The following is a 115,343-nucleotide window of genomic DNA, read 5'->3' as shown; positions in this document are numbered from 1 at the left end:
GTCGCATAAAAGTTAAACCTAAGGCAGTTTTAATACAAGTATTTTTCAAACAATTGTTTAAATTTTTTGTCACCTTTGATCATTCCACAAATGTCATCAACTAGTTACAATGCAAAACCGTGGATATTTGGATTGAGAAAGGCGAGAAATATGTGTGAGTTACTGGCGATGAGCGCCAATGTGCCGACCGATATTGTGTTTAGTTTTACAGGGTTAGCACAGCGTGGTGGCGTCACTGGGCCCCATGTCGACGGTTGGGGGATCACTTTCTATGAGGGCCGTGGCAGCCGTACTTTTAAAGATGCCTGCCCGAGTAGTGAGTCGCACATTGCAAAGTTGATCAAATCTTATCCGATTAAAAGCGAGGTGGTGATAAGCCATATTCGCCAAGCTAATCGCGGCTGTGTTTCCCTTGAAAATACCCACCCATTTACCCGTGAGTTGTGGGGCCGTTATTGGACCTATGCCCACAATGGCCAGTTGAGCGACTATCAGGCGAAGTTTCAGGTTTCCCGCTATCAGAGCGTTGGCGATACCGACAGCGAGCTAGCTTTTTGCTGGATATTAGAGCAAGTCGCGGCCAAGTTTGGCGACCGCCGCCCAGAGGACATGCAAGCGGTGTTTCGGTTTGTGGCTACGCTTGCCGAACAAATCCGCGCCCTTGGGGTGTTTAATATGATCCTCAGCGATGGCGAATATTTGATGAGCTATTGCAGTAATAATCTTTGTTACATCACCCGCAGAGCGCCGTTTGGCAAGGCAAAATTAATTGATACCGATGTGGTGATTGATTTTGATAAAGAAACCACACCACACGATGTCGTGACTGTGATTGCGACTCGGCCGCTGACCGAAAACGAAGACTGGCAGGTGATGCAGCCCGGCAATTGGAAGTTGTTCCGCTTAGGTGAGCTGCTTATCGATTTGTAATCGGGGCGTTGTCACTTTCGCTCTTTTTGATGGCCTTTTGTGCTGCGCAGTTACTGCATCTTAGAAGCAGTACTCAATCCATCTGAAATCGGCGATAAATGTGTATCAGGCTTAATTAGCACCCGTACCTAAAAGCTTAGGTACTTTCTGCTCTGTCGGAATTTCGGTTTCAACGGCAGCGGCTTCAACGGCAGCGGGCGCGACTGCAACTGGCACATCGTCGAAATGATAATTCAGTAGTTTGATATCCAGCTGTTTGCTGCCTTTTTCAAAGTGCGTTAAACGAACGGGCAGGTAGGCTAGATCCGGCGCCATCCAAAAGAAGGTTTGGCGTTTATGATTGTCCCGCACTACCTCAATTTTGACCGTATCGTAACTGCCGCTCTCAATTGTCATTCGCTCCTTACCAATCACATGGAACTTATATTCATCGAGCTCGTTGGATTTAATCATCTTATAATCAAGCACTTCTTTACCAGTGCTGATATCGAGTCGAAACTGCAGCTGCACCATTAAAGGGTCGAAAATATCACCTTCAAAGGGGAATTTACCTTTTTCGTCCTTATAACGGGTGTGGATCATCCCCTGTGCCTTGGCAAAGGCGGTTTGCTCGACAAAATTCGAGCCAACACCTTTGCGCTCATGCAAATAGCGCATTGGTAATAATTGATTACCCTCTTGGCCAAATTCACTCAGCACATGGCGCACATCGGTCAGTAATAACAGGCTAAGGTCGCTGTCGAAGCGATATTTATAAACGCCATCCTCGATGGCGGGCAGTTGATACTTGGCCTTACCCAACTCAATATCACCATAATTAACTTGATATTCAGCAGTTTGAGGCGTTAAAGGCGTTGGCGCCGCCATCGCAAATACGCTGTGGGTGAGCGCGAGACTCACGAATAACGTTGGAATTGTGCGCAAGTAATGCTCCTTTATATCGCAAACAGATTGCGGCTAACACCGCTTATCCCATTGGCTAAACTGCCAAGCTTAATTGTTTATAGCTGAGGCCATATCGGGTGTAAACAGTTTATAGATCAATATTTTAAACTAGAAGGGGATTGACATCACTAAGGTTGCCATATCCGGTTGCCACTCAAACTCAGACAAGTCTACGTTGCCACAGTTCACTGTAACGCCTTCAATACGCAATAATTCCATCTGTTCCTGAAAGGGGATTGAATGCTTTTCGAAGGATATTTTCCCTTGGCTGTTGAGTACTCTATGCCAAGGAAGTGACAAATGTTCGGGGGCCGATTTGAGCGCCTTCGACACATAGCGGGCGCGACCGGGTAAACCGGCAAAATCGGCCACCTTACCGTAACTGCTGACTTTGCCAGGCGGGATCATCGCGACAATATGCCAAATCTTCGCCATCGGCGAGAGCTTGCTTTGTGTCTCTTGTGTGCTGTGCGTTTCGTCTGGCGTGATGGCCTTATCTTGCTCTAAGTAGCGATAAAGTGGAGATTTATCTTTTGCAAACCGCATGATGATGCCAAATAAAACCATGAAAGAGGTGAGCCAGTGTAACGTTAAATAGCGCCCAAGTGAAACCGCGGACTGTTAATGCTGCTACAAGCTGCTACAATTTAAATCTAAAAAATCGATTGTAATGATTTTTATTAAACTATTTAGTTTTGAATATTGAGAAAACACAGGAATAGTTCATAATAGCGGCAAATTTTTTGACTCACTAAGAGATGAAACAGGCATGGCTGTACTCGATATTCTGACAATTCCCGATGAGCGTCTAAAGCGCAAAGCAGAACCCGTAAAAGACATTGAAGCGATTCAGGGATTTATCGATGATTTAATCGAAACCATGTACCACACCGACGATGGTATCGGTCTGGCCTCGACCCAAGTGGGCAGTACAGATGCGGTGATTGTGATCGATTTATCCGAAAATCGCGATCAACCCTTAGTGCTGATTAATCCAGAGATTGTTGAAAAGTCTGGCGAATATGTGGGTGAAGAAGGCTGTCTTTCTATCCCTGGCTATCGCGCAAAAGTGAGCCGTTTCGAAAAGGTCAAAGTCACCGCCTTAGACAGACAGGGCAAAGCGATTGAAATCGAAACCGATGACTTTTTAGCCATTGTTTTGCAACACGAAATCGACCATTTACACGGTAAAGTGTTTATCGAACATTTATCAACATTAAAGCAGCAAATCGCGTTGAAAAAAGTGCGTAAATACGCCTAAGCAGATGAATTTGCGCCACTGATTGTCGTAATCATCTAAATCAAAGCCGCATTCCGATGCGGCTTTGTTGTTTCTAAGCATTTAAAAAGCCAAACAAAAGCGCGATATGTGAAGTTAACGGCTTGTTTTTACAGCAGTGACTCGCTAAGGTAGCGGCAATATGCACGGGTTGCATGGCCTGTGCGCAGTAAGGATACGGTAGGGAAACAGATGAAGACAAAATTCATAGCGCTTATGGGCGCGCTGGCATCGATTAGCATCTTGCTTGGTGGTTGCAGTGCGTTTTTTAACGGTAACACCACCGAAAAAAACGTGGTCTCCAGTAGTCTGGTTGAATATCTCTATCCCGACGATAAACAGCGTGAGGCGCAGCAGCCTAGTATTCCGGTACTGCGTCTTCCCATCACGGTCGGCATTGCCTTTTTACCTTCCACCCATTGGCAATCCGAAGCCCTCGATAGCAGCTCGCAAATCGCCTTGCTGGATAAAGTGAAACAATCCTTTGTTAAATATGACTTTATTGACCGTATCGAATTAATCCCCAGCACTTACCTTAAAAATGGCAAAGGTTTTAGTACCCTGCAGCAGGTCGCCCGCTTACACGATGTCGATGTGATGGCGCTGGTGTCTTACGATCAACTGTTACAAAGCAGCGAGAATAAGGCTTCACTGCTGTATTGGACCATAGTCGGCATGTATATGGTGCCCGGTAATGAAAACGCGATCCAAACCTTTGTCGATACTGCGGTATTTGATATGCGCAGCCAAAAGATGCTGTTCAGAGCGCCCGGCATTAACCAACTTAGCGACACATCAACCGCGGTGAGCGTCACCAACGTGTTACGTGAAAAATCCGCCGAAGGCTTTGATCTAGCGGTAAACGATATGATCACTAACTTAGACGCCGAATTAGCCCGCTTTAAAACCCGCGTGAAAGAAGAACATATTGCAACCATTGAACATAAACAAGGTTATAGCGGTGGTGGCAGTTTATCCCTATTAATCCTTTCGCTACTGGGCATATTTGCGCTTCGCCGTTTAACTATCTGCAGAGAATAGTTGAGTTGATTGGTTTGAGCCTATTTAGTTGATAGGGAAGGTTAGTTAGGATGATATTTATACCGTTAAGAGCACTGCTTTATTGATGGCAATCTTAACGACTATTGAACTGTTCATCCGGGTAAAGCTTTTTGCACCATTCGGTGTTAACGTAATTACTCAGTGGCAAATCAGTGCCACTGAAATCACCGTACTTTTGTTCATGGTTACTAGCAGAAAGGCCGTGACAGAAAACTCCCATTTACTTTCAAAAACGGGACTACTAATCAGAAATCATAGCTTGTATTGTTATGCATTTCAGTTGAAAGTTCTAACCTAGAACTGGATATTTCTAATTTAGCAGAGAAAAACAGATTCTAATCTTCAGCTAACATTCCTTATCCCAAATAGATTATCGAAACCAACAGATTTTTCAGAGAGGTGACAAGTCTGTTTTAAACTAACTAAAAGTGGTCAATTTGACATTACTCGATAATACTTTTCTGTCTCTCAGACGATTGATTTGAGCATAGCCTCAATTTAAGCAATGATTTCCAAGGCAATAAAGGCAGTATAATCATGAATATCCCTAATACGGTCAAGATGTCTGGCACTTCATCGAACCATATCACACCAAATAAAGTGACAAATACTAGCCCTGAGTTCTCTGCAACAGCAATAGAGCTAGCTGGTGCACGTTGATAAGCAGTTACAACCAACCCATTGTAAGTAAGAACCAAAGCTGCACTGGCTAAAATCAACAACAGGTGTATGGTCGAAATAGGTGTCCAGTAGAAAAAAGCTAGGCTAGCTGATACAGGTAGTGAAAGTAACGATGTCCAAAAGAGTGTGCTTACAACCGTTTGCTGCTCTGGTAATTTTCTTGCAGTGATATTGAATAGTGCTAGGGTTAGCGTGGTAGCGAGTGCGAAAATTGCTGCCCATTGAAATTCTGATGGTCTCAACACTACAATAACGCCAATAAATCCTAAGAGAGTTGATGCACTGCGTTGAATCGTCGGTTTTTCGCTGAGAAGTAAGATGGATAGCGGTAGCATAACCAGCGGCGCTGCGTAAAAAACCGCGTTAGCTGTCGCTAGAGTTAAGTGAGTTATCGCTACAACCATGCAACCGCTGCCTATAACAATCAAATGTGCTCTAAATAGATGGAGTTTAGGGCTATACAACTTTCGCTGCTGCTTAGACTGCTTCAACCATAAAGGACAAATAACCAAAGCGGAAAATAATTGGCGTATGAAAATGTACTGAAAGGTTGAGATTTCGCCATTAAGTAACTTTACAGCAACATCAGACAGTGAAGTAGCAAAGTTACCTATTATGAGAAGTAGTATCGCAACATTGGTTACAGAGAAAGGTATGGTTACTTTTCCAACTTCATATCGATATGTGGGATGTCATCTTCCAAATAGATAGCAGAAGTCGGTATAAATCCATGATGCTGATAGAATTCAGACAGGTACTTTTGTGCGCCAATCTCGATTGACTCGTCAGGCCACAACAGCTCACATGCACTTAAAGCCTCTTGTAACAGTTGATGACCAAAGCCACCTCCGCGATGATTTTTTGAAATAGTCACACGACCGATACTGGCAGATGGGTAACTAATCCCCTTTGGCAATAGGCGTGCGCAGGCTATTAGTTTGTCACCTTGATAGCTTAATAAGTGGTAAACATCTTGCTGGTGATCTTTGTTATCCAATTCTGGATAAGGGCAGTTTTGCTCAACAACAAACACCTCAACTCTGAGTTTAAGTAGTTGATATAGTTGTATTGTAGTTAGTTGAGAAAACGATTTGAGTTGCCAAGTAATCATTCTTTTCCTGCTTTGCTATTGATGAAGTCTGCAATGTAGCAAGGCAGGATTATTAAGGCATTAACAATAGTTAACTTTGATTACGCTTTTTGATATGACTTAGACTGATTGAGGTCATGCCAAGATAAGCGGCAATTTGATAATCGTTGAGACGTTTTCGCAAGTTGGGATAATGTTGGCAGAACATTCATAGCGCTCTTCAGGAGTATAGAGCAACATAAAGCGTTCTTTGTTTTCCTTATACATTAGTTGCGTTTCAAGCAGCTTAAGATAAATACTGTGCTTTTGCTCACGCCAAGTTATCAATGTTTCGATAGGCAGAGACAGAATAGAGCTCTGGGTAAGAGATTCTAGCTGGTATGGTGAAGGTTGTTGGTTGACTAAGCTTTCAAAACCAATGATCCAGTCATTTTCCCAATAAAACTGTTTGCTAAACTCTTTCCCCTTATCAGTCAGATAAGCGGCGCGACATATTCCCTCTAATAGAAAGAAAATCTCTTTTGCAACTTCACCCTGATGGAGCAACATATGCCGTGTCGGTAACTCAATTAGTTTTGCTGAGTGCGTTAATTGCTCTATCTCTTGCTGAGTAAAGTCATACTGTTGTATTGCTGGAAAGCGTCAAACATAGTGCGTGGTATCTAAGTTGTCTCTGTAGCTAATCGAACGGGATGTTGAAGCGTAATAACCAATTTGCCAGAAAAAATTAAGACGGACAACATCATGCTTGACGATGTTAACTTATAAACAATGGATACTGCTACTTCCATTCTCACCATACCAGCAAAATATACCCCACTCTTTCAAACTTATTTCCATCCTGATTACGCATGCAATACTGATTGCATGTCAATGTGAAAAATAAATATTTATACATACTATCTTTGTTCGAAATTGGGGATTTTTTCATCGATTCTCCGCTGCCAACCATGAGGAATGTATTGAGATCTCAGTGGCAAAATTTACCATTGAATAATGGCGTCAACTTAGAAAGGGGAGGGAGAGCTTCAGGGATTAGCCATGGGTTGCATATCCTACGAAAAATCATGCATAAAGTGAATCTGGCACTACAGATCAAGGATGAACGTTTATGTTCATTTTCTTGCATCTCAGGCACTGTGATCAGCGGTACTTGGTTGCGTTTGGGATACTAAAACTTATCGATTGGGTAGAAATCAGCCCGTCATCGTAAATTGGAAATGTCCCATTTCATGCTGATGGATTTAACTACAATGGGTGTTCTGCTTTAGTGTTTTCATCCCAATGTGGTATTGGCGCCAATAGGTTTTATCCGTATCTTGCTTTGGAGATTTGGCTCATTCTAAGGGAGGTATTATGGCCGAAATTAATGCGATATCTGAGGACATTCAGAAAGAACTCGAACAGTTAGCTCAAAAAGGGCTTGTATTGCTCAGTTTGTCGGAGTACACATCGCCGCCGGAGATAGTGGCAGCGATTACTGAACTGACGCGTGACTATCGGGCAAATCAACGAGTGATGGATGATGATGTGATTTACGCACTCGGGGCCTTGCTTGGCTGGCAATATGTAAAAGGGCTCAATTGGCACTGGGGCTCAGTCGTTTGGGACTTTGATGAAGCCAACGGCGCCATTGGGGTATTAAATCACGATAACTCCTTGTTCAATAATCCGATTGGCTGGATGGATAATATAATGGCCTCGGAGGGTGGAGTGCCCTTTATGTTGAGCTATAACATGATAGCCGCAGGCCAAGCCCCAGTGTTCGAGCCCAATAGTGCTTCTGGTTTGTACTGATAGAAAGCACCTAAGCATAAATGGGCTAAGGCATGCATTATTGCTCATAGATGACTGCCAGCTTCGCAGTAAATTTTGCTGTAGATTGAGAATTGCTTCGCTTACCATGAATACTTGGGGCAAATAAAAAGCCAGCGCTAAGGTGGCGCTGACTGATGGGTCAAACTGAGGGCGATTGATGCATTCTGTTAAGCGATTTTTCAATCTAAATAATCAATTTAATTAATCACTTAAATTAGTCGCTTTAACGCCTGTTGCTCGGTTAGGCTTGTGCACAGTACTAAATACAGCGCTTAAACGTTATGTCGTTTCCCTGAGCGTTTTAGTTTTTCTGCTTCTAACTTAGCGGCTTTCTCGGCAGCCTTTTCAGCCAGAATGCGTTCCACTTCGGCTTTCTCGATTTCAGCCATCGCTGGGGTTTCGAGGGACAACAGGCCAATTCGACCTGAGCGGTAATCGTGTAACACGATTTCCGAGGCCTTATGCAAGTCAATTCGACCACCAGGGCGGAGTGCGCCGCGTTTACGGCCGATTTCTTCGAGTAACGCCATATCATCCTGAGGTAACTCGCTGATGTTATAACGCTCGCAAATTTCCTTCGGGTACGCCTTTAAGAAATAACCAGCGGCAAACAGTGCCACATCTTCGTATTCCATGGCGGTATCTTTAATGGCTCCCGTGACGGCGAGACGATAGCTACTGGCTTCATTATCGACTTTAGGCCATAAAATTCCTGGCGTGTCCGAGAGCACAATGCCGTTACGTAGGTTAATACGCTGCTGGCTTTTAGTGACAGCGGGTTCGTTACCGGTTTTGGCGATAACACGACCAGCTAAGGTATTGATAATAGTGGATTTGCCTACGTTAGGGATCCCCATGATCATAGTGCGAATATCTTTTTCGGTCTTATCGCGACTCGGCACTAACTTACGGCAAAGATCCGGCAGCATTTTCAACATACCCGGTTGTAGCGTGGTAATCGCAGTCGCTTTTACCCCTTGTTCACGCTCAAGGTATTCAATCCATTGGGCGGTGATGTCAGGATCGGCTAAGTCGGATTTATTCAGTAGCTTGATACAAGGTTTGTCGCCGCGAAGCTTTGACACCATGGGGTTTTCACTACTGTAGGGAATACGGGCGTCCAGCACCTCAATCACCAGATCGACCTGAGGCATCGCCTCTTCGATCTCTTTGCGTGCCTTGTGCATGTGCCCCGGATACCATTGAATTGCCATGATAGTGCCTTGTTCTAAATGACCTAAAGACGCTTATTCTACCTTGAAGGCGACGAATGTCATAAAAAAAGCGCCCGAAGGCGCTTTAATTGCTTAATCTTGATGCGAATTTGAGCATCTATTGCTAGGGGCTGACCCTTAAAGTACGCCCAGCTCGCGCAATCTTTCCATTAAGTAACTATCGGCGGTGTAACGCTCAGACAGCACTACCGAAGGATTAGGGTGTAAGAATAACGGCAGTGAAATACGCGACTTAGTCTTATCCGTGCCTTCTGGGTTAATCACGCGGTGTGAGGTCGATGGGAAATAACCGCCCGAGGCTTCCTGTAACATATCACCAATGTTGATGATAATATTACCAAAATCACTTGGTACATCTAACCAAGAACCGTCTTTGGCTTTGACTTGCAGTCCTGGCTCGTTTGCAGCAGGTAGCACAGTGATCAGGTTAATATCTTCGTGGGCCGCAGCACGGATAGCGCCCATTTCTTCATCGCCCGTCATCGGTGGGTAATGCAGGATGCGCAGCAGGGTTTTGTGGCTGTCGGCAATCATTGCTGGCAGCGGGATCGAGAACTTAGCTTTTACCTCGTCTGGTGAGTAGGTTTCAATCCACTCTAACAGTTCAGAGGCTAGTGCATTGGCTTTTTCATAGTAGGCCAGAATATTGGCACGCAAAGGATCTGGAATACGGCCCCAAGGGTACACGTGGTAATACTCTTTGATGTCTTTAACCGTGTGGCCTTTTGCAGTTTCTGAAATCGACGCGGGGAAGAAGCCATCGTGGGTTTCACGATTGAACATAAACTCGTTCTTAGCGTCAGAATTGAAAAAGGCTTGCCACTCAGCGTAAATGCTTTCGACCAGCTCTTTATCGATAGGGTGGTTAGAGAGCACACCAAAGCCCGTTTCACGTAGGGATTCGACGAAGCGTTTGGCGCTATCGGCTGCGCGATAATCAATGGTTTCTAATTTCATATTGTTTCTACTTGTTATATATGGTTGTTAACCAAACACTTTCTAAGGATAACGGTAAGGAGTCGTTGCCACTTATCTCATTATCGGTTTGGTGCGCTAAGCCCTAGTGCAAAGCGGCCCAAATAGAAAGAATTTGGGTAGAGAATTGACCCGCAGCAAGTGTAGCTTTGCACTCTGTTTGGTGCAAACACTCAAGACGACGGGCTGAGATTACTGCTGAATTTTCCTCCAGTTATTTAAGCAATGGCTCAATCAACAGGATTTTATCGACTAAAGCGGCTACTATGCCAAAAAGCCAATTCAGGCCGAGGCGTAATAAATCTGAGGAATAAACGGTCTTATGCAGGCGAACACCTTAGAAGCTAAAGGAGACTTTTATGAACAAACTGACTGATTTTGAACGCTATGTCATAGAAGAAAAGGGCACTGAACGTCCCTTTAGCGGTGAGTACTATAAACATGACGCTAAAGGCGTGTATTTGTGTAAAAAATGCCATGCGCCTTTGTATCGTTCAGAAGATAAGTTTAATGCCCACTGTGGTTGGCCAGCCTTCGATGATGAAATTCCGGGTGCAGTGAGTCGTCATGTCGACGCCGATGGTCGCCGTACCGAAATCGTCTGTAGCCAGTGTGGCGGCCATTTAGGCCATGTGTTTGAAGGGGAATATTTAACGCCGAAAAATATTCGTCACTGCGTTAACTCTGTCTCCATGCTGTTTCAAGCGGCCGATGAAGTGACAACATCGACGCATAAAACAGCCTTTGCCACCTTTGGTGCGGGCTGTTTTTGGTGTGTTGAAGCGATTTTTAAGAGCCTTAAGGGCGTGCTGAATGTCAGTTCAGGTTACTCGGGTGGCGAGGCGAGCGAGGCCGATTATAAGTCGGTGTGTTCGGGATTAACCGGGCATGCTGAAGTGGTGAACATCGAATTTAACCCCGCGCAAATCAGCTTTACAACACTGCTGCAGGTGTTATTTGAGAGTCATGACCCCACCACGCTCAACCGCCAAGGCAACGATAAAGGGCCGCAGTATCGCTCGGTCGTCTTTGCCCATGATGCGGCGCAGATTGAAGAGACTAACGCCATGATTGCCAAATTAACCGAGGCAAAGGTATTTGATGCGCCGATAGTGACCCAAGTGGTGGCCTTTGAGTCATTTTATCCCGCTGAGGATTACCACAATGATTATTTCGCCCTGCATGGCGAGCAGCCCTATTGCCAAATTGTGGTAAGGCCAAAGGTTGAGAAGATCAGAGCCCTTTTTGCCGAGCTACAAGCATAGGCTTAATGTGCGAGCAAAATGACGGATAAAAAACGCCACCGATTAGGGTGGCGTTTTCGTTAATTGCTTGCCTGATAGGCTGAAGACTCAGTGCATTAGCGGGATTGCGCTAACCATTCGGCATATTGTTTTGCGTAATAACTGACAATTAAATCGGCGCCGGCCCGCTTTAACCCGATAAAGGTTTCGGTGACGACGGCGCGCTCATCGAGGGCGCCCGCCAGTGCGGCAAATTTAATGCCGGCATATTCGCCGCCGACTTGATAAGCCGCTAAGGGGAGGTGGGTTTCCTGTCTTAGTCGACTTAACACATCCAAATAAGGCGTGCCGGGTTTTACCATCAAAATATCCGCGCCTTCCTCTTCATCGAGCAGTGCTTCGAGCAAGGCTTGGCGACCATTGGCGTAATCGAGCTGATAGCCTTTACGGTTTCCGCTAAGTTCACAATCCACCGCGGCCCTAAAAGGCCCATAGAAGGATGAGGCGAACTTGGCAGCATGGGCCAAAATGGCAATGTGCTCAAAGCCTGCCTCATCCAGCCCTTGGCGAATGGCTTTAATCTGGCCGTCCATCATGGCCGATGGCGCCAGCATATCGGCTCCTGCTTTGGCGGCGGTAATGGATTGTTTGACTAAGTTAGCCACGGTTTGGTCGTTACAGACTTCGTCATGGTGCAATACGCCGCAGTGTCCGTGGTCGGTATATTCACAGAAACAAATATCGGGGATCACCATCATCTCTGGCGCAGCGGTTTTGATGGTGCGGATCATCCGCGCGAGTAAGCCATTGTCATCCCACGTGTCGCTGCCCTGTGCATCTTTGGTGTGGGAAATTCCAAAGGGCATCACATAGCGGATCCCTAATGCGTAAAGCATTTGGATCTCATCGGCAAGCGCACTCTCGGGCAGACGGCTGATCCCCGGTAAGGTTGAAATGGGCACGGCTTGGCTGATGTGCTCTTCAATAAAGAGTGGGTGAACCAAGTCGCTTAGGGAAATCTGGGTTTCACGCACTAGGTCACGCATCGCTTCGGTGCGGCGTAGGCGTCTTAAACGGCGAAGGGGTTTAAGGGGATTTTCTCTGGTACTGCTCATTGAATTTCCTTATTAACAGTGTGAAAGCATCACGCGAAGCTTCGCGTCAAAGGGAGAGAGTAAAAACGATGCTTAGGTTGTGCTTGTTGCTTTGGTGAACTTGATTAAGTGAGATAAAAGCGTCAGCACTGTTTGCTCTGACCTAAAATAGGGTAAAAGTTTCCCAGTATTTGGCCAAAGGCCGAAGAGGTTGTTGAGTTAGTGATGGCGATCACAAATCCAGCGCTAAGCCAATCGGGTCATTAGTCGCTGTTTTTAAGCCTTTGCTTTCGATTATTTGATGTTATCATTTGCGCCAATTTACACTTGGTATAGTGCAGGACTTCGATAAGTCGCTATTCGTCTGCTCAACTATACCCACAGCGCGGTTTTTATATGACAACACCCCAAGACTCTGTTTGTATTCTCGCCCTCGACACTTGTACCGAAGCTTGTTCGGCTGCCCTGTATTATCAAGGACAGGTTTTTGCTGAGCTAGCCGATGCGCCTCGGGAACATAGTCAGCGTTTATTGCCTATGGTGGAAGCCGTATTAAAACAAGCCAAAGTCGGCTTAGATAAATTGGATGCGATTGCCTATGGCCGTGGGCCAGGTAGTTTTACGGGGATCCGTATTTGCACCAGCATGACCCAAGGTTTGGCCCTAGGGTTAGACCTACCCGTGATCGGCATTTCAACCTTAGCGGCCATGGCACAAATGGCGATTGCTGAGCACGCTGCCGAGCAAGTGCTCTGTTGTATCGATGCGCGCATGGGAGAAGTGTACTGGGGTCAATTTGTTGCCGTTGATGGCATTGCCACCTTAGTCGGTAAAGAGGTGGTGAGCGCGCCAGAGCAGGTTGAGCTGGCATTCGATCTCAATAAACCCATACAGGGCTGTGGCACTGGGTTTGATGCCTATCCCGAGTTATTAGCGTTAGGCAGCGGGATTACCACCTTAGCGGCGGTGAAGTATCCCGATGCCCGTGCCATGTTAGCGCTGGCCGAAGCGGGTATCAAAGCGGGATTAACCACCAGTGTCGATGAACTCGAACCTGTGTACCTACGCGATACTGTGACATGGAAAAAGTTACCGGGACGTGAATAAACTGTTCATTCTTCCCCGTGATACGTTAGAATCTAAAGTGTCTGCATGGGTTCTCGATGCAGACATCAATTCTTCGTTAGGCATTCGTCACAACCGCCTAGCAAGGTTAACCAGGGCAAATAGGATATAAACTAGGCATTTTGATGCAGGTAAATTCGCTTCAAACGAGTTTGACACAAGCGGTTGCGAGTAATCGCCCCGCAGTCATACAGGGAATGTCGCCCACGGAAGCGCCACGCCCTGTGATTGAGCTCAATGCGGTTTCTGCCTTAGCCTTTGATGATACCGCGGAAGGAGCATCACAAAACCTACAATCTAGACTCGGTGCCCAGCTCGAGTACGAGCAAAACACCCGAGGTCATCAAGGGGCTATCGCCCAATACCTACAAACGCAACATGCCGCCAAACGTGAAGAAATTCAGCAGATGGTCGGTGTGGATATTTATGCCTGATAGCGCGCCTGTGTCTTCTCAATCCCGTTTTACTCCTCGTTTAACCGGCGGTTTGCCTAGCCGTGGTTTGTTTATCATCGAACTGATGCTGGCACTCATATTGACGCGCATTCCTTATTTGAGCGTGCCTTTTAAGTGGCTAGAGAGCTATTTCCACGAGTTATCCCATGGGATAGCGACTGTGCTCAGTGGCGGCATAGTGAGTCATATTCAACTCTTTCCCAATGGTGCTGGTTTTTGCTTTAGCCAAGGTGGCTCGCCACTGGTGATTGGATTTGCGGGCTATTTTGGCGCAGCCTGTTGGGGATACCTTATTTATCTGCTGGCAACTTGGCCTAAGGGCATTCGCCTAAGCTTTGCCTTTTTAGGCGGCTTAGTGGTGTTAAGCGGTCTGCTGTGGGGGCGAGATTTACTGACCTTAGCCATATTAGCTGTGCTGACGATAGTGTTATTACTGCCGCTAAAACTCAGCAAAAATAAAATCCTCACGCAATTTTTACGCATTATCGGCCTGATGATCATGCTCAATGCGCTGGCAAGCCCGACGGTATTGCTCGGACTCGAAGGGCAGGGCGATGCGGTGCTGCTGGCCGAGCGTTCATGGATCCCTGCGTGGATTTGGGTCACCATTTGGCTATTTTGCAGTATCTGCGCCTTGTTTATGGCTTGGCGCCGGGTGGACTCCGCCATCTCTCGCTAATCCATGGCGGTATTAATGCCGTGATTACATCACAAATATTTACAGCCTAAATAGTCAACTTGTGCGGCTAATTCTTGGATTTTTTTATATAGACTGCTAGCTTAAGTCTTCGGTATCCAAGGAGAATTATTATGAAAAAAGTCACACTCGTCGCCAGTATGCTGATTGCTGGTTTATGTTCAGGTATGGCCTATGCCGATGAAGGCTTGGATAAGGCCATTAAGAGCGAGTTTCGCCAAGCGAAAAACGCCAGCCGCGATATTTATCGTCACCCCGCAGAAACCCTCACATTTTTTGGTATCACCCCGACACAAACCGTCATTGAACTCTGGCCTGGCAATGGCTGGTACACTGAAATCCTTGCCCCTTATCTTGCGCCTAAGGGACAATATATTGCCGCCAGTTTCGAAACTACTCCAAGCACGGACACTCCTGGTAATCGCTATCGCGCTAATGCGGGCGTGAAATTTGATACTTGGATGACGGCCAATAAAGCTTTATTTGGAAATGCGAAAATGGTGGTTCTCGACCCGCCGGCAAAAATGAATTTAGGTGCCGATGGCAGTGCGGACTTGGTATTAACCTTCCGTAACTTACATAACTGGGCCTCAAGCGATCAACTCGAAAACGTGTTCGCCGCCTCCTATAAGGTGCTGAAAGATGGTGGTGTGTTTGGCGTGGTCGAACATAGAGCCAATAAAGGCATGAATATGAGCACGGGCTACATGGATCAAGACGAGATGATCGCACTGGCCAAAAAGGTGGGTTTTACCTTAGCCGAAAGCTCAGAAATCAACGCCAATCCGAATGACACTAAGGACTACGCCAAGGGGGTATGGACGCTGCCACCTTCGTTTGCCTTGGGCGATACCGATAAAGAAAAATACCAAGCAATTGGTGAGAGCGATCGCATGACGCTCAAATTTATCAAAAAATCGCGCTAATCACCTGACATTAGAGGCAATATGTGGCAATCTTTCGCCCCCCAAAATCAAGTCGAGTTTGTGTTACCCCATATCAAGCTAAGTGGTCGATTATGGGGAGCGAAAGATAAGCCGTTATTGCTCGCGTTGCATGGTTGGTTAGACAATGCGAACAGTTTTGAGCCTCTCGCTGAGTATTTGCCTCATTATCAGATACTTGCCATAGATTGGCCCGGTCACGGCTTTTCTGCGCATCGGCCGGGACATTATCCATTGCATTGGATTGACTATTTATACGATCTCGATGCGTTACTGGCGATGTTGCCGCAAAAGCCGCTGGCTATCATAGGGCATTCATTAGGGGGCATTATTGCCTCGGCGTATACCGCGACCTTTCCAGAAAAGGTCAACAAACTGATTTTGATTGAGGCGTTAAGCCCACTGTTTGAGTCGGCGACTCAAGCGAAAACGCGGCTGCGAAAGAGTTTTTATCAGCACGAGAAGTTTTTAGCGCAAAAGCATAAACAGCTAAAAGTCTACGACAATATGGACACCGCAGTAAAAGCCAGAGTGCACTTAACGGGACTGGCGGAGCCTTGGTGCCGTTTGTTACTCGAGCGCAATATGCAACCAACCACCGATGGTGTTGCGTGGCGTAGCGATCCAAGATTAAGGCTCGACTCACCCATGCGGCTGACCTTTGAGCAGGTCGATGCATTGATGCAGCATATTTCGGTCTCGACCTTATTAATCTGCGGCAAACAGGGCTTTAGCCAGCTGCAGGCGGCGCTGCCTAAGGCGAGGAAATGGTTCACACATTTGTCTGAACATATGCTCGAGGGCGACCACCATGTGCACATGGATAACGCCAAAGGGGTCGCGCACTTGATCCAGCAGTTTGTCGAATAATCGCTTTTGCTTACATAAAAAAGACGCTAGGTTTTTTGTTTTTTTTATGTGATGATGATCAAAATTAAAACGCCCGTATGATTTATGCGGGTCAATCAATAACAATAAAATGTAAGTCGGTATTTTAACTCGGTATTTGTCGAGTGTTGACGGTAGTAGGGATACCGTGTCCGCAGTTGTGGGGATTTAGGAGAAAGTAGTGGATCAGCCTTGGATTAATCATTTGCCAAAAGATGTACCTGCCGAGATTAATGCGGATCAGTATTCATCGCTCGTCGATATGTTCGAGACGGCGGTGGCCAAATATGCGGATCAACCGGCATTTATCAACATGGGTGCCACGCTAACTTACCGTAAACTTGAAGAACGCAGCCGTGCGTTTGCCGCTTATCTGCAAAATGAATTGAAACTCCAAAAGGGTGACCGTGTCGCCCTGATGATGCCGAACCTGCTGCAATATCCCATTGCGCTGTTTGGTATTTTACGTGCGGGCATGGTGGTGGTGAACGTAAACCCTCTTTACACTCCCCGCGAATTAAAGCACCAATTAGTCGACTCTGGCGCTAAGGCCATTGTGGTCGTATCAAACTTTGCCCGTACCTTGGAAGAAGTTGTTGACCAGACGCCAGTTAAAAGTGTGATTATCACCGGGCTTGGGGATCTGCTGAGCGCGCCAAAACGCACCTTAGTGAACTTTGTAGTCAAATACATTAAAAAACTGGTGCCTAAATACGATTTACCCCATGCACTTTCAATGCGCGAAACCCTCTCAAGAGGGCGCAGAATGCAGTATGTCAAACCCGTTATCACGGGTGATGACCTAGCCTTTTTGCAATACACTGGTGGAACGACTGGAGTGTCAAAGGGCGCCATGTTGACCCACAAAAACGTGGTCGCAAACGTATTACAGGCCAATGGTGCCTATTCACCCGCACTGCGTGATGGCAACGAATTTGTGGTAACAGCCTTGCCGCTTTACCATATTTTTGCTTTAACAGTGAACTGCTTACTGTTCTTACATAAGGGCAGCCAAAACCTGTTGATCACTAATCCTCGGGATATTCCAGGGTTTGTGGCCGAACTGAAAAAATATCCTTTTACCGCCCTGACAGGCGTCAACACCCTGTTTAATGCGTTAGTGAACAGTAGCGATTTTGCGGAACTGGATTTTTCTCGCCTAAAATTATCCATTGGTGGCGGGATGGCGGTGCAAAAAGCCGTGGCCGATAAATGGCAAAGCATCACGAAAACCCGTTTACTTGAAGGTTACGGCTTAACCGAAGCCTCGCCGTTACTCACTTGCTGCCCCTATAACTTAGACGGTTACAACGGTTCTATCGGTTTCCCTGCGCCATCGACCTTAATTCAAGTGCGTGATGATGCGGGTAATGTGTTGCCGCAAGGCGAGACGGGTGAACTGTTTGGTAAAGGTCCACAGATCATGAAAGGCTACTGGCAACGTCCAGAGGAAACGGCCAAAGTGATTGATAAAGACGGCTGGCTTGCCACCGGCGATATCGGTTATATGGATGAACAAGGCTTCTTCTATATCGTCGACCGTAAGAAAGACATGATTTTAGTGTCGGGCTTCAACGTCTTCCCCAATGAAGTTGAAGAAGTGGTCGCGTTACATCCTAAAGTGATTGAAGTGGCTGCCGTTGGTGTGCCAAATGACGCGAGCGGCGAATTAGTGAAGGTGTTTGTGGTGGCAAAAGATAAATCTTTAACCGCTGATGACATCATTAAGCATTGCCGCGCGCATTTAACGGGATATAAAGTACCGAAGCTGGTAGAATTTAGGGACGAGTTACCTAAAACCAACGTGGGTAAGATCTTGCGACGAGAACTTCGAGACGAAGTGAAGCGCGCGTAAGATTGAAGCCGGCAATGAGCCGGCTTTTGTTTTTATGGACGGTGCTTAACCCACAGGAACTGGAGAAGAATTTGTCAGTGTTTCAGTATGTGAGCGACGAAGCGAGCCTTAATGCCCTCGTCGCTCAATATCAACAGAGTCCGCTGCTCGTGTTAGATACCGAGTTTGTGCGCACACGTACCTATTACGCTAAGCTTGGCCTCATCCAAGCCTATGATGGTAAAACCTTAGCCTTAATTGACCCGGTTGCGCTGCCAGATCTCAGTGCATTTTGGTCTTTGCTGGATAATCCCAACATCATCAAATTGGTGCATTCGTGCAGCGAGGACTTAGAAGTCTTCGCCCACTATGGTCAGCGTCAACCTACGCCTTTGCTCGATAGCCAAATCGCAGCCTCTTTATGTGGCATGGGCCATGGCCTAGGTTATGCCAAGTTAGTTGAAACCTGTTTAGGTGAAGTGATTGATAAAGGTGAGTCGCGCACCGACTGGATGCGCCGTCCCTTGACTGAGGCGCAGCTGAGCTACGCCGCCAACGATGTGTTGTATCTGTATCAACTCTATCCGCAACTCGCCGACAAGCTTAAGGCGCAAGATCGTTTAGGCTGGCTGTATGAAGAAGGCGAGCGAATGACAGAAGGGCGCTTAGCGACGCCGGATATGGATACTGCGTACCTGAGAGTCAAAAATGCTTTTCAGCTCACCGAGCATCAGTTGGCCTACCTTAAAGTGTTGGCTAAGTGGCGTTTAGAAAAAGCCTTAGCGCGGGATTTAGCCTTGGGCTTTGTAATTAAAGATCACGGCCTGATCGCGCTAGCGAAAAAGCAGCCTAAGAGCATGAGCGATTTACTCAAACTGAACGATTTGACCGAGCAGGAGAAACGCATTCACGGTAAAGATATTTTACGGGTGATGCAGACTGCGGATTTAAGCAACCCACCAGAATTAGTGGATGTTTTAGCGCTCAAACCAGGTTATAAATCGGCCTTTAAAAACATTAAAACCTGCTTAACTGAACTGTGTGAGCAGCATGCCATCCCGATGGAGATGCTGGGCTCGAAACGTCATATTCATGAGTATTTACAATGGCGTTGGGATAAACAGCAGGGTGAGTTACCGACGGTCTTAAGTGGCTGGCGTGGACAAATCACCGCCGAGTCGTTGGCAAAGCTTGACGTCTAATTTGAGAGCTGATTAATACATAGTCTGCAGTAACATCGAGGTCTTGGCCTGTTGTTAAGACCTTTATCGCGTATATCAAGGCTTAGCTTATTTCGCCTAAGACTCTACAAAAGCGCAGCAGAAAGCGTCATCCCCGTGATGAGGATGACGCCAACGCTCGACTTATCTGTCAGGCAATGTGACGTTAAGTTCGAGTACCGACAGGTTATCGTCGTTCTGATCTAACTGCACAGAAACTTGATCATCAGAAATATGCACATATTTGCGGATAACGGCGATAATTTCTTGTTTCATCTGTGGAAAATAATCGGGAGTATCCCGCTGTCCACGTTGATGGGCCACAATAATTTGCAGTCGCTCTTTTGCCATTACCGCAGTGCTAGGCTTTTTCTTGCTTTTGAAATAGTCGAGTAAAGACATAATTAGCTACCAAATATCCGTTGTAAGAAACCTTTTTTCTCTTCCGTAATGAAGCGTACTGGCACATCTTCACCCAGTAAACGCGCGACCGTATCACTGTAAGCCGCACCTGCATCACTCTCTTGATCGATAATCACAGGCACACCCGAGTTAGAGGCCTTGAGTACAGATTGTGATTCAGGGATAACACCAAGTAATTCAATGGCAAGGATTTCTTTTACATCGTCAACACTTAACATTTCGCCCGATTTTACCCGACTCGGCGAATAACGCGTCAGCAGTAAGTACTCTTTTATCGGCTCTAAATTCAGTTCGGCGCGGCGTGACTTGCTTTGCAACATGCCCAGAATACGGTCAGAGTCGCGAACCGAGCTCACTTCAGGGTTGGTGGTCACAATGGCGATATCGGCAAAGTACAGTGCCATCATCGCGCCTTGCTCAATCCCTGCTGGAGAGTCACAAATAATAAAATCAAATTCTTTCGCTAAATCATCGAGTACACGACCCACGCCTTCTTTGGTCAGTGCATCTTTATCGCGGGTTTGCGATGCAGGCAGTACAAACAGTTTTTCACAGCGTTTGTCTTTAATCAGTGCCTGATTTAAATTGGCTTCGCCGTTGATCACATTGACAAAGTCATAGACGACGCGGCGCTCGCAGCCCATAATCAAATCTAAGTTACGTAAGCCTATATCGAAATCGATAACAACAGTTTTATGCCCTTGTATTGCAAGTCCAGTTGCAATCGCCGCACTGGATGTGGTCTTACCAACACCACCTTTACCTGAAGTGACAACAATAATTTGTGCCATGTTTCTCTCTATCCTTTTTTATGCCATTTAGAGGGGCAATGATTCAACGATAAGCGACTCGCCATTTAAGCGAATGCAGCCGCCTTTATCTGAGCTATGTTGTTGTAGATTTTCAGCGAGCCAATATTGCCCTGCTATTGAAACTAATTCGGCCTCGAGGGAATGGGCGATGATTACCGCGCTGCTGTCGCCGGCCGCGCCCGCCATGGCTTTTCCTCGTAATGCGCCATAGATATGAATGCTACCATCGGCAATGACTTCAGCGCCATTACCTACGGCACCAAATATGATTAAATCACCATTTTTTGCATAGACCTGCTGGCCTGAGCGGATATTTTGCTTCAAAACCTTCGTTTGACGCGGGGCAGGTGGGGGCGTCACGCTTTGTTTACCCGCTTTGACGATAGCAAGTCCCAGAGTCTTAGCTTGATTGCTGAGGGCGGTCGTTGCTCCGGTGATCCCCACGATAACGAGCTGGCGGGAAAGTAATAACTCTTTTAAGCCATGTAAATTGAAATCGTTATCTTGGATGGCGCTGAGATTGACGACTAAAGGGGCACCCAGAAAAAATTGAGGGGCTTGTGCCAATTTGCTATCTAATTCAGCCATGACAGCATTTAAGTCGCTGCTATTGATATGAAGCACTGAAAGAGTAAAAGAAGCGCCTTTTAACTCTAAGCTAGGTTTTGACATCCCGGCACTATTCTCCAGAAATCATCAGTCGGTTCGCTGATTTTACAATTAAATTACTAGGCGACCATGTTATAGTGTGCCCCATTGACTGGCAAGTTTGAACTATTGGATATTTATACTCTTATGCTATGTGCGGTTTATAAAAGTAGTCGAAAGGCTGACACTTACTTATTTGTGAACAAAAGGGACTGTTTTGATGATGTTCCCCAAGCGTTGTTGGAGATGTTTGGTGTGCCTCAGTTAGTGATGGTGTTCCCCATCGCTAAGCGTGAATCCCTCGGTATCGCCGATATTCAAAAGGTCAGAGCAGCGCTCGAGGAAAAGGGTTTTTATTTACAAATTCCGCCACCGCAGGTTAATTTATTGGCCGAACACAGAGAAAGCCTTGGGATTAAAGATTAGCCCATAAACTGCGGACAAAGGTATATGCCAAAGACCCTCCTTCAACGCGTTGCAGCATGTACATTGATTTTCTTGCCCTTGATAAGCCATAGCGCGCTAGGGCAAGACGCCTCCTTCAACGATTACCTCCTTAAGCTTAAGCAAGAGGCGAGTGCCCAAGGCATTAGCCAAGCGACGATCAATACGGCTTTTCCGCAGATAAAACGCTTTAAAAAAGCCAATGTGGCCGCAGCGCCAAGCCAATCTAAAACCCTTGAAACCTATTTGCCAGAAGTGGTGCCGGAATGGAAGGTGGATACGGCGCGCGTACTCTTTAACGAGCATGAAGTGCTATTGAGCAATATTGCCGACAAGTATCAAGTGCAGCCGCGGTTTTTAGTGGCGCTCTGGGGCTTAGTGTCTAACTTTGGGGATGCGTCGGGGGATTATCCTGTACTGTCTGTGATGGCGTCGTTAGCCTTTACTGGCGAAGATACGGCGCGTTACCAACGGGAGTTTATGGCTGCACTTTCCATCATGGATAAAGAGCAACTTAAGTTTGATGATCTTAAAAGCAATGACAAAGGCTTTATGGGGCAAACCCAATTGCTACCGAGTGAATATTTAGCCTACGGCCAAGATGGCGACGGTGATGGTAAAAAAGACATTTGGCATAATGTGGCCGATGCGTTTGCCTCTGCCGCGAATCTGCTTAAGCAGCAGGGCTGGAATGGTGAAGATACTTGGGGACGTCAGGTTCAAGCACCGGCGGATCTTAAGGCTGAGTTTATCGGACTCAATCAATCCCAAACCTTAGCCAAGTGGCAACAGCTAGGTGTAAGGCGGTTCGATAATACGGATTTACCGAATCGTGAGGATATTCATGCTTCGCTTATCATGCCCGACGGTGCCAAGGGCCGAAAATATCTGGTCTATGGCAATTACCGCGCCTTAATGCACTGGCAAGCAGTGAATTATTTAGGCGAGGGCGATTATTTTGGCATCTCTGTGGTGCATTTATCGGAGAGAATTAAGACTCCCCAATAAATTGGTGTAAAATGGCCCGCATTAAGCGGGTTTTTTATATGAAGATAAGCGTAAACATGGCATTTTGGCAGAATAAAGCGTTAACCGAGTTGACGTCGCAGGAGTGGGAGTCCCTCTGCGATGGTTGTGGTAAGTGTTGTTTAAACAAGTTGATCGATGATGAAACCGAAGAGCTGTATTACACCAATGCGGCTTGCCTACTGCTCAATCATCAAAGTGCCAGCTGTAAGCATTATAGTGACCGTTTCAGCCATGTTCCCCAATGTACTGTGATCACTCCGCAAAACGTCCATGAACTGACGTGGTTACCCGATAGCTGCGCCTATCGTCGTTTAGCCGCTGGTCGAGACTTGCCAAGCTGGCATCCATTACTCACGGGCTCTAAAGAGGCCATGCACCTTGCGGGTATGTCGATTCAAGGCAAGGTGGTGGATGAGCGCAGGGTGAAAGATATTGAAGATCATATCGTGCTGTGGCCGCTTAAGGATCTGGATTAACGCCATTCCAGCAGCTTTTTGTCTCTAATAACTGACGTTAATAAACAGCCAGACGTTAATAAACAATCAGATGTGAATAAACAAAAAGGAGCAACTAACCATTGGGTTGATTGCTCCTTTTTCTATCTAGGGTTTAAAACCAAAGCCTTATCTATCAAGAAATGGCGGTGTTATTGCTGGTCACAGCTAAGTAACACCACACTATTCCTCGATTAGATAAAGTAACTTATTCAACCAGAATGACTATTTTTCAACGATAATCACTATTTTTCAACGATAGTTACTTTTTCGATAATAATCGGCTCACGGGGCACGTCCTCATGGCCTGCAACACGGGTGGTTTTTACGCCTTCAATTTGCAGTACAACCTCGAGTCCTGAGGTGACTTTACCAAATACCGCATAACCCCAACCGTTGTTCGTGGTTGCCGTGTGGTCGAGGAACTCATTGTTGGCGGTATTGATAAAAAACTGCGCGGTCGCCGAGTGCGGAGCGTCGGTACGGGCCATGGCTATTGTGCCAAACACATTCGATAGGCCTTTATTGGCTTCATTAACAATCGGCTCGTGGGTGGGCTTTTCTTTCATTTTGGCGGTAAAGCCACCGCCTTGGATCATAAAGCCTTTGATCACTCGATGGAAAATCGTGTGCTCATAAAAACCTTCCTGACAGTAGCGGATAAAGTTTTTGGCGGTAACGGGTGCGCGCTCCATATCAAGTTCGATACTGATATCACCGAGGTTGGTTGTAAAAATAATCGTCATATTTGCTTCTGCTATTTTGAGTTAATTCGTTAATAAGCCGCTAATTCACTTAGTGCTTTTGTGCCAAGGATTTGCCTGGGAATCGCTATCGCCCTGTGGCTTGATGCTGTTTTGCCATGGATTACCTTGCAGTGGATTCGCAGGGCGGCTATTTGAGCGAGCACCTGAGTGAGTATCTGAGCGACTATCCGTCCCTGTTTTTTGGGCTTTAGGCGCTGGAGCCGCCTTGGCACTGCGATGCTTCTTGGCTTGTGTCGCCTCAAAGGTGCCCGGTTTGCCACTCGAATAGGGGCGAGATTGCAAGTTGGTCTCGGCGGGGTTATTAGGCTTACGCTCTGTTTTAGACGCGGATTTAGGCACAAAATCGAGTATAGAAATCGGCACGACTTTTTTCGGCTCAAAGCCAGCAATCTCCCTGCGCACAATAACATGACCTAAGCGACGTTCGATGGCGCATAGGTTTCTGAAATCATCCTTAGAAACAAAGGAAATCGCTTCCCCTTGGTTACCGGCACGCCCTGTACGGCCAATGCGGTGGATATAGTCGTCGGCTTCATCGGGTAAGTCGTAGTTAATCACCCGCGCTAAGGCATCGATATCAATACCGCGTGAGGCCACACCCGTGGCGACTAAGAAGGAGACTTTACCCGCTTTAAAATCGATAAGCAGTTGTTCGCGCACCGCTTGGCTACGACCACTGTGAAAAGCTTCTGCAACAATGCCACGCTTTTCTAACTGACTAACCAATTTGGCGGCGCCATGTTTGGTTTGGATAAAAATTAATGCCTGTGACCAGTTATTTTCTTGGATCAAATGACTCAACAGCGCCGACTTTTTATCTTTATCGACTGTGGTCAACCATTGGTCAATATGAGTCGATGCCGCGCTCTTACGGCTGATTTCAATTTCGATGGCGTCCGGAATCGCGGATTTCGCCAGCGCTTTCACATGTTTCGATAAGGTGGCTGAAAATAAGAGGTTTTGTCGCTGCTCGGGCAGCTTTTCGATGATGCTATTAATATCTTCGATAAAGCCCATATCGAGCATGCGGTCGGCTTCGTCGAGCACCAATACTGAGACTTCATCGAATCGAATAGCCCTTTGGGTATACATGTCGAGCAAACGCCCAGGCGTGGCCACCAGTAAATCCACGCCTTCAATCAGCCGTTTCTTTTGCGGCGCGGCGTCGACACCACCGTACATTGCCATGGCCGTTAAGGGTAAATACTTGGCGTATTGGTTGATATTTTCTTCGACCTGAAGCGCTAACTCACGCGTGGGGGTGAGTATGATGGCTCGCACTCGCTTAGGGCGGATCTTGGGCGCGTCAGCGAATCTGTGCAGTAGCGGCAGCACAAAACTGGCGGTTTTACCCGTGCCCGTTTGCGCCGCAGCAAGCACATTTTTGCCCGCTAAAATGCAGGGAATGGCCTTTGTCTGTATCGGCGTGGGGGTCGAGTAACCCAGTTCAGTCACCGCTTTGACAAGCGCGCTGTGTAATCCAAGTTGGGAGAATGGCATTGAGAGTCTCAACTAAATGATTTATTGGCAAACTGTAGGCCTGAGGCGAACAGCGAAGCAGGTCGCTATTATAGCAGTAGCGTTAGTGAAATAGGGGATTATCTCACGCAGGTTGATAGTTGAGCGCTATCGGCACACGGGCATACAAATTTGTAACTGGGCATGTATTCACTCGTAACACAGCTGCAATTAGGCGGCTGATATGATTAACTTAAGTCCTTTTATTGGCGTCTGATGAGTTAAGTTTTAGACGCTTACGGTCGCCTCGAGGCACTGGAATTAACGCATAAATATAAAAAGGACGAAAAAGAATGAAGAAAACCGCCATCTCTCTTGCGATCTTGTTATCGCTCACAGGCCTTGCGGGTTGCCAATCGCAATCAACTCAAGCGTCAGCCGATACCGCCAAATCAAGCGCAGTCAGTGCTGATGTGAAGACCAGCGCCTTTGCACAATTTAGCCAGGCCTTTATCGATGATCTGTGGCAATTAGCGCCTACCTGGGCACTCTACAGTGGCAAACACGTTAATGATGGCTATTTAGAAATCCCCAATGAAGCGAGCCGTGTTAAGACGCTCGCCTTTGTAAAAGCCCAGCAGGCAAAGCTGAAACAGTTTGAACTTAAGTCTCTGAGCTCTAACGAAACCATCGATTATCACTTAATTGATAACCTGCTAAACAGCATGGCGTGGGAAATCACCGACTTTAAATCCTGGCAATGGGATCCCTCGAGCTATAACGTGGCGGGCGGTTTTGCACAAATCATCAATGAAAACTTTGCGCCACTGGATGACAGATTACGTTCCGTATTGGCCAGAATGGAAAATATCCCCGCTTATTACGCCGCGGCGCGCAGCAACATTCAGCAGCCAACCCTAGAACACACCGAATTGGCTGTGATGCAAAACCAAGGTGCGTTTTCGGTATTCTCCGATGATTTATTGAAGCAAGTAGCGGCTTCGGGTCTGTCGGATGCGGAAAAATCGCTGTTTAAATCCCGTTTCGACACGGCAACGAAAGCGATTAACGAACATATTACTTGGTTAAATGCACAGGTCAGCCAACTTAAAAAAGACGGCGCCCGCAGCTTTAGAATTGGCGAAGAATTATACGAGCAAAAGTTTGCCTTTGATATCCAAGCGGGCATGACAGCAAAACAGCTTTATCAAAAAGCCGTGGCGGATAAAGAAAGAGTGCAAGGTGAAATGGCGAAGATCACCGACAAGCTGTGGCCAAAATATTTCACAACACCAAAACCTGCCGACAATAAAATCGCGATTCGCCAATTGATTGATAAATTATCGACAGAGCACGTTAAGCGTGATGACTTTGTGAGCGAAGTGCGTAAACAAATTCCTGAGTTGATTGAATTTGTAAATCAACAAGACTTAGTGACCTTAGATCCTAAAAAACCATTAGTCGTGCGTGAAACCCCTGAGTATATGCGGGGTTATGCGGGAGCTTCGATTAGTGCGCCTGGTCCTTATGATAAATTAGGCAATACCTATTATAACGTCACACCACTCGATGGCATGAGTGATGAATCCGCAGAAAGCTATTTACGCGAATATAACCACTGGATATTACAGATTTTAAATATCCATGAGGCGATTCCTGGACACTACACCCAATTAGTTTATTCCAATGAGTCGCCAAGCTTAGTGAAAAGCTTATTTGGTAATGGTGCAATGGTCGAAGGTTGGGCCGTTTATACCGAACGCATGATGCTTGAAGAAGGTTATGGTAATTTCGAGCCTGAAATGTGGTTAATGTATTACAAGTGGAATTTACGTGTTATCTGTAACACCATCTTAGACTACAGTATTCATGTTAAAGGCATGACTGAAGAGCAAGCCATTAGCCTGATGATGGATGAAGCGTTCCAGCAACGTGCTGAGGCGGAAGGCAAATGGCGCCGTGCCACCCTAAGCCAAGTGCAGCTGACGAGTTACTACTCGGGTTACCGTGAAATTTACGATTTCCGCGAAGAATATAAGCAACTTAAAGGCAAGGATTTTGACCTAAAAGCATTCCATGAGAAGTTCTTAAGTTATGGTAGTGCGCCGGTGAAATATATTCGCCAATTAATGTTAGAGCAGTAATCCATCACCCAGATATAAGGCGCTAACTGAGCGCCTTATATCTATTCGCTAAACGCCATTCGCTTAAAATCGATTCATTGGTCATGAATGATTTTTAATGACGTCCTTAAGACCGCCAAAATCACTCAAGCAACAATCCTGAGATGCCGTATTGAACCGAGATATTAGCGGAAAGGGTAAGATGCGCTGATTATCGAAGAGGGTTATTTCTTAGTGTTAGTCTCTGCCATGATGGCTAAAACTTCTTCGTAGGAAATGTTTAATTCGCGAGAGAGGTTAATGATTTTGGTTTTATAGGTTTGAATGTTTTCTTGTTGTGCGAGCTGATGTTTCTTTTCTTCTACTAATTCGTTAACAGTTTCTTGTAATATCAATAATCGACGTAAACTGTAGTCTAGGGATTTGATATATTTCCCCATTTGCTGTTTATTACGGGCTTGCTCAAGATCCGTTGAGGCTTTTTTCTCATATCCATATTCATCGAGCGCGGCAATAGCGCTTTGCAAATCAAGATCTGTTGTCATTTGGTGTTCACTTTATTACAAGAAGTTGAGAAGCGAAATAATGAATTAACGTACCCAAGCGGGTGTCATAGGAGGTTAACTATCGCAGATTATCATGTTTATGCCAATGCTCATAAACTATTTAAAGTGTAAACCTCATTAAAAAGTCGAGTTTCGCATTGGGCTTGTAGGGGGCTACAATAATGGTTAGTCTAAACTTTTCACTTCGCGGAGATCCAAATGCTTGATCTATTGCCTGATTTGTTCGATCACTACCCAACAAAACTGTCGCTGTTACCGCTCGATTTTCGCAGTTTTGGTGGTAAGCGTTTGTTTTGGGGTGAAGTTGTAACGGTCAAATGTTTTGAAGATAACTCCAAAGTGAAAGAAGTGCTGGCCCAGCCCGGTCATGGAAAAGTATTGGTCGTCGATGGTGGCGGTTCACCCCGGCGGGCGTTACTTGGGGATTTAATTGCGCAAAGTGCCCTCGATAACGGTTGGCAGGGTGTGGTGATTAATGGCTATGTCCGTGATGTGGCAAGGCTTTCTACTTTTAATCTCGGCGTCTATGCCTTAGGGGCTATGCCTATCAAGACCGAAAAATTAAACCAAGGTCAAATCGATGTGCCGATTGAGTTTGGCGCTGTGACAGTAAAACCCGGCATGATGCTTTATGCCGATGAGAATGGTATTGCCGTGAGCGAGGCATCATTAAACTTTGCCTTTCTAAGTTAAGTGTTACCAAAAATTCAAGATGTTATTGATAAGGATGTTTCTATGAAATTCATTAAGTGGCTTTTAGCTCTTCTGGTGACCTTAGTGGTTGCAGTCACCTTATATCTCACCGTATTTTTCGACCCTAATGATTTTAAACCAGAAATTGTCAACGCCGTTAAAAAGCAAACTGGGCGTGAGCTTGTCATCGGTGATGATTTGTCGTGGACATTTTTCCCGACGGTTGGGATTAATCTAGGGGGGATCTCACTCTCCAACCCCGAGGGATTTACACCTAAAGCTATGCTTGAAGTGAATAAAGCTGTGGCAGAAGTCGAGCTTATGCCACTGTTTAGCAAGCAAATTGAAATCGCGCAGCTAAGCCTTGATGGTGCCAAAATCAATTTGGTCACCCGAAAAAATGGCAGTTCGAGCCTCGATGGCTTAACGGGCAAGGGCGCAGATAAACCCGCAACGCCTGCCAAGCCTAGCGCCAAAGCACAATTAACCAGCATTGATGTGGGCGGCGTTTCGATTACCAATACCGAAATCAATTTGATTGATGAAGCTAAGGGACAAACCCAAACCTTAACCTTGAAGCAATTTACGCTGGGGGCATTTTCACTCGATAAATTTGCGCCTATGGCCTACGAATTTGCCGCGACCCTGCCTGATATGACAGTGAGCAGTAAAGGCGAAGGACAAATCAAGTTAAGCCATGATTTTAATCAACTGGTGATTGAGAAGCTGGATATTGCGACTCAAGTTGAAGGCGAGGGGATCCCCAATAAAAAATTGACCGCCGAGGTTAGCCTAAACAGCCAAATCGCATTAGATAAAAAGCAGTTATCGGCAGACATCAGTAAATTAACGGCGATGGATATCAATGCAGCGGGTAAGTTGGCGGTGAATTACGGCGGTAAAGTGCCGCAAATTAACGCGGATTTTCAACTGGGTGACATTGACCTCGATGCCTTATTACCAAAATCTGATACGGCGGAAAAACAAGCCGCTGCCACGCCTTCACAGACTCAGGCGGTTGAGCCAGATCTTACCGCGCTCAATGGCTTAGATGCCAAACTGACATTAGCGGTGAAATCCATCAAGGTGGCGAACCTGTCAACGCAAAACTGGTTGATGGATTTAGGCATTAAGAATGGTGTGGTTGATCTTAAGCAACTGACGGCGGATCTCTACCAAGGTAAGTTGATGCTCAATGCACAGGTTGATGCCCGCTCAAAAGTTGCCAGTTACCAATTTGATAAGCAAATCTCGGGTGTACAAATTCGTCCATTACTTAAGGATGCCGCTGAGCTGGAAATCCTAGCAGGTACGGCCAATTTCAACGTTAAGGGTAAAGGTAAGAGTTTAATTCCAGAGCAGTTGAAGAAAAACCTACTTGCTAATGGCCGTTTTGATATTACCGACGGTGCCCTTTACGGGGTGAATATTCCACAAATGATCCGTAGTGCTCAGGCCAAGTTAAAAGGTGACATGTCTGCCGACACCAAAGAAGAGCGTAAAACCGACTTCTCGAGCTTGACGGGTAACTTCAGCCTAGAAAACGGTGTAGCGACAAATCCTGATCTTGCCATGTCATCACCGCTATTACGCGTGGCGGGTAAGGGCAGTGCAAACCTGTTGACCGAAGGCTTGGATTACCGATTGACCACGACCTTAGTGAACTCCCTCAAAGGTCAGGGCGGTAGCGAGAAAGATACATTGGCTGGCATTGATATTCCACTGGCGATCACCGGCACCTTCCAAAAACCTGAATATGCCTTAGATACCCAAGCGCTGCTGAACAATCAGTTGAAGGAAGAAACGGATAAAGCCAAGGATAAATTAAAGGACTCCCTACTGAAAAAACTCGGTGGTTTTTAGGCATGGGAAAACACACCACTAAGCAAGTGTCTGGACACGAGCGTCAACCTAAGCAGACATTAACACGCATTGCGCACCCACTTGGGATGGTATTGGTGGCGGGGCAGCTGTTTGGCTGCTTCGCCCCGCAAGCCCAGCCTAATCCGCCAAAAACGGATATTCGTACCGAGGCTGCTAAACAACCTGAAGTGGTACAGACCGCCGATTTAGCGGCCAAACTACAGGGAATTGAAGCAAAATCCAGCTTAAAAGTGGAACAGGTTTCGAACAATCAGTCTCAGGCTTTGCTCACAGGTACGCTTTCCCTCGATGCTTTTGTGGATTTTAAACAACCCCTTAAGGCGACATTAACGGTTCGCAATCCCTCGACTCAGGCGGTTGCACTGCGTTATCACTCGGGCATGACAGCCGATTTGCTACTGACCACAGTGCAAGGAAAGCGTCTTTGGGCTTGGTCTGACGATATGATGTTTACTCAAGCCCTGCGTGATACTCAGTTAGCGGCTGGTGAGGAGCTGGTGGTCAGGTTTGCGATCCCGGCAAAAGCCTTGGCAGGGATCCCAAATGAAGGGGCTCATCTTGAGGCGCAATTTGCCGCTAAGGCGCTGGAGAGCGAATTGCCAGCAATGGCCCCTGTGGTGTACTTGCTCACCCTTGAGTAGCGGCTGCTAAACATAGCGCCATTCTTGCAAACGGCAGTTGCAGATTGAAAGACAGCGGGCTTGAAGGACAAGTCTCGAGGGGATTTAGGACGGAGCATACGAATAAAAAAGGCAGTAACCAAGTGTTACTGCCTTTTTGTTATCACAACAGGCTTAAGTGTTTAATGCTTGCCGAACCTGCACTGCTTTTGTACAGATTAATGGGCTTAACTCAATATCTAAGCAGCTATGTCGCTAAGTACTAAACATCACGCATTTAAATTGCTTTCATCCACAACCAGCTTTAACACTTGGCCGGGTTGAATGTATTGCGATGAGGTTAAGCTATTCCACTCGAGCAGCTCGGCAACCGTCACTTTAAACTTGCTGGCAATACGCGCTAAGGAATCGCCAGATTTCACCTTGTAGCTGACGGTGCGAATTTGCTCCGCTTCCGCTTGGGTTTGCGGCGCAACGATGGTCAGTTTTTGGCCCATTTGCAATTTACTGTCTTTACTTAAATGGTTCCAAGCGGTGAGCTGTTTCACCGATACCTTATGATTTTGTGCGATTTGCCACAGGGTATCGCCGGATTTCACTTGGTAAGTCAACTTATTGCCAGAGGTTGAAGTTGCCGCTTTTTTAGGTAACTTCTGGCTGGTTGACATGGCATACAGCTGTTTATCGTCGGCAGAGACCGGAATAATCAGGTGTCTACCCGCGATGATATTGTTATTTTTCATACCATTAGCCGCACGGATCGCATTGACTGTGGTATGGTGTTTCTTGGCAATGGCACCGATACTGTCACCGGATTTAATGGTGTATCTGAGCCAACTCACACGGGCTTCACTCTCGGTTTCGGCCAGTGCTTTTTTAAACTCTTCTGACTTATCAATCGGCAATACCAGCGTATGGGGTCCAGTCGGTGCGGTGGCCCAGCGGTTGTATCCAGGATTGAGTTTTAATAGCTCATGGGTCGTCATATTGGCGAGCCCTGCCGCCATAGCTAAATCAATTTGGCTATCGATATCAACCACTTCGATAGAAGGGCTGTTTTCAATTGGCGCCAGTGTGATGCCGTACTCGTCGGCATGTTTAATCACTTCGGCGAGGGCCAACAATTGTGGCACATAACGCTCAGTCTCTTTTGGCAGATCCAGTGACCAAAAATCGGTTTTAAGGCCTTTATCTTCATTGCGTTTAATTGCATTGAGGACGCGAGACTCGCCCGAGTTGTAGGCTGCAATCGCATAAAGCCAATTGTTATTGGTTTTGTCGTACAGGTATTCGAGCATGTCCAACGCGGCCACCGTGGAGGCGGGCACATCGCGACGGCCGTCGTACCACCAGTTCATCTCTAACCCAAAATGGCTGGCCATTGGGGTCGTAAATTGCCAAAGCCCTGAGGCGGCACTGGCTGAGGATGCGCTGGGATCGAAGGCGCTTTCGATAATCGGCAGCAACGCGATCTCAATGGGTAGATGGCGCTTTTCAAGCTCTTCGACGATCAAATACATGTAAGGCGCCGCACGCTCAGAAATCACTTCGAGGTGTTTGGGGTTCTTGATGTACCAATCGCGATAATAGTTAACTAATTTCTTATCAGGAACGGGGAGTTGCATTCCTTGACGAATTCGCTCCCACACATCAGTAATTTGCGCCGACTCAGGTTCGGTTGCGAGATAATACTGTGGGACGGTATTTTCAGTTGTGACGGTTTCAGCTTCAGGTTTGGTCACCTGATGGTTGTCTAAAGTCTGACAACCTGTGAGCAGGGCAAATCCCCCTGCTACAACATAAAGTGATACTCTCATGGAAAACGATAGTCCTCTGTTAGTGCATTGCCACTGCACAATCTCATCTAGCCTAAATAAGCTAACGAATTGATTATTATGTAAATAGCGGCAACACAGAGCGCAAAGTATTCACGCAAAAACGAGCCATTCTATGGGATCTTTTTGATCTTGTCCCTAAATTATCGTACATCTTGTAGGGTCACTTTTGATTTACATCATCAAAAGTGGAAAAAACTGTATAAATTTCAGCCATAAATAGATCGTTTTTTACTAAAAAATATCTTTCCACTGCCTGAGTAGGGTAAAACAGGTCAGTTCATCTGCTTTAGTCAGATCTTGATCACAAAACTGAATTTTTATGCTGTCGACTATGGTGGGCGACAAAGGGCGTAGGAAGGGATTAATGGCTAGCTCTAATCCAATCGTAGAGGGAATGGTGGCTTTGCCTTGGGCACGAAGGGTACTTGCCTGCTCCACATAGGCATTGAGTGCTTCATTATCAGTATCGACCGTTTGGGCAAACTTCAGATTTGATAAGGTGTATTCATGGGCGCAATACACTCGGGTTTCATCGGGCAGCGCCGCGAGCTGGCTTAAGGATTGCCACATTTGGCTTGGTGTGCCCTCAAATAAGCGGCCGCAACCTGCGCTAAAGAGGGTATCACCGCAAAATAATGCGTCATCAACCAGATAGGCAATATGCCCCGCGGTATGACCAGGAACGGACAGGATTCGCACTGGCGCGTCAATAAAAGGAAGGGTGAGTGTGTCACTCAGCGTTGGCTCAATTGGCTGATTGATGCCTTGAATATCTTCACTTTGTGGACCATAAACCGCTAAGTCATGGCCTGTGGTCTGTTTTACTTGGGCCGTTAGGGCGGCGATCCCACCCGTGTGATCCCTATGGTGATGGGTGATCAAAATACCCGCTAGTGAGAGTTGCTGGGCGCGCAAGTAGTCGAGCACGACATTGGCATCGCCTGGGTCAACCACATATACGGCTTGCTGGGAGTCTTGTCGCAACACCCAGATATAATTGTCATTAAAGGCATTAATCGCTGTTATAGTGAGCATAGCACCGCCGATCGCTGTATTTCGTTTTGAAGATAAGGTTATTATCCATAAGAGGGGCCCACTTGGCGACTGTTGCGATTGCCCATGGCAATTGCTCATGGCATAAGCTAGGGACAAATGCCAAGGTGGTAATGGGCAAGATGGGTGATTTGCATTCAGCATTAAGCATATGGGTAACGGGAAGGGAGGAGACTTGTGTCGTATAACAGTGCTATGCGCAAACCCGAACAATGGGACGATTTGCCCAATGGTCCTGCACTCCAACAAGCCGTTGCCGATAAGCTTGCCGATTGGTGGCCAAGGGTGTTTGGCTACCACTTACTCAAACTCGGCCCCTTAAGCGCCGATCTCTCGAGTATGGCATCCCCCGTTGCGCACCATTTCTCTCTGTGCTCAGAACCTAATGCCTCGTTAATTGGCGATTTTTGCCATTTACCCCTACAGAATGGGGTGATCGATGCGGTGCTGATGAGTCTGTTGCTCGAATTTGAAGCCGATCCATACCGTATCCTGCGGGAAACTGACAGAGTGCTGATCGCCGGCGGATACTTATTTATCGTGGGTTTTAATCCCTTAAGCCCAGTGTTTCTCGGTAAGTTATGGCCAAAATATCAGGACAATCTACCCTGGTGTGGGCGTTTTTTCATGCCCTCTCGAGTACGAGATTGGTTAGGACTATTGGGCTATCAAGTGGTGAGCGATGAGCGTTTAGTCTACCACCCGTTAATTGGTGAGTTTAATGACGGCCGTTTTATGCAGCAAACCTTGGCCTCATGGCTACCCAGTGCGGGCAGCTTATATTTGATTGTGGCACGTAAATTAGAGTCGCCATTAACGCCCATCCGCGACAAACGTAAAGTATTACAGCCGAATTGGACCACAGCCCCGAGCGCGGGTCGAACCGGGCATTTATCCGAACATACCAAATAATTTCATTCATTAATGAGTCTGTTATGCGAATAACCTTAAGGCAACTTGCGGTATTTGAAGCCGTTGCACGCAGTGGACAAGTGGCGAAAGCGGCGGAGCAAGTTAATCTATCGCCGCCTGCGACCTCCATGGCCTTGGCCGAATTAGAAAAACAGCTCAATGCCCGTTTATTTGAGCGGATTGGCAATCGATTACAGCTCAACTCCCAAGGGAATTTGTTATTGCCACTGGCGACGGACTTGTTACATAGAGTTGAGCAAATCGAGCAGGCGTTCACGCGCCAAGACGGCGATTTAGTCGGGCATTTAAGCGTGAGCGCCAGTTCCACTATTGGTAACTATTTGTTAGCAAAAGCGGCGGTGGCCTTTTGTCAGCAACATACGCAAACCCATGTGGATGTGGCCATTACCAATACCCAAGAAGTGATCCAATCGGTCGCGCAATTTCGCGCCGAAATGGGGTTTATCGAAGGACATTGCACCGATAATCGCTTGAATATTGAGCCTTGGCATAAGGACAGACTACTCGTCTTTTGCCATCCGGCGCATCCCCTCGCTGGGCAGACGGTTAAACCCGCGGCGGTCAAAGGCCAATCTTGGGTATTAAGGGAGGAAGGCTCGGGCACGCGTGAATATTTTGTCAATGCAGCCAATGAATTAGGTATGCAGCCCGAGGCGAAATTCTGCTTTACCACGCCCGATGCCATTAAGCTTGCGGTAAAACAAGGGGCTGGACTGGGTGTGCTCTCTGAGTTGGCGCTGGATAAAGACATCAGCCGAAAAGAGCTGGCACTGGTAACCATTGAAGGGCTAGTGCTAGAGCGACAATTTTATCGTATTACCCACAAGAGCCGCCAAGCCACGTCATTAGGCCTAGCCTTTGTGCAGTTTTGCGGCAATTTCTTCCATTTATCTCGGGAGTGATCGGCGCAACGTTTAGCGCCGAAATGAGTACTGGTATTAGGACTCAGGCTGATAGCCTTCATCGACTTGGGTAGGGCTGGCTTCAGCGGCGGCGCGGGCGAGTTGATCGCAGCGCTCGTTTTCGGCATGACCTGCGTGGCCTTTCACCCAACGCCAATCAATTTGGTGGAGCTGGGCGGCTTTGTCTAACCGTTTCCAGAGATCAACATTTTTTACTGGTGTACGATTCGAGGTCATCCAGCCTTTTTTCTTCCAACCATGGATCCAGGTGGTGATCCCTTGGCGCATATATTGGCTATCGCTGGTTAAAATGACCTTACAAGGCTCTTTTAACGCCTCGAGGGCGACGATGGGGGCTAATAATTCCATGCGATTATTGGTCGTCAAGGCAAAACCATCGGACATCTCCTTTGTATGGCCCTTATAATTCATTACAATGCCATAGCCACCGGGGCCAGGGTTGCCTAAGCAAGAGCCATCGGTGAAGATGTGGATCAGTTTTAGTTCAGTCATCAAATGGTTATCCGCAGCGTAAATACCGGCCGAGTATAACCAAAAAATGTCATAAGAAGCGCATAAAAGTATGAATATTATCTCAAACGCAAGCCGTCAGGTTATTTTGGATACTGAAACCACGGGTATGAACCAAGGCAGTGGTGCAGTGTATTTAGGCCACAGAATTATTGAGATAGGGTGTGTTGAGGTGATCAACCGCCGTTTAACGGGCCGTTATTTCCATCAATATATCAATCCCGGCCAAGCGATTGACCCAGAAGCGATTGCGGTTCACGGCATCACCGATGAACGCGTCGCCAATGAGCCTAGGTTCCATCAGATAGCGCAAGAATTTATCGATTTTATCAGTGGCGCCGAAATTGTGGCCCATAACGCAAACTTCGACGTGAGCTTTATGGACCATGAATTTTCGCTGCTGCAGCCATTAGGGCCAAAGACCAGTGAAATCTGTGAGATCTTAGACTCCCTCGATATCGCAAAATTTTTGCATCCCGGGCAAAAGAACAACTTAGATGCCCTATGTAAGCGCTACGGTATCGATAACTCTCGCCGCCTGTATCACGGCGCATTACTCGACGCCGAGATCTTAGCCGATGTGTATTTGGCGATGACAGGCGGGCAGACCAAGTTCAATCTCTCTAACGATGAAGTCGGTCAAGAGGCGGGGGGCATCCAACGCTTTGATCCGGCATCACTTAATCTTAAAGTGATCAGCGCATCGGCCGATGAACTCGTTATGCATGAAAAGCGTCTTGATTTAGTCGCAAAATCAGGAAAATGCCTCTGGAGAGGATAATTTATTGCCTATGACGATGTCGCTGCGAGAATCCCTACGAAATACCACATTAGTGCTCGGCGGCCTCTGCTTGAGCGCTTCTTTGCTTGCCGCCGATGCTCTGACTACTGCTGTTAAAACCACTGAGCAGCCTGCCAATATGGCGCCAAAGGCCCAAGAAGCGCAGCCAAGCGTCGCAAAACCCAATGGTGCTCAAGTCAGTGAGCCAACAGTCAGTGAGGCTAATGCGAGTGCAGATAAAGCTGCTGACGGGCAAGCTAGCGCCGAAAAGCCAGTTGATGCCAAGCCGAGTGACGACACTCAAGCTAAGCCGCCCAAACCAGCGACTCGAAAAGTGGTGCCCATCGATACTGCCTCTGAGCTTAAAAATCGCTTTCGGGTGGATCATATGGTCAGCAGCATGACGCTGTTGATCCAGCGGGAGTATGGTTCGGCACCTGTGGTGATCGTATTGCCCGACGGCAGCAAGTGGTACGCCAATCGTCACCCTGAAACGGTGAAATGGGTCGATGGTATTACTGGCGACATTATTTATATCGAATCGCCTCAGCCTGGCCCTTGGCAGCTGGTGGGTAAGGTGGTGCCGGGATCGCAACTTAAGCGAGTCTCTAAGCTTGAAATTGAAGTGCAGCAACTGCCACAGCCGCTATTCCAAGGTGAAGAAACCAAAGTGGTAGCTCAATTGATGGGGGATGCGGAGCGGGTGCGCATGCCGGGGCTCGATTATCTTGTCGAATGGACCGCCCATTTTGTGAGTAAACATCGTGCAGGAGATGAAAACTTTGCCGCCGGTGACATTATCGTCGGCTCTTATAAAGATAATGGCGAAAAGTTCGATGAAAGGCCCGACGATGGCATGTTTACCAGTGATATCAATCTAAAACAGCCCTGGGGCGAGTACGACTTTGTGGTCCAAGCCCGCAATAACGTGTTTGAACGACAGGTTTCTTTTCCCTTTACCTTATCGCCACGCCCAGTGAATGCCGAGGTGATCACCCCTGATGATCCGTTAACGGGGCGATGGAAAATCATGTTGCACGCCGATAGCAGTGTGCTGCAATTGGCTGAAACCCATTTTTCATTCGAGCTTGTTGGGCCAGCAGGTTTACAGCTTCCCCTTGTCGTTCATGGGCTTAAGGAGAGCGACACTGAACTGTCGATACCGCCTGTGACTGAGTTTGGCAGTTATCGAATTAAAGGCACTGTGGCGACCACCACAGTCACAGGCCGTGAAATCCTGCTCGATTTGCCAGAACTCTTCTTTAACTTAGTGCAGCCTCCTGAACCGCCACCGAGTGAAGAAGAATTAGCCGCCGTCGCAGCGCAAAAGGCCGCCGAGGAAGAGGCCATAGCAAAAAAGGATGCGCTGTTTTGGATCATTACCATCAATGCCGTGCTAGTACTGCTTGGGGTCGCGGGGCTGATTGTCTGGCGTAAACGTCAAAGTCTCGCACAAGCACTTGCCGCCGCAGAGCAACGGATGTTAGATGAGGCTGGGCAGAATAAGCCAGAGGCGCCATCGCTTGATGAGATTGATTTGACCATGCCGGATGAGCCGGATAATCGCCGATAAAAGCACAGAACTGTTTGGCTATTTCGACGTCAGCTTGCAGATATTTTGTCCATTTATCATGGGGTTTTGTTAAGTTTGGCGAAATTTTAACTAAACGGTGCAATTGAGTGAAAAAAACGGTTGACGCTTCGAACGCTCAACCGTATTATTCACCGCAACTTGAGTGGAGCGGTAGTTCAGTTGGTTAGAATACCGGCCTGTCACGCCGGGGGTCGCGGGTTCGAGTCCCGTCCGCTCCGCCAGTCAAGTTGTTGAAAGTTAAAATTATAGTGCTCTAGTAGCGGTATAATAAAAGTTTGGAGCGGTAGTTCAGTTGGTTAGAATACCGGCCTGTCACGCCGGGGGTCGCGGGTTCGAGTCCCGTCCGCTCCGCCAACATTCATGAAGCCCATGCGATTAAACAGCATGGGCTTTTGGATTTTATTTCCTTTACAATCCTATTCCACTCTTCGTGACCGTGACCATTTCGTGACAACAAATCAGTTCTAACCGAGGGTCATTCCTTAATACTTTGTCGGTTAACAACAGTATTCGTTATTTTACTATTTGGGAGACGAAAATTATTACTGAAGGTCGGTGTGGCCTTGTTTTTAAAATCGAATAACTGCACAAAATTCTTCTTAATGGTTTGAATATCAAATAATATATAGAAGGCATGTCTAGCCCCGTAAGTTTATTCAGCGCCTTGTGCATGGCGTAAGTTTCTACAACTTGAGCGTAGTCATTTCACATACTTAAACCGCCGCCACCCAGCTGTGCTTTATTTTGTACATAGCCGTTTTTAAGATTGAACGGCGGTGATGGCCATGGCGCTGTTTACATTTCTTATTTGAATAATAAATAAAGCGTCTGAAAACTCACTGCGAGTGGGTATCAACGGCGATATGCAGTTTGCACGAAACCCGGTGTTTACCATCTGTACCATGCTTCTTCACTTTCCACTAGACAATAGCGCTCTCATTGTTCCAGAAGGTAAGCGAACTGCGGTTTATCAAGGCTTGGTTGTATTGTTTCCAGTTAGTCGTTTTAATGCGAGGTTTTGGCATGCTTGAGGGAGTAGTTGATAGGCAATGTCGTTTTGAACAGTGGCTACCGATTTAGGAAACAAAGCCTTGTAGGGACCACATGTTTGCCCTTAACTAAACTATTTTATCTTTTCCCATCTTTAACACCTATTTCTGGTTTAGAGTGTTTCAACTACCCCAAATCATATTCTTACAAAATAGGGGAGTGCGATAAGGGCGATGCCGATGGCGATAAGTAGCGTGAGATTGGTGACAAAATAAGGATAAATCATCAGGGTGAGGCCGACGGCTAGTGGGATGGGGGCGGCTTGGCGCTTGCCGTAGGTGAAAAAGCCTAGACCAAAGAGGCCGAAAACTAAACTCCATAACAATATTGCTGGATTATCAAACACCTTGAGCTCCTCTGTGATTAGCGTTTAGTAAGCGCCGACCAGTTACTGCGCCATGTTGGTCAAACGATGAGCTAGTGCTGCGCCGCTTCATTGAGTCTACTGCTAAATATCCCTTGGCGTAATTAAGCTTTATTCATCTTATTCGTTGCGTGAGTACGCTATTTTAGTGCGTTGTTTTATTTACATTATTAATACATTGAGGATTCAGGTTATAGCTCATATAACTCTAAGGGTAAGCCGTCGGGATCGCTAAAGAAGCTGAACTTTTTGCCAGTGTATTCGTCAATGCGGACAGGTTCGACGGCGATATGATGGGCTGTAAGATGCTCGATAGCCGTTTCAATCGATGCGACGCGAAAGGCAAGGTGCCTAAGACCGCAGGCTTCGGGATAGCTAGGGCGCTTGGGAGGATTGTCGAAGGAAAACAACTCGATTTGACTCATATCCGGCAGTTGTAAATCGAGTTTGTAGGACTGGCGCGCCTCACGATAATGCTCTGCAAGCACGCTAAGGCCAAGAATCGTCACATAAAAGTGTTTGGACTTTTGATAGTCACTGCAAATAATCGCTGCATGGTGAATGCCGAGTAACATGGCTTGCCTCTGTACTGTTTAACTGATGTTTAGGCTAGTGTGTTTTAAAAAGACCAGAGTCACAACTGTGTGTGACTCTGGTGCTGACCTTTGATCTTTTATCTTACCTTATCTGGCTAATGGACGAGTTCAAATATCGCGGAGGACAGAGGGGCAAGCTGCAGCTGAACTTGTCCTTCACCTTGTTCGACGATTAACTGCGCCGTATGGTCTTCCAGTAAATCCTTAAGCGGATAGCTTGCATCGGTTAACCGCCATTGCGCAATCAGAGATTGGGGCAGTTTAAGGGAAAATAACTTGGTTTGGGTTTGACTAAAGTTACTGACAATAATCAGCTTTTGGCCTTTGTTATCGGCTGTATTAGCCTCAAAGCGGACAAAGGCGAAGGTTGAGTCATCATAACCCGTTGCGCTGCCATTGTTAGCCTTATTGCTAGCCTTTGCAGCCGCTACCACGCTGCGGTTAGCAGCATCCAGCGAGTCATATTGCCCTAAGAGCGCGGGCGTATTTTTCCCTGTGCTGAGGTTTAGCAGTTTTTGGTAATAGGTGCGCAGCGCGACTTCTGTCGTGGTTGATTGGCCGCCATCAAACTTACCTTGATTCATCCAGCGCTGATGGGCGGGTACACCCGCATAATCAAAAATACTGGTGCGCGAAGCATGGCCAAAGCCTAGGTTTTGCGTCGCCGCTTCTCCTACTTCTTGACCAAAATAAATCAAGGTGGGTGAGGTACTTAAGGTTGCTGACACCACCATGGCGGGCAGGGCGTAGCGGGGATCGACCGCATCTGTTGAGGCATTACCACTTAAGCTACCTAAAAAGGCGGCATTGGCGATGCGCTGCTCATCGTGATTTTCTAAAAAATGCAGCATATGCGAGTCGATATCTTGCACTTTAGCCTGATCCGCGGCGATCTGCGCGGTACTTTTTTGTACTGCCATAATGGCTTTGAGGGTGTCGTAAAGAGCGACCTTGTCGTAGAGGTAGTCCATTTTGCCGAGCTGAATATAATCGCGATACAGCGCGGGGTTATAGACCTCAGCTAAGATAAAAGCTTCGGAATGGCTATGTTTTATATGACTATTTAAATAGCTCCAAAATTCGACTGGCACCATTTCGGCCATATCGTAACGAAATCCATCGACTCCCATCGCTAACCAATACTGGGCAATTTGATTGAACTTGATCCAGGAGTTAGGTAATTCATGACTATGTTGTTGCCAAAAAGCATAGTGCTGCTCGGCGCCGAGAGTGGCATAATGTGGCGGTAGTGCGGGGAAATCATGGCTGCCATCGGGGCGGACACCGTAATTGATTTTAACGGTTTCATACCAGTCGTTCATATCCGGCTTGGCGAGGCGTGAGCCGTTGCCCGTCCATTTGGCGGGGATTTCCTTAAATTGACCATCACTTAGGAGATGCGATTCACCGCCTAACGGTTTGAGGCTATCAGGCAAATCGGGCACTTGAAAGCCAGAGGATTGCTTTTTATCCGTCACATAATAAAAGTTATTATGCTTTGCATATTCAAGGGTTTGATTATCGTCTTCACCAAAATCGCGCACGCCCTCGGGCTTAGTGATGGAATGGTAATTACGCGCCACATGGTTGGGCACTATATCGATAATCACTTTTAAGCCTTGCTTGTGGGTACGCTCGATAAGTGCCTGAAACTCCTGTAAGCGCTTGGCGGGATCGACCGCTAAATCGGGGTTTACGTTGTAATAATCTTTAACCGCATAGGGCGAACCGGCGCGTCCCTTAACCACATCGGGATCATCATTACTCACGCCAATCGCACTGTAATCGCCAATTAAAGCGTGGTGGGGTACACCCGTATACCACACATGGGTAACGCCTAAGTCTTTGATACTTTTGAGTGCTGTGTCATCAATATCATTAAATTTACCCACACCGTTTTCGCTAATCGTGCCCCAAGGTTTATTGGTGGTGTTTTTATTGCCATAGAGCCGGGTAAAAATTTGATAAACAACGGGTTTAAACTTATTTGCTTGCTCGGCATTGTGATGGGCTGGCAGGATTTCGCCTTCGCCTACATTTGGATTGGCAGGCACAGTTTTAGCTGCCACTGCCTGTAACGCCGTTGCTTGAGTAGTGATTGTTTGAGTGGTGATTACTTGAGCGGCCATGGCGTTAAAAGCGCTAATGCTGCTGAGGGCCAGTACGCTTAATCCCCGTTGCCAGCGATAAGCGCGACGTTTGCTGCTGTTAGATAATAGAAAATTCAACCTAGATTCCTTTACTGACTTGGCGGCCAAACTATGGTTTGGCCGCGCTGTTATGTATTGCTTAGCTGCTTCATTTACGGGTTATAGGTGTTTGAGCTCAAGCAGCATAACGCCAGCATGGGGCAGAGCAAGTGATTGATTCAGCATGAACTTATCCCCAGTGAAAACTGAATTAGCAGAAGTATTGCCTGCCAATACCTTACTAAAGCGGCTTAAGTCCAGGGTTTGTGCTTGGTCATTCTTGTTGTAAATCACCATCACTTTATCCGCATCGGCTTGGTAGCAGGCATTGCCCGCTGCGGCATGTTTTGCCGCGCAGCGAAATTGCACATAAATGCCGTTTTGCGGCACAAAGTGCAGTAAATCGCCCGTTTGCAGCGCGGCTGAATGTTTACGGTAATTGAGTAGGGTGCGCACAAACGCAAGTGCTTGCTGCTGTTTTGCGTTTAGCCCTTTATCGCTAAAACCGCTGACCTTGCTATTGGCAAAGCCTCCCGGGAAATCGCTACGCACTACACCGTCGTGGCGACCTTCGGTCGGGCTAGTCATCAACACTTCGGTACCGTAAAACAGCTGTGGAATGCGTTTGGCCGTTAACACATAGGTGAGGGCCATTTGGTACAGCGGCAGGTTTTCTTTCAGCAGACTATAAATCCGATTGGTGTCGTGGTTGCCTTCAAAGAGGACTAACTGGCTTGGGTTCGCATACACCACATCATTCGCTAACATCTCGTAAAGCTTGATAAAACCTGTATCCCAGCCTTCTGGCTCGTTCAGGCTTTCAAGCAGCTTTTCATAGAGTGGAAAGTCCATCAGGCTCGGTAAATCCGAGCTATAGCCATCGGCATTGATTTTGCCTTTTTGCCAATAGGAGACAGTAATGGGATTGGCGGTCCACTCTTCGCCGACAATATTAAAATTCGGGTATTCGGCCATTAACGCCTTTGACCATTGGGCTAAAAAGGCTTTATCGGCGTAGGAGTAGGTGTCTTCGCGAATGCCCGAAAGCCCCGCATATTCCACCCACCAAATGCTGTTTTGAATAAGATAAGTCGCAAGCTTTGGGTTGCGTTGATTAAGATCGGGCATTGAATCGACAAACCAACCGTCGACAAAGTCACTTCTATCCCGCGTGTCGGCGTAGGGATCTTGCACTGTGGTGCGTCTATGGCTGGTAAAGCTCGGGCTGGTAGAACTGAGGCTGGTAAAACTGGCCGTAGGAGCCGTTTGGGTGGCTGTGACATTGGATTTTTGCGGGACATTGAGCCAATCACTGCTCGGTAAATCTTTTAGCCACCAATGGTTTGAGCCGATATGGTTAAGCACCACGTCTTTAATTACTCCTAGGCCACGTTGTTTGGCCTCAGTGACTAACCTCTGGTAATCCTGATTGCTGCCAAAACGCGGATCGACCCGATAAAGATTGGTCATGGCGTAACCATGATAGGAATATTGGGCTTGGTTATTTTCAAGCAGTGGGTTGATCCACAGCTGAGTGACGCCCAGTTTGGCTAAGTAGTCTAAGTGCTGGCGAATACCTTCGATATCGCCGCCATGGCGACCATCGGAATTTTCAGGCGCCGCATGCTCGAGCATATCGGTTTGGTTGTCATTGCTTGGGTTGCCATTGGCGAATCGGTCTGGAGTGATAAGGTAAATCACATCTTTATTACTAAAACCTTGGCGTTCGCGGCTGTCTTCTGCCCGTGCCGCTAAAGTGTAGGGCAGTTGCAAGAGCTGCTTGTCGCCATCGAGAATGCGGATATCAAAGGTCTGCGGCTTGGCTTGGCGCAAGTCTAAATTGATAAACAAATAATGGGGATTATCCGTCTGTTCAATCCCTTCAAACAACACATCTTTGCCAGCAATCTCAACCTTAAGCTGCGCAGCATTCGCAGGCAGGGCACTGCTGTGCAGCATCAATTGCAACTTAGGATTATGCATGCTAGCCCACCAAGAGAGCGGCTCGATTGTTAAAGCTGCCGTTGAGCTCTCTTCTGTAGGAATAAGGTTTGCTGATAATAAAGCTGTAGAGCCAATAGTATCTGCTTGTGTATTCCAGCTTAATAGCAGACTAATACTAAGTAAAAGATGTTGTCGTTTGAAGATCATAAGTGTTCCTTACTTCCTACCAAGTTGTGAATGCGTAGTACCCTTCAAGTAATTTTAACCGTATGGCATTAAACCAACTGTGCGAGATATTGCTCATGAGTTGGCATTTTACTGACACTATTATTTATGATTGCTCTGATATTCCTAAAAAACTCAGTTAAGTCTTGTTGTTCAACCGTGTGAGCTAATGGATTAAAATCCTGGGGAATAATCCCTTGACCTAGCATGACTTGAGCCCAGGCCTCTTCCGTGAAGAGTTCTTCTTTATGCCTGAAAATTGAGCCAGTTTGCTTAAATAAGGTGATTTTCTGCTGCAAACTTTCAGGGACTTGCATCCGTTGACAGGCGTGCCAAATCGAGTCTTGATTCGATACTGGTCTTTGATTGAGATGATAGTGCAGGATAATAAAATCTCGGATTTGTTCGAATTCGAGTTGAGATTGGCGATTAAACTCATCCACAGTGGCTTGCTCCACACCTTGGTGGGGAAAGAGTTTCGTTAATCGAATGATGGCCGATTGCACTAAATGAATACTTGTTGATTCAAGGGGTTCTAAAAAGCCACTCGATAGACCAATCGCCACACAATTATGTTGCCACTGCTTTAACCTACGCCCAGGAATAAAGGATATTTTTTTTGGCTCAGAGAGTGGCTTGCCATCAAGCGTCGACAGTAACTTTGCCTTTGCTTCGTCATCACTCATGTAGCGACTAGAGTAGACAATGCCATTTCCCGTTCTATGTTGCAGTGGGATCCGCCATTGCCATCCAGCCTCATGGGCAATGGCACGTGTGTAAGGGGGGATCTCAGCGACTTTTTCACTGGGTACTGCGAAAGCACTGTCACACAGTAGCCAATCTTGGTAACTCTCATAGCCAACATTAAGTGTTTTTCCAATTAAAAGGGCGGCAAACCCTGAGCAATCGATAAAGAAGTCGCCTTGGACTGATACGCCAGAGATTAGGCTGAGGCTAGAGATATAACCATTTTCAGTGCGGTTGACCGTTTCAACCTTACCTTCAATGCGTTTTACGCCCGCTTTTTCACTGTATTGTCGCAGTAACTGAGCGTAGCAAGCGGCATCAAAATGATACGCATGGGTGATCCCCGCTAAAGGTGAGTGGGGAATATGTTCAATAGCTTGAAATTTATGGTGTATTGCAGCCTGGTAATTGAGCGAGTAATCCCAAAATGCGCTGATAGTTTGGGGTTTTGTACTTAGCCAATAGTGGTGGAATTGAGTAAACCCTATGTCTTTGCCAATGTTGCCAAAGGCATGCATATAGCTATCACCCAGACTCCCCCAGTGCTCAAATTGAATACCGAGTTTAAAGGTGGCATGAGTTGCTTTGATAAATTCTTTTTCGGGGATCCCTAGAACACTGTTGAATAATTGCAGTGGTGGGATAGTGGCTTCACCAACGCCAATGGTGCCAACATCAGCAGATTCCACAAGGGTAATATTGAGGGTTTGCTTAAATAACTTGGCGAGAAGTACTGCAGTCATCCAACCCGAAGTACCGCCACCCACAATGACAATATCTTTGATTTGACCCATGGTTTAGCCCTTCGTTAATTAAGTAGGCTGATGATTAATAGAGATGAGTGGTTGTGACAAATATAAAAGAAAAGCCTCTGCAATGCTTGCAGAGGCTTAGCTGTCACTGTTAGAACTTATAGTTGGCACCTAACATGAAGTTACGGCCATAGTTTTGGTAGTCACGTACTAAACGTTGGTCTGAACCTGTATAAGAGGTGAAAGGTTCATTGGTTAAGTTGTTGACTTGGAAAAGAACCGATAATCCATACAGAGACTCTATGCCGCTCTCGCTGAAGTCATAGCTGACTTGAGCATCGACCACTGTTTCCGCTTTAATGTTCACGTTTTCACGTTGCAGACTGATCTTAGTCACTTCGCCGAGGAAGTCACTGCGGTAACGAGAGCTGATACGCGCTTCAAAGCCTGAACTTTCATAATAAACGGTTGCGTTTAAGGTCTTTTCAGACAAACCAGGCAGAGTTGTTGGCGCGCTGCTTGGTGTCTCTTTCACCTCACTGTCGTTGTATGAACCACTTAAGACTGTACCGAAACCACTTAGTACATCTGCAAACATGCCAAAGTCTAATGACACTGCAGCTTCAATCCCTTGAACATAACCACCTTCACCATTTTGTGGTTGGGTGATCACACCGATTGGATTTCCTGGTACGCCTGGGAAGAGGGTACTGAAGTCGAAATCTACTTTTTGATCGTAGACGTAGTTTTCTAGGTCTTTGTAGAACACTGCGACAGAGAAGTAACCTTGATCACTAAAATAGTTTTCATAACTTAAGTCATACTGACGTGCTAACCAAGGACGAAGTTCTGGGTTACCCGCGTTACCTGTCCAGTTAACGCCATCATTTGGATTTTGGTTATAGCTGTAGTTCAAGTTGGCATTCATCTTATCCATACGTGAACGAGTCAAGGTACGCGCAGCGGCAAAACGTACGACTTGGCTATCTGCTACTTCAAAGCTTAGGTTTAAACTTGGTAGCCATTCAACATAGGAATCACCTGCCGTGCGTGGCGTTAATTCAACAATTCCATCTTCGACTGTTGCAACTGTACCGTCTGATGATTGATCGGTATACACAGCTTGAAGGCCTGCATTACCTGTGAATGGAATACCAAATACTTCAGATTCTAGATTCGCTAACACATAACCCGTTGTCACTTTTTCCTGTACTGCCCAAGAGTTAGTCGCACGAGATAAGTCCACATCGGCGACGTCGGTCTCGATATAGTTGCCGTCATTATAGAATGCTAATGAGTCATAGCTCAGTACATCGCCCATACCGAAGAAGGCAAGGGAGGTTGGATCGAGTAGATATTTGTCAGGAACCGTCATCGTATAATCGGCTGAACCATCATAGCCTTTTAGCGTTAAATAGTAGCCTTTGTCGATTTTGGTTTTATCACGGTCGGTGCGGTTAACACCAAACTCAACGCTACGAACCGCGCCACCATCGAGAATGTATTCAGCACTTAGACGGAAAGACTTTAGTTCATCTTCAATTTCGGGTTTGTTAATAAAACCGTCCTGAGTATTGGCGCCAAGTGGGCTACCCCAACCGAGAGGATCGCCAAGTTTGATAACGTTTTTATCTGCATAATCGAGGTTGTGATCAAAAACATATCCACCTTTGCCATTGTAGGCAAAGCTTAAATCATCCACTGCGCCGACACCCGTGCCGCGACCAGTACCTGAGTAGCTCTCCATACCAATGTCGGTACGATTCGCTTTAGACAGAGACACATCAGCTTCAAGGTTCCAGCTATCGTTGATGCTGAACTTATTATTCCAGCCAATAGATAGAGAGTCTGCGTCACGTTTATTTACGTCGTTACGCACAACGACTTCAGCACCTTTGATGACGCCTTCAGTCACTAAGCCATCGACAGTTGTCGTGGCAATTACACCTCCATTAGTTCCCCAAGCTGCTGGGATCTCAATACCACGTAGGCGTTGATCGTCCACAAATTTTGAGTAGTAAAGATCGAGAGTCGAGTGGAAACGATCGTTTGGAGCATACTCTACAACGGCCAGCACGCCATCACGCTCTAATTCGCTAGAGCGAACAAAGGGTTTTGCTCCTCCTAACACGCTATCGCCATTGGCATTTTCTGGATAACCCCAAGCTTGCCAACGTTCTTCTTGGTTAGGTGATACCATGCGGGCATAACCGATTGCCACACCTAAGGTATCATCGGCAAATTGGTCAATATAAGAGATACTACCGCGATAACCTTTATCGTCAGAGCCGCTGTTGAGGGCTCCGAGATCGTTCATCTCACCACGTACAGCCACTGCAACGGTTTGTTCTCCATGTGCAAGAGGGCTAATCGTTTGCATATCGACGGTACCGCCGATTGCTTGCGCCATTACCGAAGCATCTGGAGTTTTATAGACAACTACGCGGTTCAATAATTCGGATGGATATTGGTCAAACTCAACACTGCGGTTATCGTTAACTGAGGCTTGTTCGCGGCCATTGAGTGTTGCGGTTGTAAAATCAGGTCCCATACCACGGATTGAAATCACGTTCGCACGACCATCTAAACGTTGTGCCGATACACCTGGTAAACGGGCAAGTGATTCTGCAATACTTACGTCGGGTAATTTACCAATGTCTTCTGCTGAAATCGCTTCAACAATAGAAGATGATGACATTTTTAAAGATTGAGATTCTTGCAGGCTACGGCGGATACCTGTTACTTGGATGACTTCTATATTGTCATCTTGTGCTGTTGTTTGTGCAGTCGCATCATCTGCTGCGTAGGAGTGCATACTGGCGCCAGCAGCAACGAGTGCTAAGGTCAGCAAGCTGGGTTTAAATCGCATCATTTCTATCTTCCCCTTGAAGTCGCTTTTTACCGCTTATGTAGAGCGTTTTATCGTTATTACCGCATTGTTTTTGCGGCCTTTTTTTTGGTATTTCGGCGCTTAATTGACTGCATAAGTGCTGCGTTTATGACCAAATTGTTATGCAACGGTGAAGATACTACTCCCGAGGATCTTGGCCTCACAATATTGTGCATACGTATTCAATAGGTCAGAGGCCTGCCAAAACGGGGATTTCGGCCAAAAAAACTCCGATTTTATCTCCGAGTAATTCAACGCAACCTTATGTTAGTAAAGGGTTAATTTAATCTTAATCAGACAAGTCTAATGATAGCCTGTTTTGCATACGTATGCAGGCGTATTGAACCTTATTTCCCTGTTCACGTATGCTCGTTGCCACTAATACAAGCCGTAGCGCCTTTACTCCGCAGTAACATGATTGTAACTGCTCATGTGAGAGTTTTTGGGTTAGCGCGCTGAAGAATAAGGATAAAGGGGCAATATGAGTGAGTTAACTTGGTGGCGTGGAGCTGTGATCTATCAAATCTATCCACGTAGCCTTTTGGATACTAATGGTGATGGCGTTGGCGATCTGCGCGGTATTATCACTAAGTTGGACTATATTGCCAGCCTGAATGTGGATGCGATTTGGATTTCGCCATTCTTTAAATCCCCTATGGCCGACTTTGGTTACGATATCAGTGACTATCGCGAGGTTGATCCTCTGTTTGGCACTATGCAGGATTTTGATGAACTGATTGAAAAAGCCCATCAACGTGGCATTAAAGTCATTATCGACCAAGTGTTAAGCCATACCTCAGATCAACATGCGTGGTTTTGTGAGAGTCGCGAGAGCCGAACCAATCCCAAGGCAGATTGGTATGTGTGGGCCGATCCTAAGGAAGATGGTACGGCGCCAAACAACTGGTTAGCCATTTTCGGCGGTTGCGCCTGGGAGTGGGAGCCGCGCAGACAACAATATTATCTGCACAACTTTTTACGCAGCCAACCCGACATCAACTTCCACAATCCCGACGTGCGTCAAGCCGTATTAGATAATGTGGAGTTTTGGTTGAAGAAGGGCGTCGATGGTTTCCGCTTAGATGCCATTACCTTCTGTTATCACGATGAGCAGCTTAGGGATAATCCACCCAAACCCAAGGATAAACGCCAAGGGCGCGGATTCAGTGAAGATAATCCTTATGCCTATCAGTACCATTACTACAATAATGATAGACCGCAAACGATTCTATTTATTGAAGAATTACGCCAGTTAATCAATCGTTATCCAGGTGTTGTGACCTTAGGCGAAGTCTCCGCCGAGGATTCACTCGCCGTGATGGCCGCCTATACCAAGGGCGAAGATCGCTTACATATGGCCTACAGTTTCGAGCTGCTGACCGATGACTATAGCGCCGCTTATATTCGCCAAACGGTAGAAGCACTGGAAGCGAGTATTGGTGATGGTTGGCCCTGCTGGGCGATAGGTAATCACGATGCACAGCGCGTCGCCAGCCGTTGGGGACGTGGTAAGCAAACATCCGACATGGTGAAAATGCTCAATGCCATGGTTAACTCACTGCGAGGCAGTGTCTGTAGCTATCAAGGGGAAGAGCTGGGTTTAACCGAGGCGCCGATTGAATACCACGAGTTGCAGGATCCATTCGGCAAAACCTTCTGGCCAATGTTTAAGGGCCGTGATGGCTGCCGTACACCTATGCCGTGGGAACAAAGTGCTGATTTTGGTGGCTTTAGCCAAGTGACACCTTGGTTGCCTGTGGCGAATGCACACAGAGCACTGGCGGTCGATGCGCAGGAAGCCGATAGCCAATCGATGTTACATGGCTATCGTCAGTTCCTCGCATGGCGCAAAGGCTATCCCGCTTTGGTTGAAGGGGAAATTGAATTCCTCGATGCGCCAGAACCCTTGTTGGTGTTCGTGCGTACGTTCGGGGAGCAAAAGCTACTGGTGTGCTTTAACCTACAAGATACAGAGCAGGCATTATCACTGAATGCCCTCAGCATCCAGCAAGAAATTACCGGTCACGGTTTGAAAACTGCGCAAAGGGTCGCCGACACATTGACATTTTCGGCCTATGCCTGCTTTTATGCGTTGTTGAACTAGTTTCAACCGGGCATTACACCACTTCGGATGGGCAGCACAATTTCATTGTGGCTGCCTGTCGTAGTACGAAAACGCCTAAGGGACATTCCCTTTAGATAATAAAAACATGATTAGAGAGCACAACTATGGCGTCATCTATAAACACCAGCAGCCACACGAGCAGCGTGAGCGAGGCGGGAAACGGTAATTATCGTTTTGCGTTAGTCTCATTGACCTCACTGTTTTTTATGTGGGGCTTTATTACTTGTCTGAACGATATTCTGATCCCTCATCTTAAGGCGGTGTTTTCACTCAATTACACCCAAGCGATGTTGATCCAGTTTTGCTTCTTTGGGGCTTATTTTCTGGTGTCGATCCCAGCGGGACAGCTGGTTAAACGACTCGGTTATCAAAAGGGCATAGTCACAGGTTTAGTGATTGCGAGTATCGGTTGTGGTTTGTTCTACCCAGCAGCCTCCTTTGCGACCTACGGTTTATTCCTCGGCGCCTTGTTTGTATTGGCATCAGGGATCACTATTTTACAGGTGGCGGCTAACCCCTATGTTAACGCGCTTGGCAGCAGCGAGACCGCATCGAGCCGCTTGAACCTGACACAAGCCTTTAACGCGCTAGGGACCACTGTTGCGCCATTTTTTGGCTCGATTCTGATCTTATCCGTTGCCGCGTCAGTGTCTTCTGAATTAGCCCAAGCCAATGCCGAGGCGGAAGTGGTTAAGCTGCCTTACTTATTGCTGGCTGCGGCGCTTGCGGTACTGGCGGTGATTTTCGCGAAGTTAGATTTGCCCGTGATCCGTGAACACAGCGAAGCCGCAGCAGGGGAAGTACAAACCCATTTAGGCAAGACTAGCGCGCTGCAAAGCACCCATTTGGTGTTAGGTGCGGTGGGGATTTTTGTCTATGTGGGCGCAGAAGTCTCGATTGGTAGCTTCTTAGTTAACTTCCTCGGCGAAGCACACATCGTCGGTATGCCAGAAGAGCAAGCGGCCCATTACATCGCCTATTACTGGGGCGGCGCTATGGTCGGACGCTTTATCGGTTCGGCGGTAATGCAAAAAATCCCCGCAGGTACAGTGCTTGCCTTCAATGCCTTTATGGCGGCATTGTTGGTGCTGGTGGCGATGACTACCAGTGGCAGTGTCGCTATGTGGGCGATTTTGGGCGTAGGATTATTTAACTCAATTATGTTCCCAACCATTTTCAGCTTAGCGTTGCGTGACCTAGGTCCGCACACCTCTCAGGGCAGCGGTATTCTGTGTTTAGCCATTGTAGGTGGTGCGATTGTGCCATTATTACAGGGCGTATTAGCCGATAACTTAGGCATTCAATTGGCCTTTATTCTGCCTGTGGTATGTTACGGTTTTATCCTGTTCTACGGCGCGAAAGGTTCTAAAATGTAACGGCATTGGCCGATGCGAGAAAAGCGATCCCCATGGATCGCTTTTTTATTGGACTTTTTTGCCTCTAAAAGGCAACTGGGCATCTGTTTACTTGCGTATTAGTGCCTGACCTCCTATGATCCCCCGGTTTTATTACTCACGGTGACCTGTAAATGTTGAATTCTCCGCTTTCTGCCAGCTCGAATGAATTAGTGATCAGTATCTTAGCTATGGTACTGAGCGAAGGAAAACCCTTAGACCGGGCTTATTCTCAGCATTTCTCTGGGTTAAAGTTAGTGCCCGCCGAACAGGCGCGTATTGCCACCGTGACGGGCGATATTCTTCGCCGGTTAAATCTGTATTGTTTCTTAGCCGAAATTAAGCCGGAAGAAATGGAGCGTTTAGGCTCTAAGCTGCTTAATGTGTGGCACTTATTCCACAAGTTAGAACTGCCAAAAATGCAGTATTCCTTGCCGGTCGATGCCGAGCGTTTAGCCGAGCGTATCGAACAGGCTAAGAACCAGCCTGTGCTTTGGGACGGTTGCCCAGAATGGTTAGATGCAATGGGGCAAGCCCAGCTTGGTACATCCTGGGAGAAGGAGCGTGCCGCCTTAAGCACTCCGCCAAAACGCTTCCTGCGGGTCAATGGCCTTAAAGTGACTCGTGATGATTTAGCGCAAAAACTGGCAGCCGAGTTTGTCACCACTCAAGCGGTCGAGGGCGTTGATTCAGCCCTTGAAGTAACCTCTGATTCCGCGCTATTTCGGACTAACTGCTTTAAAGACGGATTATTTGAGCAGCAAGATGCGGGCTCGCAACGTGTGGCTGCGGCGCTCGATGCCAAACCGGGCATGCGAGTGATTGATGCCTGCGCGGGCGCAGGGGGCAAGACCTTACATATCGCCGCGCAGATGCAGGGCAAAGGCCGTTTATTGGCGATGGATGTGGAGCAATGGAAACTCGACAACCTTAAAGAACGCGCCCGTCGTAATGGTGCCCACAATATCGAAACCCGATTAATTGTCGGTTCAAAAACCATCAAACGCTTAAAACTCAGTGCCGATCGTGTGCTGCTCGATGTGCCTTGCTCAGGCCTTGGGGTATTAAAGCGCAATCCCGATGCGAAATGGCGTGATACCGCCGAACGTTTGCCAGTACTGATGGAGCTGCAAAAGCATATTTTAAGTAGCTATAGCCGCATGGTGAAGGTGGGTGGCATTGTGGTGTATGCGACCTGCTCAATTTTCCCCTGTGAAAACCGCGGTCAAGTGGATGCTTTCTTAGCGGAAAACCCCAATTTCCGTTTACTCGAAGATGAAACCATTAGTCCCGCCGAGACGGGTTTCGATGGTTTTTATTTAGCAAAACTCGAGCGAATTCAAGAATAAACCCGCATTTTATCTCGCCACTAAAGCAGGTTTTCATCCATAATTGAAAAGTTGCTTTAGTGCGGCTAAATACCTAAAATTCACCCCTGATTTACAAAGATTGTTCATCTTAGTAAGGTCGTTAACTTAAGCGCTAAATGACTAAGGGATGTATGGACGAAGGAATTGCGGTTACGGGCAGTATCGGCGAGATTAATGCTCAGTTTAATCAAAGCGTTAGCTTAGAATGCTATAACGGCATCTTGTCTATGCTGCTCAATGGCGCGCCATTAGCAGAAATCCTCCATGCTTTAGTCTTAAAAATTGAAGATCAGCGTTTAGGCACGCATGCCTCCGTATTGCTACTCAGCGAAGACGGCAAAAAGCTGCTCACGGGCGCCGCGCCCCATTTACCCGTCAGTTATAACCAAGCCATCCATGGGGTCGAAATAGGTCCTGGGGTTGGCTCCTGCGGTACCGCGGCGTTTACGGGGCAGCGGGTGATTGTTGATGACATTGAACATCATCCCTATTGGGCGCCGTACAAAGAGTTTGCATTAACCCACGGGCTGAGGGCCTGTTGGTCTGAGCCTATCAAAGATACTCAAGGCAAGGTCCTCGGCACCTTTGCCATGTACTATGAAACCGTAAAAGTACCGACAGCTGCGGATTTAACCTTGATTTCTGAGGCGGCAAGGCTGGCGAGTTTAGCGGTAGAGCGCAGTCGGTCACTCGAGTTTCAGCGCCTTGCGGTGAAAATATTTGATCGCCTACCTCTGTCGTTAGTCATCACCAATGCCAGCTATTCCGTGCTCTATGCAAACGATGCGTTTACCCAGATGGTTTATCCTAAAACCACTGATATTCATGATTTTTGCCCTGAACACTTTTTCTCTCCCTCTGAGCCCCACGAAATCGATTCCCTGTTTCAACATCTGTCTGAAGGTAAAATGTGGCAGGGTGAGTTGATTGGCCTGCGTAATAACGGTGAAACCTTTTACCTCGATTTAACCGTGACCGTGTTTCGCGAGCCCCATAGCAACGAGAATGGTTTTGCTTGGTTATTTTCCGATATCAGTGAGCGTAAAAAGGCGGCGCAGTTAATTAAGTATCAAGCCAACAATGATCCCCTCACTGGCTTGGCAAACCGTAATGCCTTGTTTAGACAAATCCAAGAGCTGATATCCGCCGACAGCTTAACCCCTGGTTTTAGCTTTATGCTGATGGATTTAGATAACTTTAAACAAGTGAACGATACCTATGGTCACGACAAAGGGGATGCGCTGCTGGTGCAGGTCGTGGAGCAGATTAAGACCTGTTTGAATGAGCAAGCGGTATTTGCCCGTTTAGGGGGCGATGAGTTTGCGCTGTTGCTTCCGGGCCTTGTGACGCAAAGAGAATTGTCACAGCTTGCTGATAAGATTAATAAACGTGTGTATCAACGCTATGAATTGTCCCATGATAAGGGCGTATATAGCTCGGTGAGTATTGGGATCGCGCGCTTTCCCGAGGATGCGCTGGATCTGGAGCAACTGTTAAACTGCGCCGATCAGGCCATGTATATCTCCAAGGCGGATGGTCGTAACCGTTACCATTTTTTCACCGAGCAAATGCAGCAAAATGCCGAGCGCATTGCGAATTTGCATACACTGCTGAAACAAGCCTTAGAACAAGAAGCCTTCGAGCTGTATTTTCAGCCGATTGTGGATGCGACAACAGGGCTTGTTCAGCGCGCCGAAGTGCTACTGCGTTGGCAGCACGAGGGGCTGTTTATTTCCCCCGATGAGTTTATTCCCATCGCCGAGAACAGCGGTTTAATCGTTAACATTGGTCGCTATGTACGCAAAGCCGTGATGCAAACCATCATCGACATGCAAGCTCTAGGCTGGCCAATCAATTTAGCGGTGAACGTGTCGACCTTTGAGTTTTGGTCCCACGAGTTGCAGGATGCGTTTTGCGATTCCTTTGCCGATATTATCGAAGAGCTGGGGTTAATTGAGTTTCCCTACGAGCTTATCACCATAGAAATCACCGAATCGCTGCTGATGAAACAGCATGTGCATCTAATCCAAGTGCTGAACGAGTTACGCGGCCGAGGCATTAAAATCTCTCTCGATGACTTTGGCACTGGTTATTCTTCCTTATCCTATTTGGCGAATTTTCCGATCGATCAAATCAAAATCGATAAGAGTTTTATCGATAGGTTAGATGAAGGGGAGCGTCACCTCGCATTGATAGAGGCGATTGTGCGCTTAAGTCATGCGCTGAATTTGAGTGTGACGGCAGAAGGGGTCGAAACCGAGGCGCAGCTTAAGGTGATGATGGAAAACCATATTCAAGAAATTCAAGGCTATATCTTTTATAAGCCCATGCCCAAGGCGGCATTTTTTGAGTTACTTGCCGAGCAAGCTGCGACTCATCACCGTTCATGATGAGTTCGAACAAGCCTCAAAAAAGAAGCGCGCCATATAGGCGCGCTTTTCAGTTTACTTAGCCTATCACTCGGTCTATCACTTAGCCGCTAACTGGCCGTTAATCACTAAACTTAAGTATTCGGTAAAATCATGCCCATGGTTTTGCAACATCTTAGGAAACATCGAAATCGGTGTCGAACCCGGGAAGGTATTGATTTCGTTGAGCAGAATTTCATTATCTTGGGTTAAGAAAAAGTCGATGCGTGACAGATGGCGCAGCTTCATGCCCTTAAAGGCTTTAATCGCATAGGCGCGGATCTGCTCGCTAATGTCAGTTGGCACATTTTGCGCGACCACATCGGTGCGTGCCTTACTGCTCTTGGCGTATTTTTCATCGAAGGTGTAGAAGGTATTGCTATCACAGATGATTTCGCCCGGCAGCGTCGCGACCACTTCGCCTTGATACTCATAGACCGCGACTTCCAGCTCACGGGCCTTAATGGTTTTCTCAACAATCACATAGGGCGCGTAGCCAAAGGCATCTTTTAACACGTCAGCCACTTTGCTGCTGTCATCGACTTTATAGCAACCGACCGATGAGCCTTGGGATGCGGCCTTGACGAAAATCGAACCCCAGTTTTCGAGCGCCGCTTGGGTTTGGGCAATCGCTTCATCATCGTATTGATTTAAGAAGATGTAAGGTGTGTTAGGAATGCCTAAGGCGCTGAACCACATCTTAGCGGTGATCTTGTTAAAACAGTTGCTGCTGGCTTCGGATTCGCAACCAAAGTAGGGCAGTTGGATAAGATTAAAGTAAGACTGAATGTCGCCTGTTTCCCCTGGATAGCCGTGAATACAAGGAATGACATAATCCACAGGCCAAGGCGACTTAGTTTCATCACGGAAGCGAATTTCGCGGTTATTGGTCAGCTCACAGTCATCGCCTGCGGCGGTTTGGTATTGGCCAAACTTGTCCAGTACCACGCGCAGTACATTAAACTGCTCGGATTTTGCTAATGAGGTTTCAAAATAATTAGCCGACAGTAGGGAAATATCGTGTTCCGCACTTCCACCGCCGCACAGCAAAAGTAAATTGATTTTTGACATTATGATTCCTCGATTGAGCAAAATGCTGTTGAGTTGCCTTTTGCAACTCGCTTACTAACGACAACTTCGTCACTTCCTGCAACAGGGCCGTTATCTGCGCTAAGCACATAAGTTAGCCGCAGCCATCTTAGATTTCTTGCCCCCTAAAGTGCAAGGACTCAGGCGAAGGAGTTTGACCGAGTGATGAATTTTAACGCATTTTTACAGGGCAATAAAAAACGCGCCGAGGCGCGTTTTAAAGGATTTGTCTGTTAACGGACAAATTAGAAGTTTGCGGTGCGTGGCGCGCGTGGGAATGGGATCACATCACGGATGTTCGATACGCCCGTTACGTAAGACACTAAACGCTCGAAGCCCAGACCGAAACCTGAGTGTGGCACTGTGCCGTAACGACGCAGATCGCGATACCACCAGTAATCTTCTTTGTTCAGATCCATTTCTTCTAAACGCATATCCAGCACGTCTAAACGCTCTTCACGTTGTGAACCACCGATGATTTCACCTATGCCTGGGGCTAACACGTCCATCGCGGCAACGGTTTTACCGTCTTCGTTAAGGCGCATGTAGAAGGCTTTGATATCTTTTGGATAGTTCTTCACCACCACAGGGGCTTTGAAGTGCTCTTCGGCCAGATAACGCTCGTGCTCAGAGGATAAGTCGATACCCCAAGACACTGGGAATTCGAACTCACGACCACATTTTTGCAGAATGTCTACTGCATCGGTGTAATCCACCTGAGCGAAATCACTCGATACGAAAGATTGCAGACGCTCAATCACGGTTTTATCCACGTGCTGGGCGAAGAATTCCAGATCGTCCATACGCTCGGCTAATACGGCGTTGAAGGCGTATTTCAGCATGCCTTCAGCAAGGCTGGCGATATCGCTTAAGGTGGCGAAAGCGACTTCTGGCTCAACCATCCAGAATTCCGCTAAGTGGCGGCTGGTGTTTGAGTTTTCAGCACGGAAAGTCGGGCCAAAGGTGTAGATTTTTGACAGGGCGCAGGCGTAGGTTTCGCCGTTCAGCTGGCCCGATACGGTTAAGAACGCCTCTTTACCGAAGAAGTCTTTGTCGTAATCTACTTTACCATCGCTAGTGCGTGGCAGGTTTTCCATATCCAGTGTGGAGACACGGAACATTTCACCCGCGCCTTCACAGTCTGATGCGGTGATCAGCGGTGTAGACACCCACACGAAACCGTTTTCATGGTAGAAACGGTGAATCGCTTGAGATAAACAGTTACGTACGCGGGCAACGGCACCAATGATGTTGGTACGTGGGCGTAAGTGGGCCAGTTCGCGTAAATGCTCGATTGAGTGACGCTTAGCCGCCATAGGGTAAGTGTCTGGATCTTCAACCCAACCAGTTACTTCAACGTGAGTAACTTGCAGCTCATAGGCTTGGCCAGCGCCAGGAGATTCAACAATCTCACCGGTTACGATCACAGAGCAGCCAGCTGTCAGCTTTAACACTTCGTTGTCGTAATTTTCTAAGCTATTTGGCACAACACCTTGAATAGGATTAAAGCAGGAGCCGTCATAGACAGCTAAAAAAGAGATGCCAGCTTTAGAGTCACGACGGGTTCTGACCCAGCCACGGACTGTGACTGTCGAACCAACTGCGTGCTCACCTTTAAATACAGAAGCGACCGATGCAATGCTCATTGTTGCTTAGTTCTCCAACGAAACGTTTTATATGAAAATTTTTGGAGGTTTATATTACCTTGCTGGTGGCTTTTCTCAAGCTGAAAAAGGTATCCTGAGGTTAATATTACTAATATTGAGTGATAGGGTGCCTTAAAACTTGGGAGGCGGTATGCGGAAAGTCAAAATATTTCAGATGATCCTCGCCACATTATCCATTCTGGGCTGGACCTTGGCGGTGTACGCGTTGATGGTGTTTGGCGAGGCTCGCCCCGAACGAGAGGTCGGATCCTACTTGAGTCGCGGTGAAACCTTCAGACACTATTGGGACCCAAGCGAAACCGAATTACTGCAATACATCATCTGGGGCTGTGGTGCGATAAGCCTGATTAGTCTGGCGTTTAATTACTATGTCGCCCACCACAGCAAACTCGGTTATTGGTTTAATATTCCCTTGCTGCTGCTAACCTCGCTGGCGGCGGGTCTATACGTGCATTTTGTGATTTGAATTATCCAAAAGGGGAATGCGGGTTTACAGCATCTCCTCGGGCAGACTCAAATGCCGACAGAGGTGATCGATAATCGCCGCCGTTGCGCCCCAGATAAAACGCTGCTGATAGGGAATAAAATGTACGCTGTAATAACGCCCTTGGCGTAAAAACTGTTTGCGGTGGCGATTTTGCGGCTCGATAAAAAAGCTTAAAGGCACGGTAAAACAGTCGGCGACTTCGCCGGGATCGAGCCTTAAGGAAAAATCCTGCTTAATCATGCCTACGACAGGAGTGATTTCAAAACCGGTAAAGGTGTTATGGGCGGGGAAGGTGCCTATCACTTCAACATTTTCCCGGCAAAGGCCAATTTCTTCTTCCGCTTCCCTAAGTGCGGCCGTAATGGCGCTGCTGTCACTGGGTTCAATCTTGCCGCCGGGAAAACTAATTTGCCCTGGGTGCGCCCTAAGGTGCATCGGTCTTTGGGTTAAAATCAGATTGAGCTCGCCTTGGATTTCCTGCAAGGGGATGAGTACCGCGGCTTTACGTAACCCAAGGTGAGGGATAGCCGCCGGATCTTGCGTGGCTAAAGGATGCAGATTAAATCTGAGTCTAAATTCCGCTTGATCCATAGGCTTCCTATTCGTGTGCTGACGCTTATTGAGGGCTATCGAGTAAGGGTAAGATGCGGCTAATCTTATCGAAGCTTTCTTGGTACTCGGCATCGACATTCGAGTCGGCGACTATGCCGCCGCCCGCCCAGCAATAGAGCTTACCTTGTTCAGCCACTAGCGTGCGTATGGTGATACTGCTGTCCATTTGTCCATCTTGGCTGATATAACCCATGGAGCCACAATACAGACTGCGGCGTGAGGGTTCCAGTTCTTCAATAATTTCCATGGCGCGGATTTTAGGCGCACCGGTAATCGAACCGCCGGGAAAGGCCGCCCGCAGCAAGTCACAGGCATGGTATTGTGGGTCGAGCTTGGCGGTAACGGTACTGACTAAATGGTGCACCGCCGGAAAGCTTTCGACAGCAAACAAATGTGGCACTTGCACAGTACCGGGCGCTGCGACTTTGCCGATGTCGTTACGCAGCAAATCCACAATCATCACGTTTTCGGCGCGATCCTTGGGCGAATGGGCGAGAGCTTGCGCCGCTTGTTTATCTAGCGCTGGGTCGCTATGGCGCGGTAGAGTGCCTTTAATCGGTTTGGTTTGAATGTCGTCACCGCGAAGCTGAATAAAGCGCTCGGGCGAAATCGATAAAATCGCATTGTCATCCAGTCGCATAAAGGCGGAGAAGGGCGCTTGATTGGCACTTCGTAGCTTGCAGTAAGCACGCCATTCATCGCCTTGATACTCAGCTTCAAAGCGCTGGGTTAAATTAATTTGATAGCAATCACCGCTATGCAGATACGCCTGTACTTGATTAAATTTTGAGGTGTACTGGGCTTTGGTGAGCTGCGCCGACCAAGGGCTGGTGAGGCGAAACTCAGCCTGTTTGGTGGTGTCGGCTATTTTTGCTTCAATGATTTTCAATTGAACATCGAGCGCGGCATCCCCTAAATAGTGCACCATAAACCAGCTTTGCTGCTGATAATCGAAAATCAATGCCCAGTCGTAAAAGCCAATATTCATCTCGCCGAGGTGAATATCCTGCGCCGCAGTACTGGGGAGCTGTTCAATTCGGCGGCCTAAATCATAACTAAAGCTGCCCATGGCGCCGCCACTGAAGGGCAAATTGCAGCTAAAGGATTGCGGATACCAATGACGCAGCAGCAAATTAACCAGCGTAAAAGGGTCATCCTGCGGGCTGAGGTGAGGCGGCTCGGCTAATTCAGGCAGATGAACTCGAATGTCAGTGAGCTCGCCTTGGGTGATGAGGGTGGCGATGGGACCTGCGCAAATCATATCGAATTTAGCGTCCTGATGGGGCGCATTGGCCGAGTCGAGCAATATGGCCCAAGATTCTGCCGCAAAGTGTTCGAAGATTGCTGCTGTGCTGAAAGTCCAGTCAAGTTGGCGTACTGCCAGCGGTAATGCCGCCCTATTTGCCATCAATTAACCCTATCTAAAAATGTGATGTAGCCCAAAAAGATGGGAAAGAGTATCATATTGGCCCAGAAAGAATTACACAAAAAACAAGTAAGGCCCTAAAGGCTGCTGGAGCGCACCTACTATGTCATCTCACCATGAAACGTCTGAAAATGTAGTGATTAAACAAGCCGACTTTATTGAAAGTGTGGCCGATGCCCTGCAATACATCTCCTATTACCACCCAAAAGATTTTGTTGATGCCATGAGCGAAGCTTATGAGCGTGAGCAAAGTGCGGCGGCGAAGGATGCGATTGCGCAAATTTTGATTAACTCGCGTATGTCTGCCGAAGGTAAACGCCCTCTGTGCCAAGACACGGGTATCGTGACCACCTTCGTTAAGATTGGTATGGGGGTTAAGTGGGACAAAACCGATATGACCGTGCAGCAAATGGTCGATGAAGGTGTGCGTCGTGCTTATACCAACCCAGATAACCCATTGCGTGCATCGATTGTGGCCGACCCTGCCGGTAGCCGTAAAAACACCAAAGACAACACGCCATCCGTGGTGCATATCGATATGGTGCCAGGCAACCATGTGGAAGTGGCTATTGCTGCCAAAGGCGGCGGCAGTGAAAACAAAGCCAAGATGGTGATGTTAAACCCATCTGACGATATCGCCGCTTGGGTTGAAAAAACGCTGCCAACCATGGGCGCAGGCTGGTGTCCTCCAGGTATGCTCGGTATCGGTATTGGCGGCACCGCTGAAAAAGCGGCCGTACTGGCGAAAGAAGCGCTGATGGAAAGCGTGGATATCCATGAGTTAATGGCGCGCGGCGCAGAAACCAGCGAAGAAAAACTGCGTTTAGACATTTTTGAGCGTGCTAACAACCTCGGTATTGGTGCGCAGGGCCTTGGCGGTTTAACCACAGTGTTAGACGTGAAAATCAAATCAGCGCCGACTCATGCAGCATCAAAACCTGTAGTCATGATCCCGAACTGCGCCGCAACTCGTCACGTACACTTCCATTTAGATGGTACTGGCCCTGCGGATCTTGCGCCTCCTTCACTGAGCTACTGGCCAGAAATCACCCGCGAAGTGGGCAGCGATGTGCGCCGCGTTAACTTAGATACAGTCACACAAGCTGATATCGAGCAGTGGAAGAGCGGTGAAACCATTCTGTTAAGCGGTAAAATGCTTACCGGCCGTGATGCTGCCCATAAACGTATCCAAAGCCTGATTGAAAGCGGTGAAGGTTTACCAGAAGGTGTGGACTTTACTGGCAAGTTTATCTACTACGTGGGCCCTGTTGACCCAGTCGGTAACGAAGTTGTAGGTCCTGCTGGCCCGACAACTGCAACCCGTATGGACAAGTTCACTGACCTGATGCTGGATAAAACTGGCCTGATGGGCATGATTGGTAAGGCTGAGCGTGGTCCAGCAACCGTTGAATCTATCAAGAAACACAAAGCTGTGTACCTGATGGCTGTGGGCGGCGCGGCTTACTTAGTGTCGAAAGCCATTAAGAAATCCCGCGTAGTAGCCTTTGCCGATTTAGGTATGGAAGCAATTTACGAGTTTGACGTTGAAGATATGCCAGTGACTGTGGCGGTAGACTCAAACGGCGTGAATGCCCATGAAACTGGCCCTGCGATTTGGAAAGTAAATATCGCTAACGCCAAAGCTTAAGCAAATGGCCTAAGCGAATGTCCTTCTTGCAAAAATGTCGCTTTTTTAAGCGGGGTTTGAGCGGGAAAGGGCGGCGAGTGGTACTCAATGACACCATTCGATGCTGACTGACAATTTGTCACAAAAAAATACGCTCAAGTACGCCTTTTGGCTTGCTTGAGCGTTTTTGTTTCGTTAGTGTGGCAAACTTATCTTCACAAAGACGATTGATGATCGTTTTGACCGTTCATTCGGTACAACTACCGAATGTGTTTAACAAAAGATGGATATAACAATGAAAATAGCTCCTCTCCTATTGGCGCTTGGCGCGGCAGGTTTGGCCTGCTCTGCCCACGCGGCCGATCCTAAGCCTTTTACTGTGCAACAGCTGGTTAAACTCAACAAATTGCATTCGGCCGCGGTGTCCCATGATGGCACAAAATTGGTCTACGGCCTGAAAACCGTTAATGACAAGGGAGAGGCGAGCTCAGATTTATATCTTCTCGATCTGACGCAAGCGGATGCTAAACCGATGCAGATCACCTCGGCTGCGGGTACTGAGCACGATGTCAGCTTCGCAAACGATGACAAATCGATTTATTTCCTCGCCAGCCGCAGCGGTTCAAGCCAACTGTTCCAACTGCCATTAACGGGCGGCGAAGCGCAGCAAGTTTCTGATCTGCCATTGGATATCGATGGTTACAAACTCTCTAACGATGGCAAGCAAATCGTGCTCAGCATGCGCGTCTTCCCAGAGTGTAAAGACTTAGCTTGTTCGAAAGACAAATTTAAGGCCGAAGAAGAGCGTAAATCGACGGGCCGTGAATACAAGCAGTTGATGGTGCGTCACTGGGATACCTGGGAAGACCATGCCCGTAACCATTTATTCGTGGGTGCCCTTAACGGCGAGAAGCTGACCAAAGTGGTGGATATCACCCAAGGTTTAGACACAGAAACCCCACCTAAGCCATTCTCAGGCATGGAAGAAGTGACTTTCACGCCAGACGGTAAATATGTGGTGTACAGCGCGAAAGCGCCAAGTAAAGATCAAGCTTGGACCACAAACTACGATCTGTGGCAGGTGAGTGTGAACGGTGGTAAGGCCACTAACTTAACTGCCGATAACATCGCTTGGGACGCCCAGCCAACATTCTCAAGCGATGGCCGTTATATGACGTACCTCGCGATGACTAAACCCGGCTTCGAAGCTGACCGTTACCGCATTATGCTGCGTGATACCAGCACTGGACAGTCGAAGGAAGTGGCACCGCTGTGGGACAGAAGCCCAAGCTCGCTGATGTTTGCACCGGACAACCGTACTCTGTATGTGACGGCGCAGGACATTGGTCAAGTGTCTATTTTCAAAGTGAATACTCAGTTTGGTGATGTGCAGTCTGTCTACAGCGACGGCAGCAATAGCCTGATTGCGATCGCCGACGATCAACTGATCTTCGACAGCAAAACCTTAGTTGAGCCGGGCGATCTGTACCGCATCAACACCGACGGCCAAGGCCTGAAGCGTCTGACTGAAGTCAACAAAGACAAGCTGGCCGAAATCAAATTCGGTGAATTCCAACAATTTAGCTTTAAGGGTTGGAATAACGAAGATGTTTACGGTTACTGGATCAAACCTGCTAACTACCAAGAAGGCAAAAAGTACCCGATTGCATACTTAGTCCACGGTGGTCCACAAGGTTCATTTGGTAACGCCTTCAGTGGTCGTTGGAATGCTCAGTTATGGGCAGGCGCGGGTTATGGCGTTGTGATGGTGGACTTCCATGGTTCAACCGGTTACGGCCAAGCCTTTACCGATTCTATCAGCCAAGATTGGGGCGGTAAGCCATTAGAGGACTTACAAAAGGGTCTGGCTGCGGTGAGCCAGCAACAAAAATGGCTCGATCCACAAAATGCCTGTGCCTTGGGTGGCTCTTACGGCGGCTACATGATGAACTGGATCCAAGGCAACTGGAACGATGGCTTTAAGTGCCTCGTTAACCACGCGGGTCTATTCGATATGCGCTCCATGTACTATGTGACCGAAGAAGTGTGGTTCCCAGAGCATGAGTTTGGCGGCACTTACTCAGATAACAAAGCGTTATATGAGAAGTTTAACCCAGTAAACTATGTGGAAAACTGGAAGACGCCAATGCTGGTTATCCATGGTGAGAAGGACTTCCGTGTGCCTTATGGCCAAGGTTTAGCCTCATTCAGCTATATGCAGCGTAAGGGTATTCCATCAGAGCTGTTAATTTTCCCTGATGAAAACCACTGGATCTTAAAGCCAGAAAACCTAGAACAATGGTACGCGAACGTGTTCCGTTGGATGGATAGCTGGACGAAAAAGTAATCGAAGATGATGGACTTAAATCCACTGGGTATTAAGTCCCTTTAACTTGTTGCCAAAGCCAGAACCCTGTTCTGGCTTTTTAATACTAGGATTGTTAATCGTAGCCAATTAAACACTGGACTTATCAAGGAATGAAGATGCAGATCAGAGCGGCGACTACAGCAGATATTGAGTCGATAAGCGCGTTAATTACGCTGCTTACACGAGTTTATATCGCTCCCACGTGTACAGATGTGGGCGCTGAAACCTTAGTCAAAGCCATGTCGGTGGAATCGGTGGCGCATTATTTTGCCTCAGGTTATCAATATCATGTTGCAGTGAATGAGGCTGGCGAACTCGTTGGGGTGGTGGGGATGAAGGATAACAGTCATCTTTATCATTTATTTGTGGCGGATATCGCCAAGGGGCAAGGTCTTTCGCTTCAGCTGTGGGAGCTTGCCAAAGCTGAGTGTCTAGCCAAGGGGAATCCCGGCACTTTTACCGTCAATTCTGCGGTGAATGCGCTGCCAGTCTATCAGCGCTTTGGCTTTATTGCGCAAAGCGATATTCGCGAGCGCGGTGGGATCCGCGATATTCCAATGCAACTCGTGCTTTGATCTATAACGATCTTTAACCATAAGACCAAAACATAAAATCAGAAGAAGAGAACCTATGGCGAATGTGAGTTTTTACCCAATCGGGACAGTCGGTGAAAAATGGGGCGATGCCGAAAAGGCGGCATGGTTTGCTAGCACGCAAATTAAGCGTTCTTACCAAGACAATGTTGTCACGCCACTAAAAGCGATGGAGTCACAACTGGCCGAATTAGGGCTGAGCGTGGTGCAATATGGCGCCTTATCAATTGATCCTGTGCGTTATCCCTTGTTTGCGGTCAAATCAGCAAGCTTCGATCCGAACAAGAAAACCGTCTTAGTCACAGGTGGCGTACACGGCTATGAAACCAGTGGCGTGCATGGCGCCTTGGCCTTTTTGGCTAACAACGCGGCTCATTATGCGAAGCGGGTAAACCTAGTGGTGGCAGTATGCGTGAGCCCTTGGGGATATGAGACCATTAATCGCTGGAATCCGAAAGCTATCGATCCCAACCGCTCGTTTTATGCCAATAGTCCCGCTGAAGAGTCGGCAGTACTGATGGCACTGGTGGCAAGCGTTCCACAAGGTTTTGATGTGCATGTGGATTTACATGAAACCACCGACTCGGATGAAGACGAATTTCGTCCAGCCTTGGCCGCGCGTGACGGCAAAGACTTTATCCCCGGCACCATTCCAGATGGTTTTTATGCCGTAGGTGATACCGAAAATCCGCAGGATGCCTTCCAAAAGGCGATTATCGATGGGGTGAGTAAAGTGACTCACATCGCGCCCGCCGATGACAAGGGCGAGATTATTGGCTCAACTGTGGTGCAACACGGAGTGATCAACTACCCGTTGAAAGCGCTAGGTTTATGCAGCAGTGTGACGGGCTGTATTTATAACACCACCACCGAAGTGTATCCAGACAGCCCATCGGCCACACCCGCAGAGTGCAACCTAGCCCAAGTCGCGGCAATCACCAGTGCCATCGATTATGTATTAGCGTTGAGCTAATTGAGTTTGTTTGAAACTAAGCCTGAACAGCCGTAACGCTTTTCAAGACGCGAGCAATTGATTTTGCTTAAGTTAAAATGATAAAAGCCCTCAAACGAGGGCTTTTTATTGCCAACGCCCTTCCATATTTATGTAATAGCATCGGTTTTTACTAATTTATTCTGTTGTTTTGGGCAAAATTTAGGTCACTCCAGTTCTTGCAATGAACGGCTAGCATTTTACTCTAGGTATGCCACCCCACAGCGTCGTGTATTGTGGTGTGAGTAATGCGCGGCGCATTGCCCATTTCTGTTCTATGCCTTGTGCGGCTAAAAATAAGGTATCTCGCCCATAACGGGCATTTATTCCATCAAATGCGTTCATTAGTGTGGGTTTAGTTTTAGATAAATTGAACAAATCGAGTTGTTGATACCTATTTTGTTCGAGATTTATCAGGCCTATTCCTATCTTGTAGTACTTAACTCCTGGTCGAAATAATCTTGGTGCTGCTAAAGACGCTGCTTGCGTCATCTCAATGGTGCAATTGGTTGCAGTGGGGAAATGGATAAGGGATTTAAAACCAACGGGTTGTTCATCGTAAGGGGAGTTATTGGCAAAAATCAGCATCGATTTGCAGCATGAACCCTGCGCTCTGGCTTTTGCCGCTGCAATCCCAACGTGTTTGCTCAATGCTTGTAGTAACGCCTCAAAATCCATGATGCGCTCACCCACGGAGCGAGTGGAAAATATCTGTTGTTTATCTGCCCGTGTGTGCTCCCATTGTTTACAGGCTGTGCCATTAAGCTCTCGGACGGTTCGCTCTATCTCTATGCTGAATTGCTTGCGAGCAAGACCTGTTGGCATTTGTGCCAGATCGTAAGCGGTGTGAATGCCCATACTCACCAGTTTTTTGCTGAGGCGGCGCCCAATACCCCATACATCACTGACTAAGAGTTGTTTAAGAATTTCAATTCGTTGAGGTTCATTATCTATCAGGCAAACACCATGATAGCCGGGTAATTTTTTAGCGGCATGATTAGCGATTTTAGCCAGTGTGAGTGTTGCACCTATGCCAACGCAAACGGGGATGCGCGCTTCTTTCCAAACGGTTTGGCGGATGCGCAGGCCGTGTGTTTTTAAGCAGGGGATGCTGGTGTGGCAGTGCTTGAAGGATAAAAATGATTCATCAATGGAGTAAATATGTTGGTCGGGAGCGAAGCGGCCGATGATTTCCATCATTTTTGCCGACAAATCGGCATACAGCTCGTAGTTGCTAGAACACACTATTACCCCTAGTTTGGCGCATTGTTCTTTGACATGAAAATACGGCGCAAATTTGGGGATGCCGAGTTCTCTGGCCTGACGGTTGGCAGCCACGATACAGCCATCGTTATTGCTTAGTACGATAATCGGTTTGCCGCGCCAATCGGGGCGGAACACTTGCTCAGCGGAGCAATAAAACGAGTTGGCATCGACTAAGGCGTACATGACCATAAGCCCTGTAATGAAGATTTAAAATGCATTCTAACCGAGCGAATAACGATTCCTTCAACACTAAAAGTGTCGCAATCTCGTATCGGCACGGCATGGTATTGCGGATTAGCAGACAGTAACATCCTGCGTTTTTTATCAAAAATTTTGCAGATAAACTCGCCATTGAGCTGGGCAACGATAACGGCTCCCTGTAATGCGTTAACTTGTCGGTCAATAATTAATATATCTCCATCATATATCCCTTCATCTTGCATGGAGTCCCCTTGGGCGACACCAAACCAGGTTGCGCAAGGGTGTAATACCAATAGATCATCCAGGTTTGTCCTAAGCTCAGAATAGTCTGAAGCAATATTAATAGAATCATTGAGATAGAAATGTTGCCTCAAGGTTCGGATCACGACTCCTTCAATGCAAAAATCATCGTAATCGTGTATCACTATGGCTTGGCAGTTTTCATGGGAAGAGAGCAGCATTCTCTGTTTTTCATCATAGATTTTGCAGATGAACTCGCCATTGAGTTGGCCATAAATCACACACCCTGTGTGAGGTTTAACATGGCGATCGATGACCAGCAGATCGCCATCGAATATGCCGACACCTTTCATCGAATCGCCTTGAGCGATGCAAAGCCGTGTTGCACTGGGGTGCAATACGAGTAAATCATCAAGACACAATCCAAGCTGAGTATATTCTGCTGCTGGGCTTTCAAAGCCGCTAATTCCCGCGTGAGCGGGCCAAGGAATAATAGGGTAAACACGCATAGCAATATAATTACTGTATATAAATACAGTAATTGTAGCGAGCATTGTTCTATTCGCAAATGGGACTGAGTGTTAAATTGGCTTGCTAGTCAGTTAGTACAGATTAACCACATGATTAAGTTAGTTTTTTACTTAGTATGAATCAGTGGTGCGTTTTGAAAAATGCAGCAGCCGATTATTGGCTGGCATGGCGGTATCTGCAATCAGTGTGATGCCTTGCGCTTGGGCGAGCTGAATAATCCGTTCTATGTCCCGAATCCCACTCTCACTATCTCTTTGTTTTAAATACTGATCAAATTGACGATTGCTGTCGCTAGTAAACTGGCCTTGGTAGTTAAAAGGGCCGTAAATACAGAGAGTCTTGAGTTGTGGCAAATATTGGCCCAAGCCAGCAAAGAAGGCTTCAACCATGGTTTGACTCATAATGTGCAGGGTATTGGCACTGAACACGGCGTCGATACGGATGTCATCGATGGGCCAAGGCTGGGTGACATCGAGTGCGAAGGGCAAGCCGAGGTTGTTGATGCCTTTTTGATGCCCTTGTTGGCTGCATCTTGCGCTAATACCTTCAAGGTAATCGGTTTGGTCGCTGGTTTGCCAAAAAAGCTGAGGCAGATTTTCAGCAAAGTAGACCGCGTGTTGTCCGGTGCCGCTGCCAATTTCAAGCACCTGTTTGGCACTGGCAAAGGCGGTTTCTAGCACGGCGAGTATGGGCGCTTTGTTATTTTCACAGGCTTGAGAAAAGGGCAGCAAGCTAGGCGGCGTTTGAGGATCCTGAAACATGGTATGTCCTAAATTTTTCCTTGCGAGGGGCGGACAGAATGTTTGTCCTACAGATATTGCGTTGTACCTGTCAGCCCTCGTGGTTGTAATGGTCTCTAGCTTAAGCCAATGCGGCGGTGAATTCTATTGATAAGCACGTTTCTGGATGGGTGCACGGGTTGAGTTTCATTTCGTTCCTACAATCTTCTATTGACCCAGATATTGGCTTCGATATACTCAAAAATTCTGAACAAATGTAAAAAATATAAAACAAAAATAACTCAAATCTGTTCAAAGGATCCCTATGTCTGCCACACGCTGCGCCTCTTATTACAATGCTACCATCAAACAAGAGTCTGATTATCCACAACTTGAAGGTGATGTTCGGGTCGATGTGGCCATTATTGGCGGCGGGTTTACCGGTGTAGCGACGGCGGTAGAATTGTCTGAAAAAGGCTACAAAGTCGCATTATTAGAGGCAAATAAAATTGCCTGGGGCGCCACAGGCCGCAATGGTGGTCAAGTGACAGGAAGTTTGTCCGGCGATGCCGCCATGACCAAGCAATTGCGGTGTCTGCTTGGTCAGGAGGCCGAGGATTATGTGTGGAACCTGCGCTGGCGCGGCCACGATATTATTAAAAACCGAGTGGCGAAGTATGACATTGATTGTGACTTAAAATTTGGCCATATCCAGACGGCGTATCGCCCCGCACATCTGGGCGAGTTACAGCAAATGTTCGATGAAGCCAATCGTCGTGGCATGGGGGAATTTATGACCTTAGTGTCTGCGCAGGAGATGCCCACCTACTTAGCTTCGCCCTTGTATCACGGCGGGTTGGTTAATCGGCGTAATATGCATCTGCATTCGGTGAATTTATGTCTTGGTGAAGCGCGAGCTGCGGCCTCTTTGGGCGCCAAAATTTTTGAACATTCGCAGGTGCTGGATATACAGCAAGGAGAGCTGGCAACTGTAGTCACGCCAAAGGGTAGGGTGAAAGCAAATAGTGTGCTTATCGCCGGTAATGCCTATCACAAATTGGGCCGACCACAGCTGCGGGGCATGTTATTTCCCGCCTCACTTGGCAATTGCGCGACGGTACAATTGCCGCCAGAGCTGGCTAAGCAACTCAATCCGCAGGATTTAGCCGTGTATGATTGCCGCTTCGTACTGGATTATTACCGCTTAACCGCCGATAACCGGTTGATGTTTGGCGGTGGTACCAATTACAGCGGCCGCGATCCTAAAAACGTTGCCGCCGAGCTGCGTCCGGCGATTGAACGCACTTTCCCCCAGTTAAAGGGCGTTGACATTGAATTTGCCTGGGCTGGCATGGCGGGGATAGTGATTAACCGTATTCCCCAATTGGGCAAGATAGCGCCGAATATCTTCTATTGTCAGGGATATTCGGGTCATGGTGTCGCGACTTCTCATATTATGGCAGAGATCATGGGGCAGGCGATCGATGGGCAAATGCGCGAGTTCGATCTCTTCTCCGCGATGCGTCATATCCGTATCCCATTGAATGAATGGTTTGGTAATCAGGCCCTTGCCCTAGGGATGTTGTATTACACCCTGAGGGAGAACTGGCGCTAAATAGCGTGTAATCCATCAAACTCAGCGGCGTTATTGCTACTAAAATTGGATGATTTATTACTCTGGGTCGCCGCGATGAACTCGCTACTACGCATTCACAATTGCTAGTTTTTCCGCCAGATAATCCACTAATACCCGCACTTTGGCGCTCAGGTGACGATTCTGGGGGTAGAGCGCCCAAATGCCTTCTTTAGCTTCGCGGTGGGCGTCGAGGAAGGAGATGAGTCTACCCGCATGAATATCTTCCTCAATATAATAATCAGGGAGTTGCACGATCCCTATGCCCTTTAACGCTGCATCGCGCAGGGCATAACCGCTGTTGCAGATAAGGTTGCCACGTACCTTGATATTGCGCTCGCGGCCATTTTCGATAAAGCGCCAGTAATTGTGATTTCCGATCAGGCAATTATGTTGATTTAATTCCGAAAGCGTATGGGGCTCACCGTATTTTTCAACGTAACTGGGTGAGGCGGCCACATAATGGGTGCGGCTACTTAAGGGTTTGGCCATCAGGCTGGAGTCGGCGAGTTTGCCAAGGCGAATAGCCAAATCATAGCCGCCTTCAATCAAGTCTAAGGTTCTGTTGGTCAAGTCGACATTAAATTCCACGCTGGGATACTGCACCATAAAATCATTGAGCAATGGCATGATAAATTTTTCGCCGTAGGCCACGGGCGCGGTGAGTTTTACTAATCCTTGGGGTGAGCCCTTTAGATCGGTAATGGCCCGCTCAGCCTCCTCGAGTCCTGTCTGCAACTGGCGGCAATGGCGATAATAAATCGTGCCTTCTTCGGTGAGCGATACCTTACGAGTCGTACGGTAAAACAGCTTAGTGCCGAGGCGATTCTCCAGCGCGCCGATTTGCCGACTCACGTGGGCGGTGGACACATTGAGGCGCTGCGCCGCCAAGGTAAAGTTCTCGGCTTCGGCCACTGCCACAAATTCTGATATGCCATCCCAAAGGTACATTATTACCCCTTAGTAAAAATGAATTGCCAAAATGCTAGATTATCAATCCTCAGGAAATAAATACAATCTAGTGACTGCATTACTGCACACTATTTTTAAGCTTATCCGCCCGCCCCAATCTATGCTTACAAGCGAGTCGGGCTAGGATAAGCCGTAAATCGATAAGCCCATTGATTAAGAGAAGGAAAGGCAAGCATGTCGAACGAAAAACCACAGTTTATCAAGTCAAAGGCCGCCGTGGCCTGGGGGCCGGGACAGCCGCTCAAGATTGAAGAAGTCGATGTGATGTTACCTAAAGCCGGCGAAGTGTTAGTTCGCATCGTGGCGACTGGGGTATGCCATACCGATGCGTTTACCTTAAGTGGTGACGATCCGGAAGGCGTGTTCCCTGCGATCCTCGGCCATGAAGGCGGTGGTATTGTTGAGCAAGTGGGCGAAGGCGTGACCAGCGTGCAGGTGGGCGACCATGTGATCCCACTTTACACACCAGAATGCGGCGAATGTAAATTCTGTTTATCGGGTAAAACAAACCTGTGCCAGAAGATCCGTGCGACCCAAGGCAAAGGTTTAATGCCAGATGGCACCACGCGTTTCTATAAAGATGGCCAGCCCATTTTCCATTACATGGGTTGTTCTACTTTCTCTGAATACACTGTATTACCTGAGATTTCATTGGCTAAAGTCAATAAAACCGCGCCATTAGAAGAGATCTGTCTGCTGGGTTGTGGTGTGACGACAGGTATGGGCGCCGTAATGAACACCGCTAAGGTGGAAGAGGGCGCGACCGTGGCGATTTTCGGCCTTGGTGGTATCGGTCTTTCGGCCATTATTGGCGCAACAATGGCTAAAGCCAGTCGGATCATTGCCATCGATATCAATGAATCCAAATTCGAACTTGCCCGTAAATTAGGGGCAACCGATTGTATTAACCCGAAACATTTCGACAAACCTATTCAAGAGGTGATTGTCGAGATGACCGATGGCGGCGTGGATTACTCCTTCGAATGTATCGGTAATGTCAATGTGATGCGCAGCGCGCTCGAGTGTTGCCACAAGGGCTGGGGCGAGTCAGTGATCATTGGGGTTGCGGGCGCAGGGCAGGAGATTTCTACCCGTCCATTCCAACTGGTGACGGGCCGCGTATGGCGCGGTTCTGCCTTCGGAGGCGTGAAAGGACGCTCGCAATTACCTAAAATCGTTGAGCAATACCTAGCGGGTGAGTTTAAGCTCGATGACTTTATCACCCACACTATGGGACTTGAGCAAGTTAACGAAGCCTTCGACTTGATGCATGAAGGCAAGAGCATTCGCAGCGTGATCCATTTCGATAAATAAGCGCTCAGTTTGCCATCACAGCAGCAGATAAACGCTAACGGCTTATCTGCTGCTTATGCGTTTTAAGCTTGTGATAGGGTCTTGAACGACAAGCTAAACGCTGAAAGTGAACAGGAAAGGGATTGAAATGACCATAGAAAATATCAGTTGTAACAAGAGTTTTGGTGGTTGGCACAAACAGTATCGCCATCAATCTCAGGCGCTGAATTGCGAGATGCGCTTTGCGATTTATCTGCCTCCCGAGACGGCCAACAAACCTGTGCCTGTGTTGTATTGGCTATCGGGTCTCACCTGCACCGACGAAAACTTTATGCAGAAGGCGGGCGCGCAGCGTATTGCGGCTCAGCTGGGAATGGCTATCGTCGCCCCGGATACCAGCCCGCGTGGCGATGATGTTGCCGATGCTCCGGATAAAGCCTATGACTTAGGTCTCGGCGCGGGGTTTTATTTGAACGCGACCAGAGCGCCTTGGAATCGTCACTATAAAGTGTACGACTATATAGTGCATGAACTGCCTGCGTTGATCGAAGCCAATTTCCCCGTAACAGATCAACGCGCTATTTCTGGCCATTCGATGGGCGGGCACGGCGCGTTAGTCATAGGGTTAACCAATCCCCACAGATACAGTTCAATCTCGGCCTTTAGTCCTATCAGTAATCCAAGCAACGCGCCTTGGGGGATTAAAGCTTTTACCGAGTATTTGGGCGAGAATCGCGAGCACTGGCGCCAATACGATGCCTGTGAGTTACTCAAACTGGCGATTAACGAAGTGCCCGTATTAGTCGACCAAGGTGACGCCGACAGCTTTTTAGAGGCGCAACTGATGCCGCAAACGCTCAGTGATATTGCCAAAGCAAAAGGTTACCCCTTAGATTTGCGTATGCAGGCGGGCTACGACCATAGCTATTATTTTATTGCGAGCTTTATCGAAGAACACCTTAAATTCCATAGCTTGTATTTTAAATAACGCGGCCTAGTGTTAACCCCCAAGCATTAACCCCTAGAGTTAAACTCTAGGGGTTAATATAAAAAGCGCAGTGAACATTAAGTTCACCGCGCTTTTTATTTTATACGGATAAATTGCGATGTCATTCAACATGTCATGTTATTCCATTGCGTCTGAATGATTTGAATGCAGCGGCTATATCTCAAATAAGAAAAAGCTGTTAAGTTCTCGCCAATAGGAATATCGGGTTTAATAGGAATGGCTGGGTGCAATAGCATTGCCTTAATCACTCGGTAGTTACCGTCTTAGTGTGGGCATTTTATTTGAGTTAATCCGCTCGCCCAATCTAAATGGCATAGGGACATAATGCGTATCACTCTAACGATTTTACTCCTCTGTTTTAGCCTATCGGCATCGGCCCTAGTGGTGCGCCACGATGTGGATGCGCAAAAGTACCTTGCTGATGCGAGCGATTTTCCACCCTTAGCCACTTTTTATACCGATGGCGCCCATGGCGTCTTAATCAAGCCAGATTGGATTGTGACTGCGGCTCACGCCACTTTTTGCATCACCCCCGGGAGTGATATTCGGATACTGGATACTGACCATAAGGTCGACAGTGTATTTGTGCATAAGGGGTATCAGCCAGGCATTAGCCATGACATTGCATTAATCAAATTAGTCGACACCGTAACAGGTGTGGCGCCTGCTCGACTCTACAAACGCTTCGATGAATTAGGCAAAAACATCTGGTTTATCGGGGCGGGTGGCACCGGAAGTGGTTTAACGGGGCAAACCGTGGATAATGGCGCCAATGCAGGAGTGCTGCGCAAAGCGCAAAATAGCGTCGAATTTGCCCAAGGGCCATTATTAACATTTACATTCGATTCGGGGGATGAGGCGCTACCCTTGGAAGGGGTTTCTGGCGGCGGTGATAGTGGTGGTCCAGCCTATCTCACGCTTGAGGGCATACATTACTTACTTGGGATCAGCTCCAGAGTGGGTGGAGGCGAAATAGGCAAGTATGGCGTGGTGGAAGTGTATTCCAGAGTGTCTTTCTTTAGCGCTTGGATTGAGGATATCACCAGTGGCGACGCAAAACTGCAGCAGCAATTCGCCCTGCCAAAACTGGATAAACTGCCAGCAGGAATGACGGCAGAAATGTTAGCCGAAGTCTGTGCTGATATAGGGTTAAAACCATCTCTTTAATGCGATAGATTTAACCACGGTTAATTCTACTTCATACCAACTTATGTCAAGGCTAAGTGCGCGGTTAACTGAATAGTGGCGAAAGAGAACATACAACGATAGGGAGTTCAATATGAAATGGATGTTCGTACTGTTACTGGCGATAACGAGTACCGCCCATGCAATGATTATTAGGCATGATGTGGAAGACACGAAATACCAAGCGGCGGCGCAAAGCGATAATTCGACGGTCACCTTTTTAGGACTTTATAAAGGTGATGAAATCGTGCTTGGCATTGGCAGCCTTATCGATAAGCAATGGATTGTGACGGCGGCGCATGTGGCCAATGAACTAAAGATAGGCAATAAAGTGCAATTTAAAACGGATTTTTACTCGATTAAAGAGGTGATAAAACATCCACTTTGGAAAGAAAGGCACTTTCCCTACGATATCGCATTGGTTCAATTGGCTTCTCCCATCGAAGATGCAACACTCGCTAAATTGAATCATTCCTCTACCGAAACGGGCAAAATAGCCACCTTCGTCGGACGCGGCGATTATGGTAATGGGCTGGTGGGCGTCGCGGGGGCCGATAAACAATTACGTGCGGCACACAATGCCGTGGTCGGGGTGCAGGAGCAATGGCTGCAATTTATCTTTGACCGTGACGCAAATGCCTTGCCATTGGAGGGGATCAGTGGTCCTGGAGATTCGGGTGGCCCCGCATACCTCACCCCGGCCGATTCAGTTTGCCTTATCGGTGTCAGCTCATGGCAAAATGCCGAGTCAACCAATTGGGAAGAGGGCAAGTATGGCGTGATTGAACATTACTCACGTATTTCATACTTTCGGGATTGGATTGAGCAAACCTTATTTCAGGCATCAAAGATTGTGCTCGCTGGCTGCTCTGATAGCTAAAAATGCTTAATGCTGCAATGGATGCGATATGGGTGTACAGCCTCAGCATCAAAAAGGTACGTTTTTTTATTCCGTAATCAATGATAGAGACAAAAACGCCTGCAATTGCAGGCATTTTTGTCAGTGCTTAGTCGCTTACTAGTGCTAACTCTCTACTTTTTAACCCATTTTCCTTGGGCGTTTTGCACATAGTTGCCTTTATCTGTGGCGGCGATGGCTTTTTCACCGGCAAGTTTGGCCACATCGGCGGCGGAGATATTGTTCTTTTTAGCGATGGTTTCGTAATGGGCGCGGCGTTTGTTGTTCACATCGTCCATCACAGCTTTGGCCTCGCTATTATTTTGCACTAGGCCCAAATAGCCATTGAGCTGCTCACCTAAGTAACCTTGGGATTTGGCTTCCTGCAATGACATAGCAAAGGCATTTAAGCTGAATAAACTCAGGCCGAGCAACAGCAGTAATGTGGGCTTTTGTAGCAGGGTTTTGAGTGGCATTGATTTCATTGTATATTCCTCAATTCTTTGTGATTAGAACAACTTATCATCTGATAGAAGCTGATCTAGCTCCTTATCCACTTTGATTTTTATCTCGTGTTCAATTTTCACATTGAGATTAATCACAATCGGTTTGTCAGGCGGCTCAATCTTTACCGTTGGCGCACAGCCTTGCAATGCCGCCAGTAGCAGCAATGTACCTAAACTCACTTGCTGTAATTGAATGATCTTCACTGAGGTTTCCTTGTTACTTCACGGATTTTTCGATTCTGTCCTGCAGATCGTTACCAATCTGAAGACTCCTGAATAATTGCAGCATGTTCTCTTCATGAGAGTAATTCAAGTGGATAGGACGTTCAATCCCTCGGCTGCGGCCTTTGACTTCCACTAATAAGTTGGCATCGCCGGTTTGATCCATATCGAAACTACTAGATAACTGGCTGTATTCTAAATGTTCTAGCGCCGAAAATACAAAATCGAGATAAGGCTGCGATTGGCGCATTTGATCGACCGCCGGATTACCCGAAATGGCGATGAGGCCGCCGGGTGCGCGGGCCGCCAGTTGGCCACCGCTGATCGAGACTTTGCCATCGACCAAATCCACGGGTAACACCCCATCGAAAATACCATCGGCATAGATACCAATTTGCGGCTGAACGCGCAGCACTTCCTCAAGGCTCATGCCCTGCAATAATAGATAGGCGTGGGATTTGTCCTGCAATTTTAAATTAAAATCAGGCAGTAAGAACTGGCCGCTCAATACCTTGCCCTTGGCGGTCATCGACACGTCAGTATCACTCAAGCCCGTGAGTTGTTGCAGCCAATTGTCGGGTAGCTTCTCTGCATCCTTGGCGAGGACAATATCTGCCTCCACTTCGATATCGGTCAAGGGGAAACCGGGATCGAACAAGTTAAAGGTCATCATGGTTTGCGGGCAGTTTAGTCGGCTTAAACTACTGAAATAGCCTGGCGCTTTCGGCGACTTATAGGATTGCCCCCAGGTGAACTCGCACTGGGCCTGTAATTTCCCGCCTTCAAAGGTCGTGTCTTGATAAAAACCTTCCAGCTCTGTCATCGACTGGGTAATTTGCATCGCAAATTGGGTCTGCTCTGGCTCATGTGTCAGCTTAAATTGTGCCTGTAATTGGTTATGACCGGTCACATTTAACTCAGCGGGCAAGGGCTGGGTTTGGTTAAGCAAAGATAGCGCCTCTGTCATGCTGGTATCGACAGCCCACTGACCGGTTAACAGCAGGGATTTGTGAGACGTGGCGAACTGTAATTGATGGTCGCTTTGCAGCGCAACCGTGCCGACTTGCCACTGCTCATGGCCGTTAAGGCGTTGGTTTTGCCAGTTTAATGTCTGCGCGAGCGTTAAATTATCCAGTTTAAGCACAGTCTGCTTACGTGTTCGGCCTTTGACGCTGAGCTGCTTTTCAATCAAGAGTTGCTGCGCTTGCCAGTTAACTTGGTTAGTCAACTGACTTGATTGGATAGTGTTTACAATGGGTTGCAATGACGAGTAATCGAGCGTCATCGGCTTTGATGTCTCAAGGGAGAACGCCTTGAGGCTAATATCGTTGCGACTGCTCTGTATTGCGCTCGCGGCGCTGTTGTTGCCCGCAAGATTCTCTACCGCTTGGCTCACGCGCAGCTGCAACAAGGCGAGTGAGAGCGGCGGCAGCTTGAAGGCAAACTCGGTCGATTGTGCGCCAGTCGTATTATGAGTCACTAACTGGGTTGCACTTGCGGCCATGGGGGCCTTGGCGTTGAGTTGAATACTGCCAAGGCTTAACTGCGTCTGTTTAGTTTGATGCTCGGCGGTTTGCGCTGTTTGTTGTAGCTGCACATCTTCCAGCGCAAATTGCAGAGTGTCACTTGAGTCACTCGTCACTGGGGCTGTGCTGACTTGCCAGTTCAGTCCTTGAGCCGATTGAGCAACACTGACCTGACCCGCCGTTTGCAGCATTCCCGCGCCCCAACTGAGATCCTGCGGGGCTACGTGCCAGAGGTCTCGCAGCGTCAGTGGGGAAGTTTGCTTAAGCGCGAGTTGCCAGCGGCTCGCGACATTCCAAGCATCTGGTGTGGGCGTTAACTGGGTCTCTTGCAAGTGAATGCGCGTCTCAAGCTTACTGCCTAGGGTGGTTAACTCTATTGCGGGCAGCGCTATTGGTTTATGGGTGTTCGCTTGAGATGTCAGCGCATAGTGCAGCGGCGCTGTCATCGAAAAAGCAAGGCCCACGGGCGCCTCGTTGCTTTTCAGCCCCGAGAGCAGGGTAAGGAGCGCTTGATAGTCTACATCGCTCAATTGCAGAGACTGATTAAGCGCCGCTAATAGCTGCGTGTGCTGCGCCGCATTCGGCGTAAGCGCAAGGCTAAAGGGCTCAAGGGTGAGATTGAGTGAGGCAAGTGATCCACTAAGCTCAAACCCCAAAGCAGGCTGCGGCGCGAGCGTTAAGTCGGCAAAATGGCTTAAGCTGATGTTGGGCTGCTGAATGCGGTGGCGGCTTATGATTTCGCCTGTGGCGAGTGTCATTGCACTCTCAGAACTCAGTTGCCCACTTAATCCTATCCCAAGTTGCTGCCACTGTTGATCCCACAGAGTTAGTTGGCTGAGGATGCTCCCTTGGGTTTGGCGCAGGCCAATTTGATGCAGGTTTTCCAGTAGCGGCGCGATATTAAGTTCGCTCTTCAAGCGCCATTGTTCGTTGCCAAGCGTAGCGGCAAGCTGGACTAACGGCTCACCCTCGGGGCTGCTAAAGGCTGTGATTAATTCAGCTTGATGATTCAGGCTGAGTGTATCCATCACCAGCTGATAGGCGGGAAGCTCTGCCTGCGGCGCTAATCTGAGCGTGGTTTTACCTATCTCAATTAAGGGTAAGGATTTGATATTTAGTGCCAGCGCCGGTGTTTGTTCATCGGCAATGGTGGGGCTTCGCTCCAGCAGCGATGCGCCTAGTTCAACGTCTATTTCGCCTGTGCTAATGCGCTTGATTTTTTGAGTCAAACTCTCAACTTGGACAAGTTGCTTCAGTTCTTCAAGGCTCTTGGGCCAGTTGAATTCAAGCTGAATATCAAGATTATTTATTACTAAATGCGAGTCATGTACGCGTAGACTCGCAGAGCGAATTTGCCAATGTTCTAAACCCATGGGGCCTAAACGAATATCGCTAAGCTCACCGTCCATGCCGCTTAATGCATAATTTGCGACGCGCAGGATCAGGGCTTCGGTTTGGCTGTTGACAATCCAAATGGTTAGCGCCGCGCCAGCTAAGAGGCCGGCCACTGTGGTGGCAATCAGGCTTTGTTTTAGGCGCTTTTTGAGTGTTGAACCGCGGCGAGGCGCCGCCGAATATGGCGCTGCGGCCGCAGTCGTCTCTTGAGGCATCGCCTGATGCGAGTGCTCGGCAGTCTCCTGATTTGGCGATGTCGGCGTCTTAACCATTGGGTTTTACTGTCATCCTTATCATCAGCGCCTGATTACCGTTCCCCATGGGAGCGTGAGGCGATTTGGGGCTGCCGATGCTCAGCGGCAAGCGGGATTAGCGGCAGTTTAACACTCAAGCCGCTGGCTGACTAATAAAGAACTTGGCAATCTTGCGCGAAGCAAGATTGAGTGCCTGTCATTATTCATCTTGATTTTACAGGCACTTATACGGCTTAAAGTAAAATAGCGTTATCGCGATTGTTTATCCGCGCAGCTTATCCCAAGAGCTGAGCGCCAATCACGGCCACTCCGCAGAGCATAGCTAACAATAAACCGAGCTTCCCTCCCGCGACACGGTAACCCTGAGGCAGGTTTGCCTTATCGCGCGTTTGTCTTTGTACCCACACCATGGTCACGGGTAAAAAAATCGCGAGGATCACGAGGGCGATCGCCGCATAACCGAGGGCGGTTATAAATCCCTGCGGGTAAAAGAGGGCAAAACCCAGAGGTGGCACGAAGGTAATGGCGGCGGTGATACTGCGACCCGCAGCATTATCCTGCTGCCTTAAGTTCGCCGCCATAAAGTCAAACAGACCTAGGCTCACCCCTAAAAAGGAAGTTGCCAGCGCCAGATCGGCAAACACACTGATGGCAGAACTTAAGTATTGGCTGTGCAGTACACTGGCTAACTGATTGATAAAGCCTGAAAGACTCTGATTCGTCATCAGTTGGCTTTGACTGAGTACGCCTTGACTGCCCAGTTGCCACAGCAGGTAAATCAGTAGCGGTAACGCCGAGCCGAGCAGCATGATTTTACGCAGGCTTTTTACCTCAACGCCTAAGTAGCGCACCACGGATGGAATCGAGCCATGAAAACCAAAGGAGGTAAAAATCACTGGAATGGCCGACACGATAAGCCCTTGCTCTAGTGGCAACTCGAGTAAATGTGTGCCTTCGACCTGTGGCAGTAATAGGGCCAGCATTAGGATTAACGCGATGATTTTCAAACTAAAGAGCACGCGATTGATCAAATCGACACAATGGGTGCCTAAGCCGACTATGGTGCCGACTAACAGGGTAAATAAGATGGCGCCGGCCTGTGGCGGCAGATTTAATCCTAACCAAGCATTGAGCTTTTGATTGACTTGCTCGCCGCCACCCGCGATATAGGCGGCGCACAGGGCGTAGAGTAAAAACATGAGGGCAACACTGGCAATCACTTGGCCCTTAGCGCCCAAAAGTGTGCGGGCTAATTGGTTCAGGCTCGCATCGCTCGGGGCAAATTGGTGGATTTCAACCATCAGCAGGGCGGTGTAGGCCATCAGCGCCCAGAGGAGCAACATAATCAGGCTCGATACACCAAAACCGAGTCCTGCTGAGGCGATAGGAAGTGCGAGCATGCCCGCGCCGATGGTGGTGCCTGCAATCAGTAGCAAACTGCCGAAAAATTTATTTTGTGTCATAACTTTACGCTCAAACGTCTTTATTAATGGCTCAACTGTCTCAGATGAGTGCTTTATTGAGGAGCTGTGCAGAGTGGCGCGTGATACTGGGAATTAAAGGGTACGTGATGTACCTGTATTGTGATCGTGGCGCAATCTGCGGATCGTTGGGGATATGGCCACAATGGAAGGTCAGGCGGGTGTGCCTATCTATGCCATTGCGGCTACAGATAGGGATAATAAGCTGTGGTAATACGCATAAAACTCGCCTTTGCTTGGGGTTAATTCGGCACTTAATAACATCGAGTGACTTGAACACATCTAATGGCTTGGTCACATCACATAACGAAGGCAATTCGCCTGTTTTTAAATTTGTCTTAAACGTTAATAAGTTGCGTCAATGCCTCGTGCGGGTTCGAGGACGCAGGCTACGATAGGCAGTTAAGGTGTACTTGTCAACCATTACAACAGTATTTTGCTGATTTTTTGTCAGGGGCCAAGTGTACAATTTGTGTGACGTCGTGCCGTTTTTAGCAGAGGTTAAGAGTAGCAAGGTGGATTATGGAGGCTGAACTTTTGTTGGTTACGGCAAGTGAATAGGCCGTAACTGAATGCAAAATCAAGAGTACTCTGCCGCAGACCAAAAGGAATGCGGCAGAGTGGTGCTTCGAGGTTTGAAAGCGGACTACTTTTGCTGCGCTTTTTGATGGCGGGCAAGCAAGTTGGCGTTAATATCACTTAAGCTTAGTGATTGATCTTCAAGCAAGACTAACAAGTGATACACCAGATCCGATGCCTCGTTAATCAGCTCCTCTTTATCGTGGGTCGCTGCAGCCAAGGCGGTTTCTAATCCTTCTTCACCGACTTTTTGGGCGATGCGCTTAGTGCCACGGGCAAAAAGGGAAGCGGTGTAGCTCGACTCAGGGTTTTGTCCCTTACGCGAGGCGATAAGCTCGGCCAGATTGTTTAAAAACGGGTGGGCATTGCCATCGAGCCAGCAGCTTTCGGTGCCTTTATGGCAGGTTGGGCCATTGGGTAACACCTGCACCAGCAAGCTGTCGTTATCACAGTCTTTATCGATGGCAACCAATTTTAGGGTGTGGCCCGAGGTTTCGCCCTTGGTCCATAAACGTTGCTTAGAGCGGCTAAAAAACGTCACATCACCGGTCGCTAGCGTGTGCTGCAGCGCGGCTTTATCCATAAATCCGAGCATTAACACCTTGCCCGATAAGTGATTTTGGATAACCGCAGGGATAAGCCCCTGTTGTTTTTCCCAGTCGAGGCTATTAACCAGTTCTGCGCTTGCAGGGCCTTGGCAACAGCTTGAAGTGGTTCCAGTTGTCATATCTGTATACCTTATTATTTCTATCAATCGCTACTGATGTTGAGTTACTGGCGAATGGCGATGCCTTCGGCCGCTAAATACAGTTTTAACTCGCCGATATTGATAATGGCTTTATGGAACACGCTGGCCGCTAGCGCTGCATCCACCTTCGCATCGATGAACACATCGCGAAAATGTGTCATAGTGCCAGCGCCGCCCGAGGCGATTAAGGGCACATCGCACAGCTGGCGTACTAGGCTTAACTGTTTGATATCATAGCCACCGCGCACGCCATCTTGGTTCATCACGTTGAGCACGATTTCGCCGCAGCCGCGTTTTTGTACTTCTTCGACCCAATCCTGGGTGTACCAAGCGGTTTCTTTGGTGGCGGCTTCATCGCCGGTAAATTGCTTCACCTTATAACTGTCGCTTGCCGCATCATAAAAAGAGTCTATGCCGATCACTATGCATTGACGGCCGAATTCATCCTGCAGGCGTGAGATTAAACTCGGATCGCTAAGAGCGGGTGAGTTGACCGAAATCTTATCCGCGCCAAAGGCCAGTAACTCGCGCGCCTGGCCGATGGTTTTAATGCCGCCGGCAACGCAGAAGGGGATATCGATTTGCTCCGCCACTCGGCTCACCCAAGACTTATCGACCACACGGTCATGGGCACTGGCAGTGATATCGTAAAACACCAGTTCGTCGGCGCCCTCTGCGGCGTAACGCGCCGCGAGTGGTACTATGTCGCCAACGATTTCATGGTTGCGAAACTGTACGCCCTTGACCACGCAGCCATCTTTCACATCTAAACAGGGGACTATTCGTTTGGCCAGCATTGGATTGCCTCCGCCACATTAAACTGATTGATAAGTAAAGCTTTACCGATAATGATCCCCGCGGCGCCGCTGTCTCTGACGGCGGCAACATCCTCAAGGGTGGCAATGCCGCCCGAGGCTTGCCAAGCGATATTGGGATAGCGGCTGGATAGCTCATGGTAGAGTGCGGTATTGGCGCCAGTGAGGGTGCCATCGCGACTGATGTCCGTCACCAATGCATGTTTAAGCCCAACTTGGCTAAAGTCTTCGACGATAGACTCTAGACTCTTACCGCCACCGCTTTGCCAGCCAGAAACAGCGACGATTTTCTCGCCGTTCTGATTGATATTCACATCCAGTGCCAGGCAAATTGCCTCGCTGCCAAACTTGTTAAACCAGCCTTTGACTAGCTCTGGCTCTTTGACGGCGAGCGAGCCTATTACCACGCGTTTTACCCCAAGGGACAATAACTCGGCGACTTGCTCTTCAGTGCGGATCCCGCCGCCCACTTGAATATTGGCGTTAAGCCCCGCTGTCAGCTTAGCAATCAAAGCCGTTTGGCGTTTTGTAGGATCTTTCGCGCCAGTTAAATCTACAATATGCAGCCAGCTTGCCCCTTGGTCTTGGTAGGATTGCAACTGGGCCTGCGGGCTTAAATCGAAAGTGGTCTGCTGCCCATAATCCCCTTGGTAGAGCCTCACTACCTGGCCATCAATTAAATCAATTGCTGGAATAATCATCTGTTGTCCTTAATTCTTTTGGCGTATTTGCTGCCGCGCTTTATTGCTGAATGTTGTGGCTGAAAAAAGCTGGCTCAGCCAAACTTAGCTCCCCAACACTTAGCTCAGTCAAAAGCTAATAAGCGATTGCATTTACTGCATTTTTAAAAAGTTACCTAGGATTTGTGCACCCACGGCGGCGCTCTTCTCGGGGTGAAATTGCACGCCCATAAAGTTGTCTTTACCGATGGCGGCGCTAAAGTCCTCACCATAACGGCATTGTGCCAAGGTGTAGTCGCTTAATGGCGCGCGGTAGCTGTGCACAAAATACACGTAACTGCCTACTGGAACATCGGCAAACAGCGGGTGAACCTGAGACGGATTGCTAAAGGTCAGTTGGTTCCAGCCCATGTGCGGCAGAGGTAAACCTTCTGCCTTCAGTATTTGACGGTCTAGCTCGTCAATCTCGGTTGGAATAATGCCTAAGCATTGGCAATCCAGCGCTTGGCCGCCGCGTTCTTTAGAGAGCAGGGTGAGCATTTGCATCCCTAAACAGACGCCCAGCACGGGTTGAGTTAACCCCTGAATTAATTCGACTAAGGCTTTTTCCGTTAACGAAGCCATCGCGGCGCCAGCGCTGCCGACACCTGGCAGTACCACACGTTTGGCGGCTTTAATGCTGGCCTTGTCATCGGTGACTAATACCTTAGCGCCGAGGCGCTCAAAGGCGAAACGGACCGAGCTTAAGTTGGCGCAACCTGTGTCTATGATGACAACATCAAATTCATCTATGTTTGCTGACATTGGGTTTTCCTATTGATGGGTCAGTTGGGGAAGTGGCTTGTCGCCGCATTTCCTAAACTGCCCCTCGTTAAAATCATCAGGCTTAGTGTTATTTGCTTATGCGCCTAGATGAGGTCACTAAGCCGATAACAAATGTTGTTCCGCGGTGTTAGAGCACACCTTTACTCGATGGCAAGACATCGCCTTCAACTTTGACAGCCTGACGCAGCGCGCGGCCAAGTACTTTAAATAGCGCTTCGACCTTGTGGTGATCGTTGTCGCCTTCGGCGGCCACATGCAGGGTGCAGCGTAGGCCATCGGCAAAGGAGCGGAAAAAGTGCGGCACCATTTCGGTGGCCATTTCACCAACGTTTTCCCGTTCAAATTGGGCGGCGAATTTAATAAACGGCCTGCCGGAGAGATCCAGTAAGCATTCGCCCTTGGCCTCATCCATTGGCAAACTAAAACCAAAACGGGCAATACCGCGTTTATCGCCCAGCGCTTGGCGCAGTGCATCCCCGATTGCTAATGCCGTGTCTTCAACGCTGTGGTGATCGTCTATCTCAAGATCGCCATCGACATTCACCTCCATTTTGAAGTTTCCGTGGGTGGCGATTTGATCCAGCATATGGTCGAAGAAACCAATGCCAGTGTTGATGACGCCTTTGCTGGCATTGTCGAGATCGACAGTCACGCGAATATCGGTTTCCTTGGTGGTGCGTACCACAGTCGCGGTGCGGCCCTTGTTGAGTAAGGCATCGGCAATCGCGTCCCAGCCTAGGCTGCCACGTTGATATTGAAAGCTTTTTATCCCCATGGCATTGCCCAGTTCCACATCTGTGTGTCTGTCACCAATCACGGCGGACTGAGTAAAATCGATGGTGCCTTGGGTCAAAAAGTCTTTTACCAGTCCCAGTTTAGGTTTACGGCAGCTGCAGTTTTCATCGTTAAAGTGCGGGCAGATCAGTACATCTTCAAACTTAACCCCTTGGCTGGAGAGGATTTGCATCATCATATTGTGCGGCGCATCGAAATCTTCCTGCGGAAAGGAAGGGGTACCGAGTCCGTCCTGATTGCTAACCATCACCAACCTAAACCCAGCTTTTTGCAGGCGCAGTAAGGCGGGGATCACTTGGGGCTCGAATACCAGTTTAGCAAGGCTATCGACTTGTTTGTCGGTAATGGGCTCTTCAATCAAGGTGCCATCGCGGTCGATAAAGAGTATTTTCTGGGCGACATTTGGGGTAAATACTGGGTTCATGCTGCTACCTTTCAATTCAGTTTATTATCTTTATAAAATCAGTTTATTAGGCCAATGCTGCGACAAGACTTGCGCTAAATGCTCATAGCTTTTGCGATTCAAAGAGTGACACTAAGCGGTCGGTGTCAGCCTGAGAACTAAAGCTAAAACGAATGGCTTTAGCCAGCCTTGGATCCTTATAGGCCCGCGCGACAATGCCATTATCGATAAGTAGCTGTGCCACTTTGGTTACGTCGTCAAATTCGGCGAGCACATAGTTGCCATTGGGTGTTAGCACGGCGCCGCCCCATTGCTCGCAGTACAAATTCAGCGCCGCCGCGAGTCGCTCTCCCTGCGCATTGAGCTCTTTGACTTGGGTTTTCATCCGCGCAATCCCGGCAGGTGATAGCGCTTGCACGGCCACTTCACTCACCGGCAGTGGCACGGGATAGGGGGCAATCACCCGCATGATGATTTCGATAATCTCTTCATTGGCGAGCAAAAAGCCGCAGCGGGCGCCCGCTAAGGCAAAGGCCTTTGAAAGGGTGCGCAGCACCACAAGGTTTGGGTAAGACTCGAGTAAATCGGCGACGCTATATTCTGGGCAAAACTCGATATAAGCCTCATCGACAACAACAATGGCATCGGGCAGGGCTTGGATGGCTTGCTCTATGCGCGCCTTTTCAATCACAGTGCCAGTTGGGTTATTGGGATTACAGATAAACACTAACTTAGCGCCGCGCGCGGCCGTCGCCAAGTCACTTGGGAGACCGTACTGAGCCGTTAAGCTTAATGCCTTAACACCCACATTAAAGGTTTGCGCGCTAATGGCGTACATGCCGTAAGTGGGCCCAAAGGTCGCAATAGCGTCTATGCCTGGGACACAAAAGGCACGAATAAGCAATTCGATGGCCTCATCGGCGCCGCGACTGGCGACAATCTTGCTCTCTGCTACACCACTATATTGGCTGTAGGCATTGATCAACGCGGGCGGTTGGCACTCGGGGTAACGATTTAACTTAGATAAATCGAGTTCGGCAACCGCCACATTATTGAAGGGCGATTCGTTAGCGTTGATCCAAATGTCCCCTCGACCACCGAGCCTCCGAGCACTTTGGTAGGGCGTTAACTCGAGCAGTTCGGGACGCGCAAGACGTGCGGCAAGGGTTGTTGGCCCGATGCTTGTGGTATCGAGAGTATTGTTATCGAGAGTATTGCTGGCGCAATTGGCGCTCGGAATCTTTGTCACAGGCACATTGCTTGTTGGTGCTGGGCTCGTTGGTGCTTGGCTAGTTGGCACTTGGCTCATCCTATTCATCCTAAGTCTTGCTATGGCGTTAATTAAGCGTACAGTTGATTGCGTTACTTATTTCTATCAGTCCTTAAGACTGGCTAAGCGTATCGCGACCGCATTTTTATGGGCATCGAGTAACTCATTGCTGGCAAGGGTCATCACCGCTTGCCCGAGTCCGAGCAGGCCCTTGGCACTGAGCTCTTGCACCGTAAAGCGGCGGCTAAAGTCTGCCAAGGAGAGGCTTGATACCGCGCGGCTGTAACCGTAAGTCGGCAACACATGGTTAGTCCCACTGGCGTAATCCCCAACCGATTCGGGTGTATAGGCGCCTAAAAACACTGAGCCTGCGGCGCGAATATGTTTTAGTACGTCCCGTGGGAAGCGGGTTTGAATAATTAAGTGTTCGGGTCCATAGCGATTCGAAACGAGCGCCGCTTCTTGCATATCTTTGACCAAAATGGTGCGGCTGCCTTTTAGGGCGGTCGCGGCAATCTCTTGGCGCGGCAGGGCGGCCAGTTGTGACGCGAGCGCTTGATTGACTGCCTGTGCTAATGGCTCCGAATCCGTGACTAAAATGACCTGTGAATCTGGGCCATGCTCCGCTTGGGAGAGTAAATCCGCGGCAATAAACTGCGCATTGGCATCACTATCTGCAATCACCAACACCTCGGAGGGCCCCGCTGGCATATCGATAGACACAGTGCAGCGACCGTCCTGCGAGACTAAGCGTTTGGCTTCGGTGACATAACGATTACCCGGGCCGAAAATCTTATCGACGCTAGGAATCGTTTCAGTACCAAAAGCGAGTGCGGCAATGGCTTGCGCACCGCCCACTTGATAAATTTCGGTGATCCCACAGGCGCTTGCCGCATACACAATCGCATCGTTAATCGGCGGTGGACTCACCAATACGCGTTTTTCGCAGCCGGCAATTTTCGCGGGCAGGGCCAACATCATCACGGTCGAAATGAGAGGCGCGCTGCCGCCGGGAATATATAAACCGACTTTTTCAATCGGTTCGCTACGAAGTTCGCAGCGAACACCCGCTTGGGTTTCAATGTCTATGGGGCGAAATTGCTGCGCGCTGTGGAACACATCAATATTGGCCATCGCTTGGGCAATGGCGGCTTTAAGTTCTGCCGAGACTCGTGCGCTGGCGGCGCTAATCTCGCTTTCACTTAAGCGCAGGCTGTCGATATTGGCGCTACTGATATTTACAAGCTTGGCGCCATCAAACTTTTGATTAAATTCTTTCAGCGCCGCATCGCCACGGCTAGCCACGGCATCGACAATCGCCCGAACACTTTGTTCTAAGCCGCTGTCACCGATTAAAGGCGAGCGTTGGAGCGCGGCTTTTTGTGCATCGGTGGATAATGCTGCCCAAGTCAAAATATCCATAGTTCACCCCATCATTTTTTCAATTGGCATTACGAGGATAGAACTGGCGCCGAGCGCGGTGAGCTCTTCCATGGTATCCCAGAATAAATCTTCGGTACTGACGGCGTGGATGGCCACTCGATTAGTATCGTCGTTTAATGGCAGAACCGTTGGGTTTTCGGCACCGGGTAGCAGGGCGACAATTTGATCTAAGGTTTCTGTGGGCGCGTGTAGCAAAATATATTTGCTTTCACGGGCGCGGATCACGCCATTTACGCGGGATAAAATTCTGTCGATTAAGGCTTGTTTGCTCGGCGTTTGGGTTTGGGTCGATTGGATAATACAGGCCATGGAGCGGTAGATGACTTCGGTCTCGTATAAACCGTTGGCCTCAAGGGTGGCGCCGGTGGAGACTAAGTCACAAATGCCATCGGCAAGCCCGGCACGCGGCGCGACTTCAACCGAGCCTTTTAACATACAGTCGCGATAACTTATGCCTTTTTGTTGCATAAAACGGCGCAGCAGATTGGGGTAGGAGGTGGCAATTCGCAAGCCTTCCAAGGATGAGGCATCGGCATAGCTAAATTCGCTTGGCACAGCTAACGACAGGCGACAGGCACCAAAATCCAGTTGGCGCAACTTCACAAACTCGGCGGGTTTGTTTAAGGTTTGGCGCTCGATTTGCTCTTCTTCAAGCACATTCTCACCAATAATGCCTAAATCGACCACGCCATCCATCACCAGCCCTGGAATATCATCGTCACGCACTCTGAGTAAATCGATAGGCATGTTGTCTGCGTGTGCGATAAGGCGTTGTTCATTAATGGAAAACTTAACGCCACAGCTCTTGAGTAATTGCTGAGAGTCGGTGGATAAACGGCCAGATTTTTGGATGGCGATGCGTAAACGGTTTGATTCAGTCATAGTCTTGTCTCGCTCAAAGTTAACAAATTCAAAATGATATTCTTTTGTTGCATGGTTTAACTGGTTTCTATGTCTTGCCGGTATTTATCTAGCTAACATATTGAAATTACATACTAAACATGAGTTAAGTTGTAAGTTAAAAAGCCTAAAAGCAAAAAACCCCGGAATTCCTTCCAGGGGTTAGTGATCATCTTTGAATCAGTCCGCCAGAAGGATACAGTCCTCCGGCAGTGAGCGTCCGAAGGCTACCGCATATGGTGGTGATGATGGTGGATAGCGTTCAGTAATGGGCTCATATGACTCTCTATACTCTGTATTCTGTTGAATTCGGTGTTGGTGGATACTTATCCATCGAACGTTTTTTTAAGCTAACCGCTTTCTGTGCCGTTTGCAACAGCTAATTTTAACTAAATAAGAATATTTATGCGTTTTGTGAAAATGTTTCATCTTGGTGGTCGCAGGACGATAATCTGCTTATCGCAAGGAGGGGCGAATACTTGAGGTTTCCTAGAGGATGGCACAAAGCCGCCTGTGCGTTTAGACAAATTCGGCTGGCGGTAAGTATGGCAAATCTTGTCTAACAGCGTTCAATCTAGACTGGCGATAGTGGCTAAGTGTCAGTCACTGCGCTAATGCTGGATTAGCGCGTGACATCCCTTTTAGCGTGTTAAATATTCTCCAAGCAGGTGGTCAACTGTCTGTTGGCAATATTTGTCTTCACCACGCCAATATTCGGCAAATACCCAGTCATTTTTGCCTTTGCGTTGTCTATCTAAACAACGAGGTTTTAAGACTCCCAGACTGGCTAATATCTCGATTAATATTTGTCGCTCCGCTTTACTCGATTTAATTACACTCGCTAATCTTTTCTCCAGTGCGCTGGGATAATCGCTCGGGTCTGACGTTTCGATAATCGTTAATATCTGCCTGAAACAGGCAATATCATCTGACGTCGGCTCTGGAATATCGGCATTAATAAATTGGCTTAAATCAAAATAGGTATACAAAATATCCCCATGGCGCACGCCGCCCCATTTAATACGCTCGAAATTGAATACGTTAATATCCGCCTCGTTATAGGATTCGCTTCCTCGGATGCCATATTGACTGTCTCGGCAAATGCCGCAGGTATAGGAGTGTGCCGTTGGTTTGCCATCCGTATAGGAAGTGCCTGAAATGACAGGCGTATATTGATGTGATGGGATTTTTTGGGCGATCGCATAGGATGCAAGGGATGAGCGCCAATCCAATCGCCTAGAGGTTAGACTACTTAAAAATCCTTTTGTTACTTGTGTTTGCGATATGCCTTTAACTAGCGCCGTGATGGCAAGGATGCATTCATCGTGGGAGATAGTTAAAGGATCAAACATTAATCCTTTCGATTTGGCGTAGCTAAAATCGGACTCGGAGAGACTTCTATTTTTTGCGTCAATCCAACCATTCTTCCAATAGGTGGAGAATAAAATCCTTTTTGCTTTTTTATCCATAGCTGATTCTTTTAATAATTGGGTTTCATTTATCTTATAAAAACTTAATTAAAGCGGTTAGCTCTCTAAATTCATATAAGCATCGTTTTGATAGTAATAACTGACTGCATGAATTATGTCATGTAAGCTGGCATTAGGCAGCTGTTGCACTAAATTAGCCTTGATGCTTTGCAAATCGGCAATGCTTAAAAAGTATTGATAGCCTTGGGTTTGTGGGTAGAGAGGCTCATCCTGTTGGTCGCGCTCCTCTTCAAGTTCATCGTCAATGATTAACATCGTCATTGTGGGGTTCAATGGTTGCTCTGAGGTTTTATACACATCCAAGTACCACGAAAAAGAACCGAGTTGGGATAATAGGGTTTCCAAGGTTAATGTTAATCGCATGAAATATCCTTTTGTGCGAGCATCATTTACATCATTATGGCGAGTTAATTAAGGCGAGTTAATTAAACCGACAGAATTAGGCTTAAGGCCTCCACAGACTCAGCATGAACTCGGTTAACGCAAACGATGAAAAAATAAACAGTAAATTAATCAAGGCCCGCATAATCCAAGGCAATGCACCGTAGGACAGACCATATTTATTTGAGGCAATTACGATAACTCCCATGATGCCAAACCAAGGTGTAAAAAAGAACATGGCTTGCCATTTAACCAGTGCAACGGCGAGATCATGCAGCGCACCACTGACTAAAAAGGTGAGCAAGACGGCGAGCCATATGGGCAGAAACTGACTGAGAGGGCGCATGACATTACTAGATAAATAATATCCCCAAATCGGATTCCAATAATGCCAAAAAATAGGGAATGACTTAGCGCCAAGAGCGCGGGATAGCATATTCCTCATCGAGTGATTGGCACCCAGTGGCACACCATTTCGCTTTTTCACATATTGTGACAGTGATAATGTCGTTTGCATGGTTAACCTTTATGCTCCACGCTGCCCCTCATAGTGAGTGGTCTGCAGTCTGTTTTGCCGTCTAAAGTGTACGGTTATCAATATTCATTACAGCACTGCATCTGGCAAGCAGTAAGTTAGGCTTTTATCTGCCATAGCATAACAGGTTTGATCGATTTTCTCGGGGGACGGCCTAATAAAGATTCCTTGCTTGCCACTAACACGAATAAGCTGCGATTGATTATCCTGTCTCATAAAAATGGTACCGCCATTTTCGAGCGAGACATCAACTATGTACTCATTCATATTGGCGCAAATCGCGATCTCACAGGATTCAGAACGCTCTTCCTGCCCATCAATAAAGAGGCATTGCGAGGTCACTTCATCACAACCTGCCCATGAGGCGGGGTTAAAAGCCAACAATAGTAAAAAGCCTGAAAGGTATTTCATCGAATCATCCTGTTGCGTTATAAACGTTCATCCGTGGCTGATGAGCGCCAATCTATTAAAGCGTGTTGTCGACTGGCCGCCAAATTTCGCAATATTCTTGCATATACCTATGTTCGCGTTGAATTCGGCGCAGGACTGAAACTATTGGTATTATTAGGCGGGCTTAATTACACTGCGGCGACGACATCAGGCTCTTTAACGCTTGCTGACAAATTTACCCAGGTTTAGCCATCTCAGAACCGTATTTTTTAACTCTATGAAAGGACCTTGCTTGCCCTTGAATCACACCCGACGCCCAGCTATGCGGCAAGCCAAACTTCAGCAATCCAATCAGCAGTCGATCGACGCTCAACGTCCGATGAGCCGATTGGCGAGTGAAGTGCTGCGCGCTTTTGCCAGCGATGGGGTGCTCGCCAAGCATATTCAAGGGTTTAGTGCGCGTCAGAGTCAGGTTGAAATGGCGCAAATCATCAGTGAAGCGATTGCCAGCAAGGGCAATGCATTGATTGAAGCGGGCACCGGGGTCGGTAAAACCTTCGCATATTTAATTCCTGCCATCTTAAGTGGCAAGCAAGTGATCGTGAGCACGGGCAGTAAAAACCTGCAGGAGCAATTGTTTCTAAAGGATTTACCCGCATTGACATCTATGCTTGGGATCGCACCCAAGCTTGCGCTATTGAAAGGCCGCAATAATTATTTATGTCAATATCGACTCGATAGGCAGATGCAGGAGGCCAGCCATATTGAGGCGCGATTATTGGATGATTTACTGAAAATCAACCAATGGGCGGGCATGAGTAAGGATGGTGATATCGGTGGCTTAACTTCTGTTGCCGAAAACTCTCCCGCGCTTCCCTTAGTGGTCAGCACGAAAGAGACCTGTCTTGGGCAGCGCTGCGAATTTTATGATGCCTGTTTTACCCGCAAGGCCCGCAGCCGCGCCATGGACGCCAAAATCATCGTGGTGAATCATCACTTATTCTTTGCCGACAGCGTGTTAAAGGATACGGGCTTTGCCGAGCTATTACCCGATCCCGATGTCGTGATTTTCGATGAGGCGCATTTGTTGCCAGACATTTGTGTCAGTTACTTTGGGCAGCAATCGTCGAGTCGCACCATTGATGATTATCTGCAAAAGCTATTGCAGATTTATCAAACTGAACTCAGCGATACGGGGCAGATTGCTCAATTCTGTCAGCGCTGTTTGGCCAAGTTAAGTGATTGGCATAATGCATTATTTTCGAGCGGCGAGTCGGATTGGCGGCTGCAGCTTGGCAATAAATCCATCGCCTTAGCCTCTTGGGATTTATTAGCTGAATTAACCGCACTGCAAAAGCTGTTAGTTGTGCACGTGGGGCGCAGCGAATTATTGGATGATATTGCGGTAAAGCTGACTGAGCTAAACCATAAACTGAATCAATTTTTTAGTTGTGATAACCCACAGGCGGCCTACAGCGTTGAGTTTGGTAGCCGCTTTGTCATGCTACGGATGTCACCCATCAATATTGCACGCGAGTGTCAGCAGCTATTTGTGGCCAAGACTAGCTGGATCTTTACTTCGGCGACCTTGCAAGTGAACCGCAGCCTAGACCATTTTGCACAGGAGCTTGGGATAAGCGATGCCAAGGCACATATTTTAGACAGCCCCTTTGATTATCCGCGTCAGACCTTATTTTGTGTGCCGAGGCAACTGGGGAATGTGGCGAATCAGCAGCAAGCACTTAAGCAGTTAGTCGATGTGTGTGTCAAAGCGATTGAGGCGGCGCAGGGGCGAACCTTTATTCTGTTTACCAGCCATAAAATGCTCGAGCAAACCGCGCTGGCATTACGCACTCGCACTCAATACCCTCTGTTGGTACAAGGGCAGGCGGGTAAGCAGAGCCTACTGACCAAGTTTCGCCAACTGGGAAATGCGGTGTTACTGGGGACAAGCAGTTTTTGGGAAGGGGTGGACGTTCGCGGCAAGTTATTAAGTTGCGTGATTATCGATAAGCTGCCCTTTGTCTCGCCCGATGAGCCGCTTTACCGTGCTCGCGCCGACAATATCAGCCGTCAGGGGGGCGATCCTTTTACTCAAGTGTCGTTACCTCAAGCGATTATTGCGCTCAAACAAGGGGTTGGACGTTTGATCCGTGACGAAAAGGACTGCGGCGTACTCATTCTGTGTGATAATCGAATTGTGAATCGCGCCTACGGACAGGCGTTTTTAAATTCCCTGCCGCCGATGTCCCGCACCCGGGATTTAGACCAAGCCCTGCAATTTTTAAGGAAAATCCCTTAATACAATAATTAGTTGGAGCTAAAACGCTTCATTTGTGTAGGTTTTTTTATAGGGAGAATGAACGTGTTTACTTGGTTAAAAGGCTTAGTTTCTAAAGATGTATTGATTGAGTTAACGGAAGCTAAGATTACGATAAAGTCTTTTGGTGATAAGACCTGTATTGAATATGAGCCTGTGCTTGCCCTCGTCGATGAGCCGACTCAGACGCGGATCAAGGCCATTGGTCGCGAGGCGATGGGTTTGCAGGGCGAGGGCGTTCGGCTAGTTAATCCTTTTTCCCATCCTAGGATGTTTGTCGCAAGCTTTGAATTCGCCGAAAAGCTGCTCCAATATGGCATTTCGCAACTTCATACATCTGGATTTCGGGCAACGCCTAGGGTGATTGTACACCAGTTAGAAAAGACTGAAGGCGGCCTTACCGATGTTGAGGATAGAGTACTGCGTGAACTTGCCACGGGCGCTGGTGCAAGAGAAGTGGTGATTTATCTTGGCCCTAGACTCAATACTGACCTCGATACGTTTGATGAGATCAAGCGCCGCGTTGAAACACAGAGAGCCTATAAAAAATTAATCTAAGGTGAGATTCAACTTACTTTGCCGATATTCGAGGGTAAGCATGGCCTGCCGCGACAGGCCATGATCTCAGGATTAGAAGCTTGCCGTTACCCCAGCATACACGCTGCGGCTCTTTTGAATGTAATCCAAATCGGTGGCAATTTGATCGCGCTCGGCATCCGTCAAGTTAGTCACCCCTAGTTTTACCCTAAACATAGGGTTAATTTGATAATTCACACCTAAATCAAGTGAGCCATAACCATCTGATTTAACGTTGGTTCTAAGATATTGTTCACCCGTGTAGTGATAAGCTATAAAGGTGGATAATCCCTCTAACGCCTGCCATTGCAGTTTCAGGTTGTAGCTATCTTCAGGCGTTAAAGTAAAAGGCGCGCCATTTTGTTTATCCTTGGCATCGGTTTTACTGTAGTTACCACTGATACTTAAGCTGTCGGTTAAGTCGTACCATGCCTGTAATTCCCAACCAGTGATCTTAGCTTCGTTAACGTTTTGATAGGTGAGTACGGCGCCCGGGGTTCTGTCCCAGGTCTCGGTGATGATTTTGTTTTCTACATCATTATGGAAATAGGTGATAGAGCCGCCAAAATCTGTGGTTTGGTATTGGGTCGATAGCTCGTAGTTCACCGAGGTTTCAGGTTGCAAATCCGGATTGCCCGCCACAGAGCAGGCACCACGACAGGCTGGGATAATATAATCGGCTTGGGACTGCGACATATTCGGTGCTTTAAAGGCTTTACCACCGCCGCCTTTGATCACCCATTCGGAGCTGAGCGGATAAACCAGATAGAGGCGAGGACTAAATTCGGTGCCATATACATCGTGGTGATCGACACGGCCACCGAGGGTGAGACTCAGTTCGCCTAAACTGAACTCATCCTGCAGATACAATGCCGACTGACTATCGTCTAAGGTGCCATCGCCTAAAATATTGCGGCTGTTCTCAAGCTTGGTCCAACGGTATTCGGCGCCGCCCGTCAGCATATGCTCGCCGAGTAACACTGTGGTTTGGCCGTCGAGATTGTGGTTGGTTTGAGTGATATGGCCAATTTGCGCGATCAGTGCCGAATCATCGGTTACTTCGACATTTTCATAATAGTAGCGCAGGCGAGTATCACCCCAGTCCCAACGGCCGTTATGGGTCAATCCTGAGCTAATGCGTTCCGCCTGTTGGTTGTTGGTCAGGATCGTGCCGTAGTTATTCCAGTCTGACTCACGCTCGTCGTTGGCGTAACTAATATCAAATTGCATATCCTGCTGCTTATCGATTAACCATTGCAGATTGGCTAAGGCGCTGATCTCATCCCTGTCTTCGAGGGCATCGATCGTCGGCTTTAAATCTGAACGCCAGGCATCACGTTTATTGCTATCGACAATCAAGTTCGCCAGCAGTTTATCCTTAACGAGTGCGCCGCTAGTGTAGAAGTTGTATTTAGTGCTATCACCACCTTCACCACTGGTTGGCGTGTCGTATTGCACGCCAACACTGGTTTGCCAAGTTTCGGTCGGTTGGCGCAGGATAACGTTGACTACGCCACCTAAGGCTTCGGAGCCATAGAGGGATGACATGGGGCCGCGAACTAACTCAATGCGCTCGATAGCAGACATGGAGATAGATGACAGGTCGAAGTCATTGCCATAGTTGGAGGTCAGCGCCTCGCGGGAATTGACGCGGCGGCCATTGATCAAGATTAAGGTGTAGTCAGAATCCAGACCCCGAAGGCTGATTTCATTGCGGCCATAGGGCGTACCTTCACTGATATTCACTCCCTGTAAATAACGCACAGCACTGGCGAGATCATCAATCACTAAGGCTTCAAGCTCAGTGCGATTAATCACTGATACTGATGCTGGCGCCGATAGCTCAGAGTGTTTGGTTTGCGTCGCAGTGATCACCATACGTTCCATCTCGCCTGTGGCGCTATCGTCGGCGAGTGCCGTTGCCGATATAGCACTGAGGCCGAGGCTGATAGCTAAAGGGAGGACTTTACGGGAAAATCGCGTCAGACGAGGGGTAAAATCGGGTTGTGCAGGCATATCATTCTTCCTTGTAAAATTTTGGCGAATGATAATTATTCTTAAATGCGTCAACAAGTCGCTATGCCACAGTTAAGTGTAAAGCCAGTGTAAATTTTATATTTACAACAAAGGGATACTGTTCTGTTACCGTAAAAATAAGTGTTTGCTTTGAGGTGAACTTAAATCCCGATGAGTGGTTGTATGCTGTCAATCATGCTTTGCAAGCAGGTTTGATAAATGCTGGTTGTTGGTGTTAACGCTTAATATTCATGCTTAGCGTGCGTCTAAGTTACGACGGTTTGAAATGAACCTCGTTAGATGAAGCTTAATAGAAGCTCAGTTAAAGCTCGGCAGTTTAAAGTGTTAACAGGCTAGTTAGTGCACGGAATGAGACAATAAGCAGAAATGCTGAGGGAAGGTCATAAATCTAGGGGAGGCCTATAGGAGCATATAGATGAAGGGATAAACGTTATCCCTTCATCTATTACTCGACACTCAATTTTCAGTATTAGACCTTAAGTCCAACCATTAACTGATCGAGTTGGCCAGCGGTGGCTTGTAATTCATCACAACCCGACACAGATTGGTTCGCCGATTGCTCGACATCGTGGGATTGATTGCGAATTTCCATCAGATTGGTGGCGATTTCGTTAGCCACGGCCGATTGTTCTTCGGCAGACGTTGCGATCAATACGCTCATTTCAAATACGCGGCTGCTATGGTGGGCAATCGACTCGAGATCCTTACCCGTTTGCAGCACATGTTGTTTGCCTTCACTCGCTTGGCTAACGGTGCGTGACATCACTTGCGTCAGGTTGCGGCTGCCCTGTTGCAATGACTCGATCATCGACTTGATTTCAACCGTTGCCGCCTGAGTGCGACCTGCAAGGGTTCTCACCTCATCGGCCACCACCGCAAAGCCACGGCCCTGTTCGCCCGCGCGCGCTGCTTCAATCGCGGCATTGAGGGCGAGTAGGTTAGTCTGCTGCGAAATGGCATTAATGGTTGAAACGACTTCATCGATTTTGCTGGCGTTTTCGTTGAGGATATTGACTGCATCCGAGGCGGCAGAAATCTCATCCGACAGCACATCAATCGCGCTTACCGTGGTTTCAATATCCTTAGAGCCCGCATTGACCTGCTGATTCGCCTCTTGGGTTTCGGCGGAGGATTGCTCGGCGTTGCGCGCCACTTCTTTAACCGCAGCGGTCATTTCTTCCATCGCCGTGGCTAAGGAATCGAGGTGCTGACGTTGATTGACCGCAAGGGCTTGTCCTTGCTGCGCCGTGCTTCTAAATGATGAAACCACTTCGCGGATTTTGCTGGTGGATTCAGCAATTTGCTTCACTAGGGTATGTTGACGCTCGACCAAGGTGTCGATACTAATCGCTAAAATGCTGAATTCATCTTTCACTTCGAAGAAGTTTAATCGGCCAGTCAAATCCCCCGAGGCGGCGCGTTTGAGCGCCATCACTGTGGTATAGAGTGCACCGCCCACAAAGGTGGAGATGTAGTAGCTAAACAGGAAGAGCACGAATAACAGCACTGCCATCACGCCATAAACTAAGATGTTGTCATCGGCCAGTAAGGCATCAATCGCGCGATCGTCGACGGGAATGATAGTGACGAGGTTTTGAGCGTTAACCGAGCTTATCGCCCGATTAGGTGAACTGCTGGTATCGATACCGCCACCACTGCGTGCAAGGGTTTGCGCGCGGCTGTCGGCCTCTGAAACCGTGACAATCCGAACATTCTGCAAGCCTTGGCCTAAAAGATTGGGGAGATTTTGCTGTTCTTGTTCGGGCAGTTTGTTATAGATCTGCGCCGCGAGTTGATTGATTTTCTGTGACGAGTCCTGAATGCCGTTCAAATGGCTTTCGAGCAGGGTATCCCTAAACTGAGTATTTAAAAATACCGCTAATCCCACAATCATAAACATGGGAACTAGGGCGAGAATTGCAAATTTGGTTTTTAAGGTCATGTGGATAAGATATTGATCTATCCAGCGAAATTTTACTTCTTTCATTAGCGCCTCGATAAATTGGGCTGTGACCAAATGGATATTGGTCGGTTTGCCATAGACTTTATGATTTTCTGTCTTGTAAGCAGTTGCTTGTATTATTGTTGTCCAATTGCAGTCTTTTTGAGTTTATTTGCTGCAATTTTGGCAAGGTACAAACGTAAGTTTACAGTTTAGCTACATATGTAGCTAGTGGTAGCAGATGATGAACCGTTTGCTGTAAAAATCAGCAATCGTGATTTGTTACTCTCCAACTCGCGGCATTTGTTGGGGTAACACATGAATTTGCATGATAAAAACCCCGAATAAACCCTAGTAATATGCCGCTCGCTCGCGTAAAATTTCTCTCCTTTTATTTCGTTATAGCTAGCAAAGCGTCTGGCATTAACGCCCGATAACCTGAGCACCCAAATAGCCTGAAAGTTTGGCGCCCATAGCACTTGTTTATCAAGCGCGACTATGCAGTGGAAGAGAAAATGCAGCAGTTAACTGAGATCGTAGAACAAGCCTTAGTCATTATTGACCAGGCCAGTGATCTAAAAGCACTGGATGATATCCGTGTCGATTACCTGGGTAAGAAGGGTAAGATCACCGACATGATGAAAATGATGGGCAGCTTAAGTCCTGAAGAAAAACCCGCTTTTGGTCAGGCGGTCAATGATGCGAAGCAGGCCATTCAACAGAAATTAACTGAGCGCATCGACGGCCTGAAAAGTGCCGAACTGGAAGCCAAGTTAATCGCCGAAAAGATTGATGTGACGCTACCTGGCCGCACTATCGACATCGGTGGTTTACACCCAGTGACGCGCACCATTGAACGTATCGAAACCTTTTTTGGGGAATTAGGGTTTTCGGTAAAACAAGGGCCAGAAATCGAAGATGACTTCCATAACTTCGACGCCTTGAATATCTCTGAGCACCACCCAGCGCGTGCTGACCACGATACGTTTTACTTTAATCCTAAGCTGATGCTGCGTACCCAAACCTCGGGCGTGCAGATCCGTACTATGGAAACTGAAAAGCCGCCACTGCGGATTATTTCACCGGGTCGTGTGTATCGTAACGACTACGACCAAACTCACACGCCAATGTTCCACCAAGTGGAAGGTTTGCTGGTGGATGAAAACGTTAACTTCGCCGAGTTAAAAGGCGTGTTGCATGACTTCCTGCGTAACTTCTTCGAGGAAGATTTACAGGTGCGTTTCCGTCCTTCTTACTTCCCATTCACTGAACCTTCAGCCGAAGTAGACGTAATGGGTAAAAACGGCAAATGGTTAGAAGTGTTAGGCTGCGGTATGGTGCACCCGAACGTGCTACGCAGCGTGGGCATCGATCCAGAAAAATACTCTGGTTTTGCTTTTGGTATGGGCGTTGAGCGTTTAACTATGCTGCGTTACGGCGTAAACGATCTACGTGCGTTTTTCGAAAACGACCTGCGTTTCCTGAAGCAATTTAAATAACGGAGCTGTATAGCATGAAATTTAGCGAATCTTGGCTTCGTGAGTGGGTCAATCCTGCCGTTAGCCGTGAAGCATTATCCCACCAGATCACTATGGCTGGCCTCGAAGTCGATGGCGTTGATGCCGTGGCTGCCGAGTTCAACGGCGTAGTGATTGGTGAAGTGGTCGAATGTGGCCAGCACCCAGATGCAGACAAACTGCGCGTGACTAAAGTCAGTGTCGGCAGTGGTGAACTTATCGATATCGTTTGCGGCGCACCTAACTGCCGCCAAGGTCTACGCGTTGCCGTTGCCATGGTAGGGGCGGTATTGCCAGGCGATTTTAAAATTAAAAAGGCTAAGCTGCGTGGTATGCCTTCAGAAGGCATGCTGTGTTCATACAGCGAGCTAGGCATCGACATCGACAGCGATGGCATTATCGAACTGCCATTAGATGCGCCATTAGGCACGGATTTACGTGAGTATCTCCAGCTTGATGACGCTGTGATTGAAGTGGATTTAACCGCTAACCGTGCCGACTGTTTAGGCATGGTGGGTCTGGCTCGTGAAGTCGGCGTGTTAAACCGTGCTGCTGTGACTGAGCCACAATGGCAAGCTGTTACGCCAACCATTGATGCCAAAGTGGCTATCAATGTGAAGGAAAGCGCAGCGTGCCCACGCTACTTAGGTCGTGTGGTGAAGAATGTGAACGTGAAAGCGGCTACGCCATTATGGATGCAGGAAAAACTGCGCCGCAGCGGCATTCGTTCAATCGACCCTATCGTCGATATCACTAACTTCGTGTTAGTTGAATTCGGCCAACCTATGCACGCCTTCGACCTTGCCAAGCTGACTGGCGATATCCAAGTGCGTTTAGGCAATGGCGAAGAGAAAATCACCCTGCTCGATGGCAGCGAAGTGACCATTCCAAGCGATACCTTAGTGATTGCCGACGATGCCCGTCCATTAGCGCTTGCTGGGGTATTTGGTGGCGAATACTCGGGTGTGAGTGATACCACTCAAGACATTCTGCTCGAATGTGCCTTCTTTGCACCATTAGCGATTATGGGTAAATCACGCCGTTTAGGTCTGCATACCGATTCATCACACCGTTTCGAACGTGGTGTTGACCCTGAGATGCAGCACAAAGTTATGGACCGTGCGACTCGCTTAGTGCTGGATATTTGCGGCGGTGAAGCGGGCCCTGTGGTTGAAGCCAAATCTGACGCTGACTTACCAAAGCCTGCGCAAATCCTATTGCGTCGCAGCAAGTTAGATAAAATTCTAGGTCACCATGTTCCCGATAGCGACGTGGTTGAAATCCTCGAACGTTTAGGTTTCGGCGTGGTAGCAGGCGAGGGTTGCTGGCAGGTGACTACCGCCACTTACCGCTTCGATATGGCGATTGAAGAAGACTTAATCGAAGAAGTGGCCCGTATCTACGGTTACAACAACATTCCAAACGTTGCGCCTGTGGCGTCACTGCGGATGTCAGACCATAAAGAAACCGATTTAAGCCTCAAGCGCGTACGTTCGCTGTTAGTGGCCCGTGGTTTCCAAGAAGCCGTGACTTACAGTTTCGTCGATCCTAAGCTGCAAAATCTGATTCACCCAGGTGAGCAAGCCATGGTGTTACCGAACCCAATATCTAGCGAAATGTCGGCCATGCGTTTGTCAATGTTCACAGGATTATTGACTGCGGTTGGCTACAACCAAAGTCGTCAACAGGGTCGTGTGAGACTTTTTGAAACTGGCCTGCGCTTTGTTCCTGATATTAATGCAGAATCAGGTGTAAGACAGCAAGCTATGCTCGGTTGCGTCATAACTGGCCTCCAAAATGACGAACATTGGGCTATGGAATCGAAAACTGTTGATTTTTTCGACCTTAAAGGCGATTTAGAAGCAATTATCGGCTTGACAGTTTCCGCATCAGAATTTAGCTTTAGAGTAGCGACGCATTCTGCTCTTCATCCAGGGCAATGTGCTGAAATATTGAGAAATGATCGAGTGATCGGTCATATAGGTGCTATCCATCCTAGTTTGGAGAAGCCTTTTGGACTCAATGGTAAAACCATCGTTTTTGAGTTGGAATTGGATGCTTTATTGCATACCAGTTTACCGCTAGCCCAAGCTGTATCTAAGTTCCCGGCTAATCGTCGTGACATCGCAGTAGTCGTAGATGAAAGTGTATCTGCAGGCGATGTAATGAAATTGATAAGAAAAGTTGGCGAAAATCAGTTGGTTGGCATAAACTTGTTCGATGTATACTTAGGTAAAGGTGTTGAGCCCGGCAAGAAGAGCTTGGCGATAGCACTTACGTTACAAGACACTACTCGTACACTTGAGGAAAAAGAGATCGCTGAGACAGTAGAATCAGTTGTTTCTGCCCTGAAGACCGAGTTCAACGCATCGTTGAGGGATTAAAGTATGGCACTTACCAAAGCCGAAATGGCAGAACATCTTTTTGAAACACTAGGCATTAACAAGCGTGTCGCTAAAGAGATGGTTGAGTCGTTCTTTGAAGAAATTCGAGGCGCACTTGAAAGTGGTGAGCAGGTCAAGTTATCTGGCTTTGGCAACTTTGACCTTAGGGATAAGAATCAAAGACCGGGAAGGAACCCAAAAACAGGCGAGGATATCCCGATTTCCGCTCGCCGTGTCGTGACCTTCCGTCCCGGCCAGAAACTGAAAACTCGCGTAGAAGCAGCTAACGCGGGCAAGTAATTTCTTAAAGTTTGATAGGAAAGCCACTCCATCGCGAGTGGCTTTCCTATTTTCTTCCTATGCGAATTCAGTCTTTAACTGTCTGAGGTGATTTCTTTGTCAAGACAGCCCAAACATTTTGACCGACGTTTTCAACTGGCCTTATTGCACCCTAAATATTGGGTCACTTGGTTGGCGATCGGCCTATTAGTGATTTTTGGGATCATGCCCGCGTGGCTGCGTGATCCTATCGCCAGAACCTTGGCCAAACTGGTGGCGCCAATTGCGAAAAAGCCAATAGGCATTGCCAGAGCGAACTTAAAGGCGTGTTTCCCTGAAAAATCCGCCGCAGAGATTGAAGCCTTAATCGATGAGAACGTACAGAACTTCGTCTTAGTGCTGTTATCTCAAGGTGAGCTGTTGGTACGCTCAAAGGCGCATTTACACCGCCGTGTGAATCTCATGGGCTTTGAGCACGTACAAGCGGCGCAAGCGGAAGGACAGCCTGTAATATTTATCATGCCCCATGTGTGGCCCATCGATTATGCGGGACTGAGGTTAAACCTCGACTTGCCCATGGTGACTATGGCTAAGGCCCACAAAAACGCTTTATTCAACTGGTTTAACAATCGGGTACGTAGCAGTGGTGGTGGCCATGTTTATATGCGAGAGGCGGGGATCCGCGCCTTGTTGGCCGAATTGAAGCAGAACAATAGCTTTTTCTACCTGCCCGATGAAGATTTAGGCCCAGATCAGAGCGTGTTTACCCCGTTTTTAGGCACAGTTAAAGCGACATTACCCGTGGTTGGCCGCTTAGCTCAGGCGGGAAATGCCCAAGTGCTGCCGGTGAAAATTGGTTATAACCAAGCTTCACGCCAGTTTGATTTAACCGTAATGCCCGCCATTGCCGCCGAAGACATGGTCGGTAAAGAAAACGAAGCGTTAGCTCTGAATAAAGCGGTTGAGCAAGTGATCCTCGCTTACCCTGAGCAGTATATGTGGTTCTTAAGATTGCTTAAGACCCGCCCTGAAGGGCAGGCCTCGATTTATCAATAGTGATTTATCTATAGCGACTTATCGATAGTGAAAGTGGCTGCTAGCAGACAAATAAAATGGGCTTTAAGTGGAATACTTAAAGCCCATTTTTTATCAAGTGTGAATGCTTGATTCAGAGGCTTATAGCCACTCAGCGCTCATCTTCTTGCTCCATTTCAAGTTGCATCAGCAGCATATCTTCGCCATCTAATACCCGCGTATGGTAGCTGTGACAGGCAGGGCAGACAATAGAGCGCTCAGCAAGTTCAGACTCTTGGTGGCAATCCAAACAGGCAATCACTAAGGGTTGCAGTGTCATCCGCAATTCTGCATTACGGCAGATCCCATCGAGTTTAAAGGTTTCAAAGGCGGTCTCGAGCAAGGCCGGTTCGACCCCGCTCATCACGCCGAGTTTGATATCGACGCGGGTGATTTTATTGGCTCGATTGGCCCTAGCGTGTTGCTCGCATTGCTCTATCAAGGCGCTGACGATGGAATATTCGTGCATTAACAAATCCTTGGCAGCAGTTCACCTTGGGGCAAGTCTAAGTAACGTTTGGTATTCCACGGCGTTCTTAAGATCACTTTTCCCGGCAATTCGTCGCTCACCGTGCCGATAATGGCCGCTTGCTCGCAATGACCAAAGCGCTGCATGATTTCCAAGGCACCAATGGCGATATCGTTAGGGACTGCCAAGATAAAGGTGCCTTCATTGGCTAAATCCATGGCCTCAAAGCCATAGAGCTCGCACAAGCCTTTGACTTCATCGCAGACTGGGATGCTGGCTTCGTTGACGGTAATCCCGACATTGGCAGCCGCTGCCCACTCGTTTAACACGGCGGAGAGCCCGCCACGAGTCGCATCACGCATCGCATGAATGGGAATATTCGCCGCAATAAGCTGCTCAACCACGGGCCAAAGAGTGGCACAATCGCTTTGCAAAGCCGATTCGAGGGTTAGGCCTTCACGGGCCATCAGAATCGCGGCGCCATGGCAACCCACATCGCGGGAGACAATAATTGCATCCCCCGGCGCGACATTCGCCGCCGAGATATTCGGACGTAAAATCCGTCCAACGCCGGAGGTATTGATAAATAAGCCATCGGCGCAGCCCTTAGGCACGACCTTGGTATCGCCACAAACGATTCTGGCGCCGCTCTGTTTAAGCTCCTTCGCCATGCTGCGCACAATAGTGGTTAACTGATTGAGCGAAAAGCCTTCTTCGATGATTACACTGCAACTTAAATACTGTGGCTCGGCGCCCATCATGGCAAGATCATTCACAGTACCGGCGATCGCCAACTTGCCAATATCTCCGCCAGCAAAAAACAGCGGCGATACCGTAAAGGAATCAGTGGTAAAGGCGGTCGCGCCTTGCAGATCGAGCTTGGCCGCGTCTTCTTCGCTGCGCAGGATGGGGTTATCGAACTCGGCAAAAAACAGTTCACGAATAAGTTTATTCATCTCTTTGCCGCCACCACCGTGGCTGAGTTGAATCGCTTTATCTTTGGGTTGGAAATCAGCCATGGTGTGGCTCCTTGCTATCTATGCCTTGATAGCGGTAATACGCATTACACGCGCCTTCGGAGCTAACCATACAGCTACCGAGAGGGGTTTCGGGATTGCAGCCGCGGCCAAAGACTTTACAGTCTTTAGGTTTGGCGAGCCCGCGAAGAATATCGCCGCATTGGCAAGCCTTATGATCGTCAATCTCTTTGACGGGTAATCTGTCCTTAAAGTACTTCTCGGCGTCCCTGTGGGCGTATTCGGGTCTTAATTCAAGCGCCGAGTTGGGAATGGGTCCAAGCCCGCGCCAACGAAATTGCGGCCGAGTCTGGAAAAATTGATTAACCTTGGCCTGAGCGGCAAGATTACCTTCCTCGGACACGGCGCGGCTGTATTGAATATCTAATAGCGCCGTTCCCGCCACCTTTTGCCGCACGATGCGCAGGATAGACTCCATCACATCAACGGGTTCGAACCCTGAAACCACCACAGGCGTGCCATATTGCTCGACCGCGGGGCGATAGATTTTAGCGCCACTGATCACGCTGACGTGCGCAGGGCCAATGAAGGCGTTTACCCTGGCTTTAGGGTCTTGCATCACAGCATCAATTGCGGGTGGCACTAAGACGTGGTTGATATGAAACAACAAATTCGCCAGCTTTTCCTGCTCGGCCAACTGTAGCAGCACGGCGGTCATGGGGGTCGAGGTTTCAAAGCCAATGGCGAAAAACACCACGGTTTTATCGGGATTGTCGCGGGCGATTTTGAGCGTATCTAAAGGGTCATAGATAGGGCGAATATCACAGCCCTTGGCCCTAAAACTGGCTAATGAGCCTTGGGAGCCGGGCACGCGGATCATATCCCCTAGGGTTACTAAAATCACTTCTTCCTGCTGGGCGAGCACTGCGGCTTGGTCAATTCGCTCCTTGGGCATGACGCACACGGGGCAGCCGGGACCGTGGATAAATTCAATATTTTCCGGCAGTAAATCCAGTAAACCGTATTTCATGATGGTGTGGGTATGGCCGCCACAGACCTCCATGATATTGATAGGCTCTTTAAGTGTGCGGGCGCATTTAGCGATATCCTCCGCAAACGAGGCTATGGTATCGGGGTCGCGAAAGCCTTGATAAAGGAGTTTTAGGTCAAGCATCTTCAGTCCTTGCGCAGTTTTGGTTGTTATTTGTTATCACTTTTACTGCGGTGATTACTCAATGCGTGGTCTCATTTTCAAGTTTTGAGACTATCTCTTTATATAATTCAAGACTTTGTAGTGCATCATTGCGATCAATTTTATTCATCACAAAACCGATATGGATAAGCACATAGTCACCAATGGCTAAAGGCTCAGTCATCAAATGACTGCTCACATCGCGCCTGACGCCTAAGGTATCGACAGTGACCGATTGACGCTCGTTATCCACGGCCACCACTTGGGAAGGAATAGACAGGCACATTTATTGTGGCTCTCCCGCAGCGTAGTGAAGGTTGTCGTTCAGCCATGCAACGACGGCACGCATGGCATCGCCATCCTTAATCGAGACTTCCAGAATCTGTGTGTCAGGGTTGAGCTTTTTAAGTTGGGCTTTCGCCTCATCGACACTGAAATCGAAGTAGGGCAAGAGATCGCATTTGGTGATGAGCACCAGATCGGCGCGGCGGAACATAACGGGATATTTCTCAATCTTATCATCGCCTTCTGGAACCGAGAGCAGCACGATATTTTTATGGGTGCCAACATCGTAACTGGCGGGACAGACGAGGTTTCCCACGTTTTCGACAAAGCAAATATCTAAGCCTTCGAGTGGCAAGTGATGCAAAGCGCCATGCACCATGAATGCATCGAGGTGGCAGGCACTGCCGGTTTGAATTTGATGGGCCTGAATGCCTTTGGCGATTAAGCGGTCGGCATCGCGGGAGGTCTCTAAATCCCCTTCAATTACGGCGTAGTTGAGGGCGGTGTACTCTTTTAAGTGTTCAAGCAAGGTGGTTTTGCCACTGCCTGGGCTACTCATTAAATTGAAGGCAGAGATATTGTGCGCCTCAAAATGCGCACGGTTATGGGCCGCTTCGACATCGTTTTTATCGAGAATTTTGTGGATCACCGACAAGGTTTTTTTATCGTTAAGCTGAGGATTGGTGTGCAATTCCTGATGGTGATGCAGGTGGCCGTGTTCATGTGAATGGCGGGGTAAGGAGCAGCCGCAGTCTTTACACATCTTATATTTCTCCTTGTCCTAGGCCGAGCGCCTCAATGGGCGGCATTTGCCTGACAATATGCTGATGCTATCGAATAGGGTTAATTTGATTACGCTAATGTTAAGTGTGATACAAATCGGCTGCGGATTCTTTGATGTTCGTCAGGTTTATTTGGATAAACAAAGGCCAAAGAACATTTCTTTGGCCTGTGGGATGAAGCGCTTGAGTGACTTACAGTTGGGCGATGCTGATTTTGTTGCTGTTTGCGGGCGTTAAGATAACGGGAACCGATTTTGAGGTTGGGGTGTAGGAGCCCACGCCCACACTGTCGATGGCGACTAAGGGATTGGTCTCGGGGTAATAGGCGGCGATATTGCCCTTAGGGATCTCGTAATAAATCACCATAAAGTCATACACTTTGCGCAATTTGCCATCGTTAGTGAGCGATTGGATATCGACTAACTGGCCGTCGCTAAAGCCCTGCACCTTGGCATCATCACTGTTCATAAACAGCACATTACGCTTGCCCTTAATGCCGCGGTATCTGTCATCCATGCCGTAGATGGTAGTGTTGTATTGATCGTGTGAGCGCAGACTCTGTAGCAGCAACACTGGCAGCGTACTGGTTAGGGCCTGACTCGAACAATCGGCGAGGATGGAGTCGGGTAAAGCACAGGCGTTAAATTCAGCCTTGTGGCTTTTGGTATGCCAGTCGAGCTGCGCGGCATTATTGGTTAAATGGAATCCCGCTGGGACGTTAATTTTTTGATTGTAATCTTCAAAACCTGCAATGGTTTGCTCAATCAAATCGCGGATCAGGTTGTAGTCATCCCTTAGGGCTAACCAGTCAATTGACTTGGTATTAGGTGTACTCACTGATGGTGGTTTCGCTGCTAAGGTAGCGTGCGCCATGCGCGCCACAATATCGATTTCCGACAGGCACAATGGCGATACCGCATCGTTCATCCCGGTCGAGGCGTGCACCATGCTAAAGGTATCTTCGACGGTGATTTTTTGAATGCCGTGTTTTTGCTTATCGAGTTCGGTGCGGCCAAGGCAAGGTAAAATCAGCGCATCTTTACCGATCTGTAAGTGACTGCGGTTGAGCTTAGTGCTGATTTGCACATTTAACTGCGTTTTTCCCATGGCGTTATAGGTAAAGACGCTGTCGGGCGCCGCGGCAGCTAGGTTGCCGCCGAGGCAAATTAGCACTTTGCTTTGCTCACTATCTAAGGCCTTCAAGGCTTCAACTACATTATGACCAGCGGCGCGGGGTAACTGGCAGCCCAAATACTGCTCTAAACGGTCAATAAACTCGGCTTTGGGTTTTTCGTTAATTCCCATTGTGCGGTTACCCTGCACATTGCTGTGACCGCGCACCGGGCAAAGCCCTGCGCCAGCTTTACCTATTTGGCCGCAGAGCAGATGCAAGTTAATGATTTCGCGAATGGTATCGACCGAATGTTTATGCTGAGTGATGCCCATGGCCCAGCAGCTGATCACCGTCTTGCTTTGGCTAAAGACAGTGGCAGCTTGAATAATATCGGCCTTGGCTAAGCCCGATTGGGCTTCAATCTGTTGCCAGTCGGTATGGCGGATACTCTGTTCATAGTCTGCGAAAAACGCAGTGTGGGTGGCGATAAACTCCCGGTCGATACACTTTGAGTTCGACTCAAGAATATGCTTTGCCATGCCGCGAATGGCTGCCATATCGCCGCCCAGCAGCGGCGTGAGGTATTGATGGCTAATGGTGGTCGCTGCGGGGGTTAATAACTCCGTTGGGCTTTGCGGGCTGGCGAATCGCTCCAGCGCCACTTCCTTTAAGTTATTGAAGGTGACAATTTTACAACCCTGTTTGGCCGCTTTACGTAGGGCATTCATCATCCGTGGATGGTTAGTGCCGGGATTTTGCCCGAAGACAAAAATCGCCTCGGCCGCATCGAAATCGCTTAATACGACAGTGCCTTTACCGACACCAATGGCTTGGTTGAGTGCTACGCCGCTGGCCTCGTGGCACATATTCGAGCAATCGGGGAAGTTATTGGTGCCGTACAGTCGGCCAAACAATTGATAGAGGTACGATGCCTCGTTACTGGCGCGGCCCGAGGTGTAAAACTCCACTTGATTGGGGTCGCTAAGGCCATTAAGCGTATCAGCAATCAGCTGAAAGGCATCATCCCAGCGGATGGGCTCATAGTGATCGGTTGCAGCGTTATAGCGCATAGGTTCGGCCAAGCGGCCCTGATATTCGAGCCAATAGTCGGTCTGTTTGGTTAACTGACGAACCGAAAACTCGGCGAAAAAGTCGCGATCGACAATCTTGCCCGTCGATTCCCACGCCACGGCCTTGGCGCCATTTTCGCAAAACTGAAAGGCGCCTGCCTTGTTATCGCCCCAGGCACAACCTGGGCAGTCAAAGCCATCGGTTTGGTTTACCCGAAGCAGGTTTTTGATATTTTGCTGGGTCTTTTGGCTGCGCAGCACATGCTTTAAGGTCGATTGCAGTGAGGGGAAGCCGCCGGCTTTGGTCGGTTTTTCAATATGAACAGGCATAAAATTCTCCGCTATTGCATTGGCATGCAAGGCTTTCATCAAATATGGAGTAGTGGATTGGCGGATCAAACTTAGGAATATGGACAAGGTTAAGCTGATATTTCAGCGCCAGTTTCACCGCGAGCTGGCTGGGTGATGCGAGACTAATCAAATGATTGGCACCATAACGCACCGCTTTTTGGATCAACTCGCTGCTGCATCGACTGGTCATCAGCAGCGCCTTGGCGTTGCGCTTTTGCCGCAGCAACGCGCCAATCAGCTTATCTAACGCATTGTGCCTACCGATATCTTCACGGCACTCAAGGATATTGCCTGCCTCATCCAAGGCAAAAGCGGCATGGATAGCGCCGCTGCGCTGCGCCTTAAGTTGATGTTTATGTATTTGTTGTTTGAGGCGGTCGACATGCTCAAGCACCAAGGGAGCGCAGGCGGGCAATGGCGGTAAATCTGGCAAGGCATGACCTAGGGCTTCCACACCACAGATCCCGCAGCCTGTCGCGCCGACGAGCCGTCTTTTACGTTGTTTAAGGGCGATTAAACAGCGATTAGCTAAGATGACATCGAGCATTACGCTGTCTTGGACAGGAGTGATATCAATTTCATGCACATCTTCATCTTGGCTGATAATGCCTTCGGCGAATAAGAAGCCAATCACAAAGTCCTCAAAGTGATCGGGCGTTATCATCATCACCGCATAGCTGATGCCATTGAGGTTGATGGCGGCAGCGACCTCTTCAACCAGATGCGAGAAGCGGGCACTAGCATGTTGTGCCGTGTTTGGGCTGTATTGAGATTCAGGGCAGAGCCTTGGATCGTTCGCCGAATCGAGTGGGTGAGTTGGCACGCATTTCAACCTGAAATTGGATGTTGATCACATCCTAGAGAGGACTTACGCGCTAGGCCAATCAAACTATTTTATGGATTGATAGAAGATTTCTATTAAACTGTGGATATCAATAGGGTTTGATTTTTCAGATTTGTCTAAAACACTATATCGAAAGCACTATGAATATTCGCCATCTGCATTATTTCCAACAACTCGCGCAATTACAGCATTTTGCCAAAGCGGCGAACGCCTGCCATGTGACGCAACCGACGCTCTCTGCGGGGATCAGCTCCCTTGAAAAAAGCCTTGGCACTGAGCTAGTGGTGCGGGGCAGCCAGTTTGTGGCGCTCACGGATGCGGGACAGATCATGCTGCAATACGCCGAGAGAATGTTGCAGGAACAGGCAGCGTTAAAGCAGGAGTTGAGTCTGTTTCGCGGCCAGCTCACGGGTTCGCTACGGATTGGCATAGTGCCGCAATCGAGCATCGACATCATGCCGCTGATTAAGCTGTTTAATCTGGCTTATCCCAATATCAGCATCAAGTTATCTGTGATGACCAATGGGCAACTGATTGAAAGCCTGAGCCTGCATAAAACTGATATCGGCCTTGGATTTGATGAACAGCTAACCGAGGCCAATCGACGCAGCTTTGTGTTTTATCCGCAGCGGGCCAATCAAATGGCGCTGTTGTCCTGTGATTCGGTTGATGACAGTGCAAGCAAGTGCTTGTCTTTAGTGGACATAGGTACACGTCCCTTAGTGCTGCTCAGTCAAAATATGCAGTTTAGAAAATACATAGATAATGCAATGGCGCAGGCGGGGATCGATTTTAATCTGGTGCTGGAAACCGACTCATTATTCCACTTAATCGGCGCGGTAAAGCATGGTTTAGGCAGTGCTATCGTTAGCCGCGGTATTGCCGAATCGGTGGCGCAACTCTTTGGGATCCCATATCAGCTTTTGGACGGTGTCAGTTCAGGGCAAACGGTCTTTATGACCCGTAAGCACAGCATTACGCCCGCAATGAAAGCCTTTATGCGTCAGCTTGAGTCTTAAAGCATGACTGGTTATTGCTTGCGTTTTGATGGATACCATACCAAAGCTGACCGAGGGCGATACCGCCATCGTTGACGGGAATATGTTTGTTAGGCAGCACGGTGTTGCCTTGTAGGTGCAGTTTATTGAGGCAATATTCAAGCAAATATTGATTTTGAAACACTCCGCCGCACAGCACCACGGGCAGGGCTGGATAGCGCGCGGCATAACCACAAATGGCATCCCCCACACTATGCAAAAAGGCGCGGGCGATCTGCTCTTGCCGAAGGCTAGTGAGCGGCGCTTCGGTAATCAGCGTGATTATCTGCTTAAAGAGTTGGCTACTGCGCCAGATATGCGGTTCGTGTGCCGAGCTGTCACTGGATTGATTCGTAGTGTCCAAGGGCAAGTCGAGCATCAGCGTGGGCAATTGCTGCGTATCGGCCCGTCTTGCCGCCGCCTCAATTAACATGCCCGCTTGACCTTCAAATTGGGTGGTGTCGATAAAGCCTAAGGCGCAGGCG

At 48.0% G+C, this 115,343-nt stretch carries 101 protein-coding genes, 2 tRNA genes and 3 pseudogenes (1 of these 106 cut by a window edge); 46 read left to right on the top strand and 60 right to left on the bottom strand.

The genetic code is table 11. The features are described 5' to 3' along the window. Window positions 1-150: 150 nt before the first annotated feature. Window positions 151-930 (top strand): class II glutamine amidotransferase, encoded by a 780-nt coding sequence (locus B5P39_RS09380; RefSeq protein ID WP_088211317.1) that lies wholly within the window; start codon window positions 151-153, stop codon window positions 928-930. A gap of 111 nt (window positions 931-1,041) precedes the next feature. Here the strand turns inward: B5P39_RS09380 and B5P39_RS09375 are convergent, their stop codons facing one another. Next, entirely contained in the window at window positions 1,042-1,854 is an 813-nt protein-coding gene (locus tag B5P39_RS09375) for a DUF3108 domain-containing protein (RefSeq protein ID WP_088211316.1), read from the bottom strand. Window positions 1,855-1,983: 129 nt separating this feature from the next. Further along, entirely contained in the window at window positions 1,984-2,424 is a 441-nt protein-coding gene (locus tag B5P39_RS09370; RefSeq protein WP_176399910.1) for an MGMT family protein, read from the bottom strand. Window positions 2,425-2,644: 220 nt separating this feature from the next. On the opposite strand from B5P39_RS09370, the gene def reads away from it, so the two are divergent. Beyond that, window positions 2,645-3,136, top strand: coding sequence for a peptide deformylase (gene def / locus B5P39_RS09365; RefSeq protein WP_088211315.1), 492 nt, complete (start codon window positions 2,645-2,647; stop codon window positions 3,134-3,136). 210 nt (window positions 3,137-3,346) lie between these two features. Continuing rightward, window positions 3,347-4,195 carry a rhombotarget lipoprotein gene (gene rhlP, locus B5P39_RS09360; RefSeq protein ID WP_088211314.1) on the top strand — a complete coding sequence of 283 codons (849 nt, stop codon included), beginning with the start codon at window positions 3,347-3,349 and terminating at the stop codon, window positions 4,193-4,195. Between the two features lie 464 nt (window positions 4,196-4,659). Here rhlP and B5P39_RS09350 read toward each other — a convergent pair whose 3' ends face one another. The 3 genes from B5P39_RS09350 to B5P39_RS09340 form a co-directional block, all read right to left on the bottom strand. Further along, window positions 4,660-5,526 (bottom strand): DMT family transporter, encoded by an 867-nt coding sequence (locus B5P39_RS09350; protein WP_254915757.1) that lies wholly within the window; start codon window positions 5,524-5,526, stop codon window positions 4,660-4,662. Between the two features lie 29 nt (window positions 5,527-5,555). Continuing rightward, window positions 5,556-6,008: a GNAT family N-acetyltransferase gene (locus B5P39_RS09345; RefSeq protein ID WP_088211311.1), complete on the bottom strand. Its 453-nt coding sequence runs from the start codon at window positions 6,006-6,008 to the stop codon at window positions 5,556-5,558. 114 nt (window positions 6,009-6,122) lie between these two features. After that, window positions 6,123-6,536 (bottom strand): Crp/Fnr family transcriptional regulator, encoded by a 414-nt coding sequence (locus tag B5P39_RS09340; protein WP_249554904.1) that lies wholly within the window; start codon window positions 6,534-6,536, stop codon window positions 6,123-6,125. An 807-nt stretch (window positions 6,537-7,343) separates the two neighbouring features. Here B5P39_RS09340 and B5P39_RS09335 point away from each other — a divergent pair. Then, the gene (locus tag B5P39_RS09335; protein WP_088211310.1) at window positions 7,344-7,784 is read left to right on the top strand and encodes a hypothetical protein; all 441 of its coding nucleotides are present in this window, start codon (window positions 7,344-7,346) and stop codon (window positions 7,782-7,784) included. Between the two features lie 293 nt (window positions 7,785-8,077). Here B5P39_RS09335 and ylqF read toward each other — a convergent pair whose 3' ends face one another. Together ylqF and B5P39_RS09325 are read right to left on the bottom strand one after the other, a co-directional pair. After that, window positions 8,078-9,019 (bottom strand): ribosome biogenesis GTPase YlqF, encoded by a 942-nt coding sequence (ylqF, locus tag B5P39_RS09330; protein WP_088211309.1) that lies wholly within the window; start codon window positions 9,017-9,019, stop codon window positions 8,078-8,080. Between the two features lie 138 nt (window positions 9,020-9,157). Then, a complete protein-coding gene (locus B5P39_RS09325; protein ID WP_088211308.1) occupies window positions 9,158-9,997 on the bottom strand; it encodes an isopenicillin N synthase family dioxygenase in 840 nt (279 codons plus the stop codon). A 377-nt stretch (window positions 9,998-10,374) separates the two neighbouring features. On the opposite strand from B5P39_RS09325, the gene B5P39_RS09320 reads away from it, so the two are divergent. Beyond that, entirely contained in the window at window positions 10,375-11,280 is a 906-nt protein-coding gene (locus tag B5P39_RS09320) for a bifunctional methionine sulfoxide reductase B/A protein (protein WP_088211307.1), read from the top strand. Window positions 11,281-11,375: 95 nt separating this feature from the next. On the opposite strand, the gene hemB is transcribed toward B5P39_RS09320, so the two are convergent. Beyond that, window positions 11,376-12,374 carry a porphobilinogen synthase gene (hemB, locus tag B5P39_RS09315; RefSeq protein WP_088211306.1) on the bottom strand — a complete coding sequence of 333 codons (999 nt, stop codon included), beginning with the start codon at window positions 12,372-12,374 and terminating at the stop codon, window positions 11,376-11,378. A gap of 375 nt (window positions 12,375-12,749) precedes the next feature. Here hemB and tsaB point away from each other — a divergent pair, with 375 nt between their 5' ends. The 7 genes from tsaB to rnd all read left to right on the top strand — a co-directional run bounded on the left by tsaB (window position 12,750) and on the right by rnd (window position 19,498). Further along, the gene (gene tsaB / locus B5P39_RS09310) at window positions 12,750-13,460 is read left to right on the top strand and encodes a tRNA (adenosine(37)-N6)-threonylcarbamoyltransferase complex dimerization subunit type 1 TsaB (RefSeq protein ID WP_088211305.1); all 711 of its coding nucleotides are present in this window, start codon (window positions 12,750-12,752) and stop codon (window positions 13,458-13,460) included. Between the two features lie 143 nt (window positions 13,461-13,603). Continuing rightward, entirely contained in the window at window positions 13,604-13,912 is a 309-nt protein-coding gene (locus B5P39_RS09305; RefSeq protein WP_088211304.1) for a hypothetical protein, read from the top strand. Next, window positions 13,905-14,612, top strand: a complete 708-nt coding sequence (locus tag B5P39_RS09300) for a M50 family metallopeptidase (RefSeq protein ID WP_011717318.1) — start codon at window positions 13,905-13,907, stop codon at window positions 14,610-14,612. The genes B5P39_RS09305 and B5P39_RS09300 overlap by 8 nt, the downstream gene beginning before the upstream one ends. A gap of 131 nt (window positions 14,613-14,743) precedes the next feature. Further along, window positions 14,744-15,556, top strand: coding sequence for a class I SAM-dependent methyltransferase (locus tag B5P39_RS09295; RefSeq protein WP_088211303.1), 813 nt, complete (start codon window positions 14,744-14,746; stop codon window positions 15,554-15,556). A 21-nt stretch (window positions 15,557-15,577) separates the two neighbouring features. Further along, window positions 15,578-16,444, top strand: coding sequence for an alpha/beta hydrolase (locus tag B5P39_RS09290; protein WP_088211302.1), 867 nt, complete (start codon window positions 15,578-15,580; stop codon window positions 16,442-16,444). A gap of 199 nt (window positions 16,445-16,643) precedes the next feature. After that, entirely contained in the window at window positions 16,644-18,317 is a 1,674-nt protein-coding gene (gene fadD / locus B5P39_RS09285; RefSeq protein WP_011717315.1) for a long-chain-fatty-acid--CoA ligase FadD, read from the top strand. A gap of 71 nt (window positions 18,318-18,388) precedes the next feature. Next, complete coding sequence (rnd, locus tag B5P39_RS09280) at window positions 18,389-19,498, top strand: ribonuclease D (protein ID WP_176399908.1); 1,110 nt, start codon at window positions 18,389-18,391, stop codon at window positions 19,496-19,498. Between the two features lie 162 nt (window positions 19,499-19,660). Here the strand turns inward: rnd and minE are convergent, their stop codons facing one another. Genes minE through minC form a run of 3 tightly spaced genes read right to left on the bottom strand, consistent with a single transcriptional unit; the run spans window position 19,661 to window position 21,423 of the window. After that, complete coding sequence (minE, locus tag B5P39_RS09275; RefSeq protein WP_011622938.1) at window positions 19,661-19,918, bottom strand: cell division topological specificity factor MinE; 258 nt, start codon at window positions 19,916-19,918, stop codon at window positions 19,661-19,663. 2 nt (window positions 19,919-19,920) lie between these two features. Then, the gene (minD, locus tag B5P39_RS09270) at window positions 19,921-20,730 is read right to left on the bottom strand and encodes a septum site-determining protein MinD (RefSeq protein ID WP_011717313.1); all 810 of its coding nucleotides are present in this window, start codon (window positions 20,728-20,730) and stop codon (window positions 19,921-19,923) included. A 27-nt stretch (window positions 20,731-20,757) separates the two neighbouring features. Beyond that, on the bottom strand, window positions 20,758-21,423 hold the full coding sequence (gene minC, locus B5P39_RS09265) for a septum site-determining protein MinC (protein WP_088211301.1): 666 nt from the start codon (window positions 21,421-21,423) through the stop codon (window positions 20,758-20,760). Between the two features lie 123 nt (window positions 21,424-21,546). Between minC and B5P39_RS09260 the strand changes: the two genes are divergently transcribed. The 3 genes from B5P39_RS09260 to B5P39_RS09250 are packed head-to-tail and all read left to right on the top strand — an operon-like array spanning window position 21,547 to window position 23,348. Further along, window positions 21,547-21,825: a YcgL domain-containing protein gene (locus B5P39_RS09260; RefSeq protein ID WP_011717311.1), complete on the top strand. Its 279-nt coding sequence runs from the start codon at window positions 21,547-21,549 to the stop codon at window positions 21,823-21,825. 24 nt (window positions 21,826-21,849) lie between these two features. Then, window positions 21,850-22,851 (top strand): lytic murein transglycosylase, encoded by a 1,002-nt coding sequence (locus B5P39_RS09255; RefSeq protein WP_088211300.1) that lies wholly within the window; start codon window positions 21,850-21,852, stop codon window positions 22,849-22,851. A 56-nt stretch (window positions 22,852-22,907) separates the two neighbouring features. Beyond that, complete coding sequence (locus B5P39_RS09250; protein WP_088211299.1) at window positions 22,908-23,348, top strand: YcgN family cysteine cluster protein; 441 nt, start codon at window positions 22,908-22,910, stop codon at window positions 23,346-23,348. Between the two features lie 263 nt (window positions 23,349-23,611). Here B5P39_RS09250 and B5P39_RS09245 read toward each other — a convergent pair whose 3' ends face one another. Then, entirely contained in the window at window positions 23,612-24,112 is a 501-nt protein-coding gene (locus tag B5P39_RS09245) for a peptidylprolyl isomerase (RefSeq protein ID WP_088211298.1), read from the bottom strand. A 45-nt stretch (window positions 24,113-24,157) separates the two neighbouring features. Then, on the bottom strand, window positions 24,158-25,633 hold the full coding sequence (locus B5P39_RS09240; RefSeq protein WP_088211297.1) for a DEAD/DEAH box helicase: 1,476 nt from the start codon (window positions 25,631-25,633) through the stop codon (window positions 24,158-24,160). Between the two features lie 311 nt (window positions 25,634-25,944). Here B5P39_RS09240 and B5P39_RS09235 point away from each other — a divergent pair, with 311 nt between their 5' ends. Then, on the top strand, window positions 25,945-27,735 hold the full coding sequence (locus B5P39_RS09235; protein WP_088211296.1) for a DUF885 domain-containing protein: 1,791 nt from the start codon (window positions 25,945-25,947) through the stop codon (window positions 27,733-27,735). 203 nt (window positions 27,736-27,938) lie between these two features. Here B5P39_RS09235 and B5P39_RS09230 read toward each other — a convergent pair whose 3' ends face one another. Further along, window positions 27,939-28,259 (bottom strand): hypothetical protein, encoded by a 321-nt coding sequence (locus B5P39_RS09230; protein WP_088211295.1) that lies wholly within the window; start codon window positions 28,257-28,259, stop codon window positions 27,939-27,941. Window positions 28,260-28,478: 219 nt separating this feature from the next. On the opposite strand from B5P39_RS09230, the gene B5P39_RS09225 reads away from it, so the two are divergent. From B5P39_RS09225 to B5P39_RS09215, 3 genes are read left to right on the top strand one after another with little or no spacing between them, the layout of a single operon-like run. Then, complete coding sequence (locus tag B5P39_RS09225; protein WP_086904121.1) at window positions 28,479-28,973, top strand: putative 4-hydroxy-4-methyl-2-oxoglutarate aldolase; 495 nt, start codon at window positions 28,479-28,481, stop codon at window positions 28,971-28,973. A gap of 42 nt (window positions 28,974-29,015) precedes the next feature. Further along, the gene (locus B5P39_RS09220; RefSeq protein ID WP_088211294.1) at window positions 29,016-30,836 is read left to right on the top strand and encodes an AsmA family protein; all 1,821 of its coding nucleotides are present in this window, start codon (window positions 29,016-29,018) and stop codon (window positions 30,834-30,836) included. Window positions 30,837-30,838: 2 nt separating this feature from the next. Next, window positions 30,839-31,498: a BsuPI-related putative proteinase inhibitor gene (locus B5P39_RS09215; protein WP_088211293.1), complete on the top strand. Its 660-nt coding sequence runs from the start codon at window positions 30,839-30,841 to the stop codon at window positions 31,496-31,498. Between the two features lie 248 nt (window positions 31,499-31,746). Here the strand turns inward: B5P39_RS09215 and B5P39_RS09210 are convergent, their stop codons facing one another. Then, on the bottom strand, window positions 31,747-33,294 hold the full coding sequence (locus tag B5P39_RS09210) for a lytic transglycosylase (RefSeq protein WP_088211292.1): 1,548 nt from the start codon (window positions 33,292-33,294) through the stop codon (window positions 31,747-31,749). A gap of 252 nt (window positions 33,295-33,546) precedes the next feature. Next, on the bottom strand, window positions 33,547-34,350 hold the full coding sequence (gene gloB, locus B5P39_RS09205) for a hydroxyacylglutathione hydrolase (protein WP_088211291.1): 804 nt from the start codon (window positions 34,348-34,350) through the stop codon (window positions 33,547-33,549). Between the two features lie 195 nt (window positions 34,351-34,545). Here gloB and B5P39_RS09200 point away from each other — a divergent pair, with 195 nt between their 5' ends. Together B5P39_RS09200 and B5P39_RS09195 are read left to right on the top strand one after the other, a co-directional pair. Further along, the gene (locus tag B5P39_RS09200) at window positions 34,546-35,280 is read left to right on the top strand and encodes a class I SAM-dependent methyltransferase (RefSeq protein WP_088211290.1); all 735 of its coding nucleotides are present in this window, start codon (window positions 34,546-34,548) and stop codon (window positions 35,278-35,280) included. 23 nt (window positions 35,281-35,303) lie between these two features. Then, window positions 35,304-36,203, top strand: coding sequence for a LysR substrate-binding domain-containing protein (locus B5P39_RS09195; RefSeq protein WP_011717298.1), 900 nt, complete (start codon window positions 35,304-35,306; stop codon window positions 36,201-36,203). Between the two features lie 36 nt (window positions 36,204-36,239). Here B5P39_RS09195 and rnhA read toward each other — a convergent pair whose 3' ends face one another. Next, window positions 36,240-36,716, bottom strand: coding sequence for a ribonuclease HI (gene rnhA, locus B5P39_RS09190; RefSeq protein ID WP_088211289.1), 477 nt, complete (start codon window positions 36,714-36,716; stop codon window positions 36,240-36,242). 70 nt (window positions 36,717-36,786) lie between these two features. On the opposite strand from rnhA, the gene dnaQ reads away from it, so the two are divergent. From dnaQ to B5P39_RS09170, 4 genes are all read left to right on the top strand, one after another. Next, window positions 36,787-37,515, top strand: a complete 729-nt coding sequence (gene dnaQ / locus B5P39_RS09185) for a DNA polymerase III subunit epsilon (RefSeq protein ID WP_011717296.1) — start codon at window positions 36,787-36,789, stop codon at window positions 37,513-37,515. 10 nt (window positions 37,516-37,525) lie between these two features. Next, on the top strand, window positions 37,526-39,088 hold the full coding sequence (locus tag B5P39_RS09180; protein WP_088211288.1) for a TIGR03503 family protein: 1,563 nt from the start codon (window positions 37,526-37,528) through the stop codon (window positions 39,086-39,088). A gap of 165 nt (window positions 39,089-39,253) precedes the next feature. After that, window positions 39,254-39,330: transfer RNA gene (locus tag B5P39_RS09175), tRNA-Asp, on the top strand. A 56-nt stretch (window positions 39,331-39,386) separates the two neighbouring features. Further along, window positions 39,387-39,463 (top strand) — tRNA-Asp (locus tag B5P39_RS09170). A 285-nt stretch (window positions 39,464-39,748) separates the two neighbouring features. Here B5P39_RS09170 and B5P39_RS25245 read toward each other — a convergent pair. From B5P39_RS25245 to B5P39_RS09140, 8 genes and pseudogenes are all read right to left on the bottom strand, one after another. Then, window positions 39,749-39,930, bottom strand: a pseudogene (locus B5P39_RS25245) (IS5/IS1182 family transposase); the annotation flags it as partial. A 105-nt stretch (window positions 39,931-40,035) separates the two neighbouring features. Continuing rightward, window positions 40,036-40,134 (bottom strand): annotated as a pseudogene (locus tag B5P39_RS25240) (IS5/IS1182 family transposase); the annotation flags it as partial. 161 nt (window positions 40,135-40,295) lie between these two features. Then, the gene (locus B5P39_RS09165; protein WP_088211287.1) at window positions 40,296-40,505 is read right to left on the bottom strand and encodes a hypothetical protein; all 210 of its coding nucleotides are present in this window, start codon (window positions 40,503-40,505) and stop codon (window positions 40,296-40,298) included. A gap of 209 nt (window positions 40,506-40,714) precedes the next feature. Next, on the bottom strand, window positions 40,715-41,098 hold the full coding sequence (gene gloA2 / locus B5P39_RS09160) for an SMU1112c/YaeR family gloxylase I-like metalloprotein (RefSeq protein WP_055647128.1): 384 nt from the start codon (window positions 41,096-41,098) through the stop codon (window positions 40,715-40,717). A 116-nt stretch (window positions 41,099-41,214) separates the two neighbouring features. Then, window positions 41,215-43,347, bottom strand: coding sequence for an alpha-amylase family protein (locus B5P39_RS09155; RefSeq protein ID WP_088211286.1), 2,133 nt, complete (start codon window positions 43,345-43,347; stop codon window positions 41,215-41,217). Window positions 43,348-43,428: 81 nt separating this feature from the next. After that, complete coding sequence (locus B5P39_RS09150) at window positions 43,429-45,291, bottom strand: alpha-amylase family glycosyl hydrolase (protein ID WP_441347611.1); 1,863 nt, start codon at window positions 45,289-45,291, stop codon at window positions 43,429-43,431. Window positions 45,292-45,527: 236 nt separating this feature from the next. Next, on the bottom strand, window positions 45,528-47,018 hold the full coding sequence (locus B5P39_RS09145) for a tryptophan halogenase family protein (RefSeq protein WP_088211284.1): 1,491 nt from the start codon (window positions 47,016-47,018) through the stop codon (window positions 45,528-45,530). A gap of 109 nt (window positions 47,019-47,127) precedes the next feature. Continuing rightward, window positions 47,128-49,848, bottom strand: coding sequence for a TonB-dependent receptor (locus B5P39_RS09140; RefSeq protein ID WP_088211283.1), 2,721 nt, complete (start codon window positions 49,846-49,848; stop codon window positions 47,128-47,130). 499 nt (window positions 49,849-50,347) lie between these two features. Between B5P39_RS09140 and B5P39_RS09135 the strand changes: the two genes are divergently transcribed. The 4 genes from B5P39_RS09135 (at window position 50,348) to B5P39_RS09120 (ending at window position 57,145) form a co-directional block, all read left to right on the top strand. Next, window positions 50,348-51,970: an alpha-glucosidase gene (locus tag B5P39_RS09135; protein ID WP_088211282.1), complete on the top strand. Its 1,623-nt coding sequence runs from the start codon at window positions 50,348-50,350 to the stop codon at window positions 51,968-51,970. A 125-nt stretch (window positions 51,971-52,095) separates the two neighbouring features. After that, entirely contained in the window at window positions 52,096-53,367 is a 1,272-nt protein-coding gene (locus B5P39_RS09130) for a sugar MFS transporter (protein ID WP_088211281.1), read from the top strand. A gap of 152 nt (window positions 53,368-53,519) precedes the next feature. Beyond that, window positions 53,520-54,734 carry an RsmB/NOP family class I SAM-dependent RNA methyltransferase gene (locus tag B5P39_RS09125; RefSeq protein WP_088211280.1) on the top strand — a complete coding sequence of 405 codons (1,215 nt, stop codon included), beginning with the start codon at window positions 53,520-53,522 and terminating at the stop codon, window positions 54,732-54,734. A 152-nt stretch (window positions 54,735-54,886) separates the two neighbouring features. Next, window positions 54,887-57,145 (top strand): sensor domain-containing phosphodiesterase, encoded by a 2,259-nt coding sequence (locus tag B5P39_RS09120; RefSeq protein WP_088211279.1) that lies wholly within the window; start codon window positions 54,887-54,889, stop codon window positions 57,143-57,145. A gap of 78 nt (window positions 57,146-57,223) precedes the next feature. Here B5P39_RS09120 and B5P39_RS09115 read toward each other — a convergent pair whose 3' ends face one another. Both B5P39_RS09115 and asnS read right to left on the bottom strand, forming a co-directional pair. Next, window positions 57,224-58,234 carry a D-alanine--D-alanine ligase gene (locus B5P39_RS09115; protein ID WP_088211278.1) on the bottom strand — a complete coding sequence of 337 codons (1,011 nt, stop codon included), beginning with the start codon at window positions 58,232-58,234 and terminating at the stop codon, window positions 57,224-57,226. Window positions 58,235-58,497: 263 nt separating this feature from the next. Then, window positions 58,498-59,898: an asparagine--tRNA ligase gene (gene asnS, locus B5P39_RS09110; protein WP_088211277.1), complete on the bottom strand. Its 1,401-nt coding sequence runs from the start codon at window positions 59,896-59,898 to the stop codon at window positions 58,498-58,500. Window positions 59,899-60,049: 151 nt separating this feature from the next. Here asnS and B5P39_RS09105 point away from each other — a divergent pair, with 151 nt between their 5' ends. Beyond that, a complete protein-coding gene (locus B5P39_RS09105; protein ID WP_088211276.1) occupies window positions 60,050-60,385 on the top strand; it encodes a hypothetical protein in 336 nt (111 codons plus the stop codon). Between the two features lie 24 nt (window positions 60,386-60,409). Here B5P39_RS09105 and B5P39_RS09100 read toward each other — a convergent pair whose 3' ends face one another. Both B5P39_RS09100 and pabB read right to left on the bottom strand, forming a co-directional pair. Beyond that, a complete protein-coding gene (locus tag B5P39_RS09100) occupies window positions 60,410-60,997 on the bottom strand; it encodes a CoA pyrophosphatase (RefSeq protein ID WP_088211275.1) in 588 nt (195 codons plus the stop codon). A 25-nt stretch (window positions 60,998-61,022) separates the two neighbouring features. After that, window positions 61,023-62,426, bottom strand: coding sequence for an aminodeoxychorismate synthase component I (gene pabB / locus B5P39_RS09095; protein ID WP_088211274.1), 1,404 nt, complete (start codon window positions 62,424-62,426; stop codon window positions 61,023-61,025). A gap of 121 nt (window positions 62,427-62,547) precedes the next feature. Between pabB and B5P39_RS09090 the strand changes: the two genes are divergently transcribed. The 4 genes from B5P39_RS09090 (at window position 62,548) to B5P39_RS09075 (ending at window position 68,005) form a co-directional block, all read left to right on the top strand. Beyond that, complete coding sequence (locus tag B5P39_RS09090; protein ID WP_088211273.1) at window positions 62,548-64,092, top strand: fumarate hydratase; 1,545 nt, start codon at window positions 62,548-62,550, stop codon at window positions 64,090-64,092. 274 nt (window positions 64,093-64,366) lie between these two features. Next, window positions 64,367-66,418: a S9 family peptidase gene (locus tag B5P39_RS09085; protein WP_176399897.1), complete on the top strand. Its 2,052-nt coding sequence runs from the start codon at window positions 64,367-64,369 to the stop codon at window positions 66,416-66,418. Between the two features lie 137 nt (window positions 66,419-66,555). Then, window positions 66,556-67,014, top strand: a complete 459-nt coding sequence (locus B5P39_RS09080) for a GNAT family N-acetyltransferase (protein ID WP_088211271.1) — start codon at window positions 66,556-66,558, stop codon at window positions 67,012-67,014. 55 nt (window positions 67,015-67,069) lie between these two features. Further along, on the top strand, window positions 67,070-68,005 hold the full coding sequence (locus B5P39_RS09075) for a M14 family metallopeptidase (RefSeq protein WP_088211270.1): 936 nt from the start codon (window positions 67,070-67,072) through the stop codon (window positions 68,003-68,005). A 210-nt stretch (window positions 68,006-68,215) separates the two neighbouring features. Here the strand turns inward: B5P39_RS09075 and B5P39_RS09070 are convergent, their stop codons facing one another. The 4 genes and pseudogenes from B5P39_RS09070 to B5P39_RS09060 all read right to left on the bottom strand — a co-directional run bounded on the left by B5P39_RS09070 (window position 68,216) and on the right by B5P39_RS09060 (window position 71,022). Then, window positions 68,216-69,472 (bottom strand): Y-family DNA polymerase, encoded by a 1,257-nt coding sequence (locus B5P39_RS09070; RefSeq protein ID WP_088211269.1) that lies wholly within the window; start codon window positions 69,470-69,472, stop codon window positions 68,216-68,218. Then, window positions 69,460-69,876 carry a LexA family protein gene (locus B5P39_RS24900; RefSeq protein WP_254915755.1) on the bottom strand — a complete coding sequence of 139 codons (417 nt, stop codon included), beginning with the start codon at window positions 69,874-69,876 and terminating at the stop codon, window positions 69,460-69,462. The genes B5P39_RS09070 and B5P39_RS24900 overlap by 13 nt, the downstream gene beginning before the upstream one ends. Beyond that, window positions 69,853-70,239: pseudogene (locus B5P39_RS24895) on the bottom strand (LexA family protein); the annotation flags it as partial. The gene B5P39_RS24900 and the pseudogene B5P39_RS24895, both read right to left, overlap by 24 nt. A gap of 132 nt (window positions 70,240-70,371) precedes the next feature. Beyond that, window positions 70,372-71,022, bottom strand: coding sequence for a DUF938 domain-containing protein (locus B5P39_RS09060; protein WP_088211267.1), 651 nt, complete (start codon window positions 71,020-71,022; stop codon window positions 70,372-70,374). Between the two features lie 283 nt (window positions 71,023-71,305). Between B5P39_RS09060 and B5P39_RS09055 the strand changes: the two genes are divergently transcribed. Further along, window positions 71,306-72,595 carry an NAD(P)/FAD-dependent oxidoreductase gene (locus tag B5P39_RS09055; RefSeq protein WP_088211266.1) on the top strand — a complete coding sequence of 430 codons (1,290 nt, stop codon included), beginning with the start codon at window positions 71,306-71,308 and terminating at the stop codon, window positions 72,593-72,595. Window positions 72,596-72,682: 87 nt separating this feature from the next. Here the strand turns inward: B5P39_RS09055 and B5P39_RS09050 are convergent, their stop codons facing one another. Beyond that, window positions 72,683-73,564 carry a LysR substrate-binding domain-containing protein gene (locus tag B5P39_RS09050; protein WP_088211265.1) on the bottom strand — a complete coding sequence of 294 codons (882 nt, stop codon included), beginning with the start codon at window positions 73,562-73,564 and terminating at the stop codon, window positions 72,683-72,685. Window positions 73,565-73,759: 195 nt separating this feature from the next. Between B5P39_RS09050 and B5P39_RS09045 the strand changes: the two genes are divergently transcribed. The 4 genes from B5P39_RS09045 to B5P39_RS09030 all read left to right on the top strand — a co-directional run bounded on the left by B5P39_RS09045 (window position 73,760) and on the right by B5P39_RS09030 (window position 77,952). Continuing rightward, complete coding sequence (locus tag B5P39_RS09045) at window positions 73,760-74,899, top strand: S-(hydroxymethyl)glutathione dehydrogenase/class III alcohol dehydrogenase (protein ID WP_011622557.1); 1,140 nt, start codon at window positions 73,760-73,762, stop codon at window positions 74,897-74,899. A gap of 127 nt (window positions 74,900-75,026) precedes the next feature. Beyond that, window positions 75,027-75,866, top strand: coding sequence for an S-formylglutathione hydrolase (gene fghA, locus B5P39_RS09040; RefSeq protein WP_088211264.1), 840 nt, complete (start codon window positions 75,027-75,029; stop codon window positions 75,864-75,866). A gap of 345 nt (window positions 75,867-76,211) precedes the next feature. Continuing rightward, window positions 76,212-77,054: a trypsin-like serine protease gene (locus B5P39_RS09035; RefSeq protein ID WP_088211263.1), complete on the top strand. Its 843-nt coding sequence runs from the start codon at window positions 76,212-76,214 to the stop codon at window positions 77,052-77,054. Window positions 77,055-77,166: 112 nt separating this feature from the next. After that, entirely contained in the window at window positions 77,167-77,952 is a 786-nt protein-coding gene (locus B5P39_RS09030) for a S1 family peptidase (protein ID WP_088211262.1), read from the top strand. A 152-nt stretch (window positions 77,953-78,104) separates the two neighbouring features. On the opposite strand, the gene B5P39_RS09025 is transcribed toward B5P39_RS09030, so the two are convergent. The 16 genes from B5P39_RS09025 to B5P39_RS08950 form a co-directional block, all read right to left on the bottom strand. Continuing rightward, a complete protein-coding gene (locus B5P39_RS09025) occupies window positions 78,105-78,455 on the bottom strand; it encodes a YdbL family protein (protein ID WP_011626323.1) in 351 nt (116 codons plus the stop codon). A 24-nt stretch (window positions 78,456-78,479) separates the two neighbouring features. Further along, entirely contained in the window at window positions 78,480-78,680 is a 201-nt protein-coding gene (locus tag B5P39_RS09020; protein WP_011716849.1) for a YnbE family lipoprotein, read from the bottom strand. 13 nt (window positions 78,681-78,693) lie between these two features. After that, window positions 78,694-81,891 (bottom strand): YdbH domain-containing protein, encoded by a 3,198-nt coding sequence (locus B5P39_RS09015; protein WP_088211261.1) that lies wholly within the window; start codon window positions 81,889-81,891, stop codon window positions 78,694-78,696. Between the two features lie 257 nt (window positions 81,892-82,148). Continuing rightward, a complete protein-coding gene (locus tag B5P39_RS09010; RefSeq protein WP_088211260.1) occupies window positions 82,149-83,336 on the bottom strand; it encodes an aromatic amino acid transport family protein in 1,188 nt (395 codons plus the stop codon). Window positions 83,337-84,000: 664 nt separating this feature from the next. Continuing rightward, window positions 84,001-84,660: a bifunctional phosphoribosyl-AMP cyclohydrolase/phosphoribosyl-ATP diphosphatase HisIE gene (hisIE, locus tag B5P39_RS09005; RefSeq protein WP_023267317.1), complete on the bottom strand. Its 660-nt coding sequence runs from the start codon at window positions 84,658-84,660 to the stop codon at window positions 84,001-84,003. 44 nt (window positions 84,661-84,704) lie between these two features. Beyond that, window positions 84,705-85,478, bottom strand: a complete 774-nt coding sequence (hisF, locus tag B5P39_RS09000) for an imidazole glycerol phosphate synthase subunit HisF (RefSeq protein WP_088211259.1) — start codon at window positions 85,476-85,478, stop codon at window positions 84,705-84,707. Further along, complete coding sequence (hisA, locus tag B5P39_RS08995) at window positions 85,460-86,197, bottom strand: 1-(5-phosphoribosyl)-5-[(5-phosphoribosylamino)methylideneamino]imidazole-4-carboxamide isomerase (RefSeq protein WP_088211258.1); 738 nt, start codon at window positions 86,195-86,197, stop codon at window positions 85,460-85,462. The genes hisF and hisA overlap by 19 nt, the downstream gene beginning before the upstream one ends. Window positions 86,198-86,329: 132 nt before the next feature. Beyond that, window positions 86,330-86,980, bottom strand: a complete 651-nt coding sequence (hisH, locus tag B5P39_RS08990; RefSeq protein ID WP_088211257.1) for an imidazole glycerol phosphate synthase subunit HisH — start codon at window positions 86,978-86,980, stop codon at window positions 86,330-86,332. 148 nt (window positions 86,981-87,128) lie between these two features. Then, a complete protein-coding gene (gene hisB / locus B5P39_RS08985) occupies window positions 87,129-88,220 on the bottom strand; it encodes a bifunctional histidinol-phosphatase/imidazoleglycerol-phosphate dehydratase HisB (protein WP_088211256.1) in 1,092 nt (363 codons plus the stop codon). A gap of 82 nt (window positions 88,221-88,302) precedes the next feature. Further along, window positions 88,303-89,508 (bottom strand): histidinol-phosphate transaminase, encoded by a 1,206-nt coding sequence (gene hisC, locus B5P39_RS08980; protein WP_088211255.1) that lies wholly within the window; start codon window positions 89,506-89,508, stop codon window positions 88,303-88,305. 66 nt (window positions 89,509-89,574) lie between these two features. Next, window positions 89,575-90,891, bottom strand: coding sequence for a histidinol dehydrogenase (gene hisD, locus B5P39_RS08975; protein ID WP_088211254.1), 1,317 nt, complete (start codon window positions 90,889-90,891; stop codon window positions 89,575-89,577). A gap of 3 nt (window positions 90,892-90,894) precedes the next feature. Continuing rightward, entirely contained in the window at window positions 90,895-91,794 is a 900-nt protein-coding gene (gene hisG / locus B5P39_RS08970) for an ATP phosphoribosyltransferase (RefSeq protein WP_088211253.1), read from the bottom strand. 659 nt (window positions 91,795-92,453) lie between these two features. Next, the gene (locus B5P39_RS08965) at window positions 92,454-93,281 is read right to left on the bottom strand and encodes a hypothetical protein (RefSeq protein WP_088211252.1); all 828 of its coding nucleotides are present in this window, start codon (window positions 93,279-93,281) and stop codon (window positions 92,454-92,456) included. Between the two features lie 57 nt (window positions 93,282-93,338). Then, on the bottom strand, window positions 93,339-93,665 hold the full coding sequence (locus tag B5P39_RS08960; RefSeq protein ID WP_088211251.1) for a DUF7716 domain-containing protein: 327 nt from the start codon (window positions 93,663-93,665) through the stop codon (window positions 93,339-93,341). An 82-nt stretch (window positions 93,666-93,747) separates the two neighbouring features. Further along, window positions 93,748-94,200 (bottom strand): acyltransferase, encoded by a 453-nt coding sequence (locus B5P39_RS08955; RefSeq protein WP_088211250.1) that lies wholly within the window; start codon window positions 94,198-94,200, stop codon window positions 93,748-93,750. Window positions 94,201-94,287: 87 nt separating this feature from the next. Next, window positions 94,288-94,629 (bottom strand): hypothetical protein, encoded by a 342-nt coding sequence (locus tag B5P39_RS08950; protein WP_088211249.1) that lies wholly within the window; start codon window positions 94,627-94,629, stop codon window positions 94,288-94,290. Between the two features lie 301 nt (window positions 94,630-94,930). Here B5P39_RS08950 and B5P39_RS08945 point away from each other — a divergent pair, with 301 nt between their 5' ends. Beyond that, window positions 94,931-96,910 carry an ATP-dependent DNA helicase gene (locus B5P39_RS08945; RefSeq protein WP_176399907.1) on the top strand — a complete coding sequence of 660 codons (1,980 nt, stop codon included), beginning with the start codon at window positions 94,931-94,933 and terminating at the stop codon, window positions 96,908-96,910. Window positions 96,911-96,967: 57 nt separating this feature from the next. Continuing rightward, window positions 96,968-97,486 (top strand): rod shape-determining protein, encoded by a 519-nt coding sequence (locus tag B5P39_RS08940; protein ID WP_176399896.1) that lies wholly within the window; start codon window positions 96,968-96,970, stop codon window positions 97,484-97,486. A 72-nt stretch (window positions 97,487-97,558) separates the two neighbouring features. Here the strand turns inward: B5P39_RS08940 and B5P39_RS08935 are convergent, their stop codons facing one another. Together B5P39_RS08935 and B5P39_RS08930 are read right to left on the bottom strand one after the other, a co-directional pair. After that, entirely contained in the window at window positions 97,559-99,520 is a 1,962-nt protein-coding gene (locus B5P39_RS08935) for a TonB-dependent receptor domain-containing protein (protein WP_088211248.1), read from the bottom strand. 490 nt (window positions 99,521-100,010) lie between these two features. Further along, complete coding sequence (locus B5P39_RS08930; RefSeq protein ID WP_088211247.1) at window positions 100,011-101,528, bottom strand: methyl-accepting chemotaxis protein; 1,518 nt, start codon at window positions 101,526-101,528, stop codon at window positions 100,011-100,013. Window positions 101,529-101,998: 470 nt separating this feature from the next. Between B5P39_RS08930 and pheS the strand changes: the two genes are divergently transcribed. The 4 genes from pheS to lpxM all read left to right on the top strand — a co-directional run bounded on the left by pheS (window position 101,999) and on the right by lpxM (window position 106,719). Continuing rightward, a complete protein-coding gene (gene pheS, locus B5P39_RS08925) occupies window positions 101,999-102,982 on the top strand; it encodes a phenylalanine--tRNA ligase subunit alpha (protein ID WP_011626306.1) in 984 nt (327 codons plus the stop codon). Window positions 102,983-102,996: 14 nt separating this feature from the next. Continuing rightward, entirely contained in the window at window positions 102,997-105,384 is a 2,388-nt protein-coding gene (gene pheT / locus B5P39_RS08920; RefSeq protein ID WP_088211246.1) for a phenylalanine--tRNA ligase subunit beta, read from the top strand. 3 nt (window positions 105,385-105,387) lie between these two features. After that, window positions 105,388-105,684, top strand: coding sequence for an integration host factor subunit alpha (ihfA, locus tag B5P39_RS08915; protein WP_011716870.1), 297 nt, complete (start codon window positions 105,388-105,390; stop codon window positions 105,682-105,684). Window positions 105,685-105,780: 96 nt separating this feature from the next. Next, window positions 105,781-106,719 carry a lauroyl-Kdo(2)-lipid IV(A) myristoyltransferase gene (lpxM, locus tag B5P39_RS08910; protein WP_088211245.1) on the top strand — a complete coding sequence of 313 codons (939 nt, stop codon included), beginning with the start codon at window positions 105,781-105,783 and terminating at the stop codon, window positions 106,717-106,719. 130 nt (window positions 106,720-106,849) lie between these two features. Here lpxM and hypA read toward each other — a convergent pair whose 3' ends face one another. The 7 genes from hypA to fdhD all read right to left on the bottom strand — a co-directional run bounded on the left by hypA (window position 106,850) and on the right by fdhD (window position 113,800). Further along, window positions 106,850-107,206, bottom strand: a complete 357-nt coding sequence (gene hypA / locus B5P39_RS08905; protein WP_088211244.1) for a hydrogenase maturation nickel metallochaperone HypA — start codon at window positions 107,204-107,206, stop codon at window positions 106,850-106,852. Beyond that, entirely contained in the window at window positions 107,206-108,225 is a 1,020-nt protein-coding gene (gene hypE / locus B5P39_RS08900) for a hydrogenase expression/formation protein HypE (RefSeq protein WP_088211243.1), read from the bottom strand. The genes hypA and hypE overlap by 1 nt, the downstream gene beginning before the upstream one ends. Further along, the gene (hypD, locus tag B5P39_RS08895) at window positions 108,218-109,357 is read right to left on the bottom strand and encodes a hydrogenase formation protein HypD (protein ID WP_088211242.1); all 1,140 of its coding nucleotides are present in this window, start codon (window positions 109,355-109,357) and stop codon (window positions 108,218-108,220) included. Before hypD ends, hypE begins: the two co-directional genes overlap by 8 nt. Window positions 109,358-109,415: 58 nt before the next feature. After that, window positions 109,416-109,661, bottom strand: a complete 246-nt coding sequence (locus B5P39_RS08890; protein ID WP_011716875.1) for a HypC/HybG/HupF family hydrogenase formation chaperone — start codon at window positions 109,659-109,661, stop codon at window positions 109,416-109,418. After that, the gene (gene hypB / locus B5P39_RS08885; RefSeq protein WP_088211241.1) at window positions 109,662-110,423 is read right to left on the bottom strand and encodes a hydrogenase nickel incorporation protein HypB; all 762 of its coding nucleotides are present in this window, start codon (window positions 110,421-110,423) and stop codon (window positions 109,662-109,664) included. 211 nt (window positions 110,424-110,634) lie between these two features. After that, window positions 110,635-112,956 (bottom strand): FdhF/YdeP family oxidoreductase, encoded by a 2,322-nt coding sequence (locus B5P39_RS08880; protein WP_088211240.1) that lies wholly within the window; start codon window positions 112,954-112,956, stop codon window positions 110,635-110,637. Continuing rightward, window positions 112,940-113,800, bottom strand: coding sequence for a formate dehydrogenase accessory sulfurtransferase FdhD (gene fdhD, locus B5P39_RS08875; RefSeq protein ID WP_088211239.1), 861 nt, complete (start codon window positions 113,798-113,800; stop codon window positions 112,940-112,942). The genes B5P39_RS08880 and fdhD overlap by 17 nt, the downstream gene beginning before the upstream one ends. Window positions 113,801-113,961: 161 nt before the next feature. Between fdhD and B5P39_RS08870 the strand changes: the two genes are divergently transcribed. Beyond that, window positions 113,962-114,840, top strand: a complete 879-nt coding sequence (locus tag B5P39_RS08870; protein ID WP_088211238.1) for a LysR family transcriptional regulator — start codon at window positions 113,962-113,964, stop codon at window positions 114,838-114,840. Here the strand turns inward: B5P39_RS08870 and hypF are convergent. Continuing rightward, window positions 114,818-115,343 carry the 3' end of a carbamoyltransferase HypF gene (gene hypF / locus B5P39_RS08865; protein WP_088211237.1) on the bottom strand. The gene runs 2,021 nt beyond the window's last position, so 526 of the gene's 2,547 nt are visible here — the last part of the coding sequence; its start codon lies beyond the right edge, outside the window; the stop codon is at window positions 114,818-114,820. The genes B5P39_RS08870 and hypF overlap by 23 nt on opposite strands.

Origin of the sequence: Shewanella sp. Shew256, assembly GCF_002196695.1 — a bacterium.
Taxonomy (GTDB): Bacteria; Pseudomonadota; Gammaproteobacteria; order Enterobacterales; family Shewanellaceae; genus Shewanella; species Shewanella mangrovisoli.
The sequence above is the reverse complement of the archived record's forward strand: the minus strand, read 5'-3'. Positions and strand labels throughout refer to the sequence as shown.

Bases quoted from the DNA above. Each gene is read 5' to 3' on its own strand.
- B5P39_RS09105 (WP_088211276.1), top strand. From the start codon at position 60,050: ATGCGGAAAGTCAAAATATTTCAGATGATCCTCGCCACATTATCCATT.
- B5P39_RS09380 (WP_088211317.1), top strand. From the start codon at position 151: ATGTGTGAGTTACTGGCGATGAGCGCCAATGTGCCGACCGATATTGTG.
- hisF (WP_088211259.1), bottom strand. From the start codon at position 85,478: ATGCTGGCCAAACGAATAGTCCCCTGTTTAGATGTGAAAGATGGCTGC.
- asnS (WP_088211277.1), bottom strand. From the start codon at position 59,898: ATGAGCATTGCATCGGTCGCTTCTGTATTTAAAGGTGAGCACGCAGTT.
- hypB (WP_088211241.1), bottom strand. From the start codon at position 110,423: ATGTGTAAAGACTGCGGCTGCTCCTTACCCCGCCATTCACATGAACAC.
- B5P39_RS08960 (WP_088211251.1), bottom strand. From the start codon at position 93,665: ATGCGATTAACATTAACCTTGGAAACCCTATTATCCCAACTCGGTTCT.
- B5P39_RS09080 (WP_088211271.1), top strand. From the start codon at position 66,556: ATGCAGATCAGAGCGGCGACTACAGCAGATATTGAGTCGATAAGCGCG.
- hypD (WP_088211242.1), bottom strand. From the start codon at position 109,357: ATGCTTGACCTAAAACTCCTTTATCAAGGCTTTCGCGACCCCGATACC.
- tsaB (WP_088211305.1), top strand. From the start codon at position 12,750: ATGACAACACCCCAAGACTCTGTTTGTATTCTCGCCCTCGACACTTGT.
- hisC (WP_088211255.1), bottom strand. From the start codon at position 89,508: ATGAGCCAAGTGCCAACTAGCCAAGCACCAACGAGCCCAGCACCAACA.
- B5P39_RS09135 (WP_088211282.1), top strand. From the start codon at position 50,348: ATGAGTGAGTTAACTTGGTGGCGTGGAGCTGTGATCTATCAAATCTAT.
- B5P39_RS08870 (WP_088211238.1), top strand. From the start codon at position 113,962: ATGAATATTCGCCATCTGCATTATTTCCAACAACTCGCGCAATTACAG.
- hypE (WP_088211243.1), bottom strand. From the start codon at position 108,225: ATGGCTGATTTCCAACCCAAAGATAAAGCGATTCAACTCAGCCACGGT.
- hisB (WP_088211256.1), bottom strand. From the start codon at position 88,220: ATGAACCCAGTATTTACCCCAAATGTCGCCCAGAAAATACTCTTTATC.
- B5P39_RS09230 (WP_088211295.1), bottom strand. From the start codon at position 28,259: ATGACAACAGATCTTGATTTGCAAAGCGCTATTGCCGCGCTCGATGAA.
- hisIE (WP_023267317.1), bottom strand. From the start codon at position 84,660: ATGACAACTGGAACCACTTCAAGCTGTTGCCAAGGCCCTGCAAGCGCA.
- B5P39_RS09130 (WP_088211281.1), top strand. From the start codon at position 52,096: ATGGCGTCATCTATAAACACCAGCAGCCACACGAGCAGCGTGAGCGAG.
- B5P39_RS09210 (WP_088211292.1), bottom strand. From the start codon at position 33,294: ATGAGAGTATCACTTTATGTTGTAGCAGGGGGATTTGCCCTGCTCACA.
- B5P39_RS09325 (WP_088211308.1), bottom strand. From the start codon at position 9,997: ATGAAATTAGAAACCATTGATTATCGCGCAGCCGATAGCGCCAAACGC.
- B5P39_RS09015 (WP_088211261.1), bottom strand. From the start codon at position 81,891: ATGGTTAAGACGCCGACATCGCCAAATCAGGAGACTGCCGAGCACTCG.
- B5P39_RS08955 (WP_088211250.1), bottom strand. From the start codon at position 94,200: ATGCAAACGACATTATCACTGTCACAATATGTGAAAAAGCGAAATGGT.
- B5P39_RS09010 (WP_088211260.1), bottom strand. From the start codon at position 83,336: ATGACACAAAATAAATTTTTCGGCAGTTTGCTACTGATTGCAGGCACC.
- B5P39_RS09240 (WP_088211297.1), bottom strand. From the start codon at position 25,633: ATGCCATTCTCCCAACTTGGATTACACAGCGCGCTTGTCAAAGCGGTG.
- minD (WP_011717313.1), bottom strand. From the start codon at position 20,730: ATGGCACAAATTATTGTTGTCACTTCAGGTAAAGGTGGTGTTGGTAAG.
- minE (WP_011622938.1), bottom strand. From the start codon at position 19,918: ATGTCTTTACTCGACTATTTCAAAAGCAAGAAAAAGCCTAGCACTGCG.
- B5P39_RS09220 (WP_088211294.1), top strand. From the start codon at position 29,016: ATGAAATTCATTAAGTGGCTTTTAGCTCTTCTGGTGACCTTAGTGGTT.
- ihfA (WP_011716870.1), top strand. From the start codon at position 105,388: ATGGCACTTACCAAAGCCGAAATGGCAGAACATCTTTTTGAAACACTA.
- dnaQ (WP_011717296.1), top strand. From the start codon at position 36,787: ATGAATATTATCTCAAACGCAAGCCGTCAGGTTATTTTGGATACTGAA.
- ylqF (WP_088211309.1), bottom strand. From the start codon at position 9,019: ATGGCAATTCAATGGTATCCGGGGCACATGCACAAGGCACGCAAAGAG.
- gloB (WP_088211291.1), bottom strand. From the start codon at position 34,350: ATGCTCACTATAACAGCGATTAATGCCTTTAATGACAATTATATCTGG.
- B5P39_RS09250 (WP_088211299.1), top strand. From the start codon at position 22,908: ATGGCATTTTGGCAGAATAAAGCGTTAACCGAGTTGACGTCGCAGGAG.
- B5P39_RS09070 (WP_088211269.1), bottom strand. From the start codon at position 69,472: ATGTACGCCTTAGTCGATGCCAACTCGTTTTATTGCTCCGCTGAGCAA.
- B5P39_RS09060 (WP_088211267.1), bottom strand. From the start codon at position 71,022: ATGTTTCAGGATCCTCAAACGCCGCCTAGCTTGCTGCCCTTTTCTCAA.
- B5P39_RS09055 (WP_088211266.1), top strand. From the start codon at position 71,306: ATGTCTGCCACACGCTGCGCCTCTTATTACAATGCTACCATCAAACAA.
- B5P39_RS09245 (WP_088211298.1), bottom strand. From the start codon at position 24,112: ATGACGATTATTTTTACAACCAACCTCGGTGATATCAGTATCGAACTT.
- pabB (WP_088211274.1), bottom strand. From the start codon at position 62,426: ATGGCAAATAGGGCGGCATTACCGCTGGCAGTACGCCAACTTGACTGG.
- pheT (WP_088211246.1), top strand. From the start codon at position 102,997: ATGAAATTTAGCGAATCTTGGCTTCGTGAGTGGGTCAATCCTGCCGTT.
- hisG (WP_088211253.1), bottom strand. From the start codon at position 91,794: ATGACTGAATCAAACCGTTTACGCATCGCCATCCAAAAATCTGGCCGT.
- B5P39_RS09225 (WP_086904121.1), top strand. From the start codon at position 28,479: ATGCTTGATCTATTGCCTGATTTGTTCGATCACTACCCAACAAAACTG.
- B5P39_RS09345 (WP_088211311.1), bottom strand. From the start codon at position 6,008: ATGATTACTTGGCAACTCAAATCGTTTTCTCAACTAACTACAATACAA.
- B5P39_RS09125 (WP_088211280.1), top strand. From the start codon at position 53,520: ATGTTGAATTCTCCGCTTTCTGCCAGCTCGAATGAATTAGTGATCAGT.
- B5P39_RS09295 (WP_088211303.1), top strand. From the start codon at position 14,744: ATGAAAAAAGTCACACTCGTCGCCAGTATGCTGATTGCTGGTTTATGT.
- B5P39_RS09085 (WP_176399897.1), top strand. From the start codon at position 64,367: ATGAAAATAGCTCCTCTCCTATTGGCGCTTGGCGCGGCAGGTTTGGCC.
- B5P39_RS09115 (WP_088211278.1), bottom strand. From the start codon at position 58,234: ATGTCAAAAATCAATTTACTTTTGCTGTGCGGCGGTGGAAGTGCGGAA.
- B5P39_RS09305 (WP_088211304.1), top strand. From the start codon at position 13,604: ATGCAGGTAAATTCGCTTCAAACGAGTTTGACACAAGCGGTTGCGAGT.
- fghA (WP_088211264.1), top strand. From the start codon at position 75,027: ATGACCATAGAAAATATCAGTTGTAACAAGAGTTTTGGTGGTTGGCAC.
- minC (WP_088211301.1), bottom strand. From the start codon at position 21,423: ATGTCAAAACCTAGCTTAGAGTTAAAAGGCGCTTCTTTTACTCTTTCA.
- B5P39_RS09290 (WP_088211302.1), top strand. From the start codon at position 15,578: ATGTGGCAATCTTTCGCCCCCCAAAATCAAGTCGAGTTTGTGTTACCC.
- hisD (WP_088211254.1), bottom strand. From the start codon at position 90,891: ATGGATATTTTGACTTGGGCAGCATTATCCACCGATGCACAAAAAGCC.
- B5P39_RS09235 (WP_088211296.1), top strand. From the start codon at position 25,945: ATGAAGAAAACCGCCATCTCTCTTGCGATCTTGTTATCGCTCACAGGC.
- B5P39_RS09075 (WP_088211270.1), top strand. From the start codon at position 67,070: ATGGCGAATGTGAGTTTTTACCCAATCGGGACAGTCGGTGAAAAATGG.
- B5P39_RS09050 (WP_088211265.1), bottom strand. From the start codon at position 73,564: ATGTACCTTTGGGATGGCATATCAGAATTTGTGGCAGTGGCCGAAGCC.
- hisH (WP_088211257.1), bottom strand. From the start codon at position 86,980: ATGTCAGCAAACATAGATGAATTTGATGTTGTCATCATAGACACAGGT.
- pheS (WP_011626306.1), top strand. From the start codon at position 101,999: ATGCAGCAGTTAACTGAGATCGTAGAACAAGCCTTAGTCATTATTGAC.
- rhlP (WP_088211314.1), top strand. From the start codon at position 3,347: ATGAAGACAAAATTCATAGCGCTTATGGGCGCGCTGGCATCGATTAGC.
- B5P39_RS09255 (WP_088211300.1), top strand. From the start codon at position 21,850: ATGCCAAAGACCCTCCTTCAACGCGTTGCAGCATGTACATTGATTTTC.
- B5P39_RS09300 (WP_011717318.1), top strand. From the start codon at position 13,905: ATGCCTGATAGCGCGCCTGTGTCTTCTCAATCCCGTTTTACTCCTCGT.
- B5P39_RS08880 (WP_088211240.1), bottom strand. From the start codon at position 112,956: ATGCCTGTTCATATTGAAAAACCGACCAAAGCCGGCGGCTTCCCCTCA.
- hemB (WP_088211306.1), bottom strand. From the start codon at position 12,374: ATGAGCAGTACCAGAGAAAATCCCCTTAAACCCCTTCGCCGTTTAAGA.
- B5P39_RS09140 (WP_088211283.1), bottom strand. From the start codon at position 49,848: ATGATGCGATTTAAACCCAGCTTGCTGACCTTAGCACTCGTTGCTGCT.
- B5P39_RS08890 (WP_011716875.1), bottom strand. From the start codon at position 109,661: ATGTGCCTGTCTATTCCTTCCCAAGTGGTGGCCGTGGATAACGAGCGT.
- B5P39_RS09035 (WP_088211263.1), top strand. From the start codon at position 76,212: ATGCGTATCACTCTAACGATTTTACTCCTCTGTTTTAGCCTATCGGCA.
- B5P39_RS09045 (WP_011622557.1), top strand. From the start codon at position 73,760: ATGTCGAACGAAAAACCACAGTTTATCAAGTCAAAGGCCGCCGTGGCC.
- hypA (WP_088211244.1), bottom strand. From the start codon at position 107,206: ATGCACGAATATTCCATCGTCAGCGCCTTGATAGAGCAATGCGAGCAA.
- B5P39_RS09260 (WP_011717311.1), top strand. From the start codon at position 21,547: ATGCTATGTGCGGTTTATAAAAGTAGTCGAAAGGCTGACACTTACTTA.
- B5P39_RS09320 (WP_088211307.1), top strand. From the start codon at position 10,375: ATGAACAAACTGACTGATTTTGAACGCTATGTCATAGAAGAAAAGGGC.
- B5P39_RS08935 (WP_088211248.1), bottom strand. From the start codon at position 99,520: ATGCCTGCACAACCCGATTTTACCCCTCGTCTGACGCGATTTTCCCGT.
- B5P39_RS09195 (WP_011717298.1), top strand. From the start codon at position 35,304: ATGCGAATAACCTTAAGGCAACTTGCGGTATTTGAAGCCGTTGCACGC.
- B5P39_RS09340 (WP_249554904.1), bottom strand. From the start codon at position 6,536: ATGTTGCTCCATCAGGGTGAAGTTGCAAAAGAGATTTTCTTTCTATTA.
- B5P39_RS09120 (WP_088211279.1), top strand. From the start codon at position 54,887: ATGGACGAAGGAATTGCGGTTACGGGCAGTATCGGCGAGATTAATGCT.
- B5P39_RS09215 (WP_088211293.1), top strand. From the start codon at position 30,839: ATGGGAAAACACACCACTAAGCAAGTGTCTGGACACGAGCGTCAACCT.
- B5P39_RS09145 (WP_088211284.1), bottom strand. From the start codon at position 47,018: ATGGGTCAAATCAAAGATATTGTCATTGTGGGTGGCGGTACTTCGGGT.
- B5P39_RS08950 (WP_088211249.1), bottom strand. From the start codon at position 94,629: ATGAAATACCTTTCAGGCTTTTTACTATTGTTGGCTTTTAACCCCGCC.
- B5P39_RS08945 (WP_176399907.1), top strand. From the start codon at position 94,931: ATGCGGCAAGCCAAACTTCAGCAATCCAATCAGCAGTCGATCGACGCT.
- B5P39_RS08940 (WP_176399896.1), top strand. From the start codon at position 96,968: ATGAACGTGTTTACTTGGTTAAAAGGCTTAGTTTCTAAAGATGTATTG.
- B5P39_RS09100 (WP_088211275.1), bottom strand. From the start codon at position 60,997: ATGGATCAAGCGGAATTTAGACTCAGATTTAATCTGCATCCTTTAGCC.
- hisA (WP_088211258.1), bottom strand. From the start codon at position 86,197: ATGATTATTCCAGCAATTGATTTAATTGATGGCCAGGTAGTGAGGCTC.
- def (WP_088211315.1), top strand. From the start codon at position 2,645: ATGGCTGTACTCGATATTCTGACAATTCCCGATGAGCGTCTAAAGCGC.
- B5P39_RS08930 (WP_088211247.1), bottom strand. From the start codon at position 101,528: ATGAAAGAAGTAAAATTTCGCTGGATAGATCAATATCTTATCCACATG.
- rnhA (WP_088211289.1), bottom strand. From the start codon at position 36,716: ATGACTGAACTAAAACTGATCCACATCTTCACCGATGGCTCTTGCTTA.
- B5P39_RS09025 (WP_011626323.1), bottom strand. From the start codon at position 78,455: ATGAAATCAATGCCACTCAAAACCCTGCTACAAAAGCCCACATTACTG.
- B5P39_RS08965 (WP_088211252.1), bottom strand. From the start codon at position 93,281: ATGGATAAAAAAGCAAAAAGGATTTTATTCTCCACCTATTGGAAGAAT.
- B5P39_RS09030 (WP_088211262.1), top strand. From the start codon at position 77,167: ATGAAATGGATGTTCGTACTGTTACTGGCGATAACGAGTACCGCCCAT.
- B5P39_RS09335 (WP_088211310.1), top strand. From the start codon at position 7,344: ATGGCCGAAATTAATGCGATATCTGAGGACATTCAGAAAGAACTCGAA.
- B5P39_RS09180 (WP_088211288.1), top strand. From the start codon at position 37,526: ATGACGATGTCGCTGCGAGAATCCCTACGAAATACCACATTAGTGCTC.
- gloA2 (WP_055647128.1), bottom strand. From the start codon at position 41,098: ATGTTACTCGGCATTCACCATGCAGCGATTATTTGCAGTGACTATCAA.
- B5P39_RS09150 (WP_441347611.1), bottom strand. From the start codon at position 45,291: ATGCATAATCCTAAGTTGCAATTGATGCTGCACAGCAGTGCCCTGCCT.
- B5P39_RS09090 (WP_088211273.1), top strand. From the start codon at position 62,548: ATGTCATCTCACCATGAAACGTCTGAAAATGTAGTGATTAAACAAGCC.